The sequence below is a fragment of the Litchfieldella qijiaojingensis genome (assembly GCF_014651875.1).
Lineage (GTDB): Bacteria > Pseudomonadota > Gammaproteobacteria > Pseudomonadales > Halomonadaceae > Litchfieldella > Litchfieldella qijiaojingensis.
The window spans coordinates 1-113798 of the sequence record NZ_BMXS01000010.1; the positions used below are offsets into that span (position 1 = coordinate 1).

The following is a 113798-nucleotide window of genomic DNA, read 5'->3' on the forward strand; positions in this document are numbered from 1 at the left end:
CCACCGGCTCCGAGGTCGGCCTGGCGATGGACGCCGCCGAGGCGCTCACCGCCAAGGGCAACGCGGTGCGCGTGGTGTCGATGCCCTCCACCGACACCTTCGATGCCCAGCCCGCCAGCTACCGCGAGGCGGTGCTGCCGGCCGGCGTGACCCAGCGCCTGGCCATCGAGGCCAGCCACCGCGACTTCTGGTACAAGTACGTGGGCCTCAATGGGCGCATCGTCGGCATGGATGGCTTCGGTGAGTCCGGCAAGGCAGGGGACCTGTTCCAGCACTTCGGTTTCACCGTCGACAATGTCCTTGAGCAGGCCGAAGCGCTCTTAGGAAGCACTGAATAATTGCCTGCGTAGCTCAATCGCTGCGTTGACAAGCTCCGGGGACAAGGCGAAGCGAGGGTCTTTTGCCATGGATGGCAAAAGTAGCGCCCATGGAAGGGTTTACAGCGCCCTCGCGAAGGCTTGACGCCGGACAGCAGGGTTGTGAAAGCAGCGCTGAGTCCGACTGGCTCCTGATTCCAGGACCGACATAGAGGATCCGGCCGGCGCCGATTTCTCGATGCCGAGACCAGCTTGACTGGCGGCGCCTGTCGTCGCCGCATACAATGATCCGACTGCGGCCTTGGTCGCAGTCATTGTTCTCAGGGCGGGGTGAAAGTCCCCACCGGCGGTGATGGCGACTTTTGCCTCAGCCCGCGAGCGCCCGGTCCGGTTCCTGCGTCTCTTTCCTGGCGACGCGGCCATGATCGGGGTCAGCAGATTCGGTGCGATTCCGAAGCCGACGGTGATAGTCCGGATGGAAGAGAACGGCTCCGTTGACGGGTGCTCGCACCCGGCGATTGGTTCCGCATGCCCTGATTCTGGTTATGATAAACGAGGAAGACCATGAATCAGTCCACCCCCAGTCAATCCCCACGTATTGCCTTTATCCAGGCCAGCTGGCACAGCGATATCGTCGGCCAGGCCCGTGAGGCCTTCATCACCACTCTCGCCGAGAAGCACGGCATCGAGGCCGACCGGATCGAGGTATTCAGCGTCGCCGGCGCCTACGAGATTCCCCTGCAGGCCAAGTTGCTGGCCAAGAGCGGTCGCTATAACGCCATCGTTGGTGCCGGTTTCGTGGTCGATGGCGGCATCTATCGCCACGACTTCGTCGCCCAGTCGGTGATCGACGGCATGATGCGGGTGCAACTCGACACCGAAGTCCCGATGCTATCAGTGGTGCTTACTCCGCATCATTTCCACGAGCATGCCACCCACACAGCGTTCTTCCACGAGCACTTCGTGACCAAAGGACGTGAGGCCGCCGACGCTTGCGCCATGACGCTGGAGAACCACCGTAAGGCACGGCAGCTGGGCGGCTGACGCATACTACGCTGCGTCCTCCCCCGGACACCTCAACGACACTGCCCGGCACTTGGCCGGGCAGTGTCGTATCAGATGGGATGGGTGTGCCCAGGTGCTTGAAAAGGAGCCCTATTGCTGCGCGAGCACGAAGGGGGCGGTGTACTGATCCACGTTATCCGCGGTGACGAGGAGGCAGTCGAAGAGGTGCTTCTCACCACTAAGGCCGGTCTCACCAGTACGGATGTACTCGTCTGCCATGCGAACCGCCTGCTCGGAGAAGATAGCCACCGGCTGCAGGACCGTGTAGGCCATCTCGCCGGCCTTGACCGCATCGATCGCGTCGGGCGAGCCATCGAACCCACCGACCACCACATCGTCGAGCTTGCCGGCTTCCTTGAGCGCTGCGATCGCACCGAGCGCCATCTCATCGTTGCCGCTGATCACCCCCTGGATGTTGGGATTGGCCTGCAACAAGCTCTGCATCTTGTTGTAGCCCTGGGTGCGGTCCCAGTTGGCGACGTCCACGCCGACCCGCTCCAGGCTCGGGTACTGACTGAGCACGGTTTCGTAGCCGTTCGAGCGCGTCGCGGCGTTATTGTCGGAGGGCGCGCCCTTGAGTTCGACGTACGTCGCCTCGTCGCCGATTTCCTGCACCCACTGCTGGGCGCCCAACGCCGCCCCCTGAGCGTTGTTGGATACGAGTTGCGCCTCGGCCAGCCCCTGCTGGTTGATCTCGGCATTGACGACGAACACCGGAATCCCGGCGTCGACGGCCTTGCGCACGGCGCCGATGGAACCGTCGGCGTTAGCCGGGTCGAGGATGATCGCCTTGGCCTGGTTGGTGATCGCGGTATCGATCTGCCGGCTCTCGGCGTTGGTATCGCCTTTGTGGGAACTGACATTGGCCTCATAGCCCAACTCCTCGGCGGTCTCGCGGGCGATCTTGCCCTCGGTGAACCAGTAGGGGTTGGAGTTGTCGTTGACGATGATCGAGATGAGCCCCTGATCCTGGGCCGAGGCGGCTCCAGCGAAGAGCGGAGCGCTTACGGCGAGGGCTGCAATCAGCAGGCGCTTTCCTTTCATGAACATATTGGATCACCTTTACTGTTATGTTTGTGATTCATGGTTGTGTTGCCGATTTGACGGCGGTGCTTTCCGCAGCGAGGTCCGTCTCGCGGGACGTGGCCTCCCGTTGCGGAGAAGACGTTTCGCCACCGGAAGGCGCCGGGCGCTTCTTCCGGCCACGGTATTGGATACTGTTGAGCAGCACGGCGAGAACGATGACGGCACCCGTGAACACGGTCTGCCAGTAGGACGAGACGCCGATGATCACCAACCCGTCGGACAGGAAGCCGATCACGAATGCCCCGAGCAACGTGCCCCGCACGTTGCCACGGCCGCCGGTCAGCGCCGCACCGCCGATGACCACGCCGGCGATGGCGGTCAGTTCGTAGGTGGTACCCGCCGTCGGTCCTGCCGAGGTCAGCTGCGACGACAGCACCAGGCCAGCGATGGCGGCGCAGATCCCTGACAGCACATAGACCGTCACCTGCACGCGCTTGACCGGCACCCCGGACAGTTCCGCCGCCCGGGCGTTGCCGCCGGTGGAATAGACCCAGCGGCCGAAGGGGGTGCGTGTCAGCGCCAGCATGGCGGCGATGGCCACGGCCGCCATGATCAGCACACCGACCGGCACGCCGAACAGCCGATTGAAACCGAGCCAATCAAAGCCGGTATTGCCGAGTTCCGGGCTGCCGCCGAGGTTGTTGTAGGTAAGGCCATCGGTCATAAGCAGGGCGACGCCGCGAGCGACGTAGAGCATGCCCAGGGTGGCGACGAATGCCGGCACCTTGAAGTAGGCAATGAGTACGCCGTTGATCGCGCCAACGAAGGCCCCTAGCGCGCAAGTCAGGACGACGACCGCCCACACCGGGGGATACACCATGACGCCGAAGAACTCGAACGACACCCCCTGCATCAGGAAGCCGGCGAAGACACCCGCGAACCCCAGCGTCGAACCCACGGACAGGTCGATGCCGCCGGTGAGGATGACCAGCAGCATGCCGATGGACAACAATCCGAAGATCGCCACATGCGATGACATGGTCAGGAAGTTGTTCGCCGAGAAGTAGACCGGCGACAGGATCGAGAAGATGATGATTATCGCGATCAGGGCGAAAAACGCCCTGCCCTCGAGCAGCAGGCGTCCCAGATCGAGGCCGCCACCGGACGATCCCGGTTGGGAGCCATTTGCGGCTTGGCTGACGTTGGTCATTGTTATGTACTCCGCTATTCGTGTGGATCACGCGACCACGGCTTCACCCGAGGCGGCCATGATCTCTTCTTTAGTGACGTCGGCACCGAACTCCGCCGAGATCCTGCCGCGACTCATCACCACGACCCGGTGAGCGATGCTCAGGCACTCGCCGACCTCGGAGGTCGAGAAGACGACGGCCAGCCCCTGCCGCGCTCCTTCGCTGAGTAGCCGAAACACCTCGGCCTTGGCACCGATGTCGATACCGCGACTGGGCTCGTCGAGCAGTACGACCCGGGGGTGCGTCGCCAGCATCTTGCCGATGACGACCTTCTGCTGGTTGCCGCCCGACAGCGAGCCAATGTCGGCCCCGCCACCGTCGGTCTTGATATGCACGTTGCTGATGGAGGCCTCGACGACCTCCTGTTCCCGCCGGCGCGAGGTGAAGAGCCACTGCGTGAACGCGCCGATACTGGCCAGCGAGAGGTTCTCTCCCACCGACATCGTCTGTACGAGCCCGTCGCGCTGGCGGTCCTCGGGCACCAGTACCAGGCCCTGCTCGATGCGCTCGGCGATGCTCAGACTCGAAACGTCACCCCCCTCGAGTACGACACTGCCTCCCGTCAGCGGGATGCGACCGGCGACGCTCTCGAGCAGCTCGGTGCGCCCAGCGCCCATCAGGCCGTAAATGCAGACGATCTCGCCAGCCCGCACGTCGAGGGATAACCGGTCGACGACCGATCGATCAGGCACCGAAGCGTCCGCGACGGACACCTCGCGAAGCGACAGCGCAACGTCTCCCATGCGGTAGCCGGTGGGCGGCGAGCCGAGGTCGAAGCCCTCGCCGACCATGTTGCGCACGATCCACTCCAGGTCGATGTCCTGGCGCTGGGCGTAGGCCGTCATGATGCCGTCGCGCAGCACCACCGCGTGGTCGGTGATCTGCAGCGCTTCCTCGAGATGGTGAGAGATATAGACGATCGAGACGCTGCGGCTCTTGAGATCGCGGATCACCCGAAACAACACCTCGACTTCCGAGGCGGAGAGCGCCGAGGTCGGCTCGTCCATGATCAGGATTCGCGAGTTCGCCGACAGCGCCCGTGCGATCTCGACGATCTGCTGCTGCCCCAGGCGCAGGTCCTCCACCAGGGTCAGCGGATCGATGGGCTCATCCAGTTCCTCCATCAGCAGACGCGTCTGGCGCTCCTCCTCGGCATAGTCGATGTTGGTCGGCCCACCCAGCTCGCGCCCCATGAAAATGTTGTCGCGCACGCTGAGATTGGGCGCGAGACTCAGCTCCTGATGGATGATCGAAATGCCGAGACGTTGTGCCTCGGTGGTCGAGGCGACACTCACCGGTCGACCATCCAGGAGGATCTCGCCTGATGTCGGCTGAAGCACACCCGACAGGATCTTCATCAACGTCGACTTGCCGGCACCGTTTTCGCCGAACAGGGTGGTGACTTGACCGCGATGGATATCGAAGTTCACCGTCTTCAGGGCATGGACATTGCCGAAGGACTTGGCGATGTGGCGTGCCGACAGGATGACCTCGTCGGCGGTGTCTTCTTTGATAGGTGTCTGACTCATAGCATGCTCATCCTTCATCAAGGGATGTCTGGCTCACTGCACGTTCAGCCGGACCGGCGTCACTAGCCAGTTGTGAGGATTGATCAGCTTGAAGACTCCAGTGACCGAAATGGTCTTGCCGGTCAGGTCACCGGTGTCGATATCCGACAGCACCTGCTGCTTCATCTCGTCGTTGATCGCCGCAGCGGCATTCTGGTACTCGATCTGGTTGGTGAACTGGCCGAATTGGATGGTGCCGGTGGCATCACGCAGATCGGCCCCGTTGATGGCTGGCCCGGTCTGCACCCGAATCGTCAGATCCTCGGGAACGCCTTCGACATCGACCGTGTAGATGCCGCCCTTGCCTTCCCCGACCACGCCGGAGAAGCTGAGGGGAATCACCGGGCCAATGCCGGCCGGCTCGCCATAGCGCTCGCCGGCCGCAGTCTTGTCCTCGGCGATGGCGGCCGCCAGCTGGCTGACCTCGACGGCACGCTCCTCGACGCTGGTCCGAACGATGGGAAACTGCTCCGCACCGAAGCGTTCGGCCGAAAAGCCGTCATCGCGCAGATCCGCTTCCGATCCAATCTTCACGACCTTGGTGTCCAGGGCCATGGCACCCAGCAGGACGATCGCGATACCGATTGCCGTGGCGAGTCCACGCTTCTTTCTGGGGCGAGGTATCGGTCCGGCGTTGACTGATGCGTTCATGGTGAAAAGACCTCTTGTTGTTGGAGTGTCTGCGCTGGCACAAGCGGCGGGCCGGGCTCAGGAAGTGGCGACGCTGTCGGCCCTGGCGTCGGCCTTGACGCCCTGGGGCGCGTCGACTTCCCGCGCCACCCAGGCCTCGACCCGCTCGACCTCCGCATCGCTCATGACCAGGTAGAGCTTGGTGCGTCGCTCGAGAATGTCGGCGGCGCTGCGCGCCCACTCATGTTCGATGAGATGGCGAGCTTCCACGGCATAGAGATCGGCCCCCAGGTGCTCGCCCAGGTCCTCGTGACTCCTGGCGTCGCCGAGGATCTGTCGGGCGATGGTGCCGTAGAGGCGGGCGTAGCGGGTGGCGGTGGCCTCCTCGAGCCAGGGATAGTCGCGCTTGAGGCCCTTCAGGAAGACCTCGAAGTCGGCCCCCGGCATGTCGCCGCCAGGCAATGGCGCGGTCTCGTTCCAGGCCTTGCCCATCTCCGGGAAGTAGGGGGCAAGCTTTTCCAGACCGTGCTCGGCGAGCTTGCGGTAGGTGGTGATCTTGCCACCGAACACCGACAGCAGCGGCGCCTTGCCATTCTCGTCGGAGACATCGAAGACGTAGTCGCGGGTCACCGCCGAAGGATTGTCCTGGGAGTCATCGAATAGCGGACGGATACCGGAGAAGCTCGTCAGGATGTCGTCATGGGTATAGGGGATCTTGAAGTAGCGATTGACCACGCCGAGCAGGTAGTCGATCTCCTCCTGGTCGATGGCCACCTTTTCCGGGTCGCCCTCGTAGAGGATGTCGGTGGTGCCTACCAGCAGCTTGTCGCCCTCGTAGGGGTTGACGAAGATCACCCGCTTGTCGTCGTTCTGCAGCAGGTAGGAGTTGGCGGTGGCGTAGCGCTTGGGCAACACGATATGGCTGCCCTTGACTAGCTTGACCCTGTCCTTGCTGACCCCGTCCTTGCCTCCCTGGTCGACGAAGGCGCCCTTGAGCACCTTGTCCACCCAGGGGCCGGCCGCGTTGATCACCGCCCTGGCGGCGAGGGTGGTGATCTCTCCGCTCTCGGTGTCGGTGAGCTCGACTTCCCAGTGATCGGCCAGCCGGGTGGCCTTGGTGCAGGCGGCACGGGTGTAGACCTTGGCCCCGAGGCGTTCGGCGTCGAGCGCATTGAGAACGACCAGACGGGCGTCGTCCACCCAGCAGTCGGCGTACTCGAAGCCCTTGGAGAAATCGTCCTTGATCGCCTCGCCCTCCGGGCAGGTACGCAGGTTCAGGCTACGGCTACCGGGCAGCAGGTCGTCCTTGCCGCCCAGGTGGTCGTAGAGGAACAGGCCGGCCCGGACCAGCCAGGCCGGGCGCTGTTCTGGGCTGTGGGGCAGCACGAAACGCATCGGCCAGATGATGTGTGGCGCCTTCTTCAGCATGACGCTACGCTCCTTGAGCGCCTCACGCACCAGACGGAACTCGTAGTACTCCAGGTAACGCAGGCCGCCGTGAATCAGCTTGCCGCTGCGCGATGAGGTGCCCTGGGCCAGGTCGTCCTTCTCGCACAGGACGACGGACAGGCCGCGACCGGCGGCGTCCCGGGCGAAGCCCGCTCCGTTGATGCCGGCGCCGATGATCAGCAGGTCGTAGAGGGGACGGCGATCGCGCGTCTGGGTCTCGGCGGATGAATCGGACATGGTTGCCTCCAGTCGGGGAAAAACGTGGGCCACTTCAGCGTTCGGCGGTGACGCGCTCGAGATGGCGCCAGAAGCCGTCCGAGTTGGTATAAGAACGGCGGTAAACCCCGAACAACCGCTCGTAGAGGTTCTGCAGGGCGGGATCGGGCGCCACGTACTCTTCGGCCAGGAAAGGGGTCACCCAAGTCTGACAGGCCTCGGCCAGGTCGCGGTGGTGCCCCAGGCACAGGCTCGCCACCATGGCGGCGCCGACCGCGCCGGTTTCGCCCCGGGTCATGGTGCGTACTGGAACCCCCATCACTGAGGCGAGGATGGTGCACAACGTCTTGCTCTGGGCGGCGCCGCCGGTCAGCCGCAGCTCCTCCGGGTGGGCCTCCAGAGCGTGGTAGCAGTCGCGAGCGGCGAAAGCGACGCCCTCGTAAATGGCCCGCGCCATGTGCAGATGGTTGACCTCGGTGGAGAGTCCCAGGAACTGGGCCCGGGCACGGGGGTTGAAGAAAGGACCGCGCTCGCCGTTGGTACAGATGAAGGGGTGATAGACCACCCGCCCCGGCTCGGTTCCGGCCAGCGCCGCGTCGAGCCGTGGCAACAGACCCTCGGCGGTCAGCGGCGCTTCGCCCAACGCCTTGAGCATCTCGTTGAGCCCCTTGACGAACCACTCCAGGTTGAGCGTGGCGGCCATGTTGGAGCACAGCTGGACCCAGGTGTCGGGCGCGACGCAGGGCATGGTGTAGCAGGAGTGGTTGCTGAGCACGATGTCGCGCAGGTTCTCGCGCACGCACAGGTGAGCCCCGGTGGTGCCGATGATGCTGCAGGTCACCCGCTTGCCGGGCTCATAGACACCGGCACCGAGGGCGGTGGCCAGCATGTCGACCGGCGCCAGCACCACCGGTGTGCCCGCGGCCACACCGATCTCCCGGGCCACTTCAGCGCCGAGGTCGCCATGTTCGCGGCTGCCGTCGAGAATCCGCGGCAGTCGCTCACGGTACTTGGCCAGACCGAACTGCTCGAGCACCTCGTCCGAGTAGTCGCCGCTGCGAAAGTCACCGTACGTCCAAAGCGCCTCGGCCGGGTCGGTGGCACGATCTCCGGTAAGGCAGAAATACAGCCAGTCCTTGCAGTGGAAGATGGTGGCCGCTGCGGCGATGCGCTCGGGATCGTGACGATCGAGCCAGCTTAGCTGCCCGCTCTGGATCGACTGGTTGAGCCCGGTACCGGTACGGCGATAGGTCTCGGGACCGGTGCTGGTCGCCCGCCAATGGGAAACGATGTCGCTGGCGCGACTGTCGAGCCACAGCAGGGCATCTCCCACGGGTTGTCCCTGGTCGTCGATCATCCAGGTACCGTCGCCCTGGCCGGTCACCGCGATGGCAGCAAGCCGCGGAGCGAGTACCGGATGCTCGGCAAACAGGTTCTTGAGAGTGGCCCGGGCAGCCTCCCAGGTACCTGAAAGGCTCTGCTCGACGCCCCCGCCGGGGCGGGTCTCGAGTCGATTCTCGCACTGGGTCTTGGCCAGCTCCCGGCCCAGGCGATCGAAGGCCACCGCCTTGATCACCGAGGTGCCAGCATCCAGACCGACGATCACGTCATCGGCATGGGGCACCTCGCCCCCTTTATCAGCCATGGGCGTGTCTCCTGATGTTGTCGTTGTTCTATTCGTTTTCGTTGTCGTGATGGCGTGGGCTGGGCCTACCGTGGCTACGCATCGCCCTCGTCTAGCAGAGCAAGCACCTGGCGAGCGACGATCTCGTCGGTGATCAGCCCCTTGAGCAGGCCGCTGCGTAGCACGGACAGGGTGGCATGCACCTTCTCCTCGCCACCGGCGACGGCAACGATCTTGTGTTCACGTAACTGCTCCAGGCCCAGCCCCAGGGTGCGGCTGTTGATCTCGCAATCCACCAGGTTGCCATTGGCATCCAGAAACTGGCCCAGAAGTTCCGCCTCGGCGCCGGCCTCAGAAAGCTTGCGGCAATCCTCGGCATCGATTTCCCCCAGTTCCTTGAGCAGGGAATGCCCCTGGGACGGCACAGCCCCCAGCCCGACCATGGTCAGATCGGCCGAAATGGCGATATGGATCACGTCCTGGACGCTGCGTTGTTCCATCAGCACCCGCTTGTGCTCGGCGGTATCGGCAAACAGCGGCACCGGCAACAGGTACCCCTCGCCTCTCGTCTTGTCGACCAGGCGGTGAATGACGTCATAAGGGTTCAGGGCCATCTTGCGTACCACGCTGCCCAGCACGGGGACCATCTTCAGCTCGGGGTAGTCCATCTGAGGGAGACTGTTGACCATCTCCGACAGACTCCGCCCCCAACCCAGTCCCAGCACCTCGACGTCCTTGGCATCCAGACGACTCTTCAGGTAGTGGGCGGCGGCCATGCCCAGGTTGGCGAACTGATTGACCCCTTCCTCCACGGGCATGGCAGGCACCACGGAACAAACCTCGAGGTTCATGCGTTGCTTCAGTTCGTCTTCCAGCTTCAGCAGGTCCTCGGGAGAGCCCTGAATGAAGACCTTGACCGCTCCCATGTCGTGGGCCATCGCGATCAGCCGATGCACCTTCATCCGCGACACCATCAGACGATCGGCGATCTCGGCCTGGGTATAGCCACCGACATAGGAAAGCCATGCCGCCCGCAGGGCCAGGTCCTTTTCGCTATGGCTCGTGTGGTTGTTCTTCATCGCTCGCTTCCGTTTTGAAATTTTTTTCAGCAGCTGTTAAAAATAACGCTAGTGAACATTTTGGGGGGTGTCAACCCGTTTTCCAAACCTTCCGGCGCCCCCGCGAAATCGCCGCAGGAAGCGGAAGGCACGCAGTGGTATCCCCCGATTTACGCCGGGACCCGACACAACAACACTGGAGGTCAACGTGCTCAAGCTCGCCACCAATCTGACGTTCATGTTCACTGAGGTGCCCTTCCTGGAGCGTTTCGCCCGGGCTCGGGCAGCGGGGTTCCGCTATGCCGAGTTCCATAACCCTTACCCGTTTTGTGAAGACATCGAGGAGATCCGCGACGCAGCGAACCGGGCCAAGATAGAGATCGTTCACTTCAATCTGCCAGGCGGGGACTGGGAGGCGGGAGAGCGCGGTATCGCGGTATTGCCCGACAGAACCGACGAGTTTCGCGAAGGCGTGGACGCCACCATCGAGATCGCCAAACAGCTCGGCTGCGCGCAACTCAACTGCCCTCTGGGCTACCCGCGCGACGACTTGTCCGAAGAGATGCAGTACAGGACTCTGATCNCTCTGATCGACAATCTGCGCCATGCCACCGAAGCCACGGCACAAGCCGGCATACAGTTGATGGTGGAGCCGCTCAACCCAATTACCCACCCCGGCTACCCGCTGGTGAACACGGCCCAGGCCGCCACCCTTCTGGATGCCGTCGGCCACCCCAACCTGCTGATCCAGTACGACTTCTATCAGATGCAGCGCTCCGAAGGAGAGCTTATCGAGACGGTCCGCCGCTACGACGAGCGCATCGGCTTCATCCAATTGGCGGACACGCCGGGCCGGCACGAGCCAGGAACTGGCGAGATCAACTATCGCTTCCTGTTCGCCGAGCTCGAACGCATGGGCTTCGATCGCTACGTCTCGCTGGAGTACAGCCCCAGCGGCACCACGGAAGACTCGCTGCACTGGATTCGCGACTACGGCATCCAACACGGCTGAGCCAAGTATCCCGTTGCCCCCACAACCGACCACACCATAGGAGCACGCCATGACGACGCCATTCTGGGTAGGCACCAGTTGGAAGATGAACAAGACATTGGGCGAGGCGGCCCACTATGCGGAGGCCCTGCGCGGGGCCAGCCTGTTTCGGGACGAACGCCTGCAGGGCTTCGTAATTCCGCCCTTTACCGCCCTGAGCAGCGTGTGCCGATCCCTGGCCGAAGCGCCGGTGATGGTAGGCGCCCAGAACATGCACTGGGCCGAACGAGGCGCCTTCACTGGTGAGATTTCACCGCTGATGGTTCAGGACTGCGGCGCCGATATCGTGGAGCTGGGGCATTCCGAGCGCCGCGAATATTTCAACGAGACCGATGCGGCCATCAACCGCAAGGTCAAGGCCGCCCTGGCCCACGGGCTGCGCCCGTTGATCTGTGTTGGCGAGACGGCCGAGGAGAAACGCTTGGGAGTCGCCGTCGATACCGTGATCCGCCAGTGTCGCATCGCCCTCAACAGCGTCGCCGATGAGGATCTGGACAAGATACTGATCGCCTACGAACCGGTATGGGCCATCGGCGAGCATGGCACTCCAGCCACCGCCGATGACGCCGGCTGGATTCATCGCCATATCCACGAGGCACTGCCAACGACGCCCCAAGGCACTTCCATTCCCGTGCTTTATGGCGGCAGCGTCAATCTCGAAAACTGTGCCGCCTTGGCCGCACTGCCGGAAGTCTCCGGGCTCTTCATCGGGCGCTCCGCCTGGCAGCCCGAAGGACTGCTGGCGATCGCGGAGCGAGTCGTCGCAGCCAGGTTCGGAGGCTGAGCCCCACTCTACCGGACTGGCCACGCTCCTCATTCCACTGGTGTGCGGTCGCCGGCATTCGACGCTACGCCAGGAGGAGAACGTGTTTCTTCAGCGCGAGGTCTATTGACGTTGATCGGAAGACGCTTCGCTGAGTGGACTCTCCTCAGCGTGAGTGGCTCCACTATCCAGTTCCAATCGTGCCCGCTCGAGCAGCTCGGCAGGCAGTTCCTTTTTCACCGCCACGCCCAGTTCCTTGAACTCGGCAGTCTGCTTGATCAGGTTGCCTTTGCCGTTGACCAACTGCCCCATGGCCTTGTCGTAGCTCAGGCGCGCCCCGTCGAGCTTCTTGCCGACGTCCTCCATGCTGTTCAGGAAGGTGGTCAGCTTGCTGTAGAACTTCTCGGCGCGCCGGGCGAGCTCAGCGGTATGCTTGCTCTGGTCCTCGAAGCGCCATAGCTGGCGCACGATATTCAGGCTGGTGAGCAGCGTGGTCGGGGTGGCGACCAGCACGTTGTTCTCGATGGCGCGCTGGTAGAGGCTCTCGTCGAACTTGAGTGCTTCGACATAAGCCGATTCCACGGGGATGAACATCACCACCACCTCAGGCGAATTGAGCCCCGGCAGGTCGTAGTAGTGGCGATCGGCAAGCTCGCTGATGCGGTCGGACACCGCCTGGCAGTGTTCGGCCAGGGCCTGGCGACGTTCCCCCTCGTCGTCGCTGTTCACGTAACGGGTATAGGCCGCCAGCGAGGTCTTGGCGTCGATCACCAGGTGCTTGTCCTGAGGCAGGTAGACGATGGCATCGGGGCGCTGACGACCGTCCTCGGTATTAAAGCTGACCTCGCGCCGATAGTCCTTGCCCAAGCGCAGGCCAGCACCGTCCAGCACGTTCTCCAGCATCAGCTCGCCCCAGTTGCCCTGGATCTTCTTCTGCCCCTGCAGCGCCGTGGTCAATTTGTCTGCCTGGTCGGTGATCGCGCGGTTGAGATTCTGCAGATGTTGTAGCTCGGTGCGCAGTTGCACACGCTGCTCGGTTTCCTGCTGGTGGATCGCCTCGACCTTCTCGCGAAAACCTTTCATCTCGCTCTGGATCGGCTGCAACAGGCCGCTGATGTTCTTCTGCGACAGCTCCGAGAACGCCCTGCCCTTGCGCTCGAGGATCTCGTTGGCCAGATTCTCGAACTCGCGCTTCAACTGATCGCGGCTCTCCTTGATCAGCTCGAGTTGTTCGCGGAAATGCGCCTCCTTGAGCGTCAGTGTTTCCGACATTCTGGCTCTTTCCTGGCGCAGGCGCTGTTCACGCTCCTGCAGCTCGATCAGTCGCGACTGCAGTGTCTCTCCATCGCGGCGCACCTGATCCAGCGCCTGGCGCGCCGCGTCACGCTCGGATTCCAGCCGTGCCTGGCCAACGTCGGCCTGCGCCACTCGCTCTCGCCACGCCGCGATTTCGGCACGTTTCGCTTCCATGCGGCGCCCCGCCCGCCAACTCGCCAGAGCCCAGGCAACCACGAAGGCCAGCAGCGCTGCCAAGGCACTTATCATCATTGGGTCGAGCGGCGTCATACTTTCTTCCTATCAGTCTGCTGCGCAATGCAGGCCATGGTAGCGCATCGGCCAGAACATGGACGGTCATCACGATTCCTGACGTTGCACAACAAGAGGAGGCCACGGGCATGGCGCATATAGAGGGAATCGCTCGGCGTTGTCTATCCCTTGCGACTCCTGTCGATCTCGGCCTGCAGCGCCTGCATCAGCTCCTCGATGCTATTGATGCCCTGCTCCTTGAGCGAGCTTTCCATCTCGAGCTTGGTTGCCACACTGGGCGGCATGGGCCGTTCAGACGCCTTTCGGCCGCCCCGGCGAAAGCCGGCCTGGATCGGCTCCAGCATGAAATCGATCTCTTCCTGGTCCAGCTTTTCAGGGTCGAAGTGGCCACCCACGGCTTCCAGCAGCATCTCGCCGTGCTCGTCACCTCGCCCGGCGACGGCTTCCTTGAGCGCTTCGAAACCACCGGGGCCACCGATATCCTCCGGCGGGCAGGCCATGGCGCCATCGATCAGCCGTGGGCAGGGGTTGGTCTCGGCGAGGCCGGTCTCTTCCACCACGATGCGATGCACCCAGTCGTCGCCAAAGTCGTAGAGGTAGTGGAAGGTGTTATCCTTCAGCCGCGAAGCGATAGTCTTGAGCTTGGCGTTGCGCGCCAGCGCGATGGGCCGGTCGCTCCAGTCGTCCGGCTCGCCGTAGTAGCGGCCGTTGCACTCGAATTCGAAGAGGTGGCAATCGCACCAGCCCATAGCGGCCTGGATGACCTCGTGCAAGCGGTGCAGGTTGATCTGTTCGGGCACCAACACGCGGCGCCAAACCAGGGGATCGGTGTCGAGCAGTTCGATACGAAGGCGAATATCAGGCATGGTGAGGGGGTTTGATCAGGCTCTCGGCCGGAATGCCGAACAATTGGTGAAGTTTCCAGACCATGGCGAGGGTCAGGTTCCGCTTGCCATTCAGGATCTCATAGACGCGGTTGCGTTGGCCAATGGCGGGTTCGAGATCCTTGGGCGTGAGACCCTGCTGTTCCATGCGAAACTTGATGGCCTCGATGGGGTCCGGCAGGTCCACGGGAAAGTGCTTGGCCTCGTAAGACTCGACCAGCGTCATGAGGATCTCGAAGCGGTCGCCTTCCTCGGTGCGAATGGGGCGAATATCCAAAAGCGCTTGATCCTCGGCAACTGAAGTTGAAGTCGGTAGCGGTCACGGACATCTCTGGAGGTCGACAACTCGATCAGTGTGTCGCATGGCAACTAGGCAACATTACCATGGCTATGGCACCCTCCCTGACAGTTCATGATTAGGCAGACCAGCATCATGGAGACTCCTCCGTTAACCGAAGCACAGAGCGACGCCCTGCAGGCATTTCTCGACCTCTCGATCCGCGTCATCCTCGACAGCGAAGACAGTCAGACCTATTTCCGCTGGGTCACTGAGCAATTGCTCTCCCGCCCCGCATCGCAGCAGGATCAGGAGACCATTGCCACCTTTCACTGGCTGGCACGCAGCCTGTGGAATAGCACGCCGCTGCCCGGTAACCACTTTCGCCCGCGACCACTACCTGACCCCGGCCGCAACGATCCCTGCCCCTGCGGATCAGGCAAGAAGTTCAAGCGCTGCTGTGCCAATGGCGACATTAACAAGGACATCGATCCCGACTTGATCATGTCGATGGTGCTGGACCATCTGTCGCCGGCGCAACGCAAGCAGGCAACCCTGCACGCCCCGGTCGATTTCCAACTGGCCCTGGCCGAATACGAGCTGGAACAACACCACCCGGGACGTGCCCGCGATCTACTACTGGCCATGCTGGCCTCGCCACCGCGCAACGATTTCCAGCACGCAAGTGCCATTGAGCTGTTGGCCCGTAGCTACCACGAGTTGGGGCACCATCGGGCAGGTCAGAGGAAGTTGCATGAAGTTGCCAAGGACAATCGAGGGTTACCGGCCTGTGCGGCGCTGCATATCCTTTCGGCCCTGGAACTCGAAGCCGGCAGACCGCAGGCGGCCTTGCCCCTGATCGAACGTGCCAACCGCGAAGCCCCCGACCAGGTCTATGGCGGGGTACTCGAGGTCATGGCACTGACCGAACTCGAGCGTGTCGACGAAGCAACACAGCGCGCGGCCCACTGGCGGGGAATCGCCGAATCGCAAGGCCGGGAGGAAGCGGAACTATTCCGAGCCTTGGAAACAGCACCGTTCGAGGCCATCACCGAAGATAAAACAAGTGGCAACGAGGGGAACGTCGCCACCGATGAGTTAGTCGCCATCCTGGATGCCGCTAATGCACGCCCCCTGCCCAAGGCACGCTTCGACACCTGGCCCAGTGAAGCAGGCAAGGTTCCCCATGCCCTCCAACTTCCCGAGGCGGTCGCCCGAGCCGAAGCCGACTGGTACGCTCAACATCTGGATGACAACGCTCATGCCGATACCGACACCCAGTGGCTCGAGCGCCATCCGGCAGCCCTCGACAGCCTGGCCATTCTCGAGGAAATGCTTGGGATGCTCGAGCCTATACCTCTTGAAGAAATCGATGTCGGGCCACTGCTCCAACGCCTGGAGCAGCGTCGCGATAAGTTGGCTGCACATTACCTCGGCGCCCTATCGGACAACGCCGTGCTGCCTTGGGGCTGGCTGGAGAACCGCCCTCTGCTGCGCACCCTGTATGAGCAAGCGCTGGATAGCGAAGACCACGATCCAGACCTGGCCGTGGAGAAGATGCAACGCTTGCTCGTGCTGACCCCCACCGACAACCAGGGCGTGCGCTTCCCGCTGATCAATCTGCTGCTCGAACTGGATCGCAACCAGGAGGCGCTGGCACTCGCCGAACGCTATCCCGAGGATCCTTACCCTGAGACCACCTTCGGCAAGGTGCTCGCGCTGGTACGACTGGGGCGTATCGTCAAGGCGGAACAAGCCTTGCGTGACGCCCATCGGCTGCTGCCCAGGGTCATCGATTACCTGGTACCGGCCAGCAAGAAGCCACCCAAACTTCAGCTCGACTACGTGACGCTAGGTGGCCCCGACCAGGCCTGGTGGTACCGAGAGGCGATGCGCCCGGAATATGAGCGTACCGCCGGCATGCTGGAGTGGCTGAAGGACAGGAAAAAGCGCATCAAGGCAGGACGTTAGCCAGGGCCACCATCCAACCCCAACCGTGCCCGTTCGAGAAGATCGGCGGGCAGTTCCTTGAACTCGGCGGTCTGCTTGAGCAGGTTGCCGTTGACCAGTTTCCTATCGGTCAGCCATGCAAGTCGGACCATGGTAACGCGATTCATCGGTGTTTCACGTCTCCCACAGACGGCGGATCAGTACCGGCTGGCGTGGTAGCAGTCCGACTCTAAGTCCCAGTGGTCGAAAGACACGATTCATGACGGGCAGCGTAGTGTTGCCGACGTCCCGCTCGATATCAGAGAGTGTGCGGCGACTGATACCCACCAGCCGGGCATAGTCGCTCTGCGACATCCCCAGCACTTCACGGCGCAGCGTGCGTAACAATTGCCCTTCGCTCAATTGGCCGTCCAGCAATTGCCGGGTGAGTGCCAGTAAGCGGGCTTCGCGTTCGTCAGGGGTCAGCGCTTTATGTTTCATGCCAACCCCCAGCGCCTGAGCTTGTCATCCAGATAGATCAAACCGACCGCGGGCATCGACAGGATACGCGCCGGTACCCCTCTCGCCTTCAATCGTTCATGAAGCCCCAGCAACCCAACGGCCAGAGACTTGAGCTCCTCCATCAATCGCTCTGGAGGAACCAGGTCCGCCAGTTCCTTGGCGATAGCTCGCCAGTCGAAGTGCCCTCCCTCCTCGAATGGTGAGCCCCAGCGGGTCGAACGCGTGACGCCTTCGGGATCGGCCTTCATGGGGGCGAAGTCATAGACCGGCGATAGCCAGATTCCCTCAGGTCGTTTCAACAAGGCGGTATTGCGGCCATGGTTGTCGGAATTGCCGAACGCTACATTCAATAGGTCGCGGCGCACCCATTCGATAACGAAAGCTTCGCGATCAAACGTCTCACCGAGTTCCACCACCCGGTATTGGTTGACGAGCCGGTCGGCGATCTCTCTTATGACTTGGAAATGATTCAGGAAGGCTCCGGGTGGTTGTCCGAGCAGGGCGTAGACGGACTCGAGCCCGTAACGTTCCAGACGTCCATGGCGGGGAGCGACATCAAAGCGGGGCAACCATAGCGAGGGGTAGCGCTCTCCCTCTATCAACTGCATGCCTTCGCTATGGATGGTATCCACGCCTAACGCAACAAGCTCCTGATAATAGTGATACTCGGCACGCAGGATGTCGCAGTCATCGTCGCTGCGGCGAGCACGGGGAAACTTGACCAGATAATGGGAATCGAGATTCTTGGGGTCGTCCTGCCAGGTATCGATCCACACCTCGTTTTCTAACGAGCGGCGCAGCAGCAGCTTGGGTGCTTCTCCTCCGGCGCCGGTGGCCCCACCACTGGCGGCCCCCATCTGCTGGGCATATTCAAGGAAGTCGCTGTGCCGCTCCACCACCTCGGCAACGGAAAACCTTAGGCTGTCGAGCCGACTGCCGACCGGGCGTTCCGGCACAGCTTCCTTGATGCGCAGGTTGCCGACCGGGGCGATGGTGCCATGACGCAGCAGTTCATGATCCTGTTGGGCCTCGGAGAGTCCCTGTAGCCCCAAGTGCCGCACCCAGAAGCGGCGGCTGGCGCCCGACGGCATGATATCCTCCAGGAAGCCGAACCATCGAACAGCATGATGCTTCGCCATGAGTTCCACCGGCAATGTCAGGCTGCACGCATGCTCGTCGTCACGAAACAGCCACTCCAGCGCATAGTCTTGCCAATAGCCCAGTTGCACCGGGCCGTTGCCTCCCCTTTCCGGTTCGGGAATTTCCAGAGTGGCGGCATTGTGCCATTGGCCATGGTGGTGAATCTGTAAGGTCAGGGACATTGGGCGACATCAGTGAGCAGTAATTTGCTCAATTATAGTTGTTGCCATGATAATTGCGCAGAATTTCACTCAAAAAAGTTCATGTACTTATTTTTTGAGCATTATACTGCTCACTTTTCATGTACATTGACGACGGCATCCAGACCCGAGTTCTGTTAATTTGTTCGAGAAGCCGGCTCCACGAACCGAGTCTCGCCTGCCAATAACAAGGAACTCCCATGCTCTACCGAGACTTCGCCACCCAGGAACAGATCGACGCCCAGTACGACCCGATGCGTGGTCGTGACAGGGCGGCACTGCTCGCTGACTGGCAAACGCGTAGTGCGGCGACGCGCTCGCGCCTGATGGTGCGCGAGGATCTGGCCTATGGCCCGTCGCTGGCGGAACGCCTGGACCTGTTCCCGGCGCAGAAGGCCAATGCGCCTCTGCATGTGTTTTTCCACGGCGGTTACTGGCGTTCGTTGAGTCACAAGGAGTTCTCGTTCGTCGCTGAACGACTGGTAGAGGCAGGGATCAGTGTGGCGGTGGTGAATTACGCGCTATGCCCGAGCGTGCCGTTCAGCGAACTGGTGCGCCAATGCCAGGCATCGCTGGCCTGGCTGTATCGCCATGCCGACGAGTTGGGAGCCGATGCAAGGCGTATTACGGTATCCGGTCATTCTGCAGGAGGACATTTGTGCGGCATGTTGATAGCGACCGACTGGGAGGGTGTATTCGGCTTGCCCAACGACCTGATCAAGGGCGCGCTGGCAATCAGCGGGCTATTCGATCTGCGGCCGTTTCCGTATTCCTGGCTTCAGCCCAGTCTGCAGCTCACGGGGCGTGAGGTGACGGACTATAGCCCACTGTTCCTGCCACCCCGGGTATCAGCACCAGTGATCCTGACCGCCGGCAGCGAGGAACCTTCTGAATTCGAGCGCCAGATGAATACCTATGCCGAGCATCTACGCGTACGCGCATATGGCCTGGCGGTGGAGGCATCGCTCAAGGAAGGCGACGACCACTTCTCGATCCTCGAGCACTACGTTCGCTCCAACGGCGACTTCATTACCGCCATCGAGCGCTTCAACGACTGAAACGCGACTACCAGTAGCAGCGGCTCAGTCTTGGGGCACCACGGCGGTGGCTTCGATCTCGACCTTGGCACGGTCCTCGATCAGGTCGGCGACCTGGACCATGGTCATCGCTGGAAAGTGCTTGCCCAGCACAGCGCGATAGGCACTGCCCACCTCCTTGAGCCGCTCCAGGTATTCGCGCTTGTCAGTGATGTACCAGGTCAGCCGCACGATGTGCTCCGGTCGAGCATCGGCCTCGACTAGAATGGCGACGATGTTCTCCAATGCCTGACGGATCTGCGCGACGAAGTCGTCGCTCTCGAAGACCTGGTCCTGATTCCAGCCGATCTGCCCGCCCACGAACAGCAAGCGACCTTCCGCCAGCATGCCGTTCGCATATCCCACGGCGGGTTTCCAATGGGCGGGGTGTAGCAACTCATGGGCCTTGAGTGATGGCATGGCAAGGATCCTTATGAAAGCTCGGTGACGAGACGCTGACGCATGGCATCAGGCCAGGGAATGGGGCGACCGCTGTCCATGTCGACGAACACCAAGGTCAACCGGCAACTCAGGCGGGTTTCATCTTCGCATCGGGCGTGGATGGACAGCGTTAGACTGGTCGAACCCACCGCCGTCGGCACCAGGTTGAATTCCAGCTCGTCGCCGAGGCGGCTGGGCGCATGGAAACGGGTCTCGAGCGATACGGTGGGTACCCCCACGTGACGTTCGACATGCATGGCCCGGAAATCGACTTCCACTACCTCGGCGAAGAAATCCTCGACCACCGAATTGATCATCTCGAAGTAACGCGGATAGAAGACGATGGCCGCCGGATCGCAATGCTGAAAGCGTACCTTGCGCCGCGTGATGTATGGCATGTGATCTCCTTCCCCAAGGTTTGTCAGAAAAGTCGCCGAGCGATAGCCAGACAAGGCAAAAATCAGCGAGAAAGCGGAGTTTACGTGGTTGTAAATGAGCATTTTGAGCTGATTTTTAACGCCGTATGGCTGAGCGCAGGCAGTTTTCGGGCAACACCTAGACGCCTAGATAACGGTCGCGGATACCCTCGTCGAGTTCGCCGGGCAACCCACTCCAGGCGGTGCGCCCCTTTTCCAGGATGGTGCAGCGATCGACCAGCGGCAGCAGCTCGGAGAGCGACTTGTCGACGATCAGTGTCGACTGCCCCTGTTGCTTGAGGGTATGGATGGCCGCCCAGATCTCCTTGCGAATCACTGGAGCCAGCCCCTCGGTGGCTTCGTCGAGCACCAGCAGGCGCGGATTGGTCATCAGCGCTCGGCCGATGGCCAGCATCTGCTGCTCGCCGCCAGATAAGGTTTGCGCCGACTGCTGGGCTCGCTCGGCCAAACGTGGGAACAGCCGTTCGACCTGCATCAGATCCCACTGGCCGGGGCGTGCGGTGGCGATCAGGTTCTCGCGCACCGTCAAGTTGGGAAAGCAACGACGTCCCTCCGGCACCAGCCCTAACCCCAAACGCGCGATGCGATAGGACGGCAGCTTACGCAAGTCGCGAGACTCGAACTCGATCGTGCCGCTGGCAGCCGGGGTCAGGCCGAACAGCGAGCGGATGGTGGTGGTCTTGCCCATGCCGTTGCGACCCATCAGCGCCACCATCTCCCCCGCCGCCACATACAGGTCGACCCCGAACAGTGCCTGGGAGGGGCCATAGAAGGTTTCGATACCAGCAATGTTCAACATGTCAGTCCCCCAGGTAGGCTTCACGAACCAACGGATTGGCACGGATCTCGTCGCTGACGCCATGCGCGATCACCTGTCCCGCGACCAGTACGGAGATGCGATCGGCCAGACGAAATACGGCGTCCATATCGTGCTCGATCAACAGGATCGGCACTTCGTGCTTGAGCTCCTCGAGTAGTTCGGTGAGTCGCGCCGAACCCTCCGGCCCCAACCCGGCCATGGGTTCGTCGAGCAGCAGAGCACGCGGCTTCAACGCCAGCGCGCAGGCTACTTCCACCTGGCGACGCTCGCCGTGGGAAAGCTCCGACACCGGCGTCTCGGCACGCGATTCGAGCTGCATGCGGGCGATGGCGGCGCGAGCTGGCTCGACCAGGCTGGCGTCGCGATGCACCGGCTTCCAGAAGTGGAAACTATGCCCCTGCAGGCCCTGCACGGCGATCATCACATTGCGCAGTACCGACAACGAATCGGCCAGAGAGGAGACTTGGAAGCTGCGTCCCAGGCCGCGTCGTGCCCGCTGCGCCACGCTTAGCGCGGTGATGTTCTCACCGGCCAGTCGGACCTCGCCCCGATCGGGCATCAAATGGCCGGTGATCTGACCGATCAGTGTCGACTTGCCAGCGCCGTTGGGGCCGATCAGGGCATGGATTTCTCCCGCCTTGAGGTCGAGCGACACATCATGCGTGGCCTGCAGCGCGCCGAAGCTCTTGTGCAGGTGGCTAAGCGTCAGCACGGCATCACTCATGACGCGCCCTCCCCGCCAGCAGCCCCATTACGCCACCGCGGGCGAATAGCACCACGAACAGCAGAATCAATCCGAGGAACAGCAACCAGTACTCGGTCAGCCCACCGAGCAGGGTTTCCATGAGCACGAACAGCATGGCCCCGGAGAGCGGTCCATACAGCCGGCCGACACCGCCCAGGATGACGATGACCATGATCTCGCCGGAGCGATGCCAACTGAGCATGCTCGCCCCGACGAAACCGTTGAGGTCAGCGAACAACGCCCCGGCCAGGCCGGTGATCACCGCCGAGATCACGAACGCCACCAGGCGGATGGGGTAAGGCGCTATCCCAGCGGTGGCCAGGCGCGTCTCGTTGAGTCGTGCCATGGTCAGCGCCGCACCGAACCGCGACTGCATCAGGCGCGCGGTGATCGCCAGTGCCAGCACCAGCGCCGCGAAGCAGATCAGGAAGAAGGTCAGCGGATCGTTGGTATCGAGCCCGGGAAACTGGTTGCGCAGATAGATCGGCAACCCGTCCTCGCCACCATAGGTCGGCCAGGAGACGGCGAAGTAATAGATCATCTGGGCGAACGCCAGGGTGATCATGATGAAGTACACCCCGGATGTGCGCAGCGAAATCGCCCCGATCACCAGCGCCAGTACGGCACATGACAGCATCGCCACCAGCCAGATCACCAGCAGGTTGTCGGTACCCGGCATGGTGATGGGCCAGCTCAGCACTGGTGTCATGTCGAAGGCGTGGAAAGCGCTGATGCCGGCGACATAGCCACCCAACCCGAAGAAGGCGGCGTGGCCGAAGCTGATCATGCCACCATAGCCGATCGCCAGATTGAGCCCCACCGCGGCCATGGTGACGATGGCAATGCGGGTCGCCAGGTTGACGTAGTAGACCTCGCCCAGGGCATTGGCGATCATTGGTGCCAGCAGCAGCAAGCCGAGCAGCGCCCAGTTGACCCAGGTTTCACGCTGAATGCGCGGCATCGGCACCGGTGTCGCGCCCGGCGTCTTGTCCAGCGCGCCTTTGTGTAATCTAGTCATTGGCAGCAAACAGCCCTTTCGGTTTGAACGCCAGGATGATGGCCATCAGCACGTAGATCAGCATCGAGGCCAGTGCCGCCCCGACCCCGGAGGCCTCGGCCGGCGTCATGAACAGCTTGAACAGCGACGGCAGGAACACCCGGCCCAGGGTATCGACGAGGCCGACCAGCAGCGAGCCGATCAGCGCCCCCTTGATCGAGCCGATGCCACCGATCACGATCACCACGAAGGCCAGGATCAGCACCGGTTCACCCATGCCCACCTGCACCGACTGCAAGGCGCCGATCATCGACCCGGCCAGCCCCGCCAGTGCCGCCCCCAGGGCGAACACCAGCGTATAGAGCTTGGCGATATCGATACCCAGTGCCCCGATCATCTCCCGGTCGCTCTCACCGGCGCGGATGCGCATGCCCAAGCGAGTGCGGGAAATCAGCAGGAACAGCGCCACCGCCACCAGCACGCCCACAGCGATGATCACCAACCGGAACACCGGGTAGCGCGAACCGCCAGGTAGGGCCACGGCCCCCGAAAGGGCCTCGGGCACGTTGAGCCACAAGGGAGAGGAGCCGAACAGCCAGCGCGTGCCTTCGGAGAAGATCAGGATCAAGGCGAAGGTCGCCAGCACCTGATCGAGATGTTGGCGATGATAGAGGCGGCGGATCACCAGCAATTCGACCACGGCACCGACTGCGGCGGCGGCCAGGATACCGGCCCCCAGGCCGACCCAGAACGAGCCAGTGGTGCCCGCGGTCCAGGCGGTCACGAAAGCCCCGACCATGTAGAAGGAGCCATGGGCGAGATTGATCAGGCCCATCACGCCGAACACCAGGGTCAGGCCGCTGGCCATCAGAAACAGCATGGTGCCGAGCTGCAGGCCATTGAGGAGTTGTTCGAATAGCAGGGATAGGGTCACGATGGCGTCCCTGAGTCAGACGAGGTGAGAACACCGTACGGGCTGCATGGCCGGCCCGTACGGTCAGTTGGCTTTACATTCGGCATTCATCGACGAAGACATCCTGCATGTCCTCGACGGCCACGCCCACCAGTCGATTGGTCGGCTGGCCGTTGTCGCCGGCAACCACGGTACGGACATAAATGTCCTGAATCGGGTGATGGTTCTTGCCGAAGCGGAATTCGCCACGTGTGGACTCGAAGTCGGCGGCGCGCAACGCTTCGCGGAAGGCATCCGCATCATCCGGATGCGCCGTCTCCAACGCGCTGAGAATCAGGTTGGCGGTGTCGAAGCCCTGCGAGGCATACAGCGTCGGCGTGCGGCCATAGGCTTCACGGAAGCTCTCGACGAAAGCTTGGTTGGTGGGGTTGTCGAGGTCGTAGGCCCACTGGGAGGTATTCACCACACCGATCGCCGCCTCGCCCACCGCGCCGAGGATGATTTCGTCGAAGGAGAAGGCCGGCCCGAACAGCGGCAGCTCGACACCTGAGCCGTGGAACTGCTTGGTGAAGGCGATACCCATGCCACCTGGCAGGAAGAAGAACACGCTGTCGGCATCGCTGGCACGAATCTGGGCGATTTCGGCGGCGTAGTCAGTCTGTCCGAGCTGGGTATAGATCTCGCCGGCCAACTCGCCACCATGATAGCGACTCTTGAAGCCCTCCAGTGCGTCCGTTCCGGCAGGATAATTGGGCGCCAGGATGAACGGCTTCTTGAGCCCTTGCTGCTGCATGTAGGCACCCATGGCCTCATGCAGGTTATTGTTCTGCCAGGCGACGTTGAAGTAATTCTCATGGCAAAGGCGCCCCGCCAGGTCCGATGGTCCGGCATTGGGCGAAAGATAGAATACCCCCTGGCGTACCACGGAAGGGACCACCGCCATGGCCAGGTTGGACCACACGATGCCGGTGAGGATATCGACCTTATCGCGCTGGATGAACTCATCGGCCAGGTTCTTGGCCACATCGGGCTTGCGGGCATCGTCCTTGATCAGCAGCTCGATGTCGTCGCGACCGGACTGCTCAAGGGCGAGCTGGAAGCCGTCGCGGATATCCACGCCCAAGTGCGACCCACCTCCCGAGAGCGTGGTGATCATGCCGATCTTGACCTCGTCGGCCTGGGCCTGGAACGACGCCAGACCAGTCGACATCAGCAGGCCGAGGCCAACGGCTGTCAGTTTCTTCATGGTGAGATCCCCTTGAGTACAGGTGTTGTTGTCACGTTATCTCGTCGTGGTTGGCATCATGCCTGGCCACCGGTGGCAGCGGGATGGTACGCCTGCTTGAGGCGGAAGCGCTGGATCTTGCCGGTTGCCGTCTTGGGCAGCTCGTCGATGAAACGCACCGAGCGCGGATACTTGTAGGGTGCCAAGGTCTGCTTGACGAAGTCCTGCAGACGCTGGGCACACGCCTCATCGCCCACGATGCCCGGCGCCAGCACGACGAACGCCTCGACGATCTGGCCACGCTCCTCGTCGGGCGCGCCGACCACTGCGCATTCCAGCACCTCGTCATGCGCCAGCAGCGCCGCTTCCACCTCCGGGCCGGCGATGTTGTAACCCGCGGAGACAATCATATCGTCGCTACGCGCGGCGAAGTGAAAGTATCCCTGCGCGTCCTGAACGAAGCTGTCTCCGGTGAGGTTCCAACCATCGCGCACGTATTGGCGCTGACGGTCGTCGGCCAGATAGCGGCAACCGGTAGGCCCCCGCACTGCCAACCTGCCGACTTGACCCACCGGCACTTCCTGCATCTCCAGGTCGACGACCCTTGCCTCGTAGCCCCCCACCGGCTTGCCGGTGCATCCCGGTTTGGCATCGTCGAGCCTGTTGGAAATGAAGATATGCAGCATCTCGGTGGAGCCGATGCCGTCGAGCATGAGCTTGCCGGTTTTCTGCCTCCATTCCTCATAGACCGGGGCCGGCAAGGTTTCGCCGGCGGAGACCGCGACACGCAGGCTCGACAGATCGGCGCCTTCGTCCATCGCCTTCAACATACCACGGTAGGCCGTGGGCGCCGTAAACGAAACGGTGGCGCGATAGGTCTCGATGATGTCGATCATGTTGGCTGGCGAGGCCTTCTCCAGCAGCGTCGCGGTGGCACCGAAACGCAGCGGGAAAATCGCCAGGCCACCCAGGCCGAAAGTGAAGGCCAGTGGCGGCGAGCCGACGAAGATATCGTCCGGCGTGACCTGCAGGATCTCGCGGGCATAGCCATCGGCAATGATCAGGAGGTCGCGGTGAAAGTGCATGGTGGCCTTGGGCTGACCGGTGGTGCCGGAGGTGAAGGCCAGCAGTGCAACGTCGTCCTGGGCGGTATCGACGGCGGTGAACGTCGCCGGCTTGTGCAGGGCGGCGCGGTCGAGGTCGGCGTCGTGGTTGGCGGTGCCATCGAAGCCGATCACCTGAGTCAGGTAGCTACTGGTCTCGGCGCAGGCCATCAGTTCATCGAGCAGCCGGGTATCGCAGAGCGCGTGGCTGATCTCGGCCTTGTCGACGATCTTGGTCAATTCTCCGGCACGCAGCATCGGCATGGTATTGACCGCAACCGCACCAACCTTGGTGGCCGCCAGCCAGCAAGCGACCATCGCCGGGTTGTTGGCCGAGCGGATCAGCACCCGGTTCCCCGGCTTCACGCCGTAATCCTCGACCAGCGCATGGGCCAGTTGGTTAGTCCATTCCGTCAGTTCACGGTAGGTACGTTGCCGGTCGTTGCCGATCAACGCGACGCGCTCGCCGAAGCCTTGCTCGACCAGCCTGTCGCTGAGCTCGACGGCGGCATTGAGTTGCGGCGGGTAGTCGAACCCCTCCAGCCTCAACTCGGGCCATTGGTCACGAGGCGGCAGGTGATCCCGGGTGAAGGTATCGAGGTGGGCCGTTTTTCCCAACATCGTGGGCCTCCATCGTCAGAGACGTTGTTGTTGTCGGCGATTGAGCTGCACAGACATTTATTCATGTGTTTCCCAGGGCGCTGCGCGCGATAATTACCTTCTGTACCTCGGAGGCGCCCTCGTAGATGCGCAGCGCACGAATCTCGCGATACAGGCTCTCGACGATATGCCCCTTGCGGACTCCATCGCCGCCATGCAACTGCACTGCCTTGTCGATCACCTGCTGGGCATGGTCGGTGGCGTAGAGCTTGGCCATGGCGGCTTCGCGAGTGACCCGAGCAGCGCCCTGGTCCTTGGTCCAGGCGGCGCGATACACCAGCAACGCGGCAGCATCCACGTCCAGCGCCATGTCGGCGAGGTGCCCCTGCACCAATTGCAGGTCGGCGAGCGGACCGCCGAACAGTTCGCGCTCGCGACAGCGGGCCAGCGACTCGTCGAGCGCACGGCGCGCAAAGCCTAGCGCCGCCGCCCCCACTGTGGAACGGAACACATCGAGCACCGACATGGCGATCTTGAAGCCCTGCCCGGCCTCACCGATCAGGTTCTCGCGTGGCAAGCGCAGGTCGTTGAAGCCCAACCGCGCCAGTGGGTGGGGCGAGATGGTTTCCAGGCGTTCGCGAATTTCCAGCCCCGGCGTATCAGCCGGTACCAGAAACGCCGACAGCCCCTTGGCCCCGGGCGCCTCGCCGGTGCGCGCGAACACGGTGTAGAGATCGGCAATACCGCCGTTGGAGATCCAGGTCTTCTCGCCGTTGAGCACGTAGTGATCGCCGTCGCTGGTGGCGCTGGTCTCGATCCGCGCGACATCCGAACCGGAACGCGGTTCGGTCAAGGCGAAGGCCGCCAACGCCTGGCCGCTGCGTGTTCTGTCGAGCCAGCGTTTTTGTTCGTCGCTGCCGAACAGGCTGATGGCTCCGGTGCCCAGCCCCTGCATGGCGAAGGCGAAGTCGGCCAGGCCGTCATGGCGCGCCAGAGTCTCGCGCAACAGGCACAGTGAACGCACGTCGATGGCCGCGCCGCCGGTGTAGCGCAGGAAGCCGGCCTGACCGAGGGCGCGCACCAGGCCAATGCAGGCGTCGTCCACCTCGGCATGGGACACTGGCAGGTGTGCGGCACACCAGGCCTCGACACGTTCGGACAACTCGCGATGCGACGCCTCGAAGAAGGGCCACTGCAGGAAGCTGCGATCGCTCATCAGTCGCCTCCGAACTCGGGTTTTAGCTTGGCCACGAACGCCCGGTAGGCGCGCTCGAAATCCTTGGTCTGCATGCAGATCGCCTGGGCCTGGGCCTCGGCCTCCAGGGCCTGCTCCAGGCTCATCGACCACTCCTGGTTCAACTGGGTCTTGGTGATGCCGTGGGCGAAGGTCGGCCCCTGGCACAACCGCTGGGCATAGGCGATGGCTTCGGGCTCAAGCTTCCCGGCTTCGATCACGCGGTTGTAGAAGCCCCAGGCGAGCCCCTCCTCGGCGCTCATGCTGCGTCCGCTGTAGAGCAGGTCGGCGGCGCGCCCCTGGCCGATGATGCGCGGCAGAATCGCACAGGCGCCCATGTCGCAGCCGGCCAGCCCCACCCGGGTGAACAGGAAAGCGGTCTTGGCTTCCGGCGTGGCGAAACGAATGTCGGAAGCCATGGCGATGATCGCCCCCGCACCCACGCACACCCCATCGACAGCGGCGATCACCGGTTTCTGGCAGTTGAGCATTGCCTTGACCAGGTCGCCGGTCATGCGCGTGAAGGCGAGTAGACCTTTCATGTCGCGCTCCAGCAGCGGGCCGATGATGTCGTGCACGTCGCCGCCGGAACTGAAGTTGCCGCCATTGGCGGCAAACACCACCGCCTTGACGTCGTCGGCATAAGCCAAGTCGCGGAAGGTGTCGCGCAGTTCGGCGTAGCTGTCGAAGGTCAGTGGATTCTTGCGCTCGGGACGGGCGAGTTGAATGACGGCGACCTCGCCCTCCATGCGCCACAGGAAATGCTTGGGAGTGTGGCTTGCCATGTTCATCGTTCGGCTCCCGGTTCGGCGGGCAGGCGGTGCAGCAGCTCGCCCATGTGGTGGGCGTCTTTCTCGGTGACGCCGTCGAACAGTTCGCTGACCCAGGCTTCATGGGCTTCGGCCATCTCGGCGAAGGCGGCGCGGCCAAGCTCGGTCAGGCACACACGGGTGGCGCGGCGGTCGCCCTCGATGGCAATACGGTCAATGTAGCCATCCTCCACCAGCCGGTTGACGATGCCGGTGACATTGCCGTTGGAGACCATCAACTGGCGCGACAATTCATTCATCTTCAGGCCCTCGGCATGTCGGTACAGCGCAGCCAGCACGTCGAAGCGCGGCAAGGTGGAGTCGAACTGCACGCGCAGCTTCTCGCGCAGTTCGGCCTCGACCTGGCGCGTCACCCGCAACATACGCAGCCACAGGCGCAGGCGTTCCTTGCTGGTGGTTTGCGGGCTCATGGCCTGGGCTTTCTCCTCGACTCCCATCAAATCTCGCCTCCCGATATCGAAATCGCCTGGCCGGTAATGGCATCGCTGCCGGGGCCACACAGCCACAGTGCAGTGGCGGTGACATCGGCGGGCTGCACCAATCGCCCGGTGGGGTTGGCGCGGGTGAAGTGCGCCCGCGCCTGCTCGGCGGTGCGACCGGTCTTGTCGACGATGCTGTCGATGCTGGCCTCGAGCAGAGGCGTCTCGGTGAAGCCAGGACACAACGCATTGACGGTGATGCCGCGTTGGGCGGTCTCCTGGGCCAGCGCCCGAACCAGGCCGACCACGCCGTGCTTGGCGGCGCAGTAGGCGCCGACATAGGCATAGCCCTTGAGCCCGGCGGTGGAGGCTACCGCCAACAAGCGTCCGCCGGGGCGCAAATGCTTCAGTCCCTCGCGCAGCGTCAGGTAGACCCCGGTGAGATTGACGTCGAGCATCCGCTGCCAATGCGCCAGGTCGCTCTTCTCCAGGGCCACGCTCTCGGCAGCGCCAGCGTTGGCGACCACCACGTCGAGTTCGCCCATGGCCTCGAAGAGGGCCAGCATGGCGGTCTCGTCGGTGACATCGGCCACCTGAGAATCGATGTTGGCGTGATGCTCGGCCACATGTTCCAACGCCTGCCGGCGGCGTCCGACGATGGTCACCCGGGCGCCGGCCTTGGCGAAGCCCAGCGCCATGTCGGCGCCGATACCGGAACCGCCACCGGTGATCAAGACGCGTTTGTCGTGCAGGGTAGCCATCTCAAATCAATCCTTCGTTGCGTTCGGCCAGCCGGTAGAGCTGGTCGCGGCCAGCGAGATAGGGTTTCGGCCAGGTCACTTCGCGATCGCCCAGACGCACAGCGGCATGCAGGGTCCAGTAGGGGTCGGCCAGGTGCGGGCGCGCCAGGCACACCAGATCGGCACGCCCGGCCATCAGGATCGAGTTGACGTGGTCGACGTCGTAGATATTGCCCACCGCAATGGTCGCCATGCCGGTCTCGTTACGAATGCGGTCGGAGAACGGCGTCTGGAACATGCGTCCGTACACCGGCTGCGCGCGGGTCGAGGTCTGCCCCGCCGAAACATCGCAGATGTCGACGCCAGCCGCCTTGAGACGCCGGGCGATCTCCACTGCCTCCGCCGGTGTCACGCCTTCCTCGCCGACCCAGTCATTGGCCGAGATACGCATCGAGATCGGCTTGTCGTCGGGCCATGCTTCGCGCACGGCGTGGAACACCTCCAGCGGATAGCGCATGCGGTTGTCCAGCGAGCCGCCGTACTCGTCGTCGCGACGGTTGGTCAGCGGCGAGATAAACGACGACAGCAGGTAACCGTGGGCGGCGTGGATCTCGAGCATGTCGAAGTCGGCACGATCCGCCATCCGGGCCGCAGCGACGAACTGTTCACGGACGCGGTCCATGTCGTCGCGGTCCATGGCCTTGGGTACCTGGTTGCGTAGTGACCAGGGCACCTCGGAGGCGGCCATTACCGGCCAGTTGCCGTCCGGCAGTGGCGCATCCATCTCCTCCCAGCCGAGCTGAGTGGAACCCTTCGGCCCCGAGTGGCCGATCTGTGCGCACAGCTTGGCCGGCGTTTCGGCGTGCACGAAGTCACACAACCGCTTCCAGGCGGCTTCGTGTTCGGGAGCGTAGAAGCCAGTGCAACCCGGAGTGATACGCCCTTCGGGGCTGACACAGGTCATCTCGATGTAGACCAGCCCGGCACCGCCCTTGGCGCGTTCGGCGTAGTGCACGAAGTGCCAGTCGGTGGGACAACCGTCGACGGCCTTGTACTGCGCCATCGGCGAAACCACCACGCGGTTGAGCAGCTTTAGGCCACGCAGTTCGAAGGGCGCGAACATCGGGGCACGGTTGCTTCCGGGATTGCCGGCCTGTTCCTGGAACCAGCACTCGGCACTGGCCAGCCACTCAGGGTCGCGCAGGCGCAGGTTCTCGTGACTGATGCGCTGCGAACGCGTCAGCAGCGAGTAGTTGAATTGCACCGGGTCGAGATGCAGGTAGCGCTCGACCTGCTCAAACCATTCAGTGGAGTTGCGTGCCGCCGACTGCAGGCGCAATACCTCCAGGCGCCGTTCCTCTTCGTAACGGGCGAAGGCATCCTCCATGCTCGGCTCGCTGTGCAGGTAATCGGCTAGGGCGATGGCGCTCTCCAGTGCCAGCTTGGTGCCGGAGCCGATCGAGAAATGCGCAGTGGCGGCAGCATCGCCCATCAGCACCACATTCTTATAGCTCCAGCGCTCGCACAGCACGCGCGGGAAGTTGATCCACGCCGAACCACGAATATGCCGGGCATTGCTCATCAGTGAGTGACCATCGAGGTGGCGGGCGAAGATCCGCTCGCAAACGGCAATCGATTCCTGCTGGGTCATCTCACCGAAGCCGAACTTGCACCAGGTTGCCTCGCTGCACTCGACGATGAAGGTCGCGGTATCGGCATCGAACTGATAAGCATGTGCCCATACCCAGCCGTGTTCGGTGCGCTCGAAGATGAAGGTGAAGGCGTCATTGAAGGTCTGATGGGTGCCGAGCCACACGAACTTGCAGGCGCGTGTGTCGATATCAGGCTTGAAGTGCTCCCGATAGCGTTCACGAGTCTTCGAATTGATCCCATCGGCAGCGATCACCAGATCGAATTCACGGCGATAGGTTTCGATGTCGTCGGATTCGATGGGTGTCTCGAAGCGCAGCTCCACGCCCAGTTCACGAGCGCGCTGCTGCAGCAGGATCAGCAACCGTCGGCGCCCGATGCCGCAGAAGCCGTGGCCGGTGGAAACCGTCTTGACGCCCTGGTGGATCACCACGATGTCGTCCCAGTAAGCGAAGTGCTCACGAATGCGCTCGGCACTAGCGGCATCGTTGCGTGCCAGGTTGTCGAGCGTTTCGTCGGAGAGCACCACGCCCCAGCCGAAGGTGTCATCCGGGCGGTTACGCTCGACCACCACGATCTCATGAGACGGGTCACGTCGTTTCATGCTGATGGCGAAGTAGAGACCTGCCGGGCCCCCGCCGAGACAAGCTATCCTCATCACGAATCACTCGTTGGGTTGCATTATGAATCAAGCTAGACGTTCTCCAAAAATACTTCAAGCTTAAAATTTCAAGCTTGAAGTATTTGACGTTGCACAATACGCTCAAGACATATACCTCCTCAATCAACCCGGCACCGAGGTGCCTCATGACCGATCTACTCGAAAGCCGACACGATGCAGGGGTGGTTCGTCTTACCCTCAACCGGCCCACGGTGCGCAACGCACTCAACACCGACTTGCTCGGGGCGCTGGCCAGTGCCCTCGACCGAGCGGCGCAAGACGAGACGGTACGCTGCGTGGTGGTCCACGGTGCGGATAGTCACTTCGCTGCGGGGGCCGATATCGATGAGTTAGCCGAACGATCCGCCAGCGACGGCCCAGGCGACCCTCGCCTAGGCCACTGGCAACGCATACAGCGCTTCCCCAAACCCTTGATCGCTGCCGTGGAGGGCTACTGCCTGGGCGGTGGCTGTGAGCTGGCGCTGTGCGCCGATCTGCTGGTGGTCGCCAATGATGCCCAACTCGGGCAACCAGAGATTCGATTGGGGTTGATTCCCGGCGCCGGCGGCCTGCAGCGCCTGGCCATCACCCTGGGCAAGGCGCGTACCATGCACCTGGTACTCACTGGCGAACGGATAAGTGGTGGCCAGGCCTACGACTGGGGACTGGCCTCGCAATGCTGTGGCCACGGCGAAGCCCTGGACACGGCATTGGCCACCGCGGAGCGGCTCGCAGAGGGGCCGCCGCTGGCCCAGCGCCTCGCCAAGCAGGCGGTGCTGGCGGTCACCGAAACCTCGCAGCAGGCTGCCTTCGAACTGGGGCGACGCTCCTTCGAGTTACTGCTCTCCACCGACGACAAGGCGGAGGGCATCGCCGCCTTCCGTGACAAGCGCCCACCCTCTTTCAGCGGAAAATGATCATGCCGATCGCCAACATTGCCATCATCGGTGCCGGCACCATGGGTCAAGGCATCACCCAGCTCTGTGCCCAGTATGGTTACACCACCTGGCTTTACGATGTGCAGGACGGCGCCGCCGAGAAGACGCGACAGCGGATCGTTCAGGCGCTGGACAAACGGGTCACCAAGGGGCGAATGACGCCCGAGGACGCCGACGCGGCACTTGCCCGCGTGAGCGTGGCCAACTCGCTCGTGGAACTTGCCGAGGCCGACCTGGTGGTGGAGGCGATCGTCGAGAATATCGCCATCAAGCGCACCCTGTTCGCCGAACTGGAAGGGCTGTGCCGCGCCGATGTCCTGCTGTGTACCAACACCTCCTCACTATCGGTCGGCGAGATCGCCGCCGAGTTGCATACCCCTCAGCGCTTTGCCGGCCTGCATTTCTTCAACCCACCCACTGCGATGAAACTGGTCGAGGTCGTCAGCACTGATGCCACGACAAAGACCACGCTGCAGACGCTGCACGACTTCGCCCGCTCTTTGGGCAAGACACCCGTCGCTGTCAGCGACAGTCCCGGCTTCATCGTCAACCGCTGCGCGCGGCCCTTCTATGGTGAGGCGCTGTGGCTGCTGGAACACGGGGCCGCCTCGGTGGCCACCATCGACGCCTGCCTGAAGAGTGGCGGTGGCTTTCCGCTCGGCCCGTTCGAGCTGATCGACTTGGTGGGCCTCGATATCAACTTGCGTGCCACTGAGACCGTCTGGCGGGCTTTCGACCGCCACCCCCGCTTCCGGCCCTCGCCGCTGGTGGCCGACAAGGTCGCGGCAGACGAACTGGGCCGCAAGGGCGGCGTGGGCTTTTACCGCTACGACGATGGCCACGATGAAGACCCCTTCCCTCTCGCACCGGCTGGGGTCACCTCGGTAGAGGAAGTGATCGCGCATCTACCTGACGATTTAGCACAGCGGTGCCGGGTCAGTGATGGACGCACTGCCGCCGAACTTGCCGCTGGGCGAGGCCAAGCCGTCATCGTCTTCGATACCCTGCTACGCCCATGGCCAAACGATCGGTCGGCGACTCTAGCCTTCGCCAGCCACGGGCTCGATGCCATTGCTCACGAGCGGCTGGTAGAAGCCGCCGCCGCCCAGGGCGTTCGCTTGATCGAAGTCGCCGACCGGCCGGGACTGATCGTGCTGCGTGTCGCCGCCATGCTGGTCAACGAGGCCCGCTTCGCGCTGGACGAAGGCATCGCCAGTGCCGATGACATGGACACCGCCATGCGCCTGGGACTGAATTTCGCGCTTGGCCCATGGGAGATCCTCAAGCGGCTGGGTGTCGAACGCATTCGCACCACACTCGGACGTGCCGCCGAGGAAGACACTTCCGGACGCTACGCGCAGCCCACTTCCTGATCGCCCCTCCGAAACGCTGACGGCCGAGGAGTTTCCCGCCCTCCTGCCACCTCCCAAGGCAGCGGAGGCGCCACGCGAGAGCGAGCAAGCTTCGATAGCCAACAAGTCGCATTGAGTCTCCATGGGCAAAGCGGCATTTTCCTGACATCATCGCGCTAAGTGACTCAGCCGACAGGAATGTATCGATGCCGCACCCCCAACGTCTTTTCTTTGCGCTATCTGCCTCGGCATTGCTGGCCATCGCGATAACGGGTTGCACCGTCAATACCTATCCCGACGGCAGTCGTGAGACCGTGTGGGGTGTCCCGCAAGACACCGATGGCAACAACGCCCAGTATCGTCCCGGCACCATCCGTGACAAGAACGGCGAGGTTCGCCAACAGACCGAGCTGCCCAAGCGCTAACCCCTTCCTTCGACACGGAGACCGCATGGACTGGACCCTGGCCCATACGTGGCTTGCCGTTGCCCTGTTGCTGGGACTGGCGGAACTGACCTCCGGCGCGCTGGTGCTACTGGCTCTGGCTGTCGCCGCTGCCTTGACTGCCCTGCTGGCTTTCATGGGAGCTACGCCTGCCTGGCAACTGCTGGGTATGGGCGTCTTCTCGGGGCTGCTGGTTCCGCTGACCATCAAGGTAATTCGGCCGCACTTCTCGCCCCGCGGCGTGGAATATGGCACTACCGGCACCGGCGTAGAGAAGGGCCGTGAGCATCGCACCCTTAAACGCGATTACGATGGTGCCAGCGGCATCAAGATCAATGGCGATTTCTACCGCTTGCGCGTCGCCGAGAGCGGGGAGACCGAGCTGCCAGCCGATACCCAGGTCATCTTCCAGGAGTTCGATGGCACCACCGCCATCGTGACATTGCCGTCCAGAACTTATAATTGACATGGCAGCGCCCCAGGATCGGGACGGTCTGTAAGACATCCCGTCCTTCACGCGACTTACTTGGATGAGCCATCACACCCATTCATTCATGGCGCAGAAGAGAACACCATGCACGACACCGTACAAGACTACTATGGCCGCCAGTTGCAAAGCTCGGCGGACTTGAAGACCTCGGCCTGCTGTGACAGCTCGCAGATGCCGGAGTGGCTCAAGCCGCTGCTGGCGAACATCCATCCCGACGTCTTGTCGCGCTACTACGGCTGCGGTCTGGTATGTCCAGAGTTGCTGGACGGCTGCCGGGTACTGGATCTTGGGTCCGGTAGTGGACGCGACGTCTACCTCCTGGCGCAACTGGTGGGCCCCGAGGGCGAAGTGGTCGGCGTGGACATGACCGACGAGCAACTGGCGGTGGCCGAAGCCCACCGGGAGTACCACCGCGAGGCCTTTGGTTACGACAATGTGCGCTTTCTCAAGGGCTATATCGAGCAGCTGGATCAATTGGGGCTGGAGCCCCACAGCTTCGATGTGATCATCTCCAACTGCGTGGTCAATCTGTCGCCGGACAAGGCGGCGGTCCTGGCCGGCGTGCAACGCCTGCTCAAGCCCGGTGGCGAATTCTATTTTTCCGATGTCTACGCCGACCGACGCGTACCCGAGACGGTGCGCGATGATCCGGTGCTCTACGGCGAGTGTCTGGGAGGTGCCCTCTACTGGAACGACTTCCTGCAGTTGGCCAAACGACAGGGGTTTATCGACCCGCGCCTGGTGACCGACCGCCCCCTGGCGATTACCGACCCGGCATTGCATCCCAAGCTGGGCAATCTGCGCTTTTTCTCGGCCACTTATCGGTTATTCAACCTCGACGGCCTGGAACGTGATTGCGAGGACTACGGCCAGGCCGTGGTCTACCGGGGCACGATTCCCCACTGTCCGCATGTCTTTGTACTGGACAAGCACCACCGGATTGAAACCGGGCGCGTGTTCCCGGTATGCGGCAATACTTGGCGCATGCTTCAGGAGAGCCGTTTGGCCGCTCATTTCGATTTCCTCGGCGACTTCAGTCGTCACTACGGCCTGTTCGAAGGTTGTGGCGGCGGGCTGCCCTTCGATCTGGCACCAACAGCCACCCAGGAGAGTGCCTCATGCTGCTAACCCAGGCACCCACTGACGCATCGGGGCAGATCATCAAGCCTCTCGAAGTGCTGGTGTTGTGTACCGGCAACTCCGCCCGCAGCATCATGGCCGAGGCCCTGTTCAATCATTGCGCGGGGCCATGGATTCACGCCCACAGTGCGGGCAGCCGGCCCACGGGTCGAGTCAATCCCTATGCCCTGGAACAGATCGCCCGACTCGAGGACGCGGCGCTGGTGCACAGTAAAAGCTGGGACGCGTTTGCCGGACCGCGAGCACCGAGCCTGGATATCGTGATCATCGTGTGCAACAACGCCGCCACGGAAAGTTGTCCACACTTTTCCGGCAATCCGGCAAGGGTACACTGGGGATTGCCCGATCCCGCCGCCGCCACCGGCAGCGAGGAGCAGATCCGCGCGGCCTTTGCCGCCTGCTTCGAAGAACTGCATCGACGCATCACCGCCCTGGTGCAACTACCGCTGGGCGAGATGGACCGCAAGCAGGTTGTACGAGCCATGGAGGCGATGGCTGAGTCGTACGCATCTTGCCCGTGACCGCGATATCGGTCATCGTCACGGCCTTCGATAGCACCACCGCCATCGTCACGCTGACATCGCATTCGCATAAGGAGCACTGAACATGGAACTTCCCGTCAGCCCGGGCCTGATCCTCGCCCTGATCATCGTCGTTCTCGGTATCGTGATCATCGTCAAGGGGCTGGTGATCGTGCGCCAGTCGGAAGTGATGGTGATCGAGCGGCTCGGCTCATTCAGCCGGGTGCTGGAGAGTGGCATCAACATCATCATCCCGTTCATCGAACAGCCGCGAGCCATCAGCATGATTCGTTACAAGAAGCTGGGCGAGGAATTCCATCCGCTCACCAGCGACGAAACTCGTATCGACCGTCGCGAGACGGTGATGGATTTTCCAGGACAACCGGTGGTGACCACCGACAACGTCACCGTGACGATCAACGGTGCTCTCTATTATCAGATCATCGATCCCAGGCGTGCCGTCTACGAAGTCGAGAACATGAGTCAGGCGGTGGAGGTACTGGCCAAGACCACCCTGCGCTCGGTGGTCGGCAAGATGGAGCTCGACAAGCTGTTCGAGTCGCGCGCCGAGGTCAACAACGAGATCCAGGCCGCCATGGAGGAGCCCGCCTCCAAGTGGGGCGTCAAGATCTCGCGGGTCGAGGTACAGGACATCGCCATGCCTGAGGAAGTGGAAACCGCCATGCGGTTGCAGATGGCCGCCGAGCGCAAGCGCCGCGCCACGGTGACCGAGGCCGAGGGCGAGAAGGCCGCCGCCATCGCCAAGGCCCAAGGCCAGCGCGAGTCGGCGATCCTCAACGCCCAGGGCGACAAGGAATCCGCCATTCTGCGCGCCCAGGGCGAGCAGGAATCGATCAAGCTGGTACTGAATGCCATCGGCGACAGCGAGGAGAACAAGCGCACCGTGGTCGGCTACCTGCTGGGCCAGAGCTACATCAAAGCCCTGCCGACCATGGCCCAGGATGGCGAGCGAATCTTCGTACCCTACGAATCCTCCGCCCTGCTCGGCTCTATGGGTATGTTCCGCGAGATGGCCGGCTCACCGGAAGACGTGGTGTCGCAGCATCTCAAGCGCGACGGTCTACGTGGCGGGGTCGTCGGCGCAGCAGCCTCGGGGAGCTGAGCCATGGCCCGGCCGCTCAGGCCGGACCGATGGTCAAGGCACGAGTCATGATGGTCACCTCTTCGCCGCGATAGCTCAGCGACTCGTGATCCCGCCAACCGAGTCGACGATAGAGCGCCTGCTGGTCCGGCGTGAACAGGTAGCAACGCTCGATGCCCCACTCCCGCGCCTCGTGTTCGACTCGCTGCACGAGGCGTGAAGCGATTCCTCGTCCTCGCCACGCGGGCAGTACAAACACCGAGGCCAGCCAGGGGGTCAGTTCAGGGCGCACACTCATGTCGTCGACCACCAGACTCGCCGTCCCCACCGGGGCCTCGCCATGCATGGCCACGAATACCGAGGGCACGCCACCTTCGCCGCACTGAGCGACGAAAGCCTCGCAATACGCCTCAGCCGATTCTTCGGGATGTAGATACCCCCACTCGGCGTAGGTCCACCCTGCCACGGTCGTCGCGTGAGGCGAGTCGGCACTCAAGCGTACGATCGATATATTTTCCATCCTCTGATTACTCCCGATAGCGTCCATCGCCGTGAATGCATACGGTAAATAGAAACGCGTCGGCCCGCCATCCTGGCGGGCCGACGCGTGGTACTAGTGGGTGGCTGCCTCACCCCAACTGGAACGGGTACACCGAGCCGATTCCCAGGATGCGGGTCAGCTCGTCCAGCGCGGTGAGTGTTTCCTCGGCGAGTTGGGGATCGGCAAGGTCTTCCGGCGCCAGGCGGTCGCGATAGTGACGCTCGACCCAGGCGGTGAGTTCGCCATACAGCGCGTCGTCGAGCAGTACCCGGCCGGAGAGCGCATCACGCTCGGCTGCACTGAGCGCCACCCGCAGGCGCAGGCAGGCGGGGCCACCGCCATTGCGCATGCTCTGCTTGACGTCCTTGACCAGCACCTCGTTGATCGGGTTAGGGCCGGCCAGTAGCAGATCCTGGATGGTGCGCCAGACGTCCTCGTTCTCCTCGCACTCGCCGGGCACCACCAGGGTCATGGAGCCGTCGGGCTTGGAAAGCAGTTGCGAGTTGAACAGATAGGACGCCACGGCATCGTCGAGACTCACCGCCTCGATCGGCACCCGCACCGGAATCAGTGGCGTTGCCATCTTCTTGCGCAGTTCGTCGAGCGTCTTCTGTTCGTCGAGGAAAGCCATCTCGTGATAGAGCAGCACCGGGCCGTTGCCCACTGCGATCACATCGTTGTGGAACACGCCGGCATCGATGGCGTCCGGATGCTGCTGAGCGAACACCGTCTGCGCTGGACTCAAGCCGTGCTGGCGGGCAATCGCCTGACTCGCCTCGAGCGTCTGGCGGGCCGGGTATCGCTTCGGCTCGACCTCGCCGCCAAAGGCCTGGCGGCCATAAACGAACAGGTGTGCGCCGGGCTCACCATGGTCGGCGCACAGCCGCGTGTGGTTGGCCGCGCCTTCGTCGGAGAACGCCGGGGTGGCCGGCAGTGCCGGATGGTGGGCGAAGCGCGCCTCATCGCGGAAGATCGCCGCCAGGACCCTGCCGGTGGTTTCCGGCTCCAGGTAACGATGGAAGCTCGACTGCAGGTTGGCCGGCGTGAAGTGCACCCGGCCGTCCGGTGCGTCGACGCTCGGCGTCACGGTGCCGGCGTTGGCCGTCCACATACTCGACGCTGAACAAACCGCGCGCAGGATCTGCGGTGCCTCCCGGGCGGCACGCTCGAGCACTTGTTTCGCGCTTCCCGTGAAGCCCAATGCCCGCAAGGCACCGAGATCTGGACGCTGCTGGGGTGGCAACACGCCTTGGACAAAGCCGGCATCGAGCAGCGACTTCATCTTGGCCAGGCCCTGCAGTGCCCCTTCCTTCGGGTTGGAAATCAGGCCCTCATGGCTCATCGAGGCCACGTTGCCATGCGCCAATCCGGAATAGTTGTGGGTTGGGCCCACCAAGCCGTCGAAATTGACCTCACGCACATTCATCGCTTGAGTCACAGCGTCACCCCCGGCGGCAGGTTATCAGGCAGCACCAAGATCTCAGTCTCCATGGAGGCCACCGGATAGGCGCAATAGTCAGCGGCGTAATAGGCGCTGGGACGATGATTGCCGCTGTCGCCTACCCCGCCGAACGGTGCATCCCCGGAAGCACCGGTAGTCTGCCGGTTCCAGTTGACGATGCCGGCACGAATGCGCAGCAGGAAGTCGTCCCAGTCGGTGCGCTCTCCACCGATCATGCCGGCGGACAGGCCGTAACGGGTATCGTTGGCGAGCTCGATCGCCTCGTCCCAGTCACGATAACGGTACACCTTGAGCAGTGGGCCGAAATGTTCCTCGTCGGGAACCTGCAACCCTGTGACATCGATCAGCGCCGGCGACAGCAGGCTGGTCCCGTCCTTCAGCCGTCGCATGCGCGAAAGCACGATGCCACCCTGTGTCTCGAGGTCGTCCTGGGCCTTGAGCAGGCCATCAGCTGCTTGAGGACTCACCAACCCGCCATAGAACGGGGCAGGCTCGTCGAACTGAGCGGCCACGCGCAGTTTGTCGATGGCTGTCACCAGTGCCTCGATCAGACGATCGCCAACCTGACCCTCGGGCACCATCAGGCGCCGGGCGCAGGTACAGCGCTGGCCGCCGGAAAGAAACGCCGACTGCAGGATGGTCAGGACCGTGGCATTCTCGTCGGGCACGTCCTTGACCACCAGCGGATTGTTGCCGCCCATCTCCAGCGCCAGGATCTTGTCGAACTGACCGGCGAGCTGTTGGTGCAGGATGCCGCCGACCTTGGCGCTGCCAGTGAACAGCAAACCGTCGATATCCTGGGCGCCGGCCAGTGCCTGCCCCACCTGCGCCGCGCCCTGCACCAGGTTGATCACACCAGCGGGGAGACCGGCCTCGCGCCAGCACTGCAGGGTCAGGTCGGCGGTCAACGGGGTCTGCTCGCTAGGCTTGAAGACCACGGTATTGCCAGCCAGCAATGCCGGTACCATGTGGCCATTGGGGAGATGCCCCGGGAAGTTATAGGGGCCGAATACCGCCATCACGCCATGCGGGCGATGGCGTAACACGGCACGTGCCTCGCCGACGTCGCGTTCGCGTTCTCCGGTACGCTCATGGTAAGCACGAATCGAGATCGCCACCTTGCCGATCATCGCCCCCACTTCGGTGCGCGCTTCCCATAGCGGCTTGCCGGTTTCATGGGCGATGGCAGTGGCCAGATCCTCGCGGTGGGATTCCAACACCTCGCGGAATCGCTCCACCAATGCCTGGCGCTTGTCAAACGGTGTGCGTGCCCAGGCCGGAAAGGCCTCGCGAGCCGCGGCGACCGCGGCTTCGACCTGTTGCGGACTGGCGGCGGCAGCCTGCCATAGCGATTCGCCGGACACCGGGTCGGTCTTGGCGAAAGATTCCGCCTCGCCATCGACCCAGGCGCCACCGATCAGTAGTTGTTGCTTGGCGTGCATAACGTGTCTCCCATTCAGCATTCAGCGCATAAGCACCGAGCTCTGGTTCGAAAAGCGGGGCTTTTCGCCTATGTTTCCAAGATACGGAGGGAATCACCGGCAGCAACCTCCAGCCGCCGCGCCTCCTCCTCTGTCAGGGTGATCACATCGTTTTCGTCAGGGCCACGACCAAGCCAGATGGCACGAAAACCAAGCATGTCGGTGGTCGCCACCAGCCAGCTGGGGCGTTCCGCCTGCTCGGCGCCGGTGGTCACCTCGACCTTGCACAGCCGCGAGTTGCGCACTGCGCGTACATCGTCGATATAGGCTTCCACGGTGGGACCACCATCGAAGATGTCGACATAGCCTTCCCAGCGCAGCCCCTCTTTCTTGAGCATCTCCAGCGCCGGGCGCGTCTGCTCGTGCACTTGGCCGATACAGGCCCTTGCCTCCTCGGTGAGGAAGGTGGTGTAAATCGGGAACTTGGGCATCAGCTCGCCGATGAAGCTCTTCTGGCCCAACCCGGTGAGGCGGTCCGCCTCGTTGAAATCCATGGGAAAGAAATGGCTGCCCAGGCACTCCCAGAAGGGGCTGACGCCGTTCTCGTCGAACACCCCGCGCATCTCGGCCAGCACCTTGTCGGGGAAGCGATCGCGGAACTGGGCCATGAATAGCCAGCGCGCCTTGGACAGCAAGGCGCCATTGCGGCTCTTTCGATATTCGGGACGCAGGTACAGCGAACAGACCTCGGCATTGCCGGTGTGGTCCGAACTCAGGAACAGGGTATCGATGGTGCGGTGCAGGTCGAGCTGCACCGAAGAGTGCGCCAGGGTGCCGAGCCGATAGTTGTAGAACGGCACATCACGCCCCACCTGCCCGACGATGGCACAGCAGCCAGCCAGCTCACCGTTCTCTTCATCCTCGAGCACGAAGAAGTACAGGCGGTCGTCCAGCGGGGTGCGTTCCTCGAAGGCACGCGCGGCGGACTCGATCTTGCCGGCCAGGAAGTCGCGGTTATCAGGTAGCGAGGTAAACCCGACACCGGTCTGCTGGGCCAGGGCCTGCAGACCATCCAGGTCGCCACGGGCAATCGGACGAATACGCATCACAGTTCTCCCTCGTCGAGTGCGTCTTCAGCGGCGGGCAGTGCCAGCGGTGCGGCCAGCACGGCGCGACCCTCTTCCACTCCGAGAATCTCGGCATGCTCGGGTGAAAGCATCAGTTGCCCAGTCGGCGACAGCGCATAGCGAGCCACCACGCAACGGAAGTCGCCGAGCTTCTGGTTGGCGACCATCGCCGGCTCGGCGTCGGGCAGCGATTGCGCCGGACGAATGCGCACCGGATGCCAGGCAGCGTGACGGAAGGTTTCCAGCCGCTCGCGCTCGACCTTGACTACCGGGCCGGCGTCGAAGATGTCGACATGCCGCGAGCGCGTGAAGCCCTCGGCCAGCATCTCTTCCAGGGCACGCTCGTGCGCCGGGTGCTCACGACCGATGGCGGCCCGTGCCTGAGGGGTGAGCAACGGCAGGTAGAGCGGGAACTGCGGCATCACCTCGGCAATGAAGCTCTTCGAGCGCACGCCGGCGATGTGGTTCATCTCCTGGTAGCCACGCGCGAAGAAGTGGCGGCCCACGCTGTTCCAGAACGGCGATTCACCCTCGCTGTCGAGATAGCCGGGGAAAGCCACCGCCAGGATCTCCGAAAAGCGCTCGGGATACTGGGCGATGAACATCAGCCGCGAACGACGCAGCAGACTCTCCGCGCTGGTGCCCTTGTAGCGGGCATTGAGCGATAGCGCACACAACAGGGTCGCCTCGGAGACCTCGTGCGACAGCGACAAGGTCTGCACCTCGCGACGCACATTGAGCTGTTGCGAGGCATGAATCAGCGTCTCCTGGCGATAGGTGTAGTAAGCTTCCCGGGCACCGGCCTGGGCGCGAATGGTGGCGGTCCCCACCACTTCATCGCGCTCACGATCCTCGAGCACGAAGGTATAGTGCTCGTCGCCGGGAAACTCGACCTCGCGACTGAAGGCTCGTTGGGAGCGGGTGATGCGCTCCTCCAGGCGATCGCGATGCGCCGGCAGGTTGGTCAGGCGTGGCGTGGCGCCCGACGCCAGGCGCTCCAGGGCCGGCAGATCCGCCGGCCGGGCGGGACGAACGACCAGCATGGGTTGCCCTCTCGTTATCGGTTCCTGGGAGCTCTCGCTCATGGCCACGTTCATGCCTGGGCGACGAGCTTGCCAATGGCGCGCTCGAGACGTGCCATGCCCTCATGGATGTCGGACTCGGGGATCACCAGCGAGGGCGCCATGCGCAGCACGTTGGGGCCGGCGATCAACGCCATCAGGCCCTCGCCGATGGCCAGCGGCAGGATATCCTTGGCCCGGCCTTCGTACTCGGGCGCCATCTGGGCGCCGATCAGCAGGCCCATGCCACGAATTTCCCGGAACACTCCGTGCTTGCGATTGATGCTTTCCAGATGCTCGCGGAACAGCTCATGACGCTTCTGGACACCCTCGAGCACTTCGGGAGTATCGATATGCTCGATGGCCGCCAGGGCCACGGCGGAGGCCAGGGCATTGCCGCCATAGGTGGAGCCGTGGGTGCCGATGGCAAGTGACGGCGCCACCTTGTCGGTAGTCAGCATGGCGCCTACCGGGAAGCCACCGCCCAGAGACTTGGCGCTGGTCAGGATGTCCGGGACCACACCGTAGTGCATGTAGGCAAAGAACTTGCCGCTGCGGCCTACGCCGGTCTGCACCTCGTCAAAGATCAGCAGCGCCTGGTGCTCGTCGCACAGTTCGCGTAGCCCCTTGAGGAACTCGGGGGTCGCCGGCACGATGCCGCCCTCGCCCTGCATCGGCTCGACCATGATTGCGCAGGTATCCTCGCCAACCAGTTCGCGCACGCTGTCGAGATCATTGAACTCGGCGTGCAGGATGCCGCCCGGCACCGGACCGAAGCCTTGGGAGTACTTGGGCTGACCGCCGACACTGACGGTGAAGAAGGTGCGGCCATGGAACGACTGGTGGAAGGAAATGATCTTGTCCTTGTACTCGCCGAAGTGATCGTGAGCATAGCGGCGCGCCAGCTTGAGCGCCGCCTCGTTGGCCTCGCCGCCGGAGGAGCACATGAACACCTTGTCGGCGAAGGTACGCTCGACCAACGACTTGGCGAGCTTCAAGGCGGGTTCGTTGGTGTAGACGTTGGACAAATGCCACAGCTTGTCGGCCTGCTTCTTCAATGCCTCGACCAGCACCGGATGACAGTGCCCCAGGGAATTGACCGCGATGCCCCCAGCAAAATCGATGTATTCGCGGCCATCCTGGTCCCATAGGCGACTACCTTCGCCGCGCACCGGGATCACCTTCTGTGGTGAATAGTTGGGGGTCATGTACTGATCGAAATCGCTGCGGGTCGGGGTATGGGTCATGTTGTTCTCCATCCGGTGGGATCGATAGATCAATCGAGTATAGGGGGAGCCATCACGCAGGGCTTTCAGCAATGGGACGGCGAATTATGAAAAGCGGTTAGACTCAACGAGTCGGGCACCTCAGACTAGCCGTTCTTCGCGCGGTGTCATACCGAAGTGGTTGCGATAGGCGGTGGAGAAGTGGGCCCCCGAGGAAAACCCGGTCATCAGGGCGATGTCCCCCACCGGCCGGTCGGATTCCCGCAGCAGCTTGCGCGCCTCTTGCAAGCGCAGGTCGAGATAGTACCGACTGGGCACCGCTTGCAGATACTTCTTGAACAAACGCTCGAGTTGGCGCCGGGAAATGCCCAGGTGTTCGGCCAGTTCATGGGTGGTAAGCGGCTCTTCGATGTTGGCTTCCATCAGCACCACCGCATCGATCAGGCTCTGCGGCGCATGCCCCAGCCGCGAACGCAGCGGCACGTGCTGGGGCTCGTCGGCCATGCGGATGCGCTCGCAGACGAAGTGCTCGGAAACTCGTTCGGCCAGACGCTGACCATGCTGCATGCCAATCAGAGTCATCATCATGTCCATTGCCGCGGTACCGCCGCCACAGGTCAGTCGGTCGCGATCGATCTCGAACAACTGGTGCGAAAGGTTGATGCGGGGATAGTCGCGGGCAACGGCATCATAGCGCTGCCATGGCAGCGTGGCGCGATAGCCGTCCAGCACGCCGGCCCGCGCCAGCACCTCGCCGCCTCCGGCGATGCCGCCCAGCGTCACGCCGCGGCCAGCCAGGCGCTTCAGCCATTGTGCGAGCTCGCTCAAGTCGATCGCTGGCAAGGGGCTTGGCGCGCAGACCAGCAACATGTCCAGCGTACCGATCTCCTCCCCGACCGACTCCTCTGGGGTCAGTGACAGCTCGGCCGCACTGCGTACCCCACGACCGTCGATGCCAAACGTCGAGGTACTGTACAAGCGTCGTCCGCCAAGCTGATTGGCGATCGCCAGCGGCTCCATGGCACAGGCCTGGGCCAATAACGAAAACCCGGGCAATAGCACGAACCCCACCCGACGCGGGGTGCCATCGACCGATAGAGCGGGGGCGGAGTCATGCATCTTGGCAGCACGCCTGTTCATGAACGAGCGGCCATATTAACCAAAAGGACCGCAAACGAAAGCCTTGCGCCACACTGCCATGGCAACAACGAAAATCATGACCCGGATATGAAAAAGCCGGACCATTGGCATGGCCCGGCGACGAGTGAAACCTTGGGGAAACACTGCATAAATGCCTGCGCAGGCGAATCACTGCGTTGCGCGATGCTCAAAATCCTCACCTATACCCCATAGGCTCCGGTTTTTGCGCTCCGTGCGCCTTGTGCTTCATCCTGCTCGCCGATTTATTCAGCGCTTCCCTTAGGCATCAACGCCCCAGATAATGGAAGGCCAAGCCGGCCACCAGAACCAGGACGATGATGATTGGCAAGATCCGGTGCAGCCTGGTAGGCGGACTCTGGGCTTCGGGTTGCTCTTCATCGGGTTCTGGATGCTCGTAATCTTCCGGCATCCGCTGGCCTATCACGTGCCGTTTTTCCTCTTCCCGACTCTTGCTGTCCCTGGTATCCATCTCCACCTCCTGGCGTTCCCGTAACAGTGCGTCGGAGCGCTGGGTGCAGCGCTCTTTATAATGTTACGACATCGAATTCCACCACAGGGTCCACATCGGCATCGTAGTCGACATCCTCGCGCTCGAAGCCGAACAGCTTGAGGAATTCGTGCTTGTATCCAGCATAGTCGGTAATCGCGAACAGGTTGTCGCTGGTGACCTGGGGCCAGAGATCCTTGCAGGCCTGCTGGACGTCATCACGCAATTCCCAGTCGTCCAGGCGCAGGCGACCGGCCTCGTCGGTCTGCGGCGGCTGGCCGCTGTAGAGCCGCTCGCCGAACAGGCGGTTGAGCTGTTCGATGGTGCCCTCGTGGAAGCCCTTTTCCTTCATGATCTTGTAGACCATGGCGATGTAGAGCGGCATCACCGGAATGGCGGCACTGGCCTGGGTGACCACCGACTTGAGCACGGCGACATTGGCGCTACCGCCCTTCTCGGCGAGGCGCTTGTCGATCTCGCTGGCCGCGCGGTCCAGATCCTCCTTGGCCTTGCCCAGCGCGCCATGCCAGTAGATCGGCCAGGTGATTTCGGTGCCGATGTAACTGAAGGCCACCGACTTGGCCCCGGGCGCCAGCACGCCGGCCTTGTCGAGGGCATCGATCCACAGCTCCCAGTCCTCGCCGCCCATCACCGCAACGGTATCGTCGATCTCCTGCTGGGTCGCCGGCTCGACCTCGGCCTCGATGATGGTGTCCTTGTTGGTATCGATGGCGGTGGCCCGGTAGGTTTCGCCGATCGGCTTGAGCGCCGAACGCTTCAGCTCACCACTATCCGGCAGCTTGCGTACCGGCGAAGCCAGCGAATAGACCACCAGATCGACCTGGCCAAGGTCCTGCTGGATCAGCTCGATCGCCTTGTCACGCGCTTCGTGAGAGAAGGCATCGCCATTGATCGACTTGCTGTAGAGCCCGTCGGCCTTGGCGAACTTGTCGAAGGCGGCGGCATTGTACCAGCCGGCGGTACCGGGCTTTTTCTCGGTTGCCGGTTTCTCGAAGAACACCCCCAGGGTGTCGGCGCCATAGCCGAAAGCCGCGGTGATGCGCGCCGCCAGGCCATAGCCACTGGAGGCGCCGATCACCAACACCTTCTTGGGGCCCTTCGATTTGTCCAGGCCACGAGCGCGGGTCGCCTCGATCTGCTCGAGCACGTTCTTCTCGCAACCGACGGGGTGGGTAGTGGTACAGATGAAACCGCGAACCTTGGGTTTGATGATCACGACAGACCTCGACATTCCATGAACGAAGCGCACCAATCCAACGTGGAGCGCGAATCGATGACAATTGATCATTCTAACGGCTCATCGATACCCTGTCCGCCCTTGAGCAGAACCCCAACATGCTGGACCATTGTGCTATCGATTCGAGATGCGTATGCCGTGACGGCGGGAGACACCGATGGATGCCCAAACCCTAGTCGACGAACGCGGCGAACTCTGGCTGGCCCTGGCGCCGCTATGGCTCGAGCGAGAGCCTCGGGAAACCGACTATGCCCACATGGTGAAGGTAATCCAGCGCCATGACCTGACCCCGAACCAGCTCGAATGGATCTTTCGCCTGGAGCTGGCGCCGGTGCTGTCACGCCAACAGATGTCGGTGGTCGGCGAATGGCGAGCCTTCGACGAGAACAAGCTACTGCGTCAACTGGTGGCGCACAATCTTCGCTTGCATGGCTGGCGTCGCAAGACCTGGGCGCTGTTTTCCGGCCTGACCACCATGATGACCCGTCATCGCTGGAACGAGTTGATGGCAAGAGTCATGGTCGAGCGCGAGCGACTCCCCCACTGACCCGCCCGGCAAGAAAGGGGTCACGCGGAGAACGGCGTCTCCAACGCCTCCTCCAGATAAGGGCGAATCTCCACCGCTCCGTCGCGAGGACCAAAGCGACGAATCACCTGACCGTTGCGCCCAACCAGAAACTTGGTGAAATTCCACTTGATCAGGGTACTGCCCAGCACCCCCGGTGCCTGGCGGCGCAACTGCACGAACAATGGATGGGCATCGGGCCCGTTGACCTTGACCTTTTCCATCAAGGGAAAGGTCACGCCATATTCGCGCTCGCTGAAGCTGCAGAATGCCGTGGCCGATTCCGGTGATTGTCTCGCGAACTGGTTGCAGGGGAACGCCAGCACGGTGAACCCCTGGTCGCGATAGCGCCGATAGAGGTCTTCCAGCTCCTTGAGTTGGGGGGTGAACCCGCACTGGCTGGCCACATTGACGATAAGCAGCACTTGACCACGCAAGGCGCGAAGATTGAAAGGCTCGCCGCTATGGGTCGAGCAGTCGAGATCGTAGATCTGCATGACCAGATACATCGCATGGCGTGTTGAGTTTACGATGCCACGACTCGTGTCGCGGCGCCAGCCGGATCACCACCAACCGCCCTCGACCATATACTTCAGGGCCAGACGGGTATCCGGTGTTGCACGGGGATGGGCCAGCGCCTCCTCGAGCGGCAGCCACATGGCGTCGGCGACCTCCTCCGCTTGCAGTCTCAATGGGCCATCGTAATCGACCAAAAAGACGCTGCCGAAAATATGATTGCCCTCCCGGTCATAACGAAAATCGAGGCAGAATCGCAGCGGCACGCCCCTGATGCCGAGTTCCTCGGCGAGTTCGCGGCGCGCCGCCACATGCACGGCCTCGCCCGCGCCAACCACGCCTCCGGCAGCCAAGTCGATCCCACCGGGAAAGACCTCCTTGGTCAGGGTGCGCTGCTGGACGCAGAGCTCGTGGCGGCAATTCCTGACCACCACATAGGTCGCCCGATGCCAGAAACGCCAACGCCGCATCTGGACGCGCGGAGCACTACCACAGGGGCGGTTACTAGCATCCACCAACTGGATGCGTTCATCGGCAATCAGTGGCATCGGCAGCGCACTTGCCACGGGGAACTCGGCATGCATCGAACATCCTCCTGGAAAGGCTGTCCCAGCCTACCCAGTCCTGAGGCTGTGGGCCAGTCATGACCACTTACATTCCGCGTTGACCAGGTGGCGGGGTACGGCCATGCTCGTTGACAGGCCCCTGTTCAGTGGAGAGATCCCCATGGCCGACGCATCACCGCGCACCAGGCTCGCCACCCATGAGGTCGTCAACCAACCCGCCACCGGCGAGGACAGCGACCTCTTCGCACTCGACCAGGCGTTGCAGGAAGCCTTGGCTCGCGAAGCCCCGGACTGGGTAAGCCGCCGCCTGGCCCCATTGGGTGTGGATGTCGGCAGCCGACGTATCCAAGCACTCGGCGAAACCGCCAATCGTCACCCACCGGAATTGCGTCTGTTCGACCGTCATGGCCGGCGCCTCGATGAAGTCGTCTATCATCCAGCCTACCACGAGCTGATGCACTTGGCCTGCGACCACGGCTGGCATGCCGTGGCCTGGCAGGAAGAATCCCGCGGCGGCCACCAGGCGCATATCGCCGCCATGTATCTGCTGACCCAGGCCGAGCCTGGGTTCTGCTGCCCGATCACCATGACCCATGCCGCCATGCCGGCGCTGCGTCACCAACCCGAGGTACACGCCCAGTGGGCGCCGCGTATGTTGGCATGGGATTACGACGGCCGCGCCATTCCTGCCTGGGACAAGCCCGCGGTGACCCTGGGCATGGCGATGACCGAAAAACAGGGCGGCAGCGACGTACGTACCAACACGACTCGCGCCGTGGCCGAAGGCGATGACTATCGTCTGACCGGGCACAAATGGTTCTGCAGTGCCCCGATGTCGGATGCCTTCCTGACCCTGGCCCAGACAGATGACGGCCTGGGCTGCTTCCTGGTCCCACGCTTCACGCCCGACGACGAGCGCAATGCCATCGAAATCCAGCGTCTCAAGGACAAGTGCGGCAATCGTGCCAACGCCTCCGCCGAAATCGAATATCGTGGAGCCTGGGCACAAGCCATCGGCGAGCCGGGGCGTGGAATCGCCACCATTCTCGAGATGGTTCAACAAACCCGGCTGGATGCCGCCACCGCTCCGGTCGGCATGATGCGCCAGGCACTGGTCGAAGCCTGGCAACATGTCCGGCAGCGCCAGGCCTTCGGCAAGCACCTGTCCGAGCAGCCCTTGATGCGCGCGGTGATCGCCGACCTGGCGCTGGAAGTCGAGGCTGGCTTGGCACTCGTGATGCGTACGGCACGGGCCTTCGACCACCCCGATGACGAACAAGAACGCGGCTTGGCAAGACTCGCGCCGGCTCTGGCCAAGTACTGGCACAACAAGCGCGGCCCCGGCTTCATGGCCGAAGCCATGGAGTGCCTGGGCGGTATCGGCTATGTCGAGGAAGTACCGCTGGCACGGTTGTATCGCGAGGCACCTGTAAATTCGATCTGGGAAGGCTCCGGCAACGTGATCTGCCTGGATGTACTGCGTGTATTGGCCCGTCATCCGGAATCCATCGAGGCACTGCGCGAAGAGCTGGCGGCAGCACGTGGCACAAGCTCGGATTACGACTATGCCGTCGATGAATTGGAACAGGCCCTGATAGCCGACCTCATCACGCTGGAGCCGCGAGCACGCTGGCTGACCCAACGCCTGGCCCAGTGCCTGCAAGCGTCTCTGTTGCTGCGCCACGCCCCACCAGCCGTGGCCGATACCTTCTGCCGCACACGGCTCGGACCCGAAGCCGGCTCAGCCTACGGAGTACTGCCCGTGAATGCACCCTGTGGCACTATACTGGCGCGCATCGTGCCCTGAACGATGGCCAGCACAACCATCCCAACGTGCGACAAAAGACCGCTTGGCCTTCGACACCCACCGTCTACGCTATAGGCGGCTAATGATTTTCCTGACTCGCCACATACATAAGGACTCATGATGATCCCACACCTGTCGACCTTGTTCGCCGCCGCCCTGCTACTCCCGGGCCTGGCCCTCGCCCACGATATCCGGCTCGACGATGTGCGTATCGCCCACCCCTTTGCTACACCGACTCCCCCTGAAGCGCCCAACGGGGCGGCGTACCTGGACATCACGGTGGAAGGCGACACGCCGGCGACATTAGTGGGTGCCAGCACAGCGGCAAGCCGAGCCGCCGAGCTTCACGACATGCGCATGGAAGACGGCAACATGCAGATGCGCAAGCTCGACGCGATCACCATCGAATCCGGCGACACTCTGATCATGCGACCCGGCGGAGGCCAGCACCTGATGCTGCTCGGCCTGGAAGCGCCACTACGCGAGGGTGATAGTTTCCCGTTGACGCTGGAATTCGCCGAGCGCGGCACGATCGACGTAGAAGTCTGGGTCCAGGAGGCCAATGAAGGTAGCGAGGCCGCCGATGCACATCATCGGCACTGACCTTGGCATGCTTACCGAGCCCTGTCGGTAATGCGATTTCGCGGCAGCGCCTCCATGACGGCGAGCGGCTCCGCTACGCGATTCTGGTGGTCAACGGTGGGTCGTATCTCTTGTTCCATGCCAGGCAGATAGAGATGCACCGTGGTGCCACCTTCAGGTTCACTGGCAAGAGTGACATGTCCTCCGCTGCGCTTGACGAAGCCGAAAACCATGCTCAACCCCAGCCCGGTTCCCTTGCCCTCGCTCTTGGTGGTGAAGAAGGGTTCAAAGGCATGGCACCGGATTTCGTCGGTCATGCCCTGGCCGGTATCGCTGACGGCGATCCGCACATAATGACCGGGCTCGAGACCGGAGGGCTGACAAGCGGATCCATCGCCGACCACCACGTTGGAAGTCGCGATCGTCAGCATACCGCCTTCGGGCATGGCATCGCGCGCATTGATCGCCAGGTTGATGATCGTCGACTCTAGCTGGACGGGGTCGACATGCGCCGCCCAAAGTCCAGGCACCAGTCGCATCCTGACCCCTACCTGTTCGCCCAGGCTCGCCTCCAGGAGCCCGCGACTGGTACCCAACAGGGCGTTGATATCCACACGGCAAGGGTTGAGCGGTTCTCGCCTAGCGAACGACAATAGCCGCTGGGTGAGCAGACGGCCACGTTCCCCCGCATGCAGCATCAGTTCCACCTGTTGTCGCAATGCCGAATCCATTCCCGCAGATGCCTGCAACAGCTCGGCATTGCCGATGATCACCGTCAGCAGGTTATTGAAATCGTGGGCCACGCCGCCTGAGAGCCGCCCCAGGGCCGCCATCTTCTGCGCTTCATGCAGTTGCCGCTCCATGTCTTCACATCTCTGCTGGACATGACGTGCCATCCTCCGAGCACGCCACCAGCCCCACCCCGCCAACATCGACAGCCCACTCGAAAGCGCAACGACCACTCCCAGCCATCGCCACGCTCCAGCCAGGACGGCAAGCCCGACCAGTGCGGCGCATGCGTGAACCACCGTGGAAGACGTCCAATGCAAACGTGACATGGAATGCTCCAGCCTCAAGCGGGCAACATGCGATCGATGACAGGGATTTGCTCGGCGGGCATCGGCCTTCCCAACGCGAACCCCTGCACATGGGTACAACCATAGGTACGCAGCAGAGGCAGACGATCCAAGGACTCGACCCCCTCGGCCACGACCCGAATTCCCAGGCGCTGCCCCAGCAGAGCCACGGCCTCTACGATGGCGGCATCCTGGGAAGCCTCATGGATATCGCGCACGAAACTGCGATCGATCTTCAATTCGCTGATCGGCAGCAACTGCAGGCGGGAAAGCGACGAGAAGCCCACACCGAAATCGTCCACCGAAACCTCTACTCCATGCAGGCGAAGACGAGCGGCCACCTCTCCACCCAGCAATTCGTCGTCCATGGAATCGCTCTCGGTGATTTCCAGCACGATAGGCGCGCGATGCGACAGTCCACGCCGCCCGTTGTCCATCAGCGACAACAACTCGGCGTTCATCAGCTCGGCGGGAGTCACATTGATCGCCATCGACAGCGACAGGCCCGCTTCACTCCAGCGGTCGGCATCGCGCAGTGCCAGTGACGCCACACGCCGCGTCAGGGCTTGACACTGATCAGGTGTCATCAGCGGAAGGAACTGTCCGGGTTGTAGCAACCCCATCTCGGGATGCTGCCAACGTACCAGTGCCTCGACACCGCTCAACCGGTTGGAGGCCAGTTCGAATTGTGGCTGGTAATGCACGATGAACTCGTCGCGTGTCAGCGCCAGATCGACCTCCTCCTGGCTGCGTAGCACATCACCACTCTGGCGTTCGCTGACCACACGCGGGCTGATGTCCTCGAGACGTCTGCGCAGGTCGGTCAGTCGGTAGGGCTTGCCCAAGGGGTCGAGCATGTGAAGCCCCAAGGTGCGACCGACCCGTTCCGCGATATGGATGATCTTGGACTCGACCCCACTGAGCAAAAGCACGGCCCCGGCATAGCGGCACTCGGCCAGGCGGCGCAGCACTTCGATGCCATCATTGGAGCGGCCAAGTTCCAGATCGACGATCAGCAGCCGTGGCCCCAAGATCGGCAGTTCGGCCAATAAGGCCTCGGGCCGGGAATGGCAACGCGCTTCCATTCCCAAGGCATGCAACTGCAGCGACAGGGTGACGACCACATCAGGATCGTCGTCCAGTACCGCCGCCAATGGCTGGAGAATCGCAGACATCCTGTCCCTCGCTGGGCATCGGGAGCAGACTTTGTAATCAAGTGTAACACTTATTGGACAATCCGAGTGAGATTCTTGTCATTGACAGGATGAGAACCCTACCCTAATGGTCCCACTACTACCCGCAGGGCCAATCCCAGCAACATCACCCCGGTAAGACGATTGATCCAGTGCGCTCTAGCCTGCAGCCAGGGCAAAACCTTCGAATGTGACAGCGCAATGGCCACCAGCACGTACCAACCGCCGTCTATCAGCATGGCGGTGGCAACGATCAGCGCCTTGGCAGCCAGGCTCATATCAGGGGTGACGAACTGGCTGAGCAGAGCAATGAAGAATAGGATCAGCTTGGGATTGCCCAACGCTACCAGCATGCCTTCCCGAGCCGCCTGCGCGCGGGTCGTGACCACTCGCGAGGTTTGCCAGGTCGTCGCACGCCCCGCACGCAGTGCCTTGATGCCCAACCATGCCAGATAGCCGGCTCCGACCCAGGTGATGAACTGGAACAGCACGGGCTGACGGGCGATCAACGCTCCCAGCCCCCACACGGTCAACAGGGCGTAGATGCCCACTCCCAAGGCATGCGACAGCGCGGCCGCGACACCTGGCAGACGCCCGCCGCCCAAGGTATGACGCAACACCAGCGCCAGACTCGGCCCCGGCGACATGGCACCCATGACACACACCGCCGCCAGTGACAGCCACAGCGAAATCGGCACCCCATCCTCCTTGGCGATAACAACTAATAGAGTGCGGCAGGATTCCCCTTCACCACGACCGGCAAGGAGCCGCTACGTTACCGGCATCATAAGCCTTGGCGATCTGCCGAATAAAGACAATAAAAACCGGCCACATAGGTAGGGGTGGCCGGAAAGCAGGGAACACGACTTGAGGAACTGATCACTACTTTAGCTTTTATCACAACGGCCTGGTATGAGCGATCGCCGACAGTTTTTGTAAGATATTTCCTACATCGCTTGTCGGATTTCTCTTACACGCGTTCATCTTGGACTTCCTGACTCGACGCCATGCAGACTTGCAGAGAGCCGCGTTACACTGACCCGGCATATCGACAGGGAGCATGACATGAACGTCGGAACCTTCGCCCTTGCCCTTCAGCTCATTGGCCTTGTCTTGCTCGTCTACGGTTGGCTGGCCTTCAACCCCGCTGGTTTCGTCGGGCTGGTACTGGTGATTCTGGGGGCAGTGATCCGCTGGACCCGACGAACCGGCAATGGCGGGTAGTGGCGTTGGCAAATGCGAGGCACGCGTACATGGCCAGCCTGAACACGACCAATCCACGATCATGCGAATTAGAGGGAAGAACGAAGGGATGTCACCGAGTGACTGAATTCGGAAGTGGTGCCCGGGGTCGGACTCGAACCGACACGCTGTCGCCAGCGGTGGATTTTGAATCCACTGCGTCTACCAATTTCGCCACCCGGGCAGCGGGTTGCATTATACGTAGGTCGGCTCGCAGGTCAATCTCTTGACCTGACTTCGTTGCCGGGAACCGGTATCCTATGGCCCCTGTCCGATCGGTCCACCCGTCGGACCCTGAGTCCATCACCAGCCACAAGCAGTCCCGAGACCCTAACGCCGATGCAGCGTGCCGATTTTCACTATGAACTCCCCGAGGAGCTGATCGCTCGTTATCCGTCCGAACAGCGCAGCGACTGTCGCCTGCTGTGCGTGGATGGCACAACAGGCGAACTTGCCCACCGGCGCTTTCCCGACCTGCTCGAAATACTCGACCCAGGCGATCTGCTGGTGTTCAACGACACCCGCGTGATTCCCGCCCGCCTGCACGGGCACAAGGCCAGCGGCGGGCGCGTGGAAATGCTACTCGAGCGGCCGCTGGATACGCACCACGGCCTGGCGCACCTGCGTGCCAGCAAATCCCCAAAGCCTGGCACCGAGCTGATCTTCGAGGGAGACATCCATGCCGTGGTCGAAGGCCGGCGCGAAGCGCTGTTCGAGCTGCGTTTCCTCGGCGAGACGCCAATGATCGAACTGCTCGAGCGTCACGGCCATATGCCGCTGCCGCCCTATATCACTCGCGAGGACGAACTCGCCGACCGTGACCGCTACCAGACCGTCTACGCCCGCCGCGACGGCGCGGTGGCCGCTCCCACCGCCGGCCTGCACTTCGACGAGCCACTGCTCGAGGCACTGTCCGCTAGAGGAGTGGAGAGCGCCTTCGTGACACTGCACGTGGGTGCCGGCACCTTCCAGCCGGTACGCGCCGACGATATCCGTGAACACCGGATGCACAGCGAATGGATCGAAGTCTCCGAGGCGGTCTGCGAGCAGGTACGCACAGCGAAGAAAGCCGGTCGCCGGGTGGTCGCCGTGGGGACCACCAGCGTTCGCTGCCTGGAGTCGGCCTGCCTGAAGAGCGACACAGGTGAGATCGCGCCCTACAGCGGCGAGACCGACATCTTCATCTATCCCGGTTACCAATGGCGCTGCATCGATGCTCTGGTGACCAACTTCCACCTACCGGAATCGACCCTGCTGATGCTGGTCGCCTCGTTCGCCGGATACGAGACGGTAATGAAGGCGTACCAGGCAGCAGTGGCCGAGCGCTATGCCTTCTTCAGCTACGGCGATGCCATGTTTTTGACCCGCAAAACCCCCTGAGCTCGATCATGCTGCGTTAAACGCTGACTCAAAATACTCATTTACTCCATGTAAACTCCGTCTTTTTCGTCAGCGTTTGCCTTGCCTGACCTTCCTCAGGGCGCCTTGATTCAATGCCGAGAGACCGCATGCGAAACGAATGCTTCATGAACTTCGAGCGCCTGGCCAATGACGGGCGCGCACGCCGAGGCCGCCTGCACTTCCCCCGCGGAACGGTGGAAACCCCGGCCTTCATGCCAGTGGGCACCTATGGCACCGTCAAGGGAATGACACCGGCCTCGGTGGAAGAGATCGGCGCCGAGATCATCCTCGGCAACACCTTCCACCTCTGGTTGCGCCCGGGCACCGAAGTCATCGAGGCTCACGGCAACCTTCACGACTTCGCCCAGTGGCAGAAACCAATCCTGACCGACTCCGGAGGCTTCCAGGTCTTCTCGCTAGGCGAGATGCGCAAGATCACCGAGGAAGGGGTACACTTCCGTTCACCAGTGGATGGCGCCAAAATATTCATGGGCCCCGAGGAGTCCATGGCCGTGCAACGTTCGCTGGGGTCGGACGTGGTGATGATCTTCGACGAGTGTACCCCCTACCCGGCCACCCTCGAGCAGGCCGAGGCGTCGATGGAGCTGTCCCTGCGCTGGGCGAAACGTTCACGCATCGCTCACGGCGACTCGCCCTCGGCACTGTTCGGCATCATTCAGGGCGGCATGTACCCCGCCCTGCGCGAGCGGTCACTGGCCGGGTTGCTGGACATCGGCTTCGATGGTCTTGCCATTGGCGGTCTTTCGGTGGGCGAGCCCAAGGAACAGATGATCGAGGTGCTGGACTACCTGCCCACTTGGATGCCCGAAGACAAGCCACGCTACCTGATGGGCGTGGGCAAGCCCGAAGACCTGGTGGAAGGCGTGCGTCGCGGCATCGACATGTTCGACTGCGTGATGCCGACCCGTAACGCCAGGAATGGACATTTGTTCACTTTCGAAGGCACGATCAAAATCCGCAACGCCAAGCACCGCCAGGATTCCCGGCCGCTGGAGGAAGACTGCGACTGCTATACCTGCAGGCACTTCTCGCGGGCGTACCTGCATCACCTGGACCGCTGCGGCGAGATGCTGGGCTCGATGCTCAACACCATCCACAACCTGCGTCATTACCAGCGTGTGATGGCCGGTTTGCGCGGTGCTATCGAAGCGGGTACATTGGCGAACTTTGTTGAACGGTTCTACGCGAAACGTGGCTTGCCGGTGCCGCCCGCGCCGACGGCATAGCCAAGCGACGATGTGAATCCTCTTTTTCTCACCTGATCCAGGAGACACTACCCGATGCTGGACTTCTTCATTTCTCCGGCCTATGCCGAAGGCGGCGCTGCTGGCGGCGGTATCGCTCAGATCGTCATGCTGGTCGGCTTCGTGCTGATCTTCTACTTCCTGCTGTGGCGCCCGCAAGCCAAGCGCGCCAAGCAGCACAAGCAACTCGTCAGCGGTCTCTCCAAAGGTGACGAAATCGTCATCGGCGGCGGCATGCTGGGGCGTATCACTAAGGTGAACGACGACAGCGAGTTCATCACCATCGAGATCGCCGAAGGCACCGAGGTCAACGTGCAGAAGAACGCCGTAGCGGCAGTATTGCCCAAGGGCACCATCAAGTCCATTTGACCCCTGACCAACGGTCTGCCGCGTCGGGAAAGGCGGAAATGCCTTTCCCGGTTCCGAATGGACCGTGGCCTCAAACGTACCATGCGCTAACTTCTTCGCCACGTTAGCTATTAAGGCAGGGCTTGCATGCTCAACCGATATCCCCTGTGGAAGTATCTGCTGATACTCATCGTCCTCGCCGTCGGCCTGATCTACTCGCTGCCCAATCTCTATCCCGAGGACCCGGCGGTCCAGATCAGCAGCGCACGAGGAGATGTCACCCTCGATGAGTCTCGGCTGGAACGCTTCCAGGATGCCTTGGCCGATGCCGGCATCGAGGTCAAGGACAGCGAAATCAGTAACAGCAGCATCCTGATCCGGTTCACCAATGCCAACGATCAGATCGAGGCGCGCGACATCATCGCCGATATGGTGGGCAACGACGTCGTGGTCGCTCTCAACCTGGCGCAATCCACCCCCGACTGGCTAGAGAATCTGGCTGCTTCTCCCATGACCCTGGGCCTGGATCTGCGCGGTGGCGTACATTTCCTGCTAGAGGTCGACATGGACGCAGCCGTGACTCAGCGCCTGGAGGTCAACGCCAGCGCCATGCGCGAGATGCTGCGCGGCGAGCGGATTCGCTATCGCGATACCGAGATCGACGATCGCACCCTGACGCTGAGCTTCACCAACGAGGAAGATCGCGATGCGGCACGGCGACTGATTGCCCGTCAATTCCCCGACTTCAACTACCAGAACCTCGACGAGGGACGTGGTGCTGCTCTGGAAATGACACTGAGCGACCAGGCGGTCAATGAAATCGAGGACTACGCGATCAATCAGAACCTGACCACCTTGCGCAACCGGGTCAATGAGCTGGGTGTCGCCGAGCCACTGGTGCAGCGTCAGGGCCCCAACCGCATCGTCGTTGAATTGCCGGGCGTCCAGGATACCGCCGCCGCCAAGCGAGTGGTCGGCGCTACCGCCAACCTGGAGTTTCGCCTGGAAGCACGCCCGGACACCCCGGACAACGAAACCGAGCGCTTCGAATTCCGCAACAACCCCGAGCGCAGCGCCGAGTTGATGCGCGACGTAATCATCACCGGTGACAGCGTCTCCAGCGCCACGCGCAGTTTCGACGAGAACGGTCGTCCTCAGGTCAACATCGACCTGGACGGTACCGGAGGGACCCTGATGAACCGGGCTACCCGGACCAATATCGGGCGCAACATGGCGGTGCTGTTCATCGAACACAATACCCGGACCCATACGGTCATCGAGGATGGCAAAGAAGTCGAGGTGCGCGAGCCCTATACCGAACGCGGCATCATCAGCCTTGCTACCATCCAGAGTGCGCTGGGCAACAGTTTCCGCATCACTGGACTCGACTCTCCCACCGAATCAGCAGAGCTGGCCTTGCTGCTGCGTTCCGGTTCGCTGGCGGCACCGATCTACTTCGTGCAAGAGCGCACTATCGGCCCAAGCCTCGGCCAGGACAACATCGATCGCGGTGTGATGTCAGTACAGATCGGCCTGATGCTGGTAGTACTGTTCATGTTGGTGCGCTACAAGGTGTTCGGCGTGATCGCCAACCTGGCGCTAGGCATCAACCTGGTGCTGCTGATCGCTGTCATGTCGATGCTTGGTGCCACGCTCACGCTACCCGGCATCGCCGGGATCGTATTGACACTGGGCATGGCGGTCGATGCCAACGTGCTGATCTTCGAGCGAATACGTGAAGAGCTACGCGGCGGCATGTCGGTTCAGCAAGCCATTCATGCTGGCTACGAGCGAGCCTTCACCTCGATCATCGATGCCAATATCACCACCCTGCTGGTGGCATTGATCCTGTTCTCTATCGGCACCGGCCCGGTCAAGGGCTTCGCCGTGACGTTGTCACTGGGCATCCTGACCTCGATGTTCACCGCCCTGCTGGTGACCCGCGCCATGGTCAACCTGATCTATGGCGGCAAGCCGGTGAAGAAGCTTTGGATATGAGGAGCCTCGCGATGCGACAGTTCGATTTCATGGGCAAGCGCCGCCTGGCCTTTCTCTTTTCAGCCATACTGCTGCTGGTGTCGATCGGCTCCCTGGCAGTGCAACAGCTCAACCTGGGGCTGGACTTCACCGGCGGCACCTTGGTGGAAGTCCGCTACGACACGGTGCCGACACTCGATACGATACGCCAGACGCTCGAGGACGAGGGTTTCCAAGATGTTTCGGTGCAGACCTTTGGTGCCGCCACCGAGGTATTGATCCGCCTGCAACAGGCATTCGACCCTGCTGTCGGAGAGCAAGTGGTCGGCCTGCTGCGCGAAGAGGGTGCCAACGTCGAGCTGGTGCGCGCCGAATTCGTTGGTGCTCAGGTCGGCGAGCAGCTACGTGATCAAAGCGGCCTGGGAATGCTGGTGGCGTTGGGCATCGTGATGCTCTACGTGGCCTTTCGTTTCCAGTACAAGTTCGCTCTGGGAGCCCTGTTGGCGCTGGTCCATGACGTGGTGATCGTGATCGGAGTCTTCTCGCTGTTCCAGCTCGACTTCGACCTCACCGTCCTGGCGGCACTGCTAGCGGTAATCGGTTATTCCCTGAACGATACCATCGTGGTCTACGATCGGATTCGCGAGAACATTCGCAAATCACGGATCGATGACATGCCGGCAATCTTCAACGACGCCATCAACATGACCCTGGCCCGAACCCTGGCAACGTCAGGTACCACCTTGCTGGTACTGCTGGCGCTGCTGGTGCTGGGTGGCGACATGATCCACAACTTCGCACTGGCATTGATCATCGGCATAGGCGTGGGGACCTTCTCCTCCATCTATGTGGCTTCGGCTTTGCTGCTCTCGCTCAAGCTCGAGCGGCAGGACCTGATTCCTGCCAAGAAGGAGGATCCGGAGGCGGAAGAACTGCCCTGACGTAAGCTCGAAGCTCGAAGCTCGAAGCTCGAAGCTCGAAGCTCGAAGCTCGAAGCTCGAAGCTCGAAGCTCGAAGCCAGAGCATAACCGAAACAGCCCCCATGGCACGGCCATGGGGGCTGTTTTCCTTCCAGCTTCAAACTTCCGGCTTTCGTCTCAGAAATGCGGCTTGAGCTGCTGCACCAGTGCCTTGTAAAGCCGCGGATTCGCCGCCATAAGCAGGCCTTCGGCGTCGACGCCGGGGCGACCATCGGGGGTGCCCATCAAGGCACCGGCTTCCTTCAATAACAGCGTACCGACTTCCTTGTCCTGCTCCTCCAGACCCAGCACGAAAGCGACATCGGCGCGACCGCTGGCGAGCTCCGCAATGTCCAGCAAGCCACTGCCGGTAGCGCAGAGCACGTCAATCTGGGGCCCGAGCTGCTGTACCAGAGTCAGATAGGCCGGCAGGTAACGAGCGCGCAACCAGGTTTCCGGCAGGCTCATCGCCATCCGTGCGCCACTGATAGCGGTGGTCTTGGGAACGCGAATGCGTCTGCCATTGTGCTGGGCGCCACGCCCGCGACTGGCCAGGTATTCGTCGTCATTGAAAGGGCAAATGATCACCGCATGCTCCGGACGCCCCTTGACCAGACATACCAGCGACAAGGCGAACCCGGCGCTGGCCGCACATAGGTTGGAATAGCCATGGAAGGGCTCGATGCGCCAATGGTAGTCGCGACCTTCGCCTTCCCCTTCACGATAGGGGGTATAACGGCCGGAGATGCCGTGCTGCGGATAGCCGCGCGATAACTGACGTACGACTAGTGTCTCGGCATTGCGGGCGGCATCCTCGAGCAGGCGGTCGAGATTGTGTTCCTCGTGGGCGTTTTCGATGCGTTCACGAATGCGCACGAACTGTTCGGCGGCACTGCGCATGGCGCGCAGCCCGAATTGGACCATCGGATGCATGATCGGGCCTTTGGGGAGTCGGTAGCTGTTAAAGAACGGTGTCGGGTGAAGCAAAATAGAGACGGCGCGCATCCTAGCAGATCCAGCCCATGACCGCCATTGCCATGTGCACGTCAAGGGGCCGGAACATGCTAGACTTGCTCCCTCCACTTTCCAGTAAGCAGTAGGCCATGCTAGAGCGCATTCGCATCGTCCTGATCGGCACCAGCCACCCCGGCAACATCGGCGGCACCGCCCGCGCCATGAAAAACATGGGACTGACGGACCTGGCCCTGGTTTCGCCCCGTAGCGAAGCCCGATCGGCGGATGCCATCTCCCGTGCCTCGGGTGCCGACGACCTGCTGGCCTCAGCCAACGTCGTCGACACGCTCGAGGAAGCGGTTGCCAACTGCACTCTGGTGGTCGGTGCCAGTGCCCGTTCGCGTACCCTGCCTTGGCCGATGCTCTCCCCACGAGCGCTTGGCGAGCGCCTGCCGACTGAACTCGCCGCTCCCGAGGCACGAGTGGCACTGGTATTCGGCCGCGAGGACAGCGGACTGACCAACGCCGAGTTGCAGCGCTGCCATGCCCATGTGCATATTCCCGCCAATCCAGAATTCAGCTCCCTGAACCTGGTCACGGCGGTACAGGTACTGGCCTACGAGTGTCGCCTGGCTTGGCTCGCCATGGAGCAGACCGCGGCCTCCGATACACAGGAGCAACACCAGCCCTTCGGTATCGATTGGGACAATCCGCCGGCCAGCCATGCCGACCTGGAACGCCTCTTCGAGCATCTGGAGCGGGTGTTGATCGCCATCGACTTTCACGACCCTGCCACTCCCCGGCAATTGATGGCACGACTACGCCGACTCTACCTGCGGGCCCGGCCGGACCAGATGGAAGTGAACATCCTGCGCGGCATGCTCACCGCCGTGGAAAAGCATGTCGGAGGGACGCCTGCTACTGACTCCGGCGGCGTGCATTCATGAGGCGCTCCACAGCCGTGCCTTGCAGGCGAGCATTCGCGCCCCAATAATGTTCTCCGGCGGGTGATCGGTGCTGCAACCTGGCCGAGCAAGGACCGACCGTGCCTGAAGTCGCCCCGGACCTGCCGCTACTCCGTGATGTAAGGACTGCCGCATGTTTCATCACCTGCGTGAAGATATCAACAGCGTGTTCGCTCGCGACCCCGCCGCGCGCAACTTCCTGGAAGTCCTGACCAATTATCCGGGACTGCATGCCCTGCTTGCCCATCGGGTGAGTCACTGGTTGTGGCAGCACAACCTCAAGTGGCTGGCCCGCACCCTTTCCACGCTGTTTCGCTGGCTGACCGGTATCGAGATCCACCCCGGGGCGCAGATAGGCCGTCGCTTCTTCATCGACCATGGCATGGGCGTGGTGATCGGCGAAACCGCCGAGGTCGGCGACGACGTCACTCTCTATCAGGGCGTGACATTGGGTGGTACGAGTTGGAACAAGGGCAAGCGTCACCCCACCCTCGAAGATGGCGTCATCGTCGGTGCCGGAGCCAAGATTCTCGGCCCCTTCACGGTCGGCGCCGGGGCCAAGATCGGCTCCAACGCGGTCATTACCAAGGCGGTCCCCGCCGGTGCCACGGTGGTCGGCATTCCGGGCAAGATCGTCAAGCGCGCCGAACCCGATACCGAGGAAGTACCCACCTTCGATCCCGAGCGTCGCGAGGCCATGCGTCAGAAGTTCGGCTTCGATGCCTACGGCGTAAGCCAAGACATGCCCGATCCGGTGGCACGTTCGATACAGGCCATGCTCGACCACATGCATGCCGTGGATCAGCGTATCGAGCATATGTGTACCACGCTGCGCAAGATCGACGCCAGCTATCGTGACGGGCAACTCCCCGAGCTCCGCGACGAGGATTTCGCCGATATCCTCGACGATGTCGATACTTGCTGCCCGCCACCAGAGGAAGAGGGCAAGCAGGGCAACTCTACGTCTCAGCCCCGCAAATCCTCCAAATCCTCCGAGGGCAGTGGCTCCTGAGCCGGGAGAATTGTTGACCAAAGTACTGGGGTTTCCCATAATGGCGCAGTAATCAGGTTACCGGTGCTTCGCCCCCGACACTCTGTGTTCGACATCCCCTATGCGCTTGACAACCAAAGGACGTTACGCCGTCACCGCGATGCTGGACTTGGCTCTCAATGCCGACGAGAGCCCGACCAGCCTCGCCGACATTTCCCGGCGTCAGGAAATCTCGCTGTCGTATCTCGAGCAACTTTTCGCTCGTTTGCGACGCGCCCAACTGGTCAAGAGCGTACGCGGCCCCGGGGGCGGTTATCTGCTGGCAGAGGCGCCCGCCACCATCTCGGTGGCTCGTGTCATCGATGCGGTCAATGAGTCGGTGGATGCCACCCGCTGCCAAGGGACGTCGGACTGCCAACAAGGTGATGTCTGCCTGACCCATCACCTATGGTGCGATCTGTCGCGGGAAATCCACGGCTTTCTCGAGGGCATCACCCTAGGCGAGCTGGTGCAGCGCCACGAAGTCCAAACCATTGCCGAGCGCCAGCGTCGGCGCACCGATGAAGCCACCATCGCCGTGTCCCCGTCCTAGTGGACCAAGGATCACGGCGGCCACATTGTTGTCGTCAGCAAGGATCGTCCCACGCCGTCATGAGCGCTCCCGTCTATCTCGATTATGCCGCCACCAGCCCAGTCGACCCACGCGTCGCCGAGGCCATGAGCCGTCACCTGACCCAGGACGGCATCTTTGCCAACCCGGCTTCGCGCAGTCATATGCCCGGCTGGCTGGCCGAGCAAGCGGTGGAAGGTGCGCGGCGCCAGGTCGCCGATCTGATCCACGCCGACCCGCGCGAAATCGTCTGGACCAGTGGCGCCACCGAGGCCGACAACCTGGCCTTGGTCGGTTTCATGCGCGCCAATCGCGCCCGGGGCCGTCATCTGGTGACCTCCATCATCGAACACAAGGCAATCGTGGACACCGCCCATGCCCTCGAAACCGAAGGTTTCGAGGTCACCTGGCTGACACCGGGGCCTGACGGACGCGTCACCCCTACCCAGCTCCGCGAGGCACTGCGCGACGACACCGTGTTGGTATCGCTGATGGCGGTCAACAACGAGCTGGGCTGCATTCACGATCTCAAGGCATTGGCCGAGGTCGCCCATGCCGGTGGTGCCGCCTTCCACGTCGATGGCGCCCAGGCAGCAGGCAAGCTCGACCTCGACGTTCAGCGCCTGGGCATCGACCTGCTGTCGCTGTCGGCCCACAAACTTTATGGGCCCAAGGGTATCGGTGCCCTCTTCGTGCGTCGTCATCCTGACATTCGGCTCGAAGCCCTGATCCACGGCGGTGGCCATGAGCGCGGCATGCGTTCGGGAACACTCGCCACCCATCAGATCGTCGGCATGGGAGAGGCTTTCGCTCTGGCGCAACAGGAAGGCGAGGCCGACCAGGCGCATATCGCCTGTTTACAGACTCGCTTCCTCAACGGCCTGGCCGACTTGGAAGGCATCCACCGCAATACCGACACCCGAGTGGCACTGCCCAACATCGTCAACCTGGCCTTCGACGGCGTGGACGGTGAGTCGCTGTTGATGGCCTTGCGCAATATCGCCATTTCCACCGGTTCGGCCTGCAACTCTGCGAGTGTCGAGCCATCCTATGTATTGAAGGGGATCGGCGTGCCGCATGCTCGCGCACTTGCGTCGCTGCGTTTCAGCTTCGGCCGGTTCGCCACCGAAGCCGATGTCGACACAGCCATCGCCGAGTTGCGCCACGCCGTCGTCGCACTGCGCCGCTGACGCAGGATCCCCACATTCATCATCGCAGGAGGCAAGCCCCATGGCGCATCTTTCGATTACCACTGCCGCAGCCAGTCAGATCCGTCGTATACTCGACGAGCGCGGCCATGGCCTGGGCCTGCGCGTCTCGGTCAAGCCCAGTGGCTGCTCCGGCTACAGCTATGTGCTCGACTTCGCCGACGAAGCGACCAGCGACGACGTCTCCTTCGAGGAGCATGGCGTCAAGGTTTTCGTCACTCCGGAGGCCTTGGAGATGGTCGACGGTAGCGAGGTCGACTATGTGTCGGAAGGACTGAACCGTTTCTTCCGCTTCAACAACCCCAATGTCAAGGACGAGTGCGGCTGTGGGGAAAGCTTCAGTGTCTGATATGGCGAACTCCCGACGCATGACGATTGAGATGTTTCACCAGCAACCGTTATAATGCCCGGCTACTCGGCCTAGTGCCCGATCGACGCATCAATTCTCGACACGCGCCGCCCCAGCATCCGGCCCCTGGCTGTGCACGGGCGGCGCGATGTCATCCGAAAGTCCGTTAACCATACTATTTCACGGAGACACGCCCCATGGCCATTGAGCGCACACTGTCCATCATCAAACCCGACGCCGTCGCCAAGAACGTGATCGGCGAGATCATCAGCCGTTTCGAGAAAGCTGGCCTGCAGGTCGTCGCCGCCAAGATGCTGCACCTGTCCAAGGAACAGGCCGAGGGCTTTTACGCTGAGCACAAGGAACGTTCCTTCTTCGGCGATCTGGTCGGTTTCATGACCTCCGGACCGGTGATCGTGCAAGTCCTCGAGGGCGAAAATGCCATTGCCAAGAACCGTGAACTGATGGGGGCCACCAATCCCCAGGAAGCCGCCGCCGGTACCATCCGCGCCGACTTCGCCCAATCCATCGATGCCAACGCCGTGCATGGCTCCGATTCCGCCGCTTCCGCCGAGCGCGAAGTGGCCTACTTCTTCGGTAGCGACGAGATCTGCCCGCGCGGCTGATACGTGTCCACGCGGGGGAAACCTCCCCCGCGTCTAGTCCACCGACTCCGCGATACCTCCATGACTGCCACCACTGCCACTCCCCGTACCAACCTGCTCGGCCTGTCCCGCGACCAGATGGAAGCTTTCTTCCTGTCGATCGGCGAGAAGAAGTTCCGCGCCGCCCAGGTAATGAAATGGATCCACCACGAAGGCTGCGACGACTTCGAGGCCATGACCAACCTGTCCAAGGCGTTGCGTGCGCGTCTGTCCGAGGTGGCGGAAATCCGTGGCCCCGGCGTGGTCTACGAGGGCACGTCCAGCGACGGCACCCGCAAATGGGTGTTGGAAGTGGAGGATGGCAGTTACGTTGAGACCGTGCTGATCCCGGCCGACAACGGCAAGCGCCGCACCCTGTGCGTTTCGTCCCAGGTCGGCTGCTCGCTGGACTGCAGTTTCTGCTCCACCGGTAAGCAAGGCTTTCAACGCAACCTCACCGCGGCCGAGATCATCGGCCAGGTATGGGTCGCGCAACGCAGTGTCGGGCCGCGCAAGGACACCGCCAACCGTCCTGTCACCAACGTGGTGATGATGGGCATGGGCGAACCGCTGATGAACTACGACAACGTGGTGCCGGCGATGAAGCTGATGCTCGATGACAACGGCTACGGGCTGTCCAAGCGTCGCGTCACCCTGTCGACCTCCGGCGTGGTGCCGATGATCGACCGGCTCGGCGACGAACTCGACGTGAGCCTCGCTATCTCGCTGCATGCCGCCACCGATGAATTGCGTAGCGAACTGGTCCCGCTCAACCGCAAGTACAACATCCGCAATCTGCTCGACGCTTGCCAGCGCTACCTCGCCAAGTGCGACGACACGCGCATGGTGACCGTCGAATACACCTTGATCAAGGACGTCAACGACCAGCGCGAGCATGCCGAACAGCTTGCGTCCCTATTATCGGAGTTGCCGTGCAAGATCAACCTGATTCCGTTCAACCCGTTCCCCCACTCCGGCTATGAGAAGCCATCACGCAATCAAGTGATGCGCTTCCAACAGTGGCTATACGAACTGGGATACACGGCGCCAATCCGCAGCACGCGCGGCGATGACATCGACGCCGCTTGCGGCCAATTGGTCGGCCGCGTCAAGGACCGCACCAAGCGCCATGCACGTTATATACAATCGATTCAGCTCGATGCCGACTGAGCGCCCGCGGCAACCTTGACTTCAACTGAACACAGCGCTTTGATGGGTAGGCTTTTTTTATGGGGTAACGTCATGATTCGTCGCCACTGCTCGCCAGTCCGACTCAAGCCGGCCGCTGCCATGGCAGCCTTGCTGAGTGTCGTCTGGCTGTCGGGCTGTGCGAGCCAGGCGACCGGCGTCGAGTCGGGTACCAGCCCAGCCGATGCCTATACCCAGTTGGGAACCGCCTATCTGGAGCGTGACAATCTGCCCCGTGCCATATCCGCCCTGGACCACGCCCTCGAGCTTCGCCCCGACCATGCCGAGGCTCTGCAAGTCATGGCCATGGTCTATCAACGCCAAGGGGAAGCCGATCTCGCCGACGACTATTTCCAGCGGGCGTTGAAGGCCGATGGCAACGTCACCCGCGCGCGCAACAATTACGCAGCCTACCTGTTCGACCAGGGACGAACGGCCGAGGCCTGCCTCCAGCTCGAGCGGGCCAGCCAGGATACCCAGTATCCGAATCGCGCCCAGCTATTCGCCAACCTGGGCCAGTGTCAGAGTGAGCTCGGCAACCTGGATGCAGCACGCCAAAGCCTGACACAAGCTCAAGCGATTGACGCCCGAAGTCCACGCAGCTACTTCACGCTGGCTGAAATCGAATATTCTCAGGGCAATTATTCCCGCGCCTGGGACCAACTGCAGTCTTTTGTACGCCTGGCAGGCGTCACCCCTGAAAGCCACAGGCTGGCAAGCGACATTGCGGCCGCCAGGAGAGACGAATGACGACCCTGCCGTTTTTTCTTTCCAGCAGTTGGGCCACTACAGTGGCGCTCTCTGATGACCGAATCTTGACTAAGGATGCTCAGACATGAGCGAAACACACTATAACGACCCAGCTGAACTCGCTCCCCAGTCCTCTCCCGGCGAACTGCTCAAACGCGAACGGGAAAAGCAGGGGCTGTCACGCGAGGAAGTCGCCTCCGCCTTGAACCTGCGCCCCGCGGTGGTCGACGGTCTCGAGTCCGACAGCTATGACGAGGTACCGGTCGCCACCTATCGGCGCGGTTACCTGCGTGCCTATTCGCGCCTGCTGGGCATCGATGACCGATCGGTGATCGAGGCCTACAACGCACGTTTCGGCAACATCGAGGGCGAGCACAGGGTCACTCCTGTGCATGTCACAAAACCCCCTTCGCGCCTTGGCGCCTGGCTGTTCAAACTGGCCACCCTGATTGTCATCGCAGGACTTGTCGGCCTGACCTTGCTGTGGTGGCAAAGTCGTGGCGGCAACGATCTGCTTGGAATCGGCGGCAACGAGCCAGTGGCGGTGGATACCCTGGACGGCACCCCCGTCACGGAAGAGCCCGAACCTGCCGGTGAAATGCTGCCCCCGCTGCCGGACGACAGCAACGAGTTAGGGCTGGTCGACGACGAAGCACAGATCGAACCTGGCAGCGATGTCGCGGTCGATAGCGAGCGAGCCGACGTCGCGCCCTCTTCTATCAACGACGAGGAGGAAACGTCGACGGCCGCAATCACCGGTGATCGCTCGCCGTCGCCGAGCGATGCGGTTGCCACGCTGGTACCGGATGCCGAGGTCGACATGGCTCCCGAAACCGAGTCTGAAGCCTCGGTTGCGGAACCATCCGCCGAACCGGCCGAGGAAGCACCTGCTGAAGCGGTCGAGGAAGCAGCCGCGGATCCACGTACGCTGGAGCTGACCTTCAACGAGCAATCCTGGACCGAGATCTTCGACGCCAACGATAATCGCATCTTCGTCGGCCTGCAGGAGAGCGGCACCCAGGCCACGGCCGAAGGCCAACCGCCATTTCGTCTGACCATCGGCAATGCCACCGGTGTCGAGTTACGCTATCGTGGCGAAATCATCGATCTCGGCTCGCGCGCCGGGTCCAACAATGTCGCACGCTTCACACTAGGAGAATGACCGCCATGCACGCTCAGTCTCCCATCGTCAGGCGCCGCTCACGTCAGATCCACGTCGGCAACGTCGCGGTCGGCGGCGATGCTCCGATCTCCGTGCAGAGCATGACCAACACCGACACTCTGGATGTTGACGCCACCGTGGCCCAGATCCAGCGCCTCGCCACCGCCGGTGCCGACATCGTGCGCGTTTCGGTGCCGACCATGGACGCTGCCGAGGCCTTCGGCCGCATCAAGCGTCAATCACCTGTGCCACTGGTGGCCGATATCCATTTCGACTACAAGATCGCCCTGCGCGTCGCCGAGTTGGGTGTCGACTGCCTGCGTATCAACCCCGGCAACATCGGCCGAGAAGATCGCGTCCGCGCGGTGGTATCCGCAGCCCGTGACAATGGCATCCCGATCCGCATTGGCGTCAATGCCGGTTCGCTGGAAAAGGATTTGCAGAAGAAGTACGGCGAACCGACGTCCGAAGCGCTGGTCGAATCCGCCATACGCCATATCGAGCATCTCGACCGTTTGAACTTCCCGGACTTCAAGGTCAGCGTCAAGGCCTCCGACGTATTCATGGCCGTGGGCGCCTACCGACAACTGGCGAAGCTGATCGAACAGCCGCTGCATTTGGGCATTACCGAGGCCGGGGGCCTGCGTTCCGGCACCGTCAAATCGTCGATCGGCCTCGGCATGCTGCTGATGGACGGCATCGGCGACACCATCCGGGTTTCGCTGGCCGCCGATCCGGTGGAAGAGGTCAAGGTCGGCTATGACATGCTCAAGAGCCTGCGCCTGCGCTCCAAGGGGATCAACTTCATCGCCTGCCCCAGTTGTTCGCGGCAGAACTTCGACGTGATCGGCACCATGAATGCCCTCGAGGAGCGCCTCGAGGACATCATGACGCCACTTGACGTGTCCGTGATCGGCTGTGTGGTCAATGGCCCCGGCGAAGCCAAGGAGGCCGATGTCGGCCTGACCGGCGGCAGCCCGGCCAACCTCGTCTACATCGACGGTAAGCCGGCCAGTAAATTGCGTAACGATCACCTGATCGACGACCTCGAGGCACTGATTCGCGACAAGGTTCGCGAGAAGCAGCAGGCCGAACAGGATGTGATCGCCCGCGAGGCCTGACCCGTGGGCGGTGAGTTAAGGAGCCAGTGTTGAGCAAGAAAATCCAGGCCATTCGTGGCATGAACGACCTGCTGCCCGGCCAGTCGGCCCTGTGGCAGTACTTCGAGAGCCATGTACGCACGCTGATGCAGCGTTACGGCTATGACGAGATTCGCACGCCGATCGTCGAACAGACCGCGCTGTTCGCTCGCTCCATCGGCGAAGTTACCGATATCGTCGAGAAGGAAATGTACACTTTCGAGGACCGCAACGGCGACAGTCTCAGCCTGCGTCCCGAAGGTACCGCGGGTTGCGTGCGCGCGACCATGGAGCATGGCCTGCTGCACAATCAAATCCAGCGGCTGTGGTACCAGGGCCCAATGTTCCGCCATGAGCGGCCGCAGAAGGGCCGCTATCGGCAGTTCCATCAGGTCGGCGTCGAGACCTATGGCCTCGAAGGACCCGACATCGACGCCGAGCTGATCCTGCTCACAGCGCGCCTGTGGAAGCAGCTCGGCCTCTTCGAGCATGTCACACTGGAGCTCAACTCGCTGGGCTCCAGCGAGGCTCGTGCGGCCTATCGAGATATCCTGGTGGCCTACTTCGAGCAGCACTACGAGGTACTGGACGAGGACTCACGACGCCGATTCTCGACCAATCCGTTGCGTATTCTCGATTCCAAGAACCCCGACATGGCGCCGATGCTCGCCGAGGCCCCGCAACTGCTGGACCACCTCGACGAGGCCTCCCGAGACCACTTCGAGCGGCTTACCGCGATTCTCGAGATGGCTGGCATCGAGTACCGCATCAACCCCCGCTTGGTGCGTGGTCTCGACTACTATTCGCGGACCGTCTTCGAATGGACCACCACGGCGCTGGGCAGCCAGGGCACAGTATGTGCCGGCGGTCGCTATGACGCGCTGGTCGAGCAGCTCGGCGGCAAACCGACTTCCGCGGTGGGTTTTGCCATGGGTGTCGAGCGCCTGATCCTGCTGCTCGAAACCCTGGAACTGGTTCCTCAGGACGCCACTCCGCCGCTTGACGTGTACCTGCTCGGCATGGATGAAACCGCCACCCGTGCCGCCTTGTTGTTGGGCGAGCGCCTGCGCGACCGTCTTCCGGCCTGCCGCCTCCAAGTGCACTGTGGCGGCGGCAGTTTCAAGAGCCAGATCAAGAAGGCCGACAAGAGCGGCGCGCGTCTGGCCCTGCTGCTTGGCGAGGATGAACTAACCCACGACCAGATCACGCTTAAGTTCCTGCGCGAGGAGCGCGAACAGCAGCGCGTGGCGCAAAGCGAACTGGTCGAGACCCTCGAGCACCTGCTCGCCGACGCCTAGCTCGCGGCAGGCCAGCCGCAAGTTCCCTAAGTCAGAGGAGACCGCCCGTGGCGGAGCTGAGAACCGAAGAAGAGCAGCTTGAGGCCATCAAGCGCTGGTGGAAAGAGAACGGCATGTCGTTGATTGCCGGGGTGGTGATCGCTGCCGCCGGGGTCCTGGGCTGGAACGCCTGGAAGGATTACCAGGCCAACCAGGCCGAAGCCGCCTCGATGCGCTATCAACAACTGCTCAATATCGTCAGCCAGAACGAACTGGAAGCTGACGAGCTTGCCCAAGCCCAGGAACTGATCGGCGCGATCATCGACGATCACGGCAAGACGTTGTATGCCGACCTGGCCGGCCTGGTCGAAGCACGTCTGGCGGTGGCCGATAACGACCTGACTTCTGCCAAGACAGCGTTGGGTGACGTCATCAAGAGCACCTCCCGGGAGTACATACGCAGCCTGGCCCGCCTGCGCCTGGCCCGCCTGCAGCTAGCCACCGGCGATCCCGAGGCAGCGCTTGCGACCCTGGACGAGAACATAGCCTCGTCGCTGGCAGCCCAGCGCGCCGATGTCCTCGGCGACGTCTATCTCGCGCTGGATCGTGATGAAGACGCTCGCAAGTCCTACCAGCAAGCCATGACATTGGCTGAAGAGCTCGGTCAACCGCTCTACGGCATCCAACTCAAGCTCGACAATCTGGGGACCCAGGAGGCGACCCTATGAAGATGCCGGTATTCGCGATCATGGCTGCGGCTCTTATGCTGGCCGGCTGCGCTGGCAAGGTCGAGCCCCAATATCCACCCAAGGAACTGAGAAGCTTCAACGAAACCACCGCTCTTGGCTCCGTGTGGAGCCAGCGTGTCGGCCAGGGTCTCGGCCGCGCCCGCTATCCCCTCAGTGCCGCGCAAGGGGAAGGGGTCATCTACGCTGCCGACGAACGCGGATACGTCATGGCTCTGGACGCCGACAGCGGCGATACTCACTGGGAGCGGGATCTCGATACCGCCATTTCCAGTGGTCTGACCGCCGGGTCGGGACAGCTCTTTCTGGGAACACGCAACGGCGAGGTACTGGCGCTGAGTCAGGACGACGGCGAGATCCAGTGGCGTTCGCGGGTTTCCAGTGAAGTGCTGGCTCCCCCGCAGGTCAACAGCCAACTGGTGATCGTACAGAGCGTCGACGGCGCAGTGACGGCGCTCGACCGCGCCAACGGCGACGAGCGCTGGATCTACACCAGCTCGCAGCCAGCCTTGACCCTGCGTGGCACCGGCACGCCTCAGGTCATCGAGCCGGTATCCTTCGTCGGTTTCGCCAACGGCCGTCTGGCAACGCTGGACAACCGCAGCGGCCAACCATTGTGGGATATGCGCATAGCCGTACCCCAAGGGCGTAGCGAGGTCGATCGCCTGGTCGACCTGGATGGCCAGCCGGTACTGACGCCCGACGGACGTCTTTACGTGACCAGCTACAACGGCCGCTTGATCGCACTCGAGGCGACCAGCGGCGAGGTGCTATGGGAGCGCGATCAGTCCAGCTACCTGACCCCACTGCTGGTCGGCGACTACCTGTTCACCGTCGACGAAGCCAGCCACATCCTGGCCTTGGATGCCCTGTCCGGGGAGCGTGTATGGCGCAACGAAGACCTCGAAGGGCGCTGGCTGACCGCGCCCGCCTTCGCCGACGGCAAACTGGTGTTCGGCGATTTCGAGGGTTATGTCCACCTGCTGGATGCCCGTAGCGGCACGCTCGTCGGCCGCACCCGGGTCAACAATTCCGGCATCAGTGTGCGCCCCATCACCGAAGGCCGCCGGATCTACGCTCAGGCCAATGATGGACGCCTCGAAGCCCTTCAGATACGCGAGACACAATGAACCCAGTCATAGCCCTGGTTGGCCGCCCCAACGTCGGCAAGTCGACGTTGTTCAACCGCCTGACGCGCTCGCGGGATGCGCTGGTGGCCGACTTCCCCGGCCTGACCCGTGACCGCAAGTACGGCAACGGCCAGCTCGGGGACAAGACCTATACCGTCATCGACACCGGCGGCATCAGCGGCGACGAGGAAGGCATCGACGCCGTCATGGCCGAGCAGTCATTGCTGGCCATCGACGAGGCCGATATCGTGCTGTTCATGGTCGATGCGCGCGCCGGCCTGCATGTCGCCGACGAAGCCATCGCCAACCACCTGCGCGTCAACCAGAAGAAGACCTGGCTGGTGGTCAACAAGACCGATGGCCTGGAAGAGCATTCGGCGATGGCCGATTTCTGGACGCTGGGACTGGGCGATCCCCACCCCATTGCCGCCGCTCACGGCCGCAACGTCACCAACCTGATCGACGAGGTTCTGGCGCCATTCCCGGAACGTGAAGAACACGATGCGCCAGCAGACCTCAGCAACGGCATCCGCATCGGTGTGGTGGGTCGCCCCAATGTCGGCAAGTCGACCCTGGTCAACCGCCTGCTCGGCGAAGAACGGGTGGTGGTGTTCGACGAGGCCGGCACTACCCGGGATGCCATCGAGATTCCCTTCGAACGGCGTGGCAAGCCCTATGTGCTGGTCGATACCGCCGGCGTACGGCGACGCAAGAATGTACGCGAGATCGCCGAGAAATTTTCGATCATCAAGACCCTCGAGGCCATCAAGGAATGCCAGGTGGCGATCATGGTGCTCGATGCCCGCAGCGGTTTGGTGGAGCAGGACCTGCACCTGCTCGACTACGTGCTGACCTCGGGTCGTGCGCTGGTACTGGCCGTCAACAAGTGGGATGGCCTGGAGTCGGAAGCCAAGGAGAAGATACGTGCCGACATCAAGCGTCGCCTGGGCTTCGCCGACTATGCCGATCTGCACTTCATCTCGGCGCTGCACGGTACTGCGGTGGGCGATCTCTACCCCTCGATCGAGCGTGCCTTCGCCTCGGCGACCAGCCACTGGTCGACCAACCGACTGACCACCATCTTGCAGGACGCAGTGAGCGAACATCAGCCGCCACTGGTACAAGGCCGGCGCATCAAGCTGCGCATGGCTCACCAGGGCGGTAACAATCCGCCGATCATCGTCGTCCACGGCAACCAGACCGCCTCGCTGCCAGAGGCCTACAAGCGCTATCTGACCAATACCTTCCGCAAGGTGCTCAAGGTGCGCGGCACACCGATCCGTTTCGAGTTCCGCTCGGGCAAGAATCCCTACGATAGCGATGCCGGTGCCAGCGACCGCGAGAAGGCCAGGAAACGCGAGCTGAGCCGTACTAAGGAAGCGCGCAGGAAACGACGCTAAGATCTTGGGTTCTCGAAGGCGCCTGATGGGCGCCTTCGTCGTCTTGCCATAACTTAAGGTGGCGATGGCGGCACCACACGCAGCACCCGCCCCTTGGCACTGTCGGTCAACAGGTAGAGTGCACCATCCGGTCCGGTACGGACGTCACGGATCCGCTCGCCGAGCTCCGTGAACAGTGCTTCCTGGCCGACGATCTCGCCATCTTCGCGGATCAGGCGGTGTACTTGGCGAGCGACCAGAGCCGAGACGAACAAGTCGCCGCGCCACTCGGGAAACGCTTTTCCGTCGTACAAGGTCATGCCCGAGGGAGCGATGGAAGGCGTCCAGTGCAGCAACGGCGACTCGAACCCAGGCAGTTCGGTGAAGGGTGTGACACGTGCCCCGGTATAGTCGACACCATGCGTGACCAGTGGCCAACCATAGTTGGCGCCGGGAATGATGCGATTGAGTTCATCTCCGCCACGTGGGCCATGCTCGTGAATGAGCAGCTCGCTTCGCGTCGTGTCGAAGACGATACCCTGAATATTGCGATGGCCAATGCTGTAGAGTTCCGCTCGTGCCTCACTGTCATCGACGAAAGGGTTGTCATCGGGCACCGAGCCATCGAGGTTCAGCCGCACCAGGCTACCCAGGTGATTGGCTGGATTCTGGGCCTGTTCGCGGTAGTCGAAGCCGTCACCCAGTCCCAATACCAGAGTGTCATCGGGCAAGAATGTCAGACGGCCACCGTAATGGGAGCGCCCCTGCTTGTCCGGCACGGCGCGAAACAGCGTCTCGCGTTCGACCAGCCGTTGGCCATCTAACCGGGCGCGATCCAGACAAGTCGTATTGGCGGCAAGCGTGCCGCAGGCATAGCTCAGGTACACCAACCCACTGTCGGCATGATCCGGCGCCAACGCCACCTCGAACAACCCCGCCTGACCACCGACGAAGACCTCGGGCACACCAGCTATGGGCGCCTCGCGCAGCGCGCCGTCGGCCTCGATCAGGCGTAGACGCCCGGCTCGTTCGGTGACCAGCATGCCGTCCCCAGGCAGGAAAGCCAACGACCAGGGATGCTCGAGCCCCTCGGCCAGCGTCTCGACACGATAGTCCACGGCAAGCGCCATGGCACAAACCGACAGGCCAGTGGCGGCCAGCAGAATATGGCCAAATCGACGCATCCCGCTCTCCTATTGCAAGATTATCCGGAAGCCCCGTCCCAGTCGAAATACGCCAGAATGGCATAGCCCCAGCCGCCCAGAGCGGCGGTCGCCATCATCGCCAGTGTTCCCTCCAGGCTACGAGTGGCCGCGATCAAGGTTGGCATGGGCGCCAGGGTATCGACGATCCACAGCGTCACCCACAAGCCGAGTGCAGCCGCTAGTGCATGAATCAGCCATGCCCCGGAGCCCAGCCAGCGTGTCACCACGCTGGCCGCCGGCATGGCCCCGAGCATCATGATGGCGATGAGGCTGCCATACAGCGGTGTGAACCCCAGCAGATCGTGGCCGGTAGTCGCCAGGCGCGTGGTAAACGATATCTCTGCACCTAATGCCGACAGCGCCGCCAGGTTGAACTGGGTCTGCACGATCGACCCGAGCAAAGTGGCATCCAATACGGCAGCGACATACGCCACCAGCGGTTGCCATCGATTCGTCATGGGGCTCCCTCGTGGGCAAGTGTGAGAATGGTGGTTCGTCAGCATGTCAGCCATGATCGACCATCATGACCAATGTCACCAACGGTCCATGAAAACGCTTGGCTTCAATGCCTCCCCGACCTAGAATTCGCGCGCTTCGACTTTCGACACTCCATAGGTCCCATGTTTCATGGCCTACCCCAGGAGACACCATGCCAAATCTTCGCTCCCCTCGTTCGTACCTGGCGCGCTGGCGCCTGTTGGCCCCCTGGTGCCTGGCCCTGCTGCTAAGCGGTTGCCTGGCACTGCCACAAACCGGCCTGTTCGCCATGCGCCTGGCGGTGACCTCACTGGGTATCGAGGATGTGCGTATCGGTCCCTACACCATTCGTGCAGGTCTCGACACCAGCGACATCACATCGCTGATCGCCTCCAGCCTGGGCCTGGGCAGTCTGCCGATACAAGCAACCCTGACCATGGGACTGGGGCTGCCCAGCGGCTTGCCACCGGTGGAAATGAACGGATTTGCCTGGATTCTGGACGTACCCGGCGCCGAGACGATCACCGGACGGTACACGGACCAAGTGGCCCTGACGCCGGGCGACGACGCCAACTTGCGCCTGCCTGTCGCCTTCGATGCGCTCGGTGACGGCCAGCGCCTGGCCCCCATGGTACAATTGGCCAGCCAGCTCGCCACTCGCGGGGAACTGCCCGCCGGCAGCGAGCTATCGATTACTCCCGGCGGCCTTCGCGGCCTGGGCGTGAACCTGCCTGCCGGCCTGTGGATGCCCACCGTACGTCTGGCCGTAGGTGAGGACGGCAGTCTCGAACCCCAGACCTGAGCGCAGCCCAGCCTCATAGCGGCAATTGGCCCAGTATCCCGCGTAACAGCAAGAACATTACGAGGCCGCCAAGGATGGTGGCCAGCAAATGGCGACTGAATGCCGCAATGGCGATGGTCGCCAGACCGGCCAGCAAGTAGGCATTGTCCCAGGACAAAGCCAGCCTGCCTTCCGGCATCAATAGCCCAGGGACCACGATAGCGCTCAGTACGGCTACCGGTACGTAGTGCAGAGACTGCCCCAGCCACGCCGGGAAACGCAGGAAGGCCCGCGCCACCTCGGCATCGTGCAACACACTGACAGGGAAAGTGGGCAGCCTTCCCCGCGCCAGCTCCAACTCGTTCAGCACATCACGAATCTGCTCGGCTTCCAGGTAACAGCCTCGATAGCTCCAGCCCGCCTCATGCGCCTTGGAACCGGTATGCACCTCATCCGGATTGATCAGCACCATGCTCCCCACCGCAGCGAGATGGTCGCTGCCCCGATGGCGGAAGCGTTGCCCGCCTTGTTCGATCACGGTGATGACATAGCCGGAGTGCACGTGAGGTGAAAACCGCTGCTCCACATAGTGGGCATGCAGCAGCTCCACGCCTCCCAACTGGGAAGCCTGCCAGAAATGCGTCCGCTCCTGGTTCCGTTGCATGATCCTGTTGTTTCCCCCTGTCTAGCAGCGGCCGTCCAAGCGCTGCTGACCGACCCACTGACAAGCGAACTGCCAGGCGGCACGCCCGCTGCGCCCGCCACGCAAGGTGGCGAAACGGATCGCTTCCTCGCGAGCCGCCACGTTCCAGTCACTCGCATCGCCAAGGTGACGTACCCAGTGTTCGCAGGTCTCGAGGTAGGCGCTCTGGTTGAAGGGATGGAAGGCAAGCCACAGGCCGAAGCGATCCGAGAGCGAGATCTTCTCCTCCACCGCGTCGCCGTGATGCAGCTCATCGCCGACCAGACGAGTGGCCTCGTTGTCGGAAAGCGACTCGGGCAGCAGATGGCGACGATTGGACGTGGCGTAGAGCAACACGTTCTCCGGCGGGCCGGTCAGGGTGCCATCGAGCACGCTCTTGAGCGCCTTGTAGGCATCATCGCTGCCTTCGAAGGAGAGATCGTCGCAGTAGACCACGAAACGGTGTGTTTGGTCGCGAAGCTGCTGAACCAGAAACGGCAACCCGGCCAGGTCGTGGCGATCGACCTGGATCAGGCGTAGCCCTTCTTCGGCCAGCGAGTTGAGCAACGCGCGCACCAGCGACGACTTGCCGCTGCCGCGCGCGCCCCACAGCAAGGCATGGTTGGCCGGCAGGCCGCGCAGAAAGGCGCGGGTATTGTCGAGCAGCGTCTGCTTCTGGCGCTCGATCCCCAGCAGATCGTCCAGCGTCACGGCATCGCGCACCGCCACCGGCAGCAGTTGCCCACCCAAGGCATGACGCTGCCATAGCGCGGCGATGTCGCGCTCCCAGTCCACCGGCTCGGGCGTCGGTGGCAACCAATGATCGGCGCGTTCGAGAAGGTCCAGCAGGCGCTGGGATAACTGGGCATCCATAATTGTCCTCGTGGGAGTTGAGATGGTTGACCTGTATCGGTTTCGGGGTATCTTGTGCCAGATCATCCGCTTTCGTCCAATCACCCCTCCTGGACCCGACGAGGATAACCGCATGCGCTGGATCTCCCGACTCTCCGTCGGCGCTTTATGTATCACCTTGGCCGCCTGTACCAGCTCACCAACCGGTCGTCAGCAACTGACCCTCTATTCCGACGAGCAGCTCAACCAGATGGGTCAACAGGCCTACGAGCAGTATCAGCAGGAACTGCCGACGGTCGGTGGCGCTACGCACCGCTATGCCGAATGCGTGGCCAGCGCCCTGGTCACCGAACTGCCCGAGCGACAGCGAGCACAGAACTGGCAGATTAGCGTCTTCGAGGACGACTCGGCCAATGCTTTCGCCTTGCCTGGTGGCTACATGGGCATCAATACCGGGCTGCTCAAGATTGCTACCAACCAGGACCAGCTCGCCGCGGTAATCGGCCACGAGATCGCCCATGTGCTGGCCAACCATGCCAACGAGCGGGTTTCGACCCAATCGGCTACCCAGCTCGGGCTGTCGGTATTGCAGTCTTCCGCCGGCATCCAAAACGAGCAGATGCTCGGTCTGCTCGGTGCCGGTGCCCAGTACGGCATCCTGCTGCCATTCTCACGTCGCCACGAGAGCGAGGCTGATGTCATTGGCCTCAACTTGATGGCCGATGCCGGCTTCGACCCACGGGCCAGCCTTACGCTGTGGGACAACATGAGCGAGGCATCAGGGGGGCAACCACCGGTGTGGATGTCCACCCACCCCAGTCACGGTCAGCGCATCAGCGGCCTGCAAACCGGCATGAACGAGGCCGTGGCCCGTTACCAACGCGCCCACGACGCCGGCAAGCGCCCCAACTGTTCCCAACCGGTTTGAGGTGACGGCCCCCGATGCTACGAATCGGTCTACTACTGCTGGTCGCGCCCATCGTGATCCTGATGGGCGTGTACTTCTGGGAACTCGGTGACGTGCGCGAATGCGCGGTGAACGGCGGGCATTGGGACTATGTGGAGGGCGTGTGTCGCGACACGCCCCAACCTTTCGTATCCTGGCAGGTTCGCCACCCTTGGCTGGTCAACGGCGGCATGCTGCTGTCGGTGCTGGGCACGGTGTTGTGCATGGTCGGGCTGTACGTCAAGCGGCGCTGAGCGGCACGAATGAGTAGCCCGCGGGCTGCGCGTTGCCTGGGACAGGCCGTAGAGAAGGTCCTTTTCCATGGATGGAAAAGGTAGCGCCCAAGGAAGGGTTTACAGCGCCTTCTCGAAGGCCTGTCCCAGGCAACGCTTCCATATCACAGGGATTGGCGTAACGCTGCCAGTACCGGCGCAGTATCGGGATGCTTGTGACGCCACTGGAAGAACGACTCGGCGGCCTGTTCGACCAGCATGCCCAAGCCGTCGATGGGGCGTGCGCCGCGCTCGGCCGCCCACGCCAGGAATACTGTAAGTTCGGCGCCGTACATCATGTCGTAGGCCGTCGCCCCGGGGACAAAAAGGTCGTCGGGCAACGGCGGCAGATCACCGGCCAGGCTGGCGCTGGTGCCATTGATCACGATATCGAAGGGCCCGGTCACGGCCTCGAAACCTCCACCGCGAATCCCCCCCAGATCGGTGAAATCCGCCGCCAGACGTTCGGCCTTCTCGGCGGTGCGATTGGCGATCAGCACGCTGGCCGGTTCGGCTTTCAGCAACGGTTCCAGAATACCGCGTACCGCTCCACCGGCACCCAGCACCAGGATACGCATACCGGCCAACTCCACCCCATGATGTTCGAGGTCGCGCACCAGACCCACGCCGTCGGTGGTATCGCCATAGGTCTGGCCGTTGGCGCCCAGCACCAGGGTATTCACCGCTCCGGCACGTTGGGCTCGTGGACTGAGCGTGTCACAAAGGCGGAAGGCATCTTCCTTGAAAGGCACGGTCACGTTGGCGCCTGCCCCACCCTCGGCGACAAACGCCCGCCAGGCTCCGGCGAAGTCGTCCAGCGGCGCCTCGATGGCGGCGTAGTCGATGGCCTCTCCGGTCTGTTTGGCGAAGGCGGCATGAATCGCCGGCGACTTCGAGTGGCCGACCGGGTGGCCGAAGACACAGTAACGATCGGTCATGATGATTCTCCTGACGATGATTCGCCCAGCCAGTCGCGTGGACGCAAATAATCACGATACAGGGATTCTTCCGGGCTGCCCGGCTCGGGGACCCAGCCATACCGCCAGGTGGCCATCGGTGGCATCGACATCAGGATCGACTCGGTGCGCCCACCGCTCTGCAGCCCGAACAGGGTGCCACGGTCCCATACCAGGTTGAATTCCACATAACGGCCACGGCGATAGAGCTGGAAATCACGCTCGCGCTGCCCATAAGGCGTGGCACGCCGGCGCTGGACGATGGGCAGGTAGGCCTCGAGGAAGCTGTTGCCGACGGCTCGCTGGAAGGCGAAGCACGATTCGAAGTCGCCGGCATTGAGGTCGTCGAAGAACAATCCGCCGACCCCTCGGGTCTCGCCGCGATGTTTGAGATAGAAGTACTCGTCGCACCAAGCCTTGTAACGGGTGTAGACGTCATCGCCGAAAGGTTCGCAGGCCTGCTTGGCGACTCGGTGCCAGTGCACCACATCCTCGAACACCGGATAGAACGGCGTCAGGTCGTAGCCGCCACCGAACCACCATACCGGCGCTTCCCCTTCCTTTTCGGCAATGAAGAAGCGCACATTGCCGTGGCCGGTGGGCACATGCGGGTTCTCGGGATGAAGTACCCAGGACACGCCCACGGCGTGGTAGCTGCGTCCGGCCAGTTCGGGGCGTGCTGCGCTGGCCGAAGGAGGTAACTGGGCACCGTACACATGCGAGAAGTTGACGCCGCCCTTCTCGAACAAGGCGCCGTTCTCGATTACACGCGAACGCCCGCCACCGCCTTCCTCGCGCTGCCAGGCGTCCTCGCGGAAGCCGGCACCGCCGTCCTCGGCGGCCAGCGCCTGACAGAGGCGATCCTGCAGGTCGAGCAAGTAGGTCTTGACGGCATCGAGATAGGCGTGAGCCACGGAGCCTCCGTTATCTATCGCTGGGCAAGGACAAGCGTCAGGCGCGCAACACGCGACCGCTTCTCAGGTCACGAATGGTACTGGGTCGATCGTGTCCGCCCAGCGGTCCGTCGACGATCGCGGCCAGCTTGTCGCCGAACTGGCGACGAACCTCAGCGGCGCTCAACGCCGCTGGCTCGCCGGCCAGGTTGGCCGAGGTCGAAACGATGGGGCCACCGAAGGCGGCACATAGCTCGGCGACCAGGGGATGATCGCTGACACGTAGCGCCACGCTGTCATGGCAGCCACGCAACAGAGGGTGTGAGCGACCGTTATCGGGCACCAGCCAGGTATTGGGTCCCGGCCAGCTCGCCACCAGCGGTGCGTGCAACTCGTAAGGTAGATCGCCCAACCACTCCGAGAACTGGGCGATATCGCCGGCAATCAGGATCAGCCCCTTGGCCGGGTCGCGCTGCTTGAGTCGCAGCAGGGCCGTGAGGGCCTCGCCGCTATCGGGATCGCAGCCCAACCCCCACACCGCCTCTGTGGGATAGGCGATCACTCCACCTGCGCGCAGGGCATTCACGGCGGATTCAATGGCAGCGGTATCACTCATGGGGGCAGCGTTCCTCGACCTGACCTCTATTCGGGAAGGGCCATATTCTAGCATGGCTTGATGCCTGGTGGGCTTCCCTTGGCAACGATCAGTCGAGCGCGATGGTCCGCTACCTTGGCAGACGTATCCAGCCACCGGACGCCTGAGTGACACGTCCTTCGAGTTCCAGTTCCAGCAACCGAAGCTGGCAACTCGTCACATCCTGGCCGGTGAGGTTAACCAAGGCATCCAACGGCGTCGGTGCATCGCTCAACCAGCCCAGCAGCGGATCCGACTCGAGTGCCTTGTCGACATCGCTGGTGGCCACGGATGGCGGGTTACCCGCCCAATGCCCGAGTTCGGCGAGGATGTCGTCGACGCAAGTGGTGAGCACCGCCCCCTGGCGGATCAGGGCCAGGCAGCCGCGAGCCTGAGGGTTGTTGAGGGAACCGGGCAGAACGAAGACTTCGCGATTCTGTTCGGTGGCTAGACGCGCGCTGACCAGCGAGCCGCTTTTCTCGGCCGCTTCGACCACCAGCACACCCAGCGACAAGCCGGTGACGATGCGGTTGCGGCGTGGAAAGAAGGCTGGCCGTGCCCGGGTGCCGGGTGGGTGCTCGGAAAGGATCAGGCCTCCCTCGGCGAGCAGGCGGCGATACAGATCGCCATGCCGCGGCGGATAGACGACGTCCACCCCGCAGCCCAGCACTGCCACGCTGCGCCCATGGGCATCGAGAGCCGCGCGCTGGGCGTGGCCATCCACACCCAGCGCCAGGCCACTGACCACGCACCAGCCGCGCTCGGCCAGTTCGGCGCCGAAGCGGGCAGCATTGCCCAACCCGTCGCGGGTCGGGCGACGCGAGCCGACGATCGCCAGGGCCGGTGGCAACAGGGCATCGAGGTCGCCGGCCGCCCACAGTACCGGCGGCGGGTCGGGCAGTTCGCGCAGTAGTGAGGGCCAGGCGGGATGATCGGGATGCAAGAGAGTATGCGCCGGGCTCTCGGCCAGCCAGGCATCAAGTGCCTTGCACTCCGCCAGCAACGGGCTGCGTTTGGGATGGTCGAGCCACAGTCGCAGGGCCTGGCGTGCCGGGTCGGGCAACAGCGCCAACCAGCCCTCGGGCCAGTCCGGGCATCTCGTCAGCAGTTCGGCAAGGCGCCGTGCGCCCACCCCCGGCAGTCGCGAGACAATCAGCCAGTCCTTGGCCGTCATCAATCATCTCCTTAATGGCTGAGAAGGCGTCGCCGCCGTGGTATCCATGGTGTCGAGGAGCTTCATCGCTTACCATTCACCGCGCGACGTCTCCCCTGAGTGCCGCATACCGTCGCCCCGACGGAACCATAGTGTCTCGCTATCGGTCTGATATGCGTATCCATGGTTCCGTTGTGGACATCGGCCCACTAAACTATGGGCATCATTGTGGCACAACAGCATAACGGTGGTTTCAACGCCATGGCCAAATTACCCATCCTCGAATTTCCCGACGAACGCTTGCGCACCAAGGCGGTGCCGGTAGAGAACGTCGACGACGAGGTGCGCCAGTTGGTCGACGACATGCTCGAGACCATGTACGAGGCCCAGGGCATCGGCCTGGCGGCCACCCAGGTCAATGTGCATCGTCGCGTGATCGTCATGGACGTCAGCGATGACCAGTCCAGCCCGCTGGTACTGATCAATCCCGAGTATCAACCCATCGGCGACGAGCGCGAACCGATGCAGGAAGGTTGTTTGTCGATCCCCGAATACTACGCGGAGGTGTCGCGTGCCCTGCGCGTACATCTCAAGGCGCTCGATCGGGACGGCAAACCCTACGAACTCGAAGCCGATGGCCTGCTGGCACATTGCATCCAGCACGAGCACGACCACCTCGAAGGCATCCTGTTCGTCGATTACCTGTCGCCGCTCAAGCGTGAGCGAGTCCGCAAGAAGATGGAGAAGCGCCACAAGCAGCTACAGAGCGCTTAGACACTACGCCTCCCTGAAAGCCGGCTCCCGAAGCCGGCTTTCGTCGTTGGCGGGTCGTTTCCGTTATCATGTCGTTACTTCCATCGTTAACGACGACGCCAAGGCCCAGCTCCATGACCCAATCCCTGCGTGTGATCTTCGCCGGTACTCCCGATTTCGCCGCCGCGAGCCTCTCGGCCCTGCTCGACAGCGACCACCGGGTCGTCGCCGTCTACACTCAGCCCGACCGTCCCGCCGGTCGTGGTCGCAAATTGACACCCAGCCCGGTCAAGGCCCTGGCTCAGGCTCATGCCCTGCCAATTCATCAGCCATTATCGCTCAAGGACGCCGAAGTCCAGGCCGAGTTGGCTTCGTACGACGCCGATATCATGGTGGTGGTGGCCTACGGGCTGCTATTCCCCCAGGCAGTGCTCGACATTCCACGTCTCGGCTGCCTCAACGTGCACGCCTCGCTGCTGCCCCGCTGGCGTGGCGCCGCGCCCATCCAGCGCGCCATCGAGGCTGGTGATAGCGAGAGTGGAGTGACCATCATGCAGATGGACGCCGGCCTCGATACCGGCCCCATGCTGTTGCGGCGCGCCATTCCCATCGACGCCACCACCACCGGTGGAGAGCTGCACGACCGCCTGGCCGACCTGGGCGGCGAAGCCATCGTCACGGCACTGGATGCCCTGGCCGGTCCTGGGCTGAAGCCGACACCGCAGCCCGAGACGGGCATCACCTACGCTGCCAAGCTGTCCAAGGCCGAAGCCGAGCTGGACTTCCGTCAGCCCGCCGCCACGCTCGCTGCACGAATCCAAGCGTTCAATCCCTGGCCGGTGGCCTGGACCCAGCTTGGAAGCGACACACTACGCCTGTGGCGAGCTGAACCCGGCCGCCGCCGCGATGACGACCCCACCGCGTCACCCGGTAGCCTGCTGTCGAGCGACCCCGACGCTCTGCGTATCGCCTGCGGAAACAGCGGAAACGAGGTGCTGCGCATCACCCAGGCTCAGCTCCCCGGCGGCAAGGCCTTGCCGGCACGCGACCTGCTCAATGCGCGTGGCGAACTCTTGCGTGTCGGTACCCGCTTGGGGCAAGCCACCCGCTCGCAGGAGGAGCCCCGTCCATGAGCCAGGATGACAAGTCTCCCGCTTCCCGCGGTCAGGCCGTACGTGCAGCCGCAGCCCGTGCGCTGGTGCCAGTGATCACCGACCGGGGCTCCCTGGCCAGTCTCGACGACAGCCAGGTGGCGTTGCGCGACCGTGGCTTCCTGCGAGCCCTGTGTTACGGCGTGTGCCGTACCCTGCCTCGTCTCGAAGCGCTGGCCTCCGAACTGCTCCGCAGCCCCTTCAAGTCACGCGATGCCGACATCCAGGCCCTGTTGTTGCTTGGCATCTACCAGTTGCTCTATCTGCGCGTGCCAGCGCACGCAGCCGTGGGCGAAACCGCCGGCGCAGCACGAGTACTCGACAAAGCCTGGGCCACCCGCGTGCTCAACGGCTGCCTGCGCCGCTTGCAGCGCGAGTCCAGCAAGTTGCAAGGCAAAGTCGATCGTGACCCTTGCGTGGCCCTGCTGCATCCCGCCTGGCTGCTCAAGTGGCTGCGTCGTTCCTGGCCCGAGGACTGGCGGGAGATCGCCATCGCCAACAACCAGCCCGGCCCCATGACGCTGCGTGTCAATCGCCGTCAGTGCGATCGCGAAGCGTATCGGGAACGACTTCTCGCTGCCGGACTGGAATCCACACTATGCCAGCATGCGCCGGACGGCCTGACGCTGGCCGAATCCTGCGACGTCGATGCCTTGCCTGGTTTCCGCGAAGGCGTGGTCAGTGTCCAGGATGAAGCGGCCCAGCTTGCCGTGGAGCTGATGGGGCCGGTCCTGGCACCACGCCCAGGCGCACGTGTCCTGGATGCCTGCTGCGCGCCAGGCGGCAAGACCGCTCATCTGCTGGAAGTCTTCGATGTGGATGTGACCGCCCTCGACAGCGACGCCTCGCGCCTGGCACGTGCCGAAGCGACCTTGTCACGCTTGGGACTCACGGCCAGGCTGATCCATGCCGATGCCAGCGGCCTCGAGTGGTGGGACCAGTCCATGTTCAATGCCATCCTGCTCGACGCTCCCTGTTCCGGCACCGGCGTGATCCGCCGCCACCCCGACATCAAACGTCTGCGGCGCCCGGAAGATATTCGCGAGCTCGCGACCCTGCAGGCACGCCTGCTCGACAACCTGTGGCAGACGTTGGCTCCGGGCGGCACTCTGCTATACGCCACCTGTTCGGTGCTGCCCGAAGAGAACGCCGATCAGATCAAGGCGTTTCTCGCCCGTACGCCGGATGCCGTCGCCACCACGCCAGAGCAAGTGGCCTGGGGCCGACCGGCCGGCGCCGGGCGCCAACTGCTGCCAATGGAAAACGGCCACGACGGCTTCTTCTACGCCCGTCTTCTCAAGCAGTCGTGAAGGTTCCTATACTGGCGATAGGTGCCACGCGAACGCGACCGCGTCGGGTGGCGCACGACTCGTCTGGCAAAGGAGTGACCCATGTCTCATGTCTACAAGCATATCGAGTTGACTGGTTCGTCCACCGAAAGCATCGAGGATGCCGTTTCCCAGGCTTTGGCCAGGGCCAGCCAGACACTCCACGACATGCGCTGGTTCGAAGTGGTGGAAACCCGGGGCCATATCGAGCAAGGGCGCGTGGCCCACTGGCAAGTCACCCTGAAGGTCGGCTTCACGCTGGAGTGAACACACCAGCAATATCTTGCCACCTCGCCCTGTCTTCGATGGGACGAGTGGTTTATGCTAGCCAGCGCTTGCCGGCCACCGTGTGGTGGTCGCCGGTCATCAGCATGCGGACAAGCCACTCATGAAGATCATCATTCTTGGCGCCGGCCAGGTGGGCGGCACCCTGGCCGAGCATCTGGCCCACGAGGAAAACGACATCACGGTGGTGGATACCGATGGAGAACGGTTGCGCGAACTGCACAACCGCCTGGACATTCGCACCGTATCGGGCCCGGCCTCCTACCCCATGATCCTGCGCCAAGCCGGCTGCGAGGATGCCGACATGCTGATCGCGGTGACCAACTCCGACGAAGTCAACATGATCGCCTGCCAGGTGGCGCATACCCTGTTCCGCACCCCGAGCAAGATCGCGCGGGTCCGAGCCACCGCCTATCTGACTCGCAAGGGTCTGTTCGCCCACGATGCCGTGCCTATCGACGTGCTGATCAGTCCCGAGCAGGTGGTCACCGATCATATCCGCCGCCTGATCGAATACCCTGGAGCGCTGCAGGTGCTGGAATTCGCCGGCGGCCAGGCCCAGCTGGTGGCGGTCAAGGCCTTCTACGGCGGTCCGCTGGTGGGCCAGGAGCTCGGCTTCCTGCGTCGCCACATGCCCAACGTCGATACGCGGGTAGCCGCCATCTATCGCCGCAACCGCCCCATTATCCCGCGCGGCGATACCGTGATCGAAGCCGACGACGAAGTGTTCTTCATCGCTGCGCGTCGCGACATTCGCGCGGTGATGAGCGAACTGCGCAAGCTCGACCGTGACTTCCGACGGGTAGTGATCGCCGGCGGCGGCCATATCGGCGAGCGCTTGGCCGAAAATCTCGAGCACAGTCATCAGGTGAAGATCATCGAGCATAGCCTGGAGCGCTGCACCACCCTTTCCGAACGCCTCGACCGCACCGTGGTTCTACACGGCAGCGCCACCAGCAAGCGATTGTTGCTGGAGGAAAACATCGAGGACTGCGACATCTTCTGCGCCCTGACCAATGACGACGAGGTCAACATCATGTCGTCGATGCTGGCCAAGCGAATGGGAGCCAAGAAGGTGCTGACGTTGATCAACAACGCCGCCTACGTCGACCTGGTACAGGGCGGCGAGATCGATATCGCCATCTCACCACAGCAGGCCACCATCGGTAGCCTGCTGACGCACGTGCGGCGTGGCGATATCGTCAACGTCCACTCACTGCGCCGTGGTGCCGCGGAGGCCATCGAAGCCATCGCTCATGGCGACTCACGCTCGTCCAAGGTGGTGGGACGCGCCATCGAGGATATCGACCTGCCCAACGGTACCACCATCGGCGCCATCGTGCGCGGCAAGGAGGTGCTGATCGCCCACGACGATGTCGTGGTGGAATCCGGCGATCATGTCATCCTGTTCGTGATCGACAAACGCCGCATCCGTGACGTGGAGCGACTGTTCCAGGTCGGCCTGACATTCTTCTAATCACCATGCTTGAGATGCGACCGCACCACCGGACAGAAATGGCCGCGTCATGAGTCTGCGCGTCATCCTGCGCATCCTGGGTCTGCTGTTGATGCTGTTCAGCCTAACCCTGGTGCCACCGATCCTGATCTCACTGTTGTTCCGCGACGGCGCCTGGGAAGGCTTCGCCATCGCTCTGAGCATCACTATTGCCACCGGAGGGGTGTTTTACTTGCCCAACCGCCTGGCACGCAAGGAGTTGCGAACGCGTGACGGCTTCCTGATCGCGGCACTGTTCTGGACCGTGCTGGGACTGTTCGGCGCCCTGCCGCTGATGTTCGAGGGAACATACGCCCTATCGCCCACCGATGCAGTGTTCGAATCCTTCTCCGGACTCACCACCACGGGTGCCACCGTGATCACCGGCATCGACTTTTTGCCCGAGTCCATTCGCTACTACCGCCAGCAGCTGCAGTGGCTCGGTGGCATGGGCATCGTCGTGCTGGCGGTGGCGATCCTGCCGACATTGGGCGTCGGCGGCATGCAGCTCTATCGCACCGAGATTCCTGGCCCACTCAAGGACTATAAGCTGACGCCGCGCATCACCGAGACCGCCAAGGCGCTGTGGTACATCTACGCCAGCATCACCCTGCTGTGTATCGTTTCTTACTGGCTGGCCGGCATGAACTGGTTCGATGCCGTCGGGCATGGCTTCTCGACCGTGGCCATCGGTGGTTTCTCCACCTACGACGCCAGCATCGGGCACTTCGACAGCGCCGCTATCGAGCTGATCTGCGTGGTCTTCATGATCATCTCGGCGATGAGTTTCAGCCTGCATTTCGCCGCCTGGCGCGAAAAACGCCTGACCCAGTATCTGAAGGATCCCGAAGCGCGCTTCCTGTTGCTGTTCCTGGCCGGCCTGAGCCTGATCACGGTGACCTCGCTGTGGCTCACCTCCACCTATACCGATACCCTGGGCCTGCGCCACGGCCTGTTTCAGGTAGTGTCGATCGCCACGACTTCCGGTTTCGGGGTGGCCGATTTCTCGACCTGGCCGGGTGCTCTGCCGCTCCTGTTGTTCGTCACGGCTTTCGTCGGCGGCTGCTCCGGCTCGACCGGCGGCGGCATCAAGGTGATCCGTATCATCCTGATCCTCAAGCAGGGGGTGCGCGAAGTTCTGCGCCTTATCCACCCCAATGCGGTGTTCAGCGTCAAGATCGGCAAGGTCAGCGTCCCGGACGGCGTTGCTCAAGCCGTATGGGGATTCTTCTCGGCCTATGTGATGCTGTTTTTCCTGATGCTGTTGGGCGTCATGGCCACCGGCGTCGACCAGGTCACCGCCTGGTCGACGGTAGCCTCGGCACTCAACAACCTCGGTCCCGCCCTGGGTGACGCCACCAGCCATTACGGTAACATGCCTACCCAAGCCAAATGGATTCTGGTGCTGGCAATGCTGTTGGGCCGTCTGGAGATCTTCACGGTACTGGTGCTGTTCACCCCGGCATTCTGGAAAGGATAAACCACGCGGTTTTCCCGCCGCCCAGCTTCGTGGATAATCGGGCAGTCATTCCCTAGATATCGAGCGCCCATGACCGACTCCCAGGACATCACTGCCAACGCGGACGAATCCCGGACCATTTCGGGTCCACTGCGCGTGGTGGAATATGGCGCGACCCGCTATACCCTGCTGGGCACCGCTCACGTTTCCGCCGAAAGCGCCGCGGAGGTTCGCCGGCTGATACGCTCCGGCGAGTTCGATGCCGTGGCCATCGAGCTGTGCCCCTCGCGCCACCACAGCATGGTCGAGCCCGACGCCCTGGCCGGTCAGGACCTGTTCGCGATCTTTCGCCAGGGCAAGGCCGGCATGGTCGCCGCCAGCCTGGCATTGGGCGCCTTCCAACAGCGAGTCGCCGAACAATCGGGTATCGAGCCTGGCGCCGAGATGCGTGCCGCGCTCGAGGAAACCCAGCGCAACGGTCTGCCGCTGTTGTTGATCGACCGCGATGTCGGCATCACCCTCAAGCGCATCTACCACAATGTGCCCTGGTGGCAGCGCTATGGGCTGTTCACTGGCCTGCTGGGCAGCGTGATGTCGCGCCAGGAGGTTTCGGCGGAGGACATCGAACGGCTCAAGGAAGGTGACGTCCTGGAGTCGACGTTCCGTGAGTTTGCCGAGCAGTCCGAGACCCTGTTTACCCCTTTGATCAGCGAACGCGACCGTTACATGGCACTGCGGATCGGCGAGGAAAACGCCACAGGACGCTATCGCAACGTGCTGGTGGTGATCGGTGCCGGCCACCTCAAGGGATTGGCCGCGCATCTCGAGCAGCCGCTGCCCGAGGATCCTCGCCCGGAACGTGAGGCGCTGGAACACACCCCGCCACGAGCCCGCTGGTGGAGGGCCGTGCCCTGGCTGATCACCGCGCTGGTGCTGACCGGCTTCGCCATCGGCTTCTCGCGCAACTTCGAGCTCGGCTCGCAACTGGTCGTCGACTGGTTCCTGATCAACGGCGTGCTCTCGGCGCTGGGCAGCGCCATTGCCCTAGCCCACCCGGTGACGATAGCGGCCACTTTCTTCGCCGCACCATTGACCTCGCTCAACCCAACCATCGGTGCCGGTTTCGTCGCCGCCGGGGTGGAGCTGTACATGCGCAAGCCCAAGGTCGGCGACTTCGCCCACCTGCGCCATGACGTGACCTCACCGCGTGGCTGGTGGCGCAACCGTGTCTCGCGCACGCTCTTGGTGTTCCTGTTCTCTACCCTGGGTTCGGCGGCAGGCACCTGGGTTGCCGGATTCCGTATCGCCGGCGCGCTGTTTGGCGGCTAGTAACCTGACACTGACGCTAACGCTGTGCCAGTAACCGCCGCATCGCGGCGGTCGGCTGTTCCAGCTTGTGGTAGGTGCGGCTCGCCGCGTAACTGTCGTTGAAGGCATCGAAGTAGTCGTCGAGGATCTCGGCGGCAGTTGCGTCGCCGCTCTGACGCAACAGTTCTATGGCGACCTCGGCGGTGCACAGGTGGGCGCTGGAGGCCGGCTTGCGCAGCCGGTAGCGTGTCAGTCGCTCGGTAGCCAACGGCAGCACCGGCAAGCCGTCCAGGTAGGGGCTCTTGCGGAAGATGCGCCGCGCCTGGCGCCAGGTCCCATCGAGAATGATGAAGACCGGGATTCGGCGTTGTTCCTTGGCATCCTCTACCGCCGCTATACCTACTACCCGGTCGGCATAATCCGGCTGATCGTCGGGAAAAATGACGAAGGGGGCGTAACGTTCGTCCTCGAGCAATGCCAGCAGGCGATCATCAGGCGCGGTACGGTACCAGGTGAAGACCTCGGTGGTCGGCAGCACATCGGCGATCAGGCGCCCGGTATTGGTCGGCTTGTGATGTTCCAAGGGGTGGGACAACAACCACACGCGCGCCTGACTCTCGGCCGTCACGCGATACGGACACAGGCAGTTGAGCACCGGCAGATTGCAGCCCGGGCAACGCTCGACGAAGCTGCCTCGCGCCTTGAACTCGCGACGCGGCGGCCGTGGATGACCGGTTGCCGGGTCTCTTTCGGAATGCTCGCTGAAGGTGTCGTGTTGCATCACTAGTGCGGGGCTGGAAGCGGACCCGCATTCTAGCACGTGCATCGGCCAGTGCCTGCGGATTCATTCCAACAAGGTGTCAGGCACCCACAACCTCCCTCGCGCCGCCAGTGGCGAACCGGCACCGGTCAGCACCACCAGATGGGGAGCACGCTGTCGTGTCATGGTCGGCGGAAATCAATAGGTCAGAAAATGACCGTCATCGACGAAGCGCCGCTTGTTGCGGTATGGATAGACATCGATGACGCAGCCATCGAGGATGGCCTGTTGCAATCCCTTCCAGTAATCGGCATCGAACAGCTCCGGATGCAGTTCGTAGAAGAGCTTGCGTAGCCTGATGTCAGCAAACAGGAAAGGACCAAATTCCTCGGGGAAAATATCATTGGGACCCACCGAGTACCAGGGCTCGTCGGCGAGTTCCTGCTCAGGATACATCGGCTCGGGGATCTTGCGGAAATTGCATTCGGTCAGGTAGCAGATTTCGTCGTAGTCGTAGAACACCACCCGACCATGGCGGGTCACACCGAAGTTCTTGAGCAGCATGTCGCCAGGGAAGATGTTGGCTGCGGCGAGCTGCTTGATGGCATTGCCGTAATCCTTGAGCACTGCCTCGGTTTCCTGTTCATCACACTCTTCGAGATATAAGTTCAGCGGCGTCATCATGCGCTCGGTATAGCAGTGTTTGATGATCACCTTGTCACCCTTGAGCTGTACCGTGGACGGCGCCGTCTCGAGCATTTCGGCCAAGCAGTCGGGGTCGAAATGGTCTTGGCGAGTGATGAAATTGGAGAACTCCTGGGTATCGGCCATGCGCCCCACCCGGTCGTGACGCTTGACCAGATGATACTTCTCGCGCACGTCATCGTGACTCATCTGCTTGGCAGGGTCGAAGCGGTCCTTGATGATCTTGAATACCGTGCGATACGACGGCAACACGAAGACCGCCATGACCATTCCTCGTACACCCGGGGCGATCACGAACTTGTCCTCGCGCCGGGCCACGTGCCGGTTGAGAGCGCGGAAGAACTCGGTCTTGCCGTGTTTGAAGAAGCCAATGGCCGAGTAGAGCTCTCCTGCCGGCTTGTCGGGCATCAGTTCCTGCAGAAACGCCACGAACTCGCCGGGGACCTGCACCTCCACCTGAAAGTAGGCACGGGTAAAGGAGAAGATGATCGAAACCTCTTGAGGCTCGATGATTACGGTATCCAGGTGCAGCCCTTCGCAGGCTTCCTGACGTTCGCCATGCAGTACCGGCAGCACCAGCGGCACCTGCTTGCCACCACCGCGAATGCGACCGACCAGATAGGCGCCCTTGTTGCGATAGAAGACGCTCTTGAGCAGCTCGACTTCAGCATCCTCTGCATCGCGGATCGCTTCCGGCAGATGCGCCCTCAGAAATGCCGTGCCCAGCTTCACATCACGCTCGATCTCCTCGAAGGGGGTTTCCAGCGGAGCTTCGGCAAGCGCCCAGCGCAACGCGGCGGCCCAATCGTCCTGCACGCGGAAGCGCCGGGTCAGCTCGATACCGGAGTGGTGGGAGGCAGCGTCCCGCGAGCTGTAGACGAACATCCAGTCGTTGCGGATATGTCGATGATGGAAGATCGAACAGAACATCGAGTTGAAGAATGTCTCGGACAACTCATAGTCCAGCCGCTGACTGATCAGCTCGGCATAGTGGGCCTTGGCCTCGCGCCAGCACTCACAGTCGGTCAGCTCCTCCTCATCGAAGGTGCACTGAAGACGCGCCAGGGTTTCCTCGACCTTCTCGTCGTAGAGGTTGATCCGCTCAGCCGAGGCTTGTTGCGCCTCGCGCCAGGCGGCATCACGGAACCGCCGTCGCGCATCCGCCGTGATCTGCTTGAAGCGCGAACGATACTCATCGAAGCCATGAAGGATAGTGGCAGCGAGACGGTAGGCGGCGGACAGTTTCATGGCGATCTCCAGGCGTCGTCAGCCCCATAGCATCGACGATTATGCGTGGCATGGCGAGGCGACCATGGTGGAGGCGGCTGTAGTCTTTTGACAATCCAGCCCGTATCTCACTTGCGCCAGAACATCGGTGTCAGCAACACCAGGACGGTGAGAATCTCCAGGCGCCCCACCAGCATACCGAAACACAACAGCCATTTGGCAGCATCCGGCAGCGGTGCGAAGTTGCCAGCCGGACCGATGATATCGCCCAACCCCGGGCCGACATTGGCCACCGCGGTGGCAGCCCCGGACAAGGAGGTGACGAAGTCCAGCCCCAGCAGCGACAACCCCAATGCCAGGCCGGCAATGGTCAGGAAAAAGAAGAACGAGAATGCCACTACGCCGCGTGAAATATCGTCGGTCAGCGGCATGCCGTTGTAGCGCGAGGAGAACACGCCATTGGTGTGGATCAGGAACCGCAACTGGTTCTTGAGCATTTCCGCCGCGACCTGGAAACGGAAGATCTTCATCCCGCCACTGGTCGAGCCGCTGCACCCGCCCACGAACGTCAGGTAGAAGAAGGCCACGAAGGCCAGCGGCCCCCACTGGCTGTAATCGTCCGAGGCATAACCGGTGGTGGTGACCACCGATACCACATTGAAGGTGGCCTGGGTCAGGGCCTCGAAAGGCGCGGTTCCCAACGCAACGCGATAGGCGGCAAGCCCGACGATCACCGCACCAAGCAAGGCCAACAGGCCGCGCACTTGTTCGTCACGCCACAAGGCCAGCCGCGAGCCGCGCAGAAAACGGATATAGAGCACGAAGGGCAGAGCCCCGGCGAGCATGAACAGCGAGCCCGTCCAGAGAATGAAGGGGTTGTCGGCATAGGCACCGAACGAGGCATCGGAATTGGCGAAGCCGCCGGTGGCCAGCGAGGTCATGGCATGCACCACGGCGTCCAACAGCGACATGCCCCCCAGCCAGTACGTGACGGCAGCCAACAAGGTGAAGCCGCAATAGACGCTCAAGGTGGCCTTGGCGATGCCACCGGTGCGCGGCATGACCTTGTCCGACCAGTCGGACGACTCGGTGTGGAAAAGCCGCATGCCGCCTACCTTCAGGAACGGCAGGATGGCGATACCCATGACGATGATGCCGATACCGCCCAACCACTGCATGATGCCACGCCACAACTTGAGTCCATCGGACAAATCCTCGATATGCACCAGGATGGTGGAGCCGGTGGTGGTGATCGCCGAGACCGATTCGAAGACCGCATTGGTGAGCGTCAACTGGGGAGCTCCCAGCACCAACGGCAAACTGGCAAAGCCACTGATGGTCACCCAGCTCAGGGTCGTGAGCACGAACATCTGACGTGGCTTGAGCTCGATCTGTACGCGCCAGGTGAGCAGCCAAGCGCCAATCACGGCCAGCAGCACGGTGAATATCGACAGGATGAAGGCCGGGGCATCGGGATCGCGTTCGATCAGCAACACCGCCAATGGCAGGGCCATGAAAATGGCCAGCACCAGCCACAACACGGCCAGGACCTTGAGCACCGGCGCCCAGCCCAATGCCCTCTGCACGCTTCCCCACTCCACACGTGACGCCATCGATAGTGGCCTTTTCCGATTATTCCGATCAGACGGCGCTACTATAGTCGATCCTGCTTCTGTTGCAATGCCGCATAGATGACAGCCTCGGCCCGAATGGCGACAATAGCCCTCTTTTCAACCCAAGATTGCCGATGTCAGAAAATCTCCAGGAAGCGCCCCTGCCCATCGTCTATCGTGACGAGTCCTTGGTCGCGATCGCAAAGCCAGCCGGAATGCTGGTCCATCGCACCGCACTGGCACGCGGCGAGACCCGCTTCGTGGTCCAGACCCTGCGCGACCAGTTGGGCCAACATGTCTATCCCGTGCACCGCCTGGACCGGCCGACCTCGGGACTGCTGCTGTTCGCCCTTTCCTCCAATATTGCTGCTTGCCTGGCCGAGGAGTTCACCCGGCATCGCGTGGAAAAGCGCTACCTGGCGGTGGTGCGCGGAGTGGGTCCGGAATGCGAGCGTCTGGACTATGCCCTGCGCGAGGAGGATGGCAACCGCCCCAAGATCGAGATGCCGGCCATGGAGGCGATCACCGAGGTGCGCCGCCTGGACAGTGTCGAACTCCCGGTCCAGGTGGACCGCTATCCGCGAACACGCTATTCGTTGATGGAGGCCACTCCCCTGACCGGGCGCCGCCACCAGATCCGCCGCCACCTATCACGGCGCGGCTATCCGATCATCGGCGATGCCAAGCACGGCAAGGGCAATCACAACCGCTTCTTTCGCGAGCGACTCGACTGTCCGGGACTATTGCTGGCCGCGGTCGAACTGAAGTTCCGCCATCCCGTGAAGCCATCCTGGCTGCGCCTGAATGCCGGACTGAACCACAACCTGACCCTGCTCTTCGAGCGTTTCGGCTGGGCGGGCCATATGCCCTCCCCAAGGGTTCATTGGGAAGACGACGAGGTAGACTGTGCCCTCCCATGACGACATCACCGTGTCCCGCGATACACGAGGAATCGCCACTGCCGGCCAGTACGATTCACACGACGACTATGCATTTCGCTTCGGTGGCATTCGTCGCCTGTACGGCAGCCGCGCGGCCCATGTCTTTCGCCACGCGCACGTGGTGGTCGTGGGCGTCGGCGGCGTGGGAAGCTGGACCGTGGAAGCGTTGGCCCGTGCCGGCATCGGCAAGCTGACCCTGATCGATCTCGATGACGTCTGCGTCTCCAACGTCAATCGTCAGCTTCACGCCCTGGACGGCACCATCGGCCGCCCCAAGGTCGAGGTGTTGGCCGAGCGTTGTCGTGCCATCCATCCCGGCATCGAGGTGGTGGCCGATACGGCCTTCGTCACGCCAACCAATCTGGCGACCCGCCTATCCACGGATGCCGACCACGTGGTCGACGCCATCGACAATGTGGCCGCCAAGGCCGCATTGATCGCGTGGTGCAAGCGCGCCAAACTGCCGATCACCGTGACCGGTGCCGCAGGGGGCCAGACCGACCCCACTCGAATCCAAGTCGCCGACCTGACGCGTACCGAACACGATCCCTTGCTGGCCAAAGTGCGCTCGAAGCTGCGCCGCGACTACGGCTTCTCTCGCAATCCCAAGCGGCGCTTCGGCATCGAATGCATCTATTCGGACGAACAACTGGTCTATCCTGGCAGCGATGGCGAAGTCTGCCACTCGAGACCTGGTCTTGGCGAGGCCACTCGCCTGGACTGCGCCAGCGGATTCGGGGCCGCCACCTTCGTCACCGGCAGCTTCGGGTTCACCGCCGCGGCACGCGTCATGGCACGCCTGTCACGCCAGGCCCAGTAAACCATATCGTCACTGCCCGCACAGGAGAGCCGCGATGAGTCATGAAAGCCACCACCCGGTACCGGGCATCTATGTCCACTATAAGGGTGCACGCTATGAGGTGCTCGGTGTGGCCCACCACAGCGAGACCGAAGAAGCCATGGTGGTCTATCGGGCGCTCTACGGTGATTACGGCCTGTGGGTCAGGCCGCTCGACATGTTCTGCGAAACCGTCGAAGTACAGGGCGAACCGGTGGCACGGTTCGCCCTGGAGAAGGCATTCTAACCGGCAGGCAGATCAACCCGGTTCGTGCATCTGCTTCTGCAGGTAGTTCTCGATGCCGACCTTGTCGATCAGGCTCAGTTCGGTCTCGAGATGATCGATGTGCTCTTCCTCGTCGTCGAGGATGCACTTGAACAGGTCGCGACTGACATAGTCCTTGACCTGCTCGCAGTAGGTGATGGCCTCGATCAGGTCGTTGCGTCCCTGATGCTCCAGTGCCAGGTCGCATTCGAGCATTTCGCGGGTGTTCTCGCCGATACGCAGCTTACCGAGATCCTGCAGATTGGGAACACCCTCGAGGAACAGGATGCGCTCGATCAGCACATCGGCATGCTTCATTTCCTCGATGGATTCGTCGTATTCCCATTTCGCCAGTGCCGCCAGGCCCCAGTCCTTATACATCTTGGCATGCAGGAAATACTGGTTGATGGCCACCAGCTCATTGCCGAGCACGGTGTTGAGGTGGGTAATGACCTTGGCGTCGCCTTTCATCGAACTTTCCTCCTGGAACCTTTGGCGCGAAGAAGCGGCCGGCACATTCGGATATGCCCAGCCTCCATCGTTTCACGCAGTATTGTCAAAAAAGGAGAAAAAGTCCAACCACGACAGCATGTTAGCGAGACATCAGTGCAACTGTGAAAGGTTGACACTTGACCTTGTCTATCAAGTGACCGGCATTCTCACACGGCATAGGCCAGGTCGGCTGCCGACATGACCTCGCGTGCGATGGCATCGCGGGTGATGTTCTTGCCCATGCTGGCACACTTGCCGCACTGGTCGGCACAGCCAGTCCGTTTGCGGACCTCGCGCCAACTGCGTGCGCCTTCACTGACGGCTTCCCTGATAGCGTGATCGGTCACGCCCCGACATAGACAAACGTACATTGCATCACCTCGCTGCGTATCGCATCCCAAATGTAAATGATTCGCAGAGGCTATTGCAACCCTCAATTTTTCCTATCGAGCTACTTTTTCCCAGGCTTGTTCTTGTCTTGCTTGGGCACCACCACCACCCGGGTGTTCGACACGATATCCGACCAACTGCGCTTCTCGGCATCGAACAGGATCCACCAGTACCCCAGGCCAAGGGCTGCCAACGAGGCACAGGCGGCCAGGAAGCGCAGCAGGCTCTGTACCAGTGTGATGCTCATGCCGTCGGTCGTCTGCACCCGTAGTCGCCAGGCTTGCATGCCCAGCGTCATGCCGGCGCGCATCCAGAAGAAGGCAAAGAAAGCAAAGGTCGCTACGAACAGCAGGCTGTGGAACAGCGGCGTTTCATTGGCCTCTCCGCGGTTGAGCGCCACGGCGACAAACCCCATCAGCATCCAGATCGCCACAAGCAGGAATAGATCGTAGACCATCGCGGCGAGCCGGCGCGCGAGCCCGGCGGGCCAGGTATTGTCGAGATCGGTGAAGCGTCGTCGCATGTCGTCAACCCGTGCGTCGTAACAGATAGAGGCCCAGGACGGCACAGATCAGGGTCGGCCCCAGCACCGCCCACGCCGGCGAGAAGCCAAATACCGTGGAAGCCGGCGCCAGTAGGTCCTGAAGATACTTGAACGAAAGCCCGGTGATCACACCGTAGAAGACCCGGGTACCGGCGGCCACGCTGCGCAGGGGGCCGAACACGAAAGAAGCCGCCACCAGCACCAACGAAGCCATGGTCAGGGGCATCAGCATCTTCTGCCAGAAATACAACAGCGGTTGGGTCGCCTGTAACCCCTGAGCCTCCAGGTAACGAGCATACGCCCATAATTCACTGGGTGCCTGGCTATTGACAGGACGCAACAGACGGCTGAGCTGCTCGGGGGTTAGCCTGGTCTGCCACTCCATGCGCTCGTGCGTCTCGGCCTCGGTGTGCCCGTTGAGAAAGCGGGTGACCTGGGCGTCCTCTAGAGTCCAGTGGCCGTCTTCCCATACAGCGCGCGCAGCGGATGTGGCCACACGCAGTTCCTGCCCCTCGAACTCGTAACGGGTCAAGTCCAGCACCGTGTCATCGGCTCGAATGGCGCCGAAACGGTAGAAGGTATCGCCTTCCCGTTGCCACCCTCCTCTTTCGGTCATGATGGCTCCTTCACCCTGAAGCTGTTCCAGCCGCCAGGCACTAGCAAACTGTTCGGTACGCGGGCTGACGTATTCCGCCATCAGCAACACGACGGCGATGACCAGAATGATCGGCTTCATCACCCCCCACAGGATGCGTGCCAGAGAGCGTCCGGCAGCGCGCATCACCGTCAGTTCGTTACTGGACGCCATGCTGCCCAGGCCGATCAGGGCGCCGATCAGCACGCCGACCGGAGCATATTGGTAGAATCGCCAGGGCAGACGCATCAGTAGGTAAAGCAGCACCTCGAAGGCGCTATAGCCACCCTCCACATCGTCCAGGTCGTTGATGTAGGAGATCACCAGATCGAGCCCCAGCACCACCACCTGCACCACGATGATCGCCGCCAGTACGTTGCGGGCGATGTAGCGATCGAGACGATCGGCCAGCATCAACGAATCCCTCCGCGCTGAAAACGCTGCATCAGCCATAGACCGAGCAGAAGATAAACGCCATGGATCGGCCACATGCCTATCACAGGCGACAGGGAACCACGTCCGATGGCATCCATGGCGGCCAACATCAGGCTGAGGTAACTGATATGCAGGAAGATCGCCGGCAACAACTTGGCGAAACGTCCCTGACGCGGATTGACTTTGGATAACGGCTGAGCCAGCAACGTCAGGATCAGTACCATCAATGGCAAGCTGACGCGCCATTGCAACTGGGCACGGGCCTCAGGAGAGTCGTCATTCAACAGGGCCAGGGTCGAGGCATACTCGGCCGCTTCCAGGTCGCGATCCTGACCGGCGAGCGACAGCCTTACCGCATAGGTTTCGAACTCCAGGCGCTCGGCCTCGAAGCGTCCTGGATCGACGCTGTAGCGCTCACCATCGGTCAGTACCAGAAAACGGCTACCGGTTTCTTCGTCAACGGTCTGGTAGCCACTGGTGGCGCGGGTAACGACACTTTCCGGTGTGCCGTCACGGCGTCGCTGACGTTCGCTGATGAAGACTTCCTGCATGCGGGTCTGATTATCGGCCAAGGCTTCGGTATAAGCGGTACGCCCGTCGCCGAAATCCTGGAAACGCCCAGGCACGAGGGCGGTGAAGTCCAGTCGACTCTGCTGCTCGGCGATCAAGCGCTCGTTGTGCAGGGCGCCCGCTGGCGTCAGCCATAGGCTACACATCCCCACTAGCACCGCTATCAGCACCGCCGGCACCAGGCTCACCGTCAACAGCCGGCTGGGGCTGGTGCCGCAGGCCACCAACACGGTGATCTCACTGTTGAGATAGAGCTGCCCATAGGCCAGCAGGATGCCCAGGAACAATGCCAGCGGAAGGATCAGCTCGGCGAACCCCGGCAAGTGAAAGAGCATCAGGGTACCGAGGATACTGGCCGGGATTTCGCCCTCGGCGGCATCGGTGAAATAGCGGATGAAACGACTGCCCATGATCACCAGTAGCAACACCCCCGCCACCGCGAACATGGTCAGCAGTATTTCACGCGTCAGATAGCGGAATATGATCAAGACAATCTCCCGAGGCGACTCCCTGGCGCTCCTTGCGCCACCCCCCATGCAATAGTGAAGTGCTTTGCGTACACTGGAGGGATTCGGCAACGGAACCTTACCGTGCCGGCATTATCCAGATTCCCCCTACACTTGTCTTGTGGAGACGCCATGGAATTCCCTGTTCAGACAGCCAACCCGGCCAAAGTCGAAACGGCCTGTCTCGTGGTACCGGTGTTCAAGGACGGAGACCTGCTGCCGGCCGCCGCCAAGCTCGACGATGCCAGCGAACGGCTCATCGGGCAGTTGATCGAGCGCGGTGATTTCAAGGCCGGGCTTGGCAACGTGCAACTGATTCCCTTCGCCCCAGGACTCAATGCCGAGCGCCTGTTGCTGGTCGGTCTCGGTGAGCGCGACAAGTGTAACGAAGGCGGCTTCCGTAAGGCAGTGGACGCGGCCTTCACCGCTCTGGCGGCACTCCCCATCGATGACGCCGCCGTGGCGATGACCGATGTACCGGTCCCCGAACGCGACAGCCGATGGAAGGCCCGCATGATCGCCGAGTCCGCTCTGCGTGCCATCTACCGTTTCAATGAATTCAAGTCCGAGCCCGACCCCGAGCCTCGACTCGAGCGGGTCACCCTACTGATCAGCGAGAACGGCGATTCCACCGACGCCTCGGAGGGAGCGCAGATCGGCGGCGCCATTGGTGAAGGCATCAACTACACCCGCACCCTCGGCAATCTACCCGGCAACATCTGCACGCCGCGCTATCTGGCCGAACAGGCCGAGCAACTCGGCAAGGCGTCGAAGGGCAAGCTGAACGTCGAGGTACTTGACGAGGAGGCGCTGGAGAAACTCGGCGCCAACACGCTGCTCTCGGTGGGACGCGGCAGCGCCGAGCCCTCGCGGCTGATCGTGATGCGTTACCAAGGAGCTGACGACGCCGAGGAGGCTCCCCATGTCCTGATCGGCAAGGGCATCACTTTCGATACCGGCGGCATCTCGCTCAAGCCCGGCGAAAACATGGACGAGATGAAGTTCGACATGTGCGGCGCCGCCAGTGTCTTCGGCACCATCAAGGCGGTGCTCGCCATCCGGCCCAAGATCAACCTGGTGGGCATCGTCGCGGCGGCCGAAAACATGCCCGACGGCTGCGCCACCAAGCCCGGCGACATCATCAAGACCCTAAAAGGCCTATCGGTGGAGGTGCTCAACACCGATGCCGAGGGTCGCCTGGTGCTGTGCGACGCACTGACTTATTCCGAACGCTTCGAACCGGCCAGCGTGGTCGATATCGCCACTCTCACCGGTGCCGCCATCATCGCCCTGGGCCACCACGCCACCGGCCTGCTGTCCAACGACGACGACCTGGCGCTGGATATTCTGGAAGCCGGAGAAACCGCCTGGGACCGGGCCTGGCACCTGCCTTTGTGGGACGAGTACCAGGAACAGCTCGACTCCAACTTCGCCGACCTGGCCAATATCGGTGGTCGACCGGCAGGCACCATCACCGCCGCCTGCTTTTTGTCACGCTTCGCCGACAAGTTCCCCTGGGCCCACCTGGACATCGCCGGCACCGCCTGGAACACCGGCAAGCAGAAGGGCGCTACCGGCCGTCCGGTAGGGCTGCTGACCCAGTACTTGCTCGATCGCGCCCAGGATACGACCGTCACCGAAGGTGAAACAGACTGAGCCAGCCTGGCCACCCGCCGCTGGGCGGGTGGCCCCCATCAGCTCGAAGCTCGAAGCTCGAAGCTCGAAGCTCGAAGCTCGAAGCTCGAAGCCAGGACCATGACACAGATCGATTTCTATATCCTCCCCGACACCACCCTCGAGGCACGGCTTGACTTCGCCTGCCGACTGGCGGAAACCATCCATCGCAAGGGCTACCGGTTGCACCTGCACACCGAGAACGAAAGCATGGCCCGCGAGTTGGACGACAAGCTGTGGACCTTCCGCCCCGACAGCTACTTGCCCCATGCCTTGCTGGATAGCGACATGGCGGCGGACGTCCCGGTAACGTTGGGCTGGCAGGGTCCGCCAGAGCCCGGTGTCAATGCCATGCTCAACCTTCACCCGCAAATTCCCGAGTGGTTTTCGCACTTCGAGCGTGTCGCCGAGATCATCAACCAGCATCAAGACGTACTGACCACCAAGCGCGAGTGCTGGCAGACCTACAAGAAGCGCGGCTATCCGGTCACCGCCCACAAACTGCCTGCCCAGGACAGTTGAGCAGGCGCCATGACGCTGACGGCGTCAAACGGTATAATCGGACCCATTTCCGATAACGTCACATTTGCCAGACACCACTAGGGTTTGTCCGAAAAGTCGCCAAACGCAGGCAGTTTTCAGACAACGCCTAGGGCGAAAGTCGCCTTCTAGCTTGCAGAGCCATCGAGCCCATGGAAAAAACGTATCAACCCGAACAGATCGAAACCCGCTGGTACGAGCGCTGGGAAGCCGATAACCGCTTCGCGCCGAGCGGTTCCGGCACTCCCTACTCGATCATGATTCCGCCGCCCAACGTCACTGGCAGCCTGCACATGGGTCATGCCTTCCAGGATACCATCATGGATACCCTGATCCGCTGGCGGCGCATGCAGGGACGAAACACCCTGTGGCAAGTAGGTACCGACCACGCCGGTATCGCGACGCAAATGCTGGTGGAGCGCAAGTTGGCCGCCGAAACAGGTCAGTCGCGCCACGATCTGGGGCGCGAGGCGTTCATCGACAAGGTCTGGGAGTGGAAGCGCGAATCCGGCGACCATATCACTCGCCAGTTGCGGCGCATGGGGGCTAGTGTCGACTGGTCTCGCGAACGCTTCACCATGGACGATGGCTTCTACAAGGCAGTACAGGAAGTCTTCGTACGCCTGCACGACGAGGGCCTGATATACCGCGGCAAGCGTCTGGTCAACTGGGATCCGACCCTGCATACCGCCATCTCCGATCTCGAAGTGGAGAACCGCGACCAGCAGGGCCAATTCTGGCATTTTCGTTATCCGTTGGCCGACGGCGTGGCCACCGACGATGGCAAGAATCATCTGGTGGTCGCCACTACCCGCCCCGAGACCATGCTCGGCGACACCGGCGTGGCGGTAAATCCCGAGGATCCGCGCTACGCCTCGCTGATCGGCAAGTTCATCGAACTGCCGCTGGTCGGCCGCCGTATCCCTATCGTCGCCGACGAGCACGCCGACATGGAGAAAGGCTCGGGCTGCGTGAAGGTCACCCCGGCGCATGACTTCAACGACTACGAGGTCGGCAAGCGCCAGGGCCATGTGCTGATCAATGTCATGACACCGGATGCCAGGATTCGAGAGACCGCCGAGATCTTCGACCTGCAGGGCCGCCCGCGCCCCGACGTCGACCCCAGTCTGCCGACCAAATATGCTGGCCTGGATCGTTTCGAGGCCAGGAAGCTGATCGTTGCCGACATGGAAGCACTGGGCCTGCTCGAACAGATCGAAACGGTCAGCAATACCCTGCCCTACGGCGACCGTTCGGGAGACGTCATCGAGCCACTGCTGACGGATCAGTGGTTCGTGGCCGTAGAGAGTCTTGCCAAGCCCGCCATCGAAGCGGTCGAGAATGGCGATATCGAGTTCGTGCCCAAAAATTACGAGAACATGTACTTCGCCTGGATGCGCGACCTTCAGGACTGGTGCATCTCGCGTCAGCTTTGGTGGGGGCACCGCATTCCGGCCTGGTACGATGCCGATGGCAATGTCTACGTGGCGCGTACCGAGAGCGAGGCACGCAAGAAGTACGGCCTGAACTCCGACCTGGCCCTGACCCAGGACGAGGACGTCCTCGACACCTGGTTCAGCTCGGGGCTGTGGACCTTCGGCACCCTGGGCTGGCCGGAGAAGACCGAGGACCTGGCGGCCTTCCATCCTTCCAGCGTGCTGGTCACCGGCTTCGATATTATCTTCTTCTGGGTCGCGCGGATGATCATGCTGACCCTGAAGTTCACCGGCGAGGTGCCGTTCAAGCAGGTCTACGTGCACGGCCTGGTACGCGACACCCATGGACACAAGATGTCCAAGTCCAAAGGTAACGTGCTCGACCCCATCGACCTGATCGATGGCATCGACCTGGACTCGCTGGTCGAGAAGCGCACCGGCAACATGATGCAGCCGCAGAAGGCCAAGGCGATCGCCAAGGCCACCCGCGACGACTTCCCCGAGGGTATCGAGCCTCACGGTACCGACGCCCTGCGCTACACCTTCCTGTCGCTGGCCACTACCGGGCGCGACATCAAGTTCGACATGGGGCGCCTCGACGGCTACCGCAATTTCTGCAACAAGCTGTGGAACGCCTCGCGTTACGTGCTGATGAACACCGAAGGTCAGGACACCGGCACCGGCGATGAACCGGTGGTACTGTCGTTGGCCGATCGCTGGATCGTCTCGCGCCTGCAGCAGACCGAGGCACAGGTCACCAAGTCACTGGAAGAGTACCGTTTCGACCAAGCCTCTCAGGCGCTCTACGAGTTCGTCTGGAACGAGTACTGCGACTGGTATCTGGAACTCTCCAAGCCGGTACTATGGGACGACAACGCCAGCATCGAGGCCAAGCGCGGCACACGCCGTACCCTGGTGCGGGTCCTGGAAGCCGTGCTGCGCCTGGCACACCCGATGATGCCCTACATCAGCGAGGAGATCTGGCAGCGGGTGGCACCGTTGGCCGGCAAGGCACGCGGAGACGGAAGCGAGTCGATCATGACCCAACCCTGGCCGCTACCCGAAGAGGACAAGATCGACGAGGCCGCGACCCGCGATATCGAATGGCTCAAGGGGGTGATCATCGCGGTGCGTAACATCCGCGCCGAGATGAATATCGCTCCCGGCAAGTTACTGGATGTGTTGCTGACCAAGGGCGCCGCCGCCGATCGTGAGCGCTTGGAGGCCAACCGCCTGTTCCTGGCCAAGCTGGCCAAGCTGCAAAGCGCTAGTTGGCTCGACGACCCCGAGCAGGCGCCGCTTTCTGCAACGCAATTGGTCGGCGAGATGGAAGTGCTGGTGCCGATGGCCGACCTGATCGACAAGGATTCCGAGCTGGCACGCCTGGGCAAGGAAATCGACAAGCAGGACAAACTGATCAATGGCATAGAGAAGAAGCTCGGCAACGAGAGCTTCGTGGCCAAGGCCCCAGAGGCGGTGGTACAGAAGGAGCGTGACAAGCTGGCTGAATTCCAGGCCTCGCGCCGGGTACTGGTCGAGCAACGCGACAAGATCGCCGCGTTGTAGATCAATTGTGATCGAGAACAGGAAGAGGGCTTATACGCCCTCTTTACTACCAAGCTGGGTCAAAAAAGTTACAAAACGCTGTTCTGCTAGACGATTTTCGCTAGAATAGCGTTTTCTTGTTCACGTTTCGGTCCCGCTCATGCCTGTTTCTCACCCCTCGATTTCGCTACCGCGCACCCTGTTCTACAACCTGCTCGGCATCGCTTTGGTGCTGAGCTGGTGGTCGCCAAATATTCTCATCTGGGAGTACCTGGATGATGCCATTTTCTTCACCACCAACGCCTGGCTGCACGACGCCAACACGTTGTGGGTGGCGATCGTGGCGCTACTCAACAACAGGCTGTTCGATGTGGGCAGCATGCTGTTGCTGTTGGGGCTCTTCGTGTGGGCCATGGCCCGCGACCCGGTACGCGAACATCGACTACTGCGCTGGGGCGGCATCGGCATCACCATGCTGCTTACCGCTGGGCTCCTCAACCGGGCGGTACGCTATGCCATTTCCTATACCCACCCCAGCCCAACGTTGGTCTACGACAACACCAACCTGCTCACCGACTTGGTCGATTTCTCGACCAAAGCGGTCTCAAGCAATAGCTTCCCGGGCGATCACGGAATGATGCTGATGCTGTTCACGGCCTTCCTATGGCGTTTCTCCGGCCGTACCGTCGGACTGGTCAGTGCGCTGTGTGTGGTCATCCTCAGCGCTCCACGGATATTGGGAGGTGCCCATTGGTTCAGCGATGTCTATATGGGCGCATTGGCGATCAGCCTGGTGGCACTGCCCTGGGTATTGTGTACGCCGGTGGCACCGGCGGTTGCCCTACGTATCACTGACATCCTGATTCGGACCAAGCAGCGGCTACCGATTGCCTGAGCCCTGAACGCAAGCGCGCCGCTGTGCCCCTCGGCGCGCTTGGGTTGATCTGCGCTACCCTCTAGCGGGCACTGGTTCTCTGAAAGCCCCCCAACACTCTGCTATCACGACCAAAGAACACCAAGCGGTCCTTATCGATCAGAAAGCGGTAGGCATTCTCCAACAGGGTCGTGACACGCTGGGCCTCGGCAAGATTGGCGCAGGCCATGCGTGTCGACGCAAGGTTCTCGATGCGAATGCGATTGCCGTCGTCGAGGCTCACCTGGCCATTGAGCCGATTGCAGCCGTCGTTGCCCGTCAGATGGAGCGCCTCGCCGTTCGGTACCACCTCGAACCAGGCGGGTTCGTTTCCGGCCCAGTGCTCATCGGTACCGATCAGGATCAATTGCCAGCGGGGGCCAACGACCGGGGATTCCACCGCCACCTGAGCCTGTTGACGTTGTGGCACCGGCGTGGAAGAGCCTGCACAGCCGGCGAGCAGCACCGCCACGAGCCCAAGTGCTACCCAGGACCCTTTCATTGTCATGTCTCCCTTCTACATGGTGTCGCGCGACAGAGTGCCGCAACTTGCCGTGGATGGCCAGCACCTCAAGGCTTTGTCCGAAAACTGCCTGCGCTTGCCCATACGGCGTTAAAAATCAGCTCAAAATACTCATTTACACCCACGTAAACTCCGCTTTTTCGCTGATTTTTGCCTTGTCTGATCATCGCTCGGCGATTTTTCGGACAAACCCTAGTCGCCCGCGACACGTACCGCCGCACTGCCCCCGGCATACGCCGCCACCTCTTCCCCGCCTTCGATCACCAGCTGGTCGCGTCCCGATGACTTGGCGAGATACAGACGCCGATCGGCCAGTTCCACCAGGTCACGCAATGTCGTGACCTCATGAGACTGCGCCAGCCCCATGGAAAGCGTCACCGGCAGGGTCAGGGCATCGAGTCGACAGGGTTGCTCGGCCAGTCTGTGGCGCAACCGCAGCGCCCCAGACTGCGCCTCGCGGGTACAGGTGCGAGGCAACAGCACCAGGAATTCCTCGCCGCCGACCCGGCCGATGCAGTCGCTATCGCGCAGCGTCTTGTCCAACAAACGCGCCAAGTGACGCAATACTTGGTCGCCGGCACTATGGCCATGAGTGTCGTTGATGGATTTGAAATGATCGGCGTCGAGCAGCAACAGGCTGAAATCGATGCCACGCTGCCACAAGGCTTCAGCCTGCGTAAAGATGGCGCGTCGATTGAAGACGCCGGTCAAGGAGTCGTGACTGGCATCGGTACGAAAGCGCAGCTCGGTGCGTTCGGTGATGAAATGCATCTGCAGGATGATGCAAGTGAAGAGGGTCCCGGCGCAGGCCAGGTTCAACGAATGCAAAACCTTCAGTGCATCACCGCCATGTGGCCAGATGCCCATCCGCCCATAGAGCCAATTGACCGAGATCAACGACAACGCCAACAGCGACAGGACCAGCAGCAGTTTGATGTGGCGCCGCATTTCGCTGATCAGGATTTCGAACAGCACTATGAAGAAGTAATATTCGAAACCGGTATGCTGGCCCATCAACATTCCGCCAAGAGTAATCAGCGATATGTTCGCCAGCACCTTGAGCAGTAGGGCCAGGGTGAAATGGTGGCGGCGGTGCAACAAGATGGCCACCAGATTGGTGACGATACAAAGCGAATTGACGAGTTGCAGCAACGAACTGTCGAGCCAGTGGATCACCGGTACGAAGGAGATATGCGCCAGGATGGCGAACAAGTAGATCTGCATGAAGACCTGATAGGTTCGCTGACGCTCGACCGCCAGTTCAGCCGGAGGGCGCATCAACTTCAACCAGCTACGCTGGAGGACGCGATGAAACATGGATATCCTCGTGTCGTGCCATGGCCAATAGCCTTGCGGGTCCACAGGCCACATTGACCCTCGACTCGACCGGCCCATCATCCCGAATCGCCCCGCCTCGCTAGGTTATCGGCTGCGATTCGGATAACTTTCAATCTTGGCAGTGGATATCCATGCCCCGAACCTTCACCCCCTCAAGGAGAGAGCCCAATGCTTAACGCCCTGCATAACGATGCCCTGGGAAAACTGATCCTGCGCCTGACCGTCGGTGGCCTGATGCTCTTCCATGGCATCGCCAAGTTGCTCAACCCCGAGAGCCTCAACTGGATCGGCGGTTTGCTGGCGGATTATGGTCTACCATCCTTTCTGGCTTACGGCGCACTGATCGGCGAGGTGTTAGGCCCCCTGATGGCGATCGTCGGCTGGCAGGCTCGACTAGGAGGGCTTCTGATGGCCATCAACATGCTGGTGGCGATTACCCTGGTGCATAGCCACCAGATATTCACGCTGGCCGACAGCGGCGGTTGGGCCCTGGAACTACAAGGCCTGTTCCTGCTCGGTGCCGTCTCCATCGTGTTCCTCGGTAGCGGGCGCATGGCCTACCGTCCGGACTGATGGCTCACTACCAGGTACCGGTGTTCTCCATCGAAGCCCATGGCTCTTTAGGGGGCAGAGGGTCGCCATCCTGAAGCAGTTCGATGGAGATGCCGTCCGGCGAGCGCACGAAGGCCATGTGCCCGTCACGAGGCGGTCGGTTGATGGTCACCCCATTGCGCTGGAGCCTATCGCACAAGGCATAGATATTGTTGACGCGGTAGGCCAGGTGCCCGAAGTTGCGCCCTCCCGTGTACTCCTCGGGATCCCAGTTATAGGTCAGCTCGAGCATCGGTGTACGAGTTTCGTGGGCACTGATCTCGTCCTCGGGCGCAGCGAGAAAGACCAGCGTGAAACGCCCCTTCTCGTTATCCTTGCGCTCCATCTCGAGCATTCCCAACAGATCGCAGTAGAAGTACAGCGAGTCCTCGAGGTCGCTGACGCGAACCATGGTGTGCAGGTATTGCATGGCAGGGTTCCTCCTTCGAGTCGCCAGACAGGGATCGCGTTGTCATCGACGCGGCCGGGTGAAGGTCTTGTGAGAGAGTATCATCATGATGGCATACTCTATGGTTTCGAGACCGCAAGGTCATCTTGGCAGTCTCCCATTCCGGCTACCAACTTCCATAGGAGCCCCCGATGGCCGACTATTGCGACCAGGCCCCCGACCATCCGTTCCATGGCCCTTACCATGACCGGGAATATGGTTTCCCGGTCAACGACGACGCCGTACTGTTCGAACGTTTGATCCTGGAAATCAATCAGGCCGGACTGTCATGGCTGACGGTGTTGAAGAAGCGCTCAGCATTCCAGGCAGCCTTCGCGGGATTCGACATCGACCGAGTCGCCGCCTACAACGACAGCGATCGAGCGCGCTTGCTCGACGATGCCAGCATCATTCGCAATCGTCTGAAGGTCGACGCCACCATCCACAACGCCCAAGTCATCAAGTCACTGCAAGCGGAGCACGGCAGTTTCCATGCCTGGCTCGAGGCACACCACCCCTTGCCACTTGGCGACTGGGTCAAGCTGTTCAAGCGCACCTTCCGCTTCACCGGTCCCGAGATCGTCAATGAATTCCTGATGAGTACCGGCTACCTACCCGGCGCTCATCGCGATGACTGCCCGGTGCAGGCGAGGATTCTGGCCAGCGGACCACCCTGGGCACGCTGAGAGACGACGCAAGCTCCCCAAGGAGGCAGAGGAAGGATGGACTCCCTTACCCAGGCGGCACTTGGGGCCGCGATCGGCGGTACCGTTCTCGGCCACCGCCTGGGTCGCAAGGCCGTGCTGATCGGAGCGGTGCTGGGTACCCTGCCCGACCTCGACGTGGTCATCGATTACGGCGACGCCGTAGCCAACTACACCCAGCACCGCGGCTTCAGCCATTCGCTGTTCGTGCTCGGCGGACTCGCCTCCCTGCTTGCCTTGCTCTGCACACGATTTGCTCCGGCCCGCGACATTACCTTCCGCCACTGGTGGCTATTCTTCGGGCTGTGTCTCATGACACATCCGCTGTTGGACGCTTTGACCACTTACGGCACCCAGATCTGGTGGCCACTGGATGTCCGCCCCAGTGCCTGGCCGGTGGTGTTCATCATCGATCCGCTCTACAGCCTGCCGTTGCTGGTCGGTGCGATTCTGGCCCTGATCACCGGCCATGGACGACGTGCACCGGCCTGGGGACTGGCGATTTCCTGTGCTTATCTGGCCTTCTCCATGGGAGCCAAGAGCATAGTCGAATCGCGCATTGCCCCCGTCCTGGCCGCCCACGAACTGCGGGAAGCCCCCCGCCTGGTCCAGCCTACGCCCTTCAATGTCCTGTTATGGCGCGTGACTGTCATCGACGCAAATACGCATCACGAGGCGTTGGTCGGCATCTTCGACGGCGACTATCGCCCACCACTGGAAAGCTATACCCGCGGCGCCGAACTCGAGGACATCGCCCTGGCGATGCCCAAAGGGGCTCGCCTCGACTGGTTCTCCGGCCCCTATCTACGCTACGACGATACCATGATCGATGGCACGCGAACCTTGGTGGCCACTGACCTGCGTCTGGGCTTTCCCGGCTTCCATCCGTTCAGCTTCGCTCTGGCAGAGTTTTCCGGCGGCGAAGACTGGCAGCCCATCGTGACCTACCAACTCGATACGTCGCGCTCCGATAATGGCGTGGCGCTCTCTCGTCTCTTCCACCGCATCCTCGCTCCCGAGCCGCCGCTGTGCACCAGCGACTTCGTCGAACGGCGCTGGGTGGTGTCGCGGCCCAAGGCATGTTGACCGAGGCTGTTGCCTCCCACACGACGACGGGCAGCCGTCTCGGCTGCCCGTCGCAATCGTTTCGAACAAGCGGTATCGTCAGAGCCGGTCGATCACGGCATCGATGGCTTGCCTGGCCTCGCTCAGAGCCTGCTCGCGATGCTCGCCCCCCATGGCCAGCCCCTCGGCAAATACCAGTTCCACCTCGCTGATGCCGATGAGCCCCAGCATCGACTTGAGATGCGGCGTCTGGGAGTCCATCTCGGTACCGGCATACTGACCGCCACGGGCCGCCAGGATCACGGCACGTTTACCCTCGACCAGCCCTTGGGGGCCAGCTGCGG

Annotated in this window: 117 protein-coding genes, 1 tRNA gene and 1 riboswitch (1 of these 119 running past the window's edge); of the genes, 56 read left to right on the forward strand and 62 right to left on the reverse strand. The window is 62.4% G+C overall.

Annotated features, from left to right (window positions below; all coding sequences use genetic code 11):
* Positions 1-338: transketolase-like TK C-terminal-containing protein (locus IE093_RS10755; protein WP_308427199.1), on the forward strand; the 338-nt coding region annotated here is incomplete at its 5' end.
* 291 nt (positions 339-629) lie between these two features.
* Positions 630-808, forward strand: a riboswitch (FMN riboswitch).
* A gap of 73 nt (positions 809-881) precedes the next feature.
* Entirely contained in the window at positions 882-1361 is a 480-nt protein-coding gene (locus IE093_RS10760) for a 6,7-dimethyl-8-ribityllumazine synthase (protein ID WP_189469016.1), read from the forward strand.
* A gap of 111 nt (positions 1362-1472) precedes the next feature.
* Here IE093_RS10760 and IE093_RS10765 read toward each other — a convergent pair whose 3' ends face one another.
* The 7 genes from IE093_RS10765 to IE093_RS10795 all read right to left on the reverse strand — a co-directional run bounded on the left by IE093_RS10765 (position 1473) and on the right by IE093_RS10795 (position 10224).
* Complete coding sequence (locus tag IE093_RS10765; RefSeq protein ID WP_189469018.1) at positions 1473-2432, reverse strand: D-ribose ABC transporter substrate-binding protein; 960 nt, start codon at positions 2430-2432, stop codon at positions 1473-1475.
* 31 nt (positions 2433-2463) lie between these two features.
* Positions 2464-3618, reverse strand: coding sequence for an ABC transporter permease (locus tag IE093_RS10770; RefSeq protein ID WP_189469019.1), 1155 nt, complete (start codon positions 3616-3618; stop codon positions 2464-2466).
* A gap of 27 nt (positions 3619-3645) precedes the next feature.
* Entirely contained in the window at positions 3646-5187 is a 1542-nt protein-coding gene (locus tag IE093_RS10775; protein ID WP_189469022.1) for a sugar ABC transporter ATP-binding protein, read from the reverse strand.
* Between the two features lie 33 nt (positions 5188-5220).
* A complete protein-coding gene (locus IE093_RS10780; RefSeq protein ID WP_189469024.1) occupies positions 5221-5877 on the reverse strand; it encodes a DUF2291 family protein in 657 nt (218 codons plus the stop codon).
* A gap of 57 nt (positions 5878-5934) precedes the next feature.
* Positions 5935-7542: a glycerol-3-phosphate dehydrogenase gene (locus IE093_RS10785; RefSeq protein ID WP_189469026.1), complete on the reverse strand. Its 1608-nt coding sequence runs from the start codon at positions 7540-7542 to the stop codon at positions 5935-5937.
* A 34-nt stretch (positions 7543-7576) separates the two neighbouring features.
* A complete protein-coding gene (locus IE093_RS10790; protein WP_189469028.1) occupies positions 7577-9166 on the reverse strand; it encodes an FGGY-family carbohydrate kinase in 1590 nt (529 codons plus the stop codon).
* A gap of 74 nt (positions 9167-9240) precedes the next feature.
* Positions 9241-10224: a sugar-binding transcriptional regulator gene (locus tag IE093_RS10795; RefSeq protein ID WP_189469030.1), complete on the reverse strand. Its 984-nt coding sequence runs from the start codon at positions 10222-10224 to the stop codon at positions 9241-9243.
* A gap of 217 nt (positions 10225-10441) precedes the next feature.
* On the opposite strand from IE093_RS10795, the gene IE093_RS10800 reads away from it, so the two are divergent.
* Complete coding sequence (locus tag IE093_RS10800) at positions 10442-11215, forward strand: hydroxypyruvate isomerase family protein (RefSeq protein ID WP_422730977.1); 774 nt, start codon at positions 10442-10444, stop codon at positions 11213-11215.
* Positions 11216-11264: 49 nt separating this feature from the next.
* Positions 11265-12038, forward strand: a complete 774-nt coding sequence (locus IE093_RS10805; RefSeq protein WP_189469034.1) for a triose-phosphate isomerase — start codon at positions 11265-11267, stop codon at positions 12036-12038.
* A 102-nt stretch (positions 12039-12140) separates the two neighbouring features.
* Here IE093_RS10805 and IE093_RS10810 read toward each other — a convergent pair whose 3' ends face one another.
* The 3 genes from IE093_RS10810 to IE093_RS10820 all read right to left on the reverse strand — a co-directional run bounded on the left by IE093_RS10810 (position 12141) and on the right by IE093_RS10820 (position 14726).
* Positions 12141-13583 carry a DNA recombination protein RmuC gene (locus tag IE093_RS10810; protein WP_189469036.1) on the reverse strand — a complete coding sequence of 481 codons (1443 nt, stop codon included), beginning with the start codon at positions 13581-13583 and terminating at the stop codon, positions 12141-12143.
* 143 nt (positions 13584-13726) lie between these two features.
* Positions 13727-14431 carry a plasmid pRiA4b ORF-3 family protein gene (locus tag IE093_RS10815; protein WP_189469038.1) on the reverse strand — a complete coding sequence of 235 codons (705 nt, stop codon included), beginning with the start codon at positions 14429-14431 and terminating at the stop codon, positions 13727-13729.
* Positions 14424-14726, reverse strand: a complete 303-nt coding sequence (locus IE093_RS10820; RefSeq protein WP_422730974.1) for a helix-turn-helix domain-containing protein — start codon at positions 14724-14726, stop codon at positions 14424-14426. Before IE093_RS10820 ends, IE093_RS10815 begins: the two co-directional genes overlap by 8 nt.
* 135 nt (positions 14727-14861) lie before the next feature.
* Between IE093_RS10820 and IE093_RS10825 the strand changes: the two genes are divergently transcribed.
* Positions 14862-16697, forward strand: a complete 1836-nt coding sequence (locus IE093_RS10825; RefSeq protein ID WP_189469040.1) for an SEC-C metal-binding domain-containing protein — start codon at positions 14862-14864, stop codon at positions 16695-16697.
* Here IE093_RS10825 and IE093_RS10830 read toward each other — a convergent pair.
* From IE093_RS10830 to IE093_RS10840, 3 genes are read right to left on the reverse strand one after another with little or no spacing between them, the layout of a single operon-like run.
* The gene (locus IE093_RS10830; RefSeq protein WP_189469041.1) at positions 16694-16843 is read right to left on the reverse strand and encodes a hypothetical protein; all 150 of its coding nucleotides are present in this window, start codon (positions 16841-16843) and stop codon (positions 16694-16696) included. The two genes, IE093_RS10825 and IE093_RS10830, sit on opposite strands and share 4 nt — an antisense overlap.
* 7 nt (positions 16844-16850) lie before the next feature.
* Positions 16851-17156 carry a helix-turn-helix transcriptional regulator gene (locus IE093_RS10835; protein WP_189469043.1) on the reverse strand — a complete coding sequence of 102 codons (306 nt, stop codon included), beginning with the start codon at positions 17154-17156 and terminating at the stop codon, positions 16851-16853.
* Positions 17153-18499, reverse strand: coding sequence for a type II toxin-antitoxin system HipA family toxin (locus IE093_RS10840; protein WP_189469045.1), 1347 nt, complete (start codon positions 18497-18499; stop codon positions 17153-17155). The genes IE093_RS10835 and IE093_RS10840 overlap by 4 nt, the downstream gene beginning before the upstream one ends.
* Before the next feature lie 218 nt (positions 18500-18717).
* Between IE093_RS10840 and IE093_RS10845 the strand changes: the two genes are divergently transcribed.
* Positions 18718-19575, forward strand: a complete 858-nt coding sequence (locus IE093_RS10845) for an alpha/beta hydrolase (RefSeq protein ID WP_189469047.1) — start codon at positions 18718-18720, stop codon at positions 19573-19575.
* Positions 19576-19599: 24 nt separating this feature from the next.
* On the opposite strand, the gene IE093_RS10850 is transcribed toward IE093_RS10845, so the two are convergent.
* From IE093_RS10850 to IE093_RS10910, 13 genes are all read right to left on the reverse strand, one after another.
* Entirely contained in the window at positions 19600-20013 is a 414-nt protein-coding gene (locus tag IE093_RS10850) for a RidA family protein (protein WP_189469050.1), read from the reverse strand.
* Between the two features lie 11 nt (positions 20014-20024).
* Complete coding sequence (locus IE093_RS10855; RefSeq protein WP_189469052.1) at positions 20025-20432, reverse strand: acyl-CoA thioesterase; 408 nt, start codon at positions 20430-20432, stop codon at positions 20025-20027.
* 157 nt (positions 20433-20589) lie between these two features.
* Positions 20590-21270 carry an ABC transporter ATP-binding protein gene (locus IE093_RS10860; protein WP_189469054.1) on the reverse strand — a complete coding sequence of 227 codons (681 nt, stop codon included), beginning with the start codon at positions 21268-21270 and terminating at the stop codon, positions 20590-20592.
* A 1-nt stretch (position 21271) separates the two neighbouring features.
* Entirely contained in the window at positions 21272-22015 is a 744-nt protein-coding gene (locus IE093_RS10865) for an ABC transporter ATP-binding protein (protein ID WP_189469057.1), read from the reverse strand.
* The gene (locus IE093_RS10870) at positions 22008-22997 is read right to left on the reverse strand and encodes a branched-chain amino acid ABC transporter permease (protein WP_189469281.1); all 990 of its coding nucleotides are present in this window, start codon (positions 22995-22997) and stop codon (positions 22008-22010) included. Before IE093_RS10870 ends, IE093_RS10865 begins: the two co-directional genes overlap by 8 nt.
* Before the next feature lie 49 nt (positions 22998-23046).
* Positions 23047-23967, reverse strand: coding sequence for a branched-chain amino acid ABC transporter permease (locus IE093_RS10875; protein ID WP_189469059.1), 921 nt, complete (start codon positions 23965-23967; stop codon positions 23047-23049).
* 73 nt (positions 23968-24040) lie between these two features.
* Positions 24041-25192: an ABC transporter substrate-binding protein gene (locus IE093_RS10880; RefSeq protein ID WP_189469061.1), complete on the reverse strand. Its 1152-nt coding sequence runs from the start codon at positions 25190-25192 to the stop codon at positions 24041-24043.
* Positions 25193-25248: 56 nt separating this feature from the next.
* On the reverse strand, positions 25249-26895 hold the full coding sequence (locus IE093_RS10885; RefSeq protein ID WP_189469063.1) for a benzoate-CoA ligase family protein: 1647 nt from the start codon (positions 26893-26895) through the stop codon (positions 25249-25251).
* Between the two features lie 61 nt (positions 26896-26956).
* Complete coding sequence (locus tag IE093_RS10890; protein WP_189469065.1) at positions 26957-28090, reverse strand: acyl-CoA dehydrogenase family protein; 1134 nt, start codon at positions 28088-28090, stop codon at positions 26957-26959.
* Positions 28090-28899: an enoyl-CoA hydratase family protein gene (locus IE093_RS10895; protein ID WP_229803489.1), complete on the reverse strand. Its 810-nt coding sequence runs from the start codon at positions 28897-28899 to the stop codon at positions 28090-28092. The genes IE093_RS10890 and IE093_RS10895 overlap by 1 nt, the downstream gene beginning before the upstream one ends.
* Positions 28896-29348, reverse strand: a complete 453-nt coding sequence (locus IE093_RS10900) for a MarR family winged helix-turn-helix transcriptional regulator (protein WP_189469067.1) — start codon at positions 29346-29348, stop codon at positions 28896-28898. Before IE093_RS10900 ends, IE093_RS10895 begins: the two co-directional genes overlap by 4 nt.
* 26 nt (positions 29349-29374) lie before the next feature.
* Complete coding sequence (locus IE093_RS10905; protein WP_189469069.1) at positions 29375-30118, reverse strand: SDR family NAD(P)-dependent oxidoreductase; 744 nt, start codon at positions 30116-30118, stop codon at positions 29375-29377.
* Position 30119: 1 nt separating this feature from the next.
* Positions 30120-32405, reverse strand: a complete 2286-nt coding sequence (locus IE093_RS10910) for a bifunctional salicylyl-CoA 5-hydroxylase/oxidoreductase (protein WP_189469285.1) — start codon at positions 32403-32405, stop codon at positions 30120-30122.
* A 149-nt stretch (positions 32406-32554) separates the two neighbouring features.
* Here IE093_RS10910 and IE093_RS10915 point away from each other — a divergent pair, with 149 nt between their 5' ends.
* From IE093_RS10915 to IE093_RS10945, 7 genes are all read left to right on the forward strand, one after another.
* Positions 32555-33325: an enoyl-CoA hydratase-related protein gene (locus IE093_RS10915; protein ID WP_189469072.1), complete on the forward strand. Its 771-nt coding sequence runs from the start codon at positions 32555-32557 to the stop codon at positions 33323-33325.
* A gap of 2 nt (positions 33326-33327) precedes the next feature.
* Entirely contained in the window at positions 33328-34719 is a 1392-nt protein-coding gene (locus IE093_RS10920; protein ID WP_189469074.1) for a 3-hydroxyacyl-CoA dehydrogenase NAD-binding domain-containing protein, read from the forward strand.
* Positions 34720-34904: 185 nt separating this feature from the next.
* Positions 34905-35123 carry a hypothetical protein gene (locus tag IE093_RS10925; protein ID WP_189469076.1) on the forward strand — a complete coding sequence of 73 codons (219 nt, stop codon included), beginning with the start codon at positions 34905-34907 and terminating at the stop codon, positions 35121-35123.
* A 25-nt stretch (positions 35124-35148) separates the two neighbouring features.
* Positions 35149-35607, forward strand: a complete 459-nt coding sequence (locus IE093_RS10930; RefSeq protein ID WP_189469077.1) for an NfeD family protein — start codon at positions 35149-35151, stop codon at positions 35605-35607.
* A gap of 108 nt (positions 35608-35715) precedes the next feature.
* Positions 35716-36759 (forward strand): methyltransferase domain-containing protein, encoded by a 1044-nt coding sequence (locus IE093_RS10935; protein WP_189469079.1) that lies wholly within the window; start codon positions 35716-35718, stop codon positions 36757-36759.
* The gene (locus tag IE093_RS10940) at positions 36750-37292 is read left to right on the forward strand and encodes an arsenate reductase ArsC (protein WP_189469081.1); all 543 of its coding nucleotides are present in this window, start codon (positions 36750-36752) and stop codon (positions 37290-37292) included. The genes IE093_RS10935 and IE093_RS10940 overlap by 10 nt, the downstream gene beginning before the upstream one ends.
* An 85-nt stretch (positions 37293-37377) precedes the next feature.
* Positions 37378-38415, forward strand: coding sequence for an SPFH domain-containing protein (locus IE093_RS10945; RefSeq protein WP_189469083.1), 1038 nt, complete (start codon positions 37378-37380; stop codon positions 38413-38415).
* A gap of 16 nt (positions 38416-38431) precedes the next feature.
* Here the strand turns inward: IE093_RS10945 and IE093_RS10950 are convergent, their stop codons facing one another.
* The 9 genes from IE093_RS10950 to fabV form a co-directional block, all read right to left on the reverse strand.
* Entirely contained in the window at positions 38432-38914 is a 483-nt protein-coding gene (locus IE093_RS10950; protein ID WP_189469085.1) for a GNAT family N-acetyltransferase, read from the reverse strand.
* Positions 38915-39023: 109 nt separating this feature from the next.
* The gene (gene astB, locus IE093_RS10955) at positions 39024-40361 is read right to left on the reverse strand and encodes an N-succinylarginine dihydrolase (protein ID WP_189469287.1); all 1338 of its coding nucleotides are present in this window, start codon (positions 40359-40361) and stop codon (positions 39024-39026) included.
* An 8-nt stretch (positions 40362-40369) separates the two neighbouring features.
* Positions 40370-41839 (reverse strand): succinylglutamate-semialdehyde dehydrogenase, encoded by a 1470-nt coding sequence (astD, locus tag IE093_RS10960; protein WP_189469087.1) that lies wholly within the window; start codon positions 41837-41839, stop codon positions 40370-40372.
* 68 nt (positions 41840-41907) lie between these two features.
* Positions 41908-42924 carry an arginine N-succinyltransferase gene (astA, locus tag IE093_RS10965; protein ID WP_189469089.1) on the reverse strand — a complete coding sequence of 339 codons (1017 nt, stop codon included), beginning with the start codon at positions 42922-42924 and terminating at the stop codon, positions 41908-41910.
* Positions 42924-43988, reverse strand: a complete 1065-nt coding sequence (locus IE093_RS10970; protein WP_189469091.1) for an arginine N-succinyltransferase — start codon at positions 43986-43988, stop codon at positions 42924-42926. The genes astA and IE093_RS10970 overlap by 1 nt, the downstream gene beginning before the upstream one ends.
* A gap of 50 nt (positions 43989-44038) precedes the next feature.
* Complete coding sequence (locus IE093_RS10975; RefSeq protein ID WP_189469093.1) at positions 44039-45253, reverse strand: aspartate aminotransferase family protein; 1215 nt, start codon at positions 45251-45253, stop codon at positions 44039-44041.
* 120 nt (positions 45254-45373) lie between these two features.
* Positions 45374-46351, reverse strand: coding sequence for a GlxA family transcriptional regulator (locus tag IE093_RS10980; protein WP_189469095.1), 978 nt, complete (start codon positions 46349-46351; stop codon positions 45374-45376).
* Between the two features lie 307 nt (positions 46352-46658).
* Positions 46659-46862, reverse strand: coding sequence for a hypothetical protein (locus tag IE093_RS10985; protein ID WP_189469097.1), 204 nt, complete (start codon positions 46860-46862; stop codon positions 46659-46661).
* Between the two features lie 55 nt (positions 46863-46917).
* Positions 46918-48117 (reverse strand): enoyl-ACP reductase FabV, encoded by a 1200-nt coding sequence (gene fabV, locus IE093_RS10990; protein WP_189469099.1) that lies wholly within the window; start codon positions 48115-48117, stop codon positions 46918-46920.
* 178 nt (positions 48118-48295) lie between these two features.
* On the opposite strand from fabV, the gene IE093_RS10995 reads away from it, so the two are divergent.
* Entirely contained in the window at positions 48296-48685 is a 390-nt protein-coding gene (locus tag IE093_RS10995) for a DUF7079 family protein (protein ID WP_189469101.1), read from the forward strand.
* Positions 48686-48705: 20 nt separating this feature from the next.
* Here IE093_RS10995 and IE093_RS11000 read toward each other — a convergent pair whose 3' ends face one another.
* Together IE093_RS11000 and IE093_RS11005 are read right to left on the reverse strand one after the other, a co-directional pair.
* Positions 48706-49200: a glutathione peroxidase gene (locus IE093_RS11000; RefSeq protein ID WP_189469103.1), complete on the reverse strand. Its 495-nt coding sequence runs from the start codon at positions 49198-49200 to the stop codon at positions 48706-48708.
* Positions 49201-49266: 66 nt separating this feature from the next.
* The gene (locus tag IE093_RS11005; protein WP_189469106.1) at positions 49267-49803 is read right to left on the reverse strand and encodes an NUDIX hydrolase; all 537 of its coding nucleotides are present in this window, start codon (positions 49801-49803) and stop codon (positions 49267-49269) included.
* A gap of 142 nt (positions 49804-49945) precedes the next feature.
* On the opposite strand from IE093_RS11005, the gene IE093_RS11010 reads away from it, so the two are divergent.
* Both IE093_RS11010 and IE093_RS11015 read left to right on the forward strand, forming a co-directional pair.
* A complete protein-coding gene (locus IE093_RS11010; RefSeq protein ID WP_189469108.1) occupies positions 49946-51592 on the forward strand; it encodes an acyl-CoA dehydrogenase family protein in 1647 nt (548 codons plus the stop codon).
* Between the two features lie 117 nt (positions 51593-51709).
* On the forward strand, positions 51710-52195 hold the full coding sequence (locus IE093_RS11015; RefSeq protein WP_229803491.1) for a copper chaperone PCu(A)C: 486 nt from the start codon (positions 51710-51712) through the stop codon (positions 52193-52195).
* An 11-nt stretch (positions 52196-52206) separates the two neighbouring features.
* Here the strand turns inward: IE093_RS11015 and IE093_RS11020 are convergent, their stop codons facing one another.
* From IE093_RS11020 to IE093_RS11030, 3 genes are all read right to left on the reverse strand, one after another.
* Positions 52207-53232 carry an ATP-binding protein gene (locus IE093_RS11020; RefSeq protein ID WP_189469110.1) on the reverse strand — a complete coding sequence of 342 codons (1026 nt, stop codon included), beginning with the start codon at positions 53230-53232 and terminating at the stop codon, positions 52207-52209.
* A 14-nt stretch (positions 53233-53246) separates the two neighbouring features.
* Complete coding sequence (locus tag IE093_RS11025) at positions 53247-54425, reverse strand: EAL domain-containing response regulator (RefSeq protein ID WP_189469112.1); 1179 nt, start codon at positions 54423-54425, stop codon at positions 53247-53249.
* Between the two features lie 98 nt (positions 54426-54523).
* Positions 54524-55141 carry a LysE family translocator gene (locus IE093_RS11030; RefSeq protein ID WP_189469114.1) on the reverse strand — a complete coding sequence of 206 codons (618 nt, stop codon included), beginning with the start codon at positions 55139-55141 and terminating at the stop codon, positions 54524-54526.
* A 367-nt stretch (positions 55142-55508) separates the two neighbouring features.
* On the opposite strand from IE093_RS11030, the gene IE093_RS11035 reads away from it, so the two are divergent.
* Positions 55509-55667 carry a hypothetical protein gene (locus IE093_RS11035; protein ID WP_189469116.1) on the forward strand — a complete coding sequence of 53 codons (159 nt, stop codon included), beginning with the start codon at positions 55509-55511 and terminating at the stop codon, positions 55665-55667.
* Between the two features lie 115 nt (positions 55668-55782).
* Here the strand turns inward: IE093_RS11035 and IE093_RS11040 are convergent.
* Positions 55783-55869: transfer RNA gene (locus IE093_RS11040), tRNA-Leu, on the reverse strand.
* A 155-nt stretch (positions 55870-56024) separates the two neighbouring features.
* Between IE093_RS11040 and queA the strand changes: the two genes are divergently transcribed.
* The 5 genes from queA (at position 56025) to secF (ending at position 61617) form a co-directional block, all read left to right on the forward strand.
* Positions 56025-57065, forward strand: coding sequence for a tRNA preQ1(34) S-adenosylmethionine ribosyltransferase-isomerase QueA (gene queA, locus IE093_RS11045; protein WP_189469118.1), 1041 nt, complete (start codon positions 56025-56027; stop codon positions 57063-57065).
* Positions 57066-57211: 146 nt separating this feature from the next.
* Complete coding sequence (tgt, locus tag IE093_RS11050) at positions 57212-58333, forward strand: tRNA guanosine(34) transglycosylase Tgt (protein ID WP_189469292.1); 1122 nt, start codon at positions 57212-57214, stop codon at positions 58331-58333.
* Positions 58334-58387: 54 nt separating this feature from the next.
* Positions 58388-58720, forward strand: a complete 333-nt coding sequence (gene yajC / locus IE093_RS11055; protein ID WP_189469120.1) for a preprotein translocase subunit YajC — start codon at positions 58388-58390, stop codon at positions 58718-58720.
* A gap of 126 nt (positions 58721-58846) precedes the next feature.
* The gene (secD, locus tag IE093_RS11060) at positions 58847-60697 is read left to right on the forward strand and encodes a protein translocase subunit SecD (RefSeq protein ID WP_189469122.1); all 1851 of its coding nucleotides are present in this window, start codon (positions 58847-58849) and stop codon (positions 60695-60697) included.
* 11 nt (positions 60698-60708) lie between these two features.
* Positions 60709-61617 (forward strand): protein translocase subunit SecF, encoded by a 909-nt coding sequence (gene secF, locus IE093_RS11065; RefSeq protein WP_422730975.1) that lies wholly within the window; start codon positions 60709-60711, stop codon positions 61615-61617.
* A gap of 156 nt (positions 61618-61773) precedes the next feature.
* Here secF and IE093_RS11070 read toward each other — a convergent pair whose 3' ends face one another.
* On the reverse strand, positions 61774-62568 hold the full coding sequence (locus tag IE093_RS11070) for an inositol monophosphatase family protein (protein ID WP_189469126.1): 795 nt from the start codon (positions 62566-62568) through the stop codon (positions 61774-61776).
* A gap of 170 nt (positions 62569-62738) precedes the next feature.
* On the opposite strand from IE093_RS11070, the gene trmJ reads away from it, so the two are divergent.
* The 14 genes from trmJ (at position 62739) to der (ending at position 76148) form a co-directional block, all read left to right on the forward strand.
* Positions 62739-63536: a tRNA (cytosine(32)/uridine(32)-2'-O)-methyltransferase TrmJ gene (gene trmJ / locus IE093_RS11075; RefSeq protein WP_189469128.1), complete on the forward strand. Its 798-nt coding sequence runs from the start codon at positions 62739-62741 to the stop codon at positions 63534-63536.
* Positions 63537-63687: 151 nt separating this feature from the next.
* Positions 63688-64566: a serine O-acetyltransferase gene (gene cysE / locus IE093_RS11080; protein WP_189469130.1), complete on the forward strand. Its 879-nt coding sequence runs from the start codon at positions 63688-63690 to the stop codon at positions 64564-64566.
* A 100-nt stretch (positions 64567-64666) separates the two neighbouring features.
* Positions 64667-65137, forward strand: coding sequence for a Fe-S cluster assembly transcriptional regulator IscR (iscR, locus tag IE093_RS11085; RefSeq protein ID WP_189469131.1), 471 nt, complete (start codon positions 64667-64669; stop codon positions 65135-65137).
* A gap of 59 nt (positions 65138-65196) precedes the next feature.
* Positions 65197-66345: an aminotransferase class V-fold PLP-dependent enzyme gene (locus tag IE093_RS11090; RefSeq protein ID WP_189469133.1), complete on the forward strand. Its 1149-nt coding sequence runs from the start codon at positions 65197-65199 to the stop codon at positions 66343-66345.
* A gap of 40 nt (positions 66346-66385) precedes the next feature.
* Entirely contained in the window at positions 66386-66712 is a 327-nt protein-coding gene (locus tag IE093_RS11095) for a HesB/IscA family protein (protein WP_189469135.1), read from the forward strand.
* 197 nt (positions 66713-66909) lie between these two features.
* The gene (gene ndk, locus IE093_RS11100; protein ID WP_189469137.1) at positions 66910-67338 is read left to right on the forward strand and encodes a nucleoside-diphosphate kinase; all 429 of its coding nucleotides are present in this window, start codon (positions 66910-66912) and stop codon (positions 67336-67338) included.
* Between the two features lie 60 nt (positions 67339-67398).
* On the forward strand, positions 67399-68526 hold the full coding sequence (rlmN, locus tag IE093_RS11105; RefSeq protein ID WP_189469139.1) for a dual-specificity RNA methyltransferase RlmN: 1128 nt from the start codon (positions 67399-67401) through the stop codon (positions 68524-68526).
* A gap of 72 nt (positions 68527-68598) precedes the next feature.
* Entirely contained in the window at positions 68599-69294 is a 696-nt protein-coding gene (gene pilW / locus IE093_RS11110; protein ID WP_189469141.1) for a type IV pilus biogenesis/stability protein PilW, read from the forward strand.
* A gap of 85 nt (positions 69295-69379) precedes the next feature.
* A complete protein-coding gene (locus IE093_RS11115; RefSeq protein WP_189469143.1) occupies positions 69380-70456 on the forward strand; it encodes a RodZ domain-containing protein in 1077 nt (358 codons plus the stop codon).
* A gap of 5 nt (positions 70457-70461) precedes the next feature.
* A complete protein-coding gene (gene ispG, locus IE093_RS11120; RefSeq protein ID WP_189469144.1) occupies positions 70462-71577 on the forward strand; it encodes a flavodoxin-dependent (E)-4-hydroxy-3-methylbut-2-enyl-diphosphate synthase in 1116 nt (371 codons plus the stop codon).
* 29 nt (positions 71578-71606) lie between these two features.
* Positions 71607-72893, forward strand: coding sequence for a histidine--tRNA ligase (gene hisS, locus IE093_RS11125; protein ID WP_189469146.1), 1287 nt, complete (start codon positions 71607-71609; stop codon positions 72891-72893).
* A 47-nt stretch (positions 72894-72940) separates the two neighbouring features.
* On the forward strand, positions 72941-73600 hold the full coding sequence (locus IE093_RS11130) for a YfgM family protein (protein WP_189469148.1): 660 nt from the start codon (positions 72941-72943) through the stop codon (positions 73598-73600).
* Entirely contained in the window at positions 73597-74748 is a 1152-nt protein-coding gene (bamB, locus tag IE093_RS11135; protein ID WP_189469150.1) for an outer membrane protein assembly factor BamB, read from the forward strand. Before IE093_RS11130 ends, bamB begins: the two co-directional genes overlap by 4 nt.
* On the forward strand, positions 74745-76148 hold the full coding sequence (der, locus tag IE093_RS11140) for a ribosome biogenesis GTPase Der (RefSeq protein ID WP_189469152.1): 1404 nt from the start codon (positions 74745-74747) through the stop codon (positions 76146-76148). Before bamB ends, der begins: the two co-directional genes overlap by 4 nt.
* A 53-nt stretch (positions 76149-76201) precedes the next feature.
* Here the strand turns inward: der and IE093_RS11145 are convergent, their stop codons facing one another.
* Both IE093_RS11145 and IE093_RS11150 read right to left on the reverse strand, forming a co-directional pair.
* On the reverse strand, positions 76202-77311 hold the full coding sequence (locus IE093_RS11145; RefSeq protein ID WP_189469154.1) for a PQQ-dependent sugar dehydrogenase: 1110 nt from the start codon (positions 77309-77311) through the stop codon (positions 76202-76204).
* A gap of 20 nt (positions 77312-77331) precedes the next feature.
* Positions 77332-77790, reverse strand: a complete 459-nt coding sequence (locus tag IE093_RS11150; protein WP_189469156.1) for a hypothetical protein — start codon at positions 77788-77790, stop codon at positions 77332-77334.
* Positions 77791-77981: 191 nt separating this feature from the next.
* Here IE093_RS11150 and IE093_RS11155 point away from each other — a divergent pair, with 191 nt between their 5' ends.
* Entirely contained in the window at positions 77982-78611 is a 630-nt protein-coding gene (locus IE093_RS11155) for a hypothetical protein (RefSeq protein WP_229803494.1), read from the forward strand.
* A 13-nt stretch (positions 78612-78624) separates the two neighbouring features.
* Here IE093_RS11155 and IE093_RS11160 read toward each other — a convergent pair whose 3' ends face one another.
* Both IE093_RS11160 and IE093_RS11165 read right to left on the reverse strand, forming a co-directional pair.
* Complete coding sequence (locus tag IE093_RS11160; protein ID WP_189469158.1) at positions 78625-79254, reverse strand: AraC family ligand binding domain-containing protein; 630 nt, start codon at positions 79252-79254, stop codon at positions 78625-78627.
* 21 nt (positions 79255-79275) lie between these two features.
* Positions 79276-80145, reverse strand: a complete 870-nt coding sequence (locus IE093_RS11165; protein WP_189469159.1) for an ATP-binding protein — start codon at positions 80143-80145, stop codon at positions 79276-79278.
* A gap of 112 nt (positions 80146-80257) precedes the next feature.
* On the opposite strand from IE093_RS11165, the gene IE093_RS11170 reads away from it, so the two are divergent.
* Together IE093_RS11170 and IE093_RS11175 are read left to right on the forward strand one after the other, a co-directional pair.
* On the forward strand, positions 80258-81052 hold the full coding sequence (locus IE093_RS11170; RefSeq protein ID WP_189469161.1) for a M48 family metallopeptidase: 795 nt from the start codon (positions 80258-80260) through the stop codon (positions 81050-81052).
* 14 nt (positions 81053-81066) lie between these two features.
* The gene (locus IE093_RS11175; RefSeq protein WP_189469163.1) at positions 81067-81324 is read left to right on the forward strand and encodes a hypothetical protein; all 258 of its coding nucleotides are present in this window, start codon (positions 81067-81069) and stop codon (positions 81322-81324) included.
* A gap of 143 nt (positions 81325-81467) precedes the next feature.
* On the opposite strand, the gene aroE is transcribed toward IE093_RS11175, so the two are convergent.
* The 4 genes from aroE to dprA all read right to left on the reverse strand — a co-directional run bounded on the left by aroE (position 81468) and on the right by dprA (position 84999).
* A complete protein-coding gene (gene aroE / locus IE093_RS11180) occupies positions 81468-82280 on the reverse strand; it encodes a shikimate dehydrogenase (RefSeq protein ID WP_189469165.1) in 813 nt (270 codons plus the stop codon).
* Positions 82277-83212 carry an oxygen-dependent coproporphyrinogen oxidase gene (gene hemF / locus IE093_RS11185; RefSeq protein ID WP_189469167.1) on the reverse strand — a complete coding sequence of 312 codons (936 nt, stop codon included), beginning with the start codon at positions 83210-83212 and terminating at the stop codon, positions 82277-82279. Before hemF ends, aroE begins: the two co-directional genes overlap by 4 nt.
* 37 nt (positions 83213-83249) lie before the next feature.
* Positions 83250-83807, reverse strand: coding sequence for an L-threonylcarbamoyladenylate synthase type 1 TsaC (gene tsaC, locus IE093_RS11190; RefSeq protein ID WP_189469169.1), 558 nt, complete (start codon positions 83805-83807; stop codon positions 83250-83252).
* A gap of 109 nt (positions 83808-83916) precedes the next feature.
* Positions 83917-84999 (reverse strand): DNA-processing protein DprA, encoded by a 1083-nt coding sequence (dprA, locus tag IE093_RS11195; RefSeq protein ID WP_189469171.1) that lies wholly within the window; start codon positions 84997-84999, stop codon positions 83917-83919.
* A 240-nt stretch (positions 85000-85239) separates the two neighbouring features.
* Here dprA and def point away from each other — a divergent pair, with 240 nt between their 5' ends.
* The 7 genes from def (at position 85240) to IE093_RS11230 (ending at position 92778) form a co-directional block, all read left to right on the forward strand.
* Entirely contained in the window at positions 85240-85752 is a 513-nt protein-coding gene (gene def / locus IE093_RS11200) for a peptide deformylase (RefSeq protein WP_189469173.1), read from the forward strand.
* 113 nt (positions 85753-85865) lie between these two features.
* Positions 85866-86864: a methionyl-tRNA formyltransferase gene (fmt, locus tag IE093_RS11205; RefSeq protein WP_189469175.1), complete on the forward strand. Its 999-nt coding sequence runs from the start codon at positions 85866-85868 to the stop codon at positions 86862-86864.
* Complete coding sequence (rsmB, locus tag IE093_RS11210) at positions 86861-88192, forward strand: 16S rRNA (cytosine(967)-C(5))-methyltransferase RsmB (protein WP_189469177.1); 1332 nt, start codon at positions 86861-86863, stop codon at positions 88190-88192. The genes fmt and rsmB overlap by 4 nt, the downstream gene beginning before the upstream one ends.
* Positions 88193-88273: 81 nt before the next feature.
* Positions 88274-88477 carry a dodecin gene (locus IE093_RS11215; protein ID WP_189469179.1) on the forward strand — a complete coding sequence of 68 codons (204 nt, stop codon included), beginning with the start codon at positions 88274-88276 and terminating at the stop codon, positions 88475-88477.
* A 121-nt stretch (positions 88478-88598) separates the two neighbouring features.
* The gene (gene trkA, locus IE093_RS11220) at positions 88599-89972 is read left to right on the forward strand and encodes a Trk system potassium transporter TrkA (protein ID WP_189469180.1); all 1374 of its coding nucleotides are present in this window, start codon (positions 88599-88601) and stop codon (positions 89970-89972) included.
* A gap of 49 nt (positions 89973-90021) precedes the next feature.
* Positions 90022-91470 carry a TrkH family potassium uptake protein gene (locus IE093_RS11225; RefSeq protein ID WP_189469182.1) on the forward strand — a complete coding sequence of 483 codons (1449 nt, stop codon included), beginning with the start codon at positions 90022-90024 and terminating at the stop codon, positions 91468-91470.
* Positions 91471-91539: 69 nt separating this feature from the next.
* Positions 91540-92778: a TraB/GumN family protein gene (locus IE093_RS11230; RefSeq protein ID WP_189469183.1), complete on the forward strand. Its 1239-nt coding sequence runs from the start codon at positions 91540-91542 to the stop codon at positions 92776-92778.
* Between the two features lie 16 nt (positions 92779-92794).
* Here IE093_RS11230 and IE093_RS11235 read toward each other — a convergent pair whose 3' ends face one another.
* The 3 genes from IE093_RS11235 to trkI form a co-directional block, all read right to left on the reverse strand.
* A complete protein-coding gene (locus IE093_RS11235) occupies positions 92795-93538 on the reverse strand; it encodes a tRNA-uridine aminocarboxypropyltransferase (protein WP_189469296.1) in 744 nt (247 codons plus the stop codon).
* Between the two features lie 177 nt (positions 93539-93715).
* The gene (aceK, locus tag IE093_RS11240) at positions 93716-95470 is read right to left on the reverse strand and encodes a bifunctional isocitrate dehydrogenase kinase/phosphatase (protein WP_189469185.1); all 1755 of its coding nucleotides are present in this window, start codon (positions 95468-95470) and stop codon (positions 93716-93718) included.
* 107 nt (positions 95471-95577) lie between these two features.
* The gene (trkI, locus tag IE093_RS11245) at positions 95578-97062 is read right to left on the reverse strand and encodes a Trk system potassium transporter TrkI (protein WP_189469187.1); all 1485 of its coding nucleotides are present in this window, start codon (positions 97060-97062) and stop codon (positions 95578-95580) included.
* Between the two features lie 134 nt (positions 97063-97196).
* Between trkI and IE093_RS11250 the strand changes: the two genes are divergently transcribed.
* Genes IE093_RS11250 through IE093_RS11260 form a run of 3 tightly spaced genes read left to right on the forward strand, consistent with a single transcriptional unit; the run spans position 97197 to position 99088 of the window.
* Positions 97197-97982: a pseudouridine synthase gene (locus IE093_RS11250; RefSeq protein ID WP_189469189.1), complete on the forward strand. Its 786-nt coding sequence runs from the start codon at positions 97197-97199 to the stop codon at positions 97980-97982.
* Between the two features lie 31 nt (positions 97983-98013).
* Positions 98014-98823, forward strand: coding sequence for a tRNA cyclic N6-threonylcarbamoyladenosine(37) synthase TcdA (gene tcdA, locus IE093_RS11255; protein WP_189469298.1), 810 nt, complete (start codon positions 98014-98016; stop codon positions 98821-98823).
* Between the two features lie 34 nt (positions 98824-98857).
* Positions 98858-99088: a DUF1653 domain-containing protein gene (locus tag IE093_RS11260; protein WP_189469191.1), complete on the forward strand. Its 231-nt coding sequence runs from the start codon at positions 98858-98860 to the stop codon at positions 99086-99088.
* Positions 99089-99100: 12 nt separating this feature from the next.
* Here IE093_RS11260 and bfr read toward each other — a convergent pair whose 3' ends face one another.
* From bfr to lptF, 5 genes are all read right to left on the reverse strand, one after another.
* Entirely contained in the window at positions 99101-99577 is a 477-nt protein-coding gene (gene bfr / locus IE093_RS11265; protein ID WP_189469193.1) for a bacterioferritin, read from the reverse strand.
* 188 nt (positions 99578-99765) lie between these two features.
* Positions 99766-99969: a bacterioferritin-associated ferredoxin gene (locus IE093_RS11270; protein WP_189469194.1), complete on the reverse strand. Its 204-nt coding sequence runs from the start codon at positions 99967-99969 to the stop codon at positions 99766-99768.
* Positions 99970-100049: 80 nt separating this feature from the next.
* Positions 100050-100511, reverse strand: a complete 462-nt coding sequence (locus IE093_RS11275) for an RDD family protein (protein ID WP_189469196.1) — start codon at positions 100509-100511, stop codon at positions 100050-100052.
* A 4-nt stretch (positions 100512-100515) separates the two neighbouring features.
* Positions 100516-101580, reverse strand: coding sequence for an LPS export ABC transporter permease LptG (gene lptG / locus IE093_RS11280; protein ID WP_189469198.1), 1065 nt, complete (start codon positions 101578-101580; stop codon positions 100516-100518).
* Positions 101580-102659, reverse strand: coding sequence for an LPS export ABC transporter permease LptF (gene lptF, locus IE093_RS11285; protein ID WP_189469200.1), 1080 nt, complete (start codon positions 102657-102659; stop codon positions 101580-101582). Before lptF ends, lptG begins: the two co-directional genes overlap by 1 nt.
* Positions 102660-102809: 150 nt before the next feature.
* Here lptF and IE093_RS11290 point away from each other — a divergent pair, with 150 nt between their 5' ends.
* From IE093_RS11290 to IE093_RS11305, 4 genes are all read left to right on the forward strand, one after another.
* Entirely contained in the window at positions 102810-104333 is a 1524-nt protein-coding gene (locus IE093_RS11290) for a leucyl aminopeptidase (protein ID WP_189469202.1), read from the forward strand.
* A gap of 99 nt (positions 104334-104432) precedes the next feature.
* Positions 104433-104873, forward strand: a complete 441-nt coding sequence (locus IE093_RS11295) for a DNA polymerase III subunit chi (RefSeq protein ID WP_189469204.1) — start codon at positions 104433-104435, stop codon at positions 104871-104873.
* Between the two features lie 170 nt (positions 104874-105043).
* A complete protein-coding gene (locus IE093_RS11300) occupies positions 105044-107893 on the forward strand; it encodes a valine--tRNA ligase (RefSeq protein ID WP_189469206.1) in 2850 nt (949 codons plus the stop codon).
* 139 nt (positions 107894-108032) lie between these two features.
* A complete protein-coding gene (locus IE093_RS11305; RefSeq protein WP_189469208.1) occupies positions 108033-108767 on the forward strand; it encodes a phosphatase PAP2 family protein in 735 nt (244 codons plus the stop codon).
* 61 nt (positions 108768-108828) lie between these two features.
* On the opposite strand, the gene IE093_RS11310 is transcribed toward IE093_RS11305, so the two are convergent.
* Positions 108829-109287: an META domain-containing protein gene (locus tag IE093_RS11310; RefSeq protein WP_189469210.1), complete on the reverse strand. Its 459-nt coding sequence runs from the start codon at positions 109285-109287 to the stop codon at positions 108829-108831.
* A gap of 213 nt (positions 109288-109500) precedes the next feature.
* On the reverse strand, positions 109501-110625 hold the full coding sequence (locus IE093_RS11315) for a GGDEF domain-containing protein (protein ID WP_189469212.1): 1125 nt from the start codon (positions 110623-110625) through the stop codon (positions 109501-109503).
* A 189-nt stretch (positions 110626-110814) separates the two neighbouring features.
* Between IE093_RS11315 and IE093_RS11320 the strand changes: the two genes are divergently transcribed.
* A complete protein-coding gene (locus IE093_RS11320; protein WP_189469214.1) occupies positions 110815-111219 on the forward strand; it encodes a DoxX family protein in 405 nt (134 codons plus the stop codon).
* A gap of 7 nt (positions 111220-111226) precedes the next feature.
* Here the strand turns inward: IE093_RS11320 and IE093_RS11325 are convergent, their stop codons facing one another.
* Positions 111227-111667, reverse strand: a complete 441-nt coding sequence (locus IE093_RS11325) for a VOC family protein (protein WP_189469217.1) — start codon at positions 111665-111667, stop codon at positions 111227-111229.
* Between the two features lie 170 nt (positions 111668-111837).
* Here IE093_RS11325 and IE093_RS11330 point away from each other — a divergent pair, with 170 nt between their 5' ends.
* Together IE093_RS11330 and IE093_RS11335 are read left to right on the forward strand one after the other, a co-directional pair.
* The gene (locus tag IE093_RS11330) at positions 111838-112371 is read left to right on the forward strand and encodes a DNA-3-methyladenine glycosylase I (protein WP_189469219.1); all 534 of its coding nucleotides are present in this window, start codon (positions 111838-111840) and stop codon (positions 112369-112371) included.
* Positions 112372-112407: 36 nt separating this feature from the next.
* Positions 112408-113475, forward strand: coding sequence for a metal-dependent hydrolase (locus IE093_RS11335; protein WP_189469220.1), 1068 nt, complete (start codon positions 112408-112410; stop codon positions 113473-113475).
* A 78-nt stretch (positions 113476-113553) separates the two neighbouring features.
* On the opposite strand, the gene IE093_RS11340 is transcribed toward IE093_RS11335, so the two are convergent.
* Positions 113554-113798: the 3' end of an FMN-dependent NADH-azoreductase gene (locus IE093_RS11340; protein WP_189469222.1), read on the reverse strand. It continues 376 nt past the right edge of the window; the window shows 245 of its 621 coding nt (coding positions 377-621); the start codon falls outside the window, past its right edge; its stop codon occupies positions 113554-113556.

Bases quoted from the DNA above. Each gene is read 5' to 3' on its own strand.
- IE093_RS10760 (WP_189469016.1), top strand. From the start codon at position 882: ATGAATCAGTCCACCCCCAGTCAATCCCCACGTATTGCCTTTATCCAG.
- IE093_RS10765 (WP_189469018.1), bottom strand. From the start codon at position 2,432: ATGTTCATGAAAGGAAAGCGCCTGCTGATTGCAGCCCTCGCCGTAAGC.
- IE093_RS10770 (WP_189469019.1), bottom strand. From the start codon at position 3,618: ATGACCAACGTCAGCCAAGCCGCAAATGGCTCCCAACCGGGATCGTCC.
- IE093_RS10775 (WP_189469022.1), bottom strand. From the start codon at position 5,187: ATGAGTCAGACACCTATCAAAGAAGACACCGCCGACGAGGTCATCCTG.
- IE093_RS10780 (WP_189469024.1), bottom strand. From the start codon at position 5,877: ATGAACGCATCAGTCAACGCCGGACCGATACCTCGCCCCAGAAAGAAG.
- IE093_RS10785 (WP_189469026.1), bottom strand. From the start codon at position 7,542: ATGTCCGATTCATCCGCCGAGACCCAGACGCGCGATCGCCGTCCCCTC.
- IE093_RS10790 (WP_189469028.1), bottom strand. From the start codon at position 9,166: ATGGCTGATAAAGGGGGCGAGGTGCCCCATGCCGATGACGTGATCGTC.
- IE093_RS10795 (WP_189469030.1), bottom strand. From the start codon at position 10,224: ATGAAGAACAACCACACGAGCCATAGCGAAAAGGACCTGGCCCTGCGG.
- IE093_RS10805 (WP_189469034.1), top strand. From the start codon at position 11,265: ATGACGACGCCATTCTGGGTAGGCACCAGTTGGAAGATGAACAAGACA.
- IE093_RS10810 (WP_189469036.1), bottom strand. From the start codon at position 13,583: ATGACGCCGCTCGACCCAATGATGATAAGTGCCTTGGCAGCGCTGCTG.
- IE093_RS10815 (WP_189469038.1), bottom strand. From the start codon at position 14,431: ATGCCTGATATTCGCCTTCGTATCGAACTGCTCGACACCGATCCCCTG.
- IE093_RS10825 (WP_189469040.1), top strand. From the start codon at position 14,862: ATGATTAGGCAGACCAGCATCATGGAGACTCCTCCGTTAACCGAAGCA.
- IE093_RS10830 (WP_189469041.1), bottom strand. From the start codon at position 16,843: ATGAATCGCGTTACCATGGTCCGACTTGCATGGCTGACCGATAGGAAA.
- IE093_RS10835 (WP_189469043.1), bottom strand. From the start codon at position 17,156: ATGAAACATAAAGCGCTGACCCCTGACGAACGCGAAGCCCGCTTACTG.
- IE093_RS10840 (WP_189469045.1), bottom strand. From the start codon at position 18,499: ATGTCCCTGACCTTACAGATTCACCACCATGGCCAATGGCACAATGCC.
- IE093_RS10845 (WP_189469047.1), top strand. From the start codon at position 18,718: ATGCTCTACCGAGACTTCGCCACCCAGGAACAGATCGACGCCCAGTAC.
- IE093_RS10850 (WP_189469050.1), bottom strand. From the start codon at position 20,013: ATGCCATCACTCAAGGCCCATGAGTTGCTACACCCCGCCCATTGGAAA.
- IE093_RS10855 (WP_189469052.1), bottom strand. From the start codon at position 20,432: ATGCCATACATCACGCGGCGCAAGGTACGCTTTCAGCATTGCGATCCG.
- IE093_RS10860 (WP_189469054.1), bottom strand. From the start codon at position 21,270: ATGTTGAACATTGCTGGTATCGAAACCTTCTATGGCCCCTCCCAGGCA.
- IE093_RS10865 (WP_189469057.1), bottom strand. From the start codon at position 22,015: ATGAGTGATGCCGTGCTGACGCTTAGCCACCTGCACAAGAGCTTCGGC.
- IE093_RS10870 (WP_189469281.1), bottom strand. From the start codon at position 22,997: ATGCCGCGCATTCAGCGTGAAACCTGGGTCAACTGGGCGCTGCTCGGC.
- IE093_RS10880 (WP_189469061.1), bottom strand. From the start codon at position 25,192: ATGAAGAAACTGACAGCCGTTGGCCTCGGCCTGCTGATGTCGACTGGT.
- IE093_RS10885 (WP_189469063.1), bottom strand. From the start codon at position 26,895: ATGTTGGGAAAAACGGCCCACCTCGATACCTTCACCCGGGATCACCTG.
- IE093_RS10890 (WP_189469065.1), bottom strand. From the start codon at position 28,090: ATGAGCGATCGCAGCTTCCTGCAGTGGCCCTTCTTCGAGGCGTCGCAT.
- IE093_RS10895 (WP_229803489.1), bottom strand. From the start codon at position 28,899: ATGAACATGGCAAGCCACACTCCCAAGCATTTCCTGTGGCGCATGGAG.
- IE093_RS10900 (WP_189469067.1), bottom strand. From the start codon at position 29,348: ATGAGCCCGCAAACCACCAGCAAGGAACGCCTGCGCCTGTGGCTGCGT.
- IE093_RS10905 (WP_189469069.1), bottom strand. From the start codon at position 30,118: ATGGCTACCCTGCACGACAAACGCGTCTTGATCACCGGTGGCGGTTCC.
- IE093_RS10910 (WP_189469285.1), bottom strand. From the start codon at position 32,405: ATGAGGATAGCTTGTCTCGGCGGGGGCCCGGCAGGTCTCTACTTCGCC.
- IE093_RS10915 (WP_189469072.1), top strand. From the start codon at position 32,555: ATGACCGATCTACTCGAAAGCCGACACGATGCAGGGGTGGTTCGTCTT.
- IE093_RS10920 (WP_189469074.1), top strand. From the start codon at position 33,328: ATGCCGATCGCCAACATTGCCATCATCGGTGCCGGCACCATGGGTCAA.
- IE093_RS10925 (WP_189469076.1), top strand. From the start codon at position 34,905: ATGCCGCACCCCCAACGTCTTTTCTTTGCGCTATCTGCCTCGGCATTG.
- IE093_RS10930 (WP_189469077.1), top strand. From the start codon at position 35,149: ATGGACTGGACCCTGGCCCATACGTGGCTTGCCGTTGCCCTGTTGCTG.
- IE093_RS10935 (WP_189469079.1), top strand. From the start codon at position 35,716: ATGCACGACACCGTACAAGACTACTATGGCCGCCAGTTGCAAAGCTCG.
- IE093_RS10940 (WP_189469081.1), top strand. From the start codon at position 36,750: ATGCTGCTAACCCAGGCACCCACTGACGCATCGGGGCAGATCATCAAG.
- IE093_RS10945 (WP_189469083.1), top strand. From the start codon at position 37,378: ATGGAACTTCCCGTCAGCCCGGGCCTGATCCTCGCCCTGATCATCGTC.
- IE093_RS10950 (WP_189469085.1), bottom strand. From the start codon at position 38,914: ATGGAAAATATATCGATCGTACGCTTGAGTGCCGACTCGCCTCACGCG.
- astB (WP_189469287.1), bottom strand. From the start codon at position 40,361: ATGAATGTGCGTGAGGTCAATTTCGACGGCTTGGTGGGCCCAACCCAC.
- astD (WP_189469087.1), bottom strand. From the start codon at position 41,839: ATGCACGCCAAGCAACAACTACTGATCGGTGGCGCCTGGGTCGATGGC.
- astA (WP_189469089.1), bottom strand. From the start codon at position 42,924: ATGCGTATTCGTCCGATTGCCCGTGGCGACCTGGATGGTCTGCAGGCC.
- IE093_RS10970 (WP_189469091.1), bottom strand. From the start codon at position 43,988: ATGCTGGTCGTTCGTCCCGCCCGGCCGGCGGATCTGCCGGCCCTGGAG.
- IE093_RS10975 (WP_189469093.1), bottom strand. From the start codon at position 45,253: ATGACCCATACCCCGACCCGCAGCGATTTCGATCAGTACATGACCCCC.
- IE093_RS10980 (WP_189469095.1), bottom strand. From the start codon at position 46,351: ATGCATGACTCCGCCCCCGCTCTATCGGTCGATGGCACCCCGCGTCGG.
- IE093_RS10985 (WP_189469097.1), bottom strand. From the start codon at position 46,862: ATGGATACCAGGGACAGCAAGAGTCGGGAAGAGGAAAAACGGCACGTG.
- IE093_RS10995 (WP_189469101.1), top strand. From the start codon at position 48,296: ATGGATGCCCAAACCCTAGTCGACGAACGCGGCGAACTCTGGCTGGCC.
- IE093_RS11000 (WP_189469103.1), bottom strand. From the start codon at position 49,200: ATGCAGATCTACGATCTCGACTGCTCGACCCATAGCGGCGAGCCTTTC.
- IE093_RS11005 (WP_189469106.1), bottom strand. From the start codon at position 49,803: ATGCATGCCGAGTTCCCCGTGGCAAGTGCGCTGCCGATGCCACTGATT.
- IE093_RS11010 (WP_189469108.1), top strand. From the start codon at position 49,946: ATGGCCGACGCATCACCGCGCACCAGGCTCGCCACCCATGAGGTCGTC.
- IE093_RS11015 (WP_229803491.1), top strand. From the start codon at position 51,710: ATGATGATCCCACACCTGTCGACCTTGTTCGCCGCCGCCCTGCTACTC.
- IE093_RS11020 (WP_189469110.1), bottom strand. From the start codon at position 53,232: ATGTCACGTTTGCATTGGACGTCTTCCACGGTGGTTCACGCATGCGCC.
- IE093_RS11025 (WP_189469112.1), bottom strand. From the start codon at position 54,425: ATGTCTGCGATTCTCCAGCCATTGGCGGCGGTACTGGACGACGATCCT.
- IE093_RS11035 (WP_189469116.1), top strand. From the start codon at position 55,509: ATGAACGTCGGAACCTTCGCCCTTGCCCTTCAGCTCATTGGCCTTGTC.
- queA (WP_189469118.1), top strand. From the start codon at position 56,025: ATGCAGCGTGCCGATTTTCACTATGAACTCCCCGAGGAGCTGATCGCT.
- tgt (WP_189469292.1), top strand. From the start codon at position 57,212: ATGAACTTCGAGCGCCTGGCCAATGACGGGCGCGCACGCCGAGGCCGC.
- yajC (WP_189469120.1), top strand. From the start codon at position 58,388: ATGCTGGACTTCTTCATTTCTCCGGCCTATGCCGAAGGCGGCGCTGCT.
- secD (WP_189469122.1), top strand. From the start codon at position 58,847: ATGCTCAACCGATATCCCCTGTGGAAGTATCTGCTGATACTCATCGTC.
- secF (WP_422730975.1), top strand. From the start codon at position 60,709: ATGCGACAGTTCGATTTCATGGGCAAGCGCCGCCTGGCCTTTCTCTTT.
- IE093_RS11070 (WP_189469126.1), bottom strand. From the start codon at position 62,568: ATGCATCCGATGGTCCAATTCGGGCTGCGCGCCATGCGCAGTGCCGCC.
- trmJ (WP_189469128.1), top strand. From the start codon at position 62,739: ATGCTAGAGCGCATTCGCATCGTCCTGATCGGCACCAGCCACCCCGGC.
- cysE (WP_189469130.1), top strand. From the start codon at position 63,688: ATGTTTCATCACCTGCGTGAAGATATCAACAGCGTGTTCGCTCGCGAC.
- iscR (WP_189469131.1), top strand. From the start codon at position 64,667: ATGCGCTTGACAACCAAAGGACGTTACGCCGTCACCGCGATGCTGGAC.
- IE093_RS11090 (WP_189469133.1), top strand. From the start codon at position 65,197: ATGAGCGCTCCCGTCTATCTCGATTATGCCGCCACCAGCCCAGTCGAC.
- IE093_RS11095 (WP_189469135.1), top strand. From the start codon at position 66,386: ATGGCGCATCTTTCGATTACCACTGCCGCAGCCAGTCAGATCCGTCGT.
- ndk (WP_189469137.1), top strand. From the start codon at position 66,910: ATGGCCATTGAGCGCACACTGTCCATCATCAAACCCGACGCCGTCGCC.
- rlmN (WP_189469139.1), top strand. From the start codon at position 67,399: ATGACTGCCACCACTGCCACTCCCCGTACCAACCTGCTCGGCCTGTCC.
- pilW (WP_189469141.1), top strand. From the start codon at position 68,599: ATGATTCGTCGCCACTGCTCGCCAGTCCGACTCAAGCCGGCCGCTGCC.
- IE093_RS11115 (WP_189469143.1), top strand. From the start codon at position 69,380: ATGAGCGAAACACACTATAACGACCCAGCTGAACTCGCTCCCCAGTCC.
- ispG (WP_189469144.1), top strand. From the start codon at position 70,462: ATGCACGCTCAGTCTCCCATCGTCAGGCGCCGCTCACGTCAGATCCAC.
- bamB (WP_189469150.1), top strand. From the start codon at position 73,597: ATGAAGATGCCGGTATTCGCGATCATGGCTGCGGCTCTTATGCTGGCC.
- der (WP_189469152.1), top strand. From the start codon at position 74,745: ATGAACCCAGTCATAGCCCTGGTTGGCCGCCCCAACGTCGGCAAGTCG.
- IE093_RS11145 (WP_189469154.1), bottom strand. From the start codon at position 77,311: ATGCGTCGATTTGGCCATATTCTGCTGGCCGCCACTGGCCTGTCGGTT.
- IE093_RS11150 (WP_189469156.1), bottom strand. From the start codon at position 77,790: ATGACGAATCGATGGCAACCGCTGGTGGCGTATGTCGCTGCCGTATTG.
- IE093_RS11155 (WP_229803494.1), top strand. From the start codon at position 77,982: ATGCCAAATCTTCGCTCCCCTCGTTCGTACCTGGCGCGCTGGCGCCTG.
- IE093_RS11160 (WP_189469158.1), bottom strand. From the start codon at position 79,254: ATGCAACGGAACCAGGAGCGGACGCATTTCTGGCAGGCTTCCCAGTTG.
- IE093_RS11165 (WP_189469159.1), bottom strand. From the start codon at position 80,145: ATGGATGCCCAGTTATCCCAGCGCCTGCTGGACCTTCTCGAACGCGCC.
- IE093_RS11170 (WP_189469161.1), top strand. From the start codon at position 80,258: ATGCGCTGGATCTCCCGACTCTCCGTCGGCGCTTTATGTATCACCTTG.
- IE093_RS11175 (WP_189469163.1), top strand. From the start codon at position 81,067: ATGCTACGAATCGGTCTACTACTGCTGGTCGCGCCCATCGTGATCCTG.
- aroE (WP_189469165.1), bottom strand. From the start codon at position 82,280: ATGACCGATCGTTACTGTGTCTTCGGCCACCCGGTCGGCCACTCGAAG.
- tsaC (WP_189469169.1), bottom strand. From the start codon at position 83,807: ATGAGTGATACCGCTGCCATTGAATCCGCCGTGAATGCCCTGCGCGCA.
- dprA (WP_189469171.1), bottom strand. From the start codon at position 84,999: ATGACGGCCAAGGACTGGCTGATTGTCTCGCGACTGCCGGGGGTGGGC.
- def (WP_189469173.1), top strand. From the start codon at position 85,240: ATGGCCAAATTACCCATCCTCGAATTTCCCGACGAACGCTTGCGCACC.
- fmt (WP_189469175.1), top strand. From the start codon at position 85,866: ATGACCCAATCCCTGCGTGTGATCTTCGCCGGTACTCCCGATTTCGCC.
- rsmB (WP_189469177.1), top strand. From the start codon at position 86,861: ATGAGCCAGGATGACAAGTCTCCCGCTTCCCGCGGTCAGGCCGTACGT.
- IE093_RS11215 (WP_189469179.1), top strand. From the start codon at position 88,274: ATGTCTCATGTCTACAAGCATATCGAGTTGACTGGTTCGTCCACCGAA.
- trkA (WP_189469180.1), top strand. From the start codon at position 88,599: ATGAAGATCATCATTCTTGGCGCCGGCCAGGTGGGCGGCACCCTGGCC.
- IE093_RS11225 (WP_189469182.1), top strand. From the start codon at position 90,022: ATGAGTCTGCGCGTCATCCTGCGCATCCTGGGTCTGCTGTTGATGCTG.
- IE093_RS11230 (WP_189469183.1), top strand. From the start codon at position 91,540: ATGACCGACTCCCAGGACATCACTGCCAACGCGGACGAATCCCGGACC.
- IE093_RS11235 (WP_189469296.1), bottom strand. From the start codon at position 93,538: ATGCAACACGACACCTTCAGCGAGCATTCCGAAAGAGACCCGGCAACC.
- aceK (WP_189469185.1), bottom strand. From the start codon at position 95,470: ATGAAACTGTCCGCCGCCTACCGTCTCGCTGCCACTATCCTTCATGGC.
- trkI (WP_189469187.1), bottom strand. From the start codon at position 97,062: ATGGCGTCACGTGTGGAGTGGGGAAGCGTGCAGAGGGCATTGGGCTGG.
- IE093_RS11250 (WP_189469189.1), top strand. From the start codon at position 97,197: ATGTCAGAAAATCTCCAGGAAGCGCCCCTGCCCATCGTCTATCGTGAC.
- IE093_RS11260 (WP_189469191.1), top strand. From the start codon at position 98,858: ATGAGTCATGAAAGCCACCACCCGGTACCGGGCATCTATGTCCACTAT.
- bfr (WP_189469193.1), bottom strand. From the start codon at position 99,577: ATGAAAGGCGACGCCAAGGTCATTACCCACCTCAACACCGTGCTCGGC.
- IE093_RS11270 (WP_189469194.1), bottom strand. From the start codon at position 99,969: ATGTACGTTTGTCTATGTCGGGGCGTGACCGATCACGCTATCAGGGAA.
- IE093_RS11275 (WP_189469196.1), bottom strand. From the start codon at position 100,511: ATGCGACGACGCTTCACCGATCTCGACAATACCTGGCCCGCCGGGCTC.
- lptG (WP_189469198.1), bottom strand. From the start codon at position 101,580: ATGCTGGCCGATCGTCTCGATCGCTACATCGCCCGCAACGTACTGGCG.
- IE093_RS11290 (WP_189469202.1), top strand. From the start codon at position 102,810: ATGGAATTCCCTGTTCAGACAGCCAACCCGGCCAAAGTCGAAACGGCC.
- IE093_RS11295 (WP_189469204.1), top strand. From the start codon at position 104,433: ATGACACAGATCGATTTCTATATCCTCCCCGACACCACCCTCGAGGCA.
- IE093_RS11300 (WP_189469206.1), top strand. From the start codon at position 105,044: ATGGAAAAAACGTATCAACCCGAACAGATCGAAACCCGCTGGTACGAG.
- IE093_RS11305 (WP_189469208.1), top strand. From the start codon at position 108,033: ATGCCTGTTTCTCACCCCTCGATTTCGCTACCGCGCACCCTGTTCTAC.
- IE093_RS11310 (WP_189469210.1), bottom strand. From the start codon at position 109,287: ATGAAAGGGTCCTGGGTAGCACTTGGGCTCGTGGCGGTGCTGCTCGCC.
- IE093_RS11315 (WP_189469212.1), bottom strand. From the start codon at position 110,625: ATGTTTCATCGCGTCCTCCAGCGTAGCTGGTTGAAGTTGATGCGCCCT.
- IE093_RS11320 (WP_189469214.1), top strand. From the start codon at position 110,815: ATGCTTAACGCCCTGCATAACGATGCCCTGGGAAAACTGATCCTGCGC.
- IE093_RS11325 (WP_189469217.1), bottom strand. From the start codon at position 111,667: ATGCAATACCTGCACACCATGGTTCGCGTCAGCGACCTCGAGGACTCG.
- IE093_RS11330 (WP_189469219.1), top strand. From the start codon at position 111,838: ATGGCCGACTATTGCGACCAGGCCCCCGACCATCCGTTCCATGGCCCT.
- IE093_RS11335 (WP_189469220.1), top strand. From the start codon at position 112,408: ATGGACTCCCTTACCCAGGCGGCACTTGGGGCCGCGATCGGCGGTACC.